The following is a 115,343-nucleotide window of genomic DNA, read 5'->3' as shown; positions in this document are numbered from 1 at the left end:
GTGCCCGGCGCCGAGGGCGAAGCCGGGGCCGAGGGCGTAGGACGCCGACCACACCGCCGCGTTGGGGACCAGCGCGATGCCGAGCAGCAGGACGGCGAACCGGCCGGTCCAGCCCTCCGTCAGCTGCAGGAAGGACCCCTGGGCGGCCGCGCCGTGCAGGACCAGCGAGACGCCGAGCAGCAGCGACCCGCCCCCGAAGAGCACCGCCGTCCCGGCCAGGGCGGCCCGTACGGCCGTACCCAGCCGCGCCCGCACGTCCGACCCGAACAGCAGCCGCCGTACCGACCCCGGCAGCAGCATCAGCGCACCGAGCACGGGCTCGCGCGGGCGGCCGTACGCCGACCACACCCCGGCCCCCGCCGCGCTCGCCGCGACGAGCGGCAGACACACCGTCACCCAGCCCCACACGGGACGCAGTTCGCCACCCGAGCAGTACAGCGCGGCCGCGACGCCGACGCCGAGGTAGCCGAGGACCACCCCCGTCCACGCCGTGCGTGCCGGGACCGGCGGCGGGGCGTCGGGTTCGGCGGACGCGTCCGTCGCGTCCCGCGCGGCCCGGTAGAGCAGCCACACCGGCAGCGCGAGCAGCAGCAGCGGGGTCACGCCGAGCGGCTGGGGCGCGCCGGAGAGCGTGTCGGTGCGGACCAGTTCGACACCGTGCGCCAGCAGCCACAGCGCGGCGGCGATGTGCAGTGCGCCGGCCGGCCCGCTGTCGGGGTACGGCGAGCTGATCCACAGCCCCAGGACGAGCACGGCGAGCGAGCCGAGCCCGAGCCCGGCGGCGACCGCACCGCCGAGCAGGCTCGCGCCCAGCCCGGGCGGGCGGTCGCGCATCCGGTGCAGCAGCAGCGACAACGACGGTCGGCGAGCGGTCATCAGCGTCACGACCGCCATGCTCCCAACGACACGCGCTTTCCCGTCGTAACAGCCGAACCCCGGATGTGTCGCCCAATATATGTTTATGTACTTTTTCGTACGAAGGGGTGAGGTACTGTGACGGAGATCCCCGCCGGCTCGCTGCCACCACCGAAGGAACGCCGCCGGCTGCGCGAGTCCCGCTCGCTGACGCAGGCTCAGGTCGCCACGCAGGTGGGCGTCAGCCGGGCCACGGTCCGCTCGTGGGAGAGCGGGCGCAGCATCCCGAGCGGACACGAGGGCGAGGTGTACGCCCGCCTGCTGACCGGTGACGCCCTGACTCCCACACAGACCTTCGACGCGCTCTACGCGTTCTGCACCCCAGCCCTCGTGCGCCAGACCTATCTGCTCACCGGGCGCCGGGAGCTGGCCCGGGAGGCCGTGGAGCGGGCCTTCCAACTCGCCTGGCAGCGCTGGCCGGAGGTGGCCCAGGACCGGGACCCGGGCGGCTGGGTCCGGGCGATGGCCTACGAGTACGCCCTCTCCCCCTGGCACTCCTTCCGTCCGCGCTACCGGTCCCCCGAACCCCCGCCCGCCGACCCGGCCGACCGGGCGCTGCTGGAGGCGCTGCTGAAGCTCCCGCCGTCGTACCGGCGCACGCTCATCCTGTACGACGGTGTCGGCCTCGACCTGCCGGAGACGGCGGCGGAGACGGAGGCGAGCACCCCGGCCGCGGCCGGCCGGCTGACCCGCGCCCGGGCGGCCGTGGCCGAGCACCTCCCGGAACTGGCCGATCCCGCCGCACTGCACCGACGGCTGCTGGAACTGGCCTCCAGGGAGCATCTGCGCGCCGCCAGACCGCCCACGGTGCGGACGGTCGGCGAACGCCGGAACGTGTTCTGGACCCGGGCGGCCATCGCCTTCACGGTCGCGATCATCGGCTCCACGGCCCTGACCCTGCGGACGGCGCCCACCCACTACGAGGCACCGATCGCCCCGGCCCAGGCGGTACAGGGGGTTCCACCGCCGCCGGCCATGGGTCCCCTGTCACGGGAGGAACAGGCGCTGCGGGCGAAGCTGCACCGAACGGAGTCCAACGGCCCGGAGCGGCTCGCGCCGACGGCACGCTGAGCCGCGTGCCGCACCCGGCACGGCGAGCGAAAACGCCGGTAGGCCCGCCCCCGCGAACGGGGCGGGCCTACCGGTGCGCAGTCAGGAAGCTCAGGCGCTCAGGATCTCCCGGGCCAGCTTCGCCGTCTCGGTCGGGGTCTTGCCGACCTTGACGCCCGCGGCCTCGAGGGCCTCCTTCTTCGCCTGGGCGGTGCCGGACGAACCGGAGACGATGGCGCCGGCGTGGCCCATGGTCTTGCCCTCGGGCGCGGTGAAGCCCGCGACGTAACCGACGACCGGCTTGGTCACGTTCTCCTTGATGAACGCGGCCGCGCGCTCCTCGGCGTCGCCACCGATCTCACCGATCATCACGATCAGGTCGGTGTCGGGGTCGTCCTGGAACGCGGCCAGGGCGTCGATGTGCGTGGTGCCGATGATCGGGTCGCCACCGATGCCGACGGCGGTCGAGAAGCCGAGGTCACGCAGCTCGTACATCATCTGGTACGTCAGCGTGCCGGACTTCGAGACCAGGCCGATGCGGCCCGGCTTCGTGATGTCGCCCGGGATGATGCCGACGTTCGACTGGCCCGGGGTGATGATGCCGGGGCAGTTCGGGCCGATGATGCGGGTCTTGTTGCCCTTCTTGCCGGCGTGCGCCCAGAAGGCGGCCGTGTCGTGCACGGCGATGCCCTCGGTGATCACGACGGCCAGCGGGATCTCGGCGTCGATGGCCTCGACGACCGCGTCCTTGGTGAACTTCTCCGGCACGAAGATGACGGAGACGTTGGCGCCGGTCTTCTCGATGGCCTCGGCGACCGTGCCGAACACGGGTACCTCGGTGCCGTCGAAGTCCACGGTCTGACCCGCCTTGCGCGGGTTCACGCCGCCGACGACGTGGGTGCCGTCACCCAGCATGAGCTTGGTGTGCTTCATGCCCGTGGCGCCGGTCATGCCCTGGACGATGACCTTGCTGTCCTTGTTGAGCCAGATAGCCATGGTGGTGTGAGTCCTCGTCCTTGTGCTTACTTGGCGGCGGCCAGCTCGGCGGCCTTGTCGGCCGCGCCGTCCATGGTGTCGACGCGCTGCACCAGCGGGTGGTTGGCGTCGGTGAGGATCTTGCGGCCCAGCTCGGCGTTGTTGCCGTCGAGGCGGACGACGAGCGGCTTCTCGACCTTCTCGCCGCGGTCCTCCAGGAGCTTCAGGGCCTGGACGATGCCGTTGGCGACCTCGTCACACGCGGTGATGCCACCGAACACGTTGACGAACACGGACCTGACGTCCGGGTCGCCCAGGATGATCTCCAGACCGTTCGCCATGACCTGGGCGGAGGCGCCACCGCCGATGTCCAGGAAGTTGGCGGGCTTGACGCCGCCGTGGTTCTCACCGGCGTAGGCGACGACGTCCAGGGTGCTCATGACGAGACCCGCGCCGTTGCCGATGATGCCGACCTCGCCGTCGAGCTTGACGTAGTTGAGGCCCTTCGCCTTGGCGGCGGCCTCGAGCGGGTTGGCCGCGTCCTTGTCGTGCAGTTCCTCGTACTCGGGGTGGCGGAACTCGGCGTTCTCGTCGAGCGACACCTTGCCGTCGAGGGCGATGACATCGCCGGAGGCGACCTTCGCGAGCGGGTTGACCTCGACCAGGAGGGCGTCCGACTTGATGAAGGTGTCCCACAGCTTGACGAGGACGTTCGCCACCTTGTCGGCGACCTCGGCCGGGAACTTGGCGGCCGCGACGATCTCGCGGGCCTTGGCCTCGTCCACACCGTCGATCGGGTCGATCGGCGTCTTGGCGACGGCCTCCGGACGGGTGGCCGCCACCTCCTCGATCTCCATGCCGCCCTCGACGGAGGCGATGGAGAGGAAGGTGCGGTTGGCACGGTCGAGGAGGAAGGAGACGTAGTACTCCTCGACGATCTCCGGAGCGGTCTCGGCGATCATGACCTTGTGGACCGTGTGGCCCTTGATGTCCATGCCGAGAATGTCCGTCGCCCGGGCGACGGCCTCGTCCGCGGAGGCGGCCAGCTTGACGCCACCGGCCTTGCCGCGACCACCGACCTTCACCTGCGCCTTGACGACGGACTTGCCGCCCAGCCGCTCGGTGATCTCGCGCGCCGCCTCAGGCGTGTCGATGACTTCACCGGCCAGCACCGGTACATCGTGCTTGGCGAAGAGGTCCCTCGCCTGGTACTCGAACAGGTCCACGCGCTTCCGTCCCTATCAGTGATCTCGCGGTTCGTTGGATGCGTGGGCGTGCCGCGAAGGGCAACGTGACGTCCGCTGTCACTAGGGAAGCGCACACGGTGTCCGAGCGCGCGGCATGTCCGTCTCGCAGGTTATCGCCGCTTGCGTGGGCTCCCTAAATCGAGGGTCACACCTGAGCGGTGATACCTGTCACATGATGCCGGTTTTCCTGACACGGCGTGCCGCGATCGGGGGGGATGCGCGAGGCCTCACCGGGCTGGGGTTGACCCGGTGAGGCCTCTGGACGGGCCCCGAAAGGCCCGGGGCGGTTGATCCCCACCCCAATGGGGACCACCCGCCCCGTACCGCGGGGGGTGCGGCCGGACGGACCGTCGGCGTTCGGCCGTCCGGGTTCCCGGCCCCCGCGGAACCTGCGTGGGCGCTCAGCCCTACTGCACGCCGTGGCCGTGCGCCAGACCCTGGACGTAACCCGGGGTGACGGAGTGGGCGACGCCCTCGGCTCCGGCGACGCCGTGCCCGGCCAGTGGACCGCCCATGACCTGTGCGGTCCGGGCGAGGTCCTGCGCGAACGGCCCGACCTGCTGCGTGAGGGGCGCGGTCGCGCCGACGACACCGTCCGCGTAGGGACCGGCCTCGCCCGCGACGCCGTACGCCAGCCCGCTCGCACTGCCGCCGACACCGCCCACGACCGGCGACACGGTCCCGGTGATCATGTCTACGGCCGGCTGCACGGCACCGGTGACTCCCGCCGCGAACGGCGGCACCTGTCCGGTCACTCCCGCCGCGAAGGCGCCGGTCTGTCCGGTGACCCCGTGGGCGAGCGGCGGTACCGCACCCGCGACGCCCTCGGCGAACGGGTGCACGTCGCCCGTCACGCCGTACGCGAGCGTCCCCGCGTCCGCCACGGCCTGCCCGGCGACCGGCACGACCCCGTGCACGGCGGTCCCGGCTACGGGCGGCAGCACCGCATCCACGGCGTCGTGGGCCACCTGGCCGCCCAGCCCGGTGGCGTACGGCGGCACGTCCGCGAGGACCCCGCCGGCGAGGGGCAGCGCGTCGGCGAGGGCACCGGCGGCGGCACCGTGCACGCCGGTGACGGCGCCCGTACCGACCCCGTGCACCTGGCCCACGGCGCCGGTGGCGACTCCGTGCACGCCGGACACGGCATCCGCGCCGACCCCGTGCACGTCGGCGACGGCACCCGTGGCGAGCCCGGCCGCGCCGTACCCGGCGTCCACCGCGAGTCCGTGCACCTGGGTCACGGCGTCCACGGCGGTGCGGTACACGCCCCCGACCGTGCCGGTGGCGGTGCCCTGCGCGGCCGTCACCGCGCCCGAGGCGGTCCCCTGCACGCCCGCGACCGCGTACCCGGCGGCGGGCAGCACGCCGGTCACGGTGCCCGTGGCGGTCCCCCGGACGCCCGTCACGGCGCCCGAGGCGGCGCCTTGGACGCCCGCGACCACGTGCCCCGCGGCCGGCTGGACGCCGGCCACCGCCTCGCCGGCGACCGGCAGCACCCCGGCCACGGCGGCGGAGGCCACCGGCGGGACGGCGGCGGCGGTCGTCTCGTCCACGACGGGTGCGACGGTGCCCGACACCGCCCGCACCGTGCCGACGACCCGCTGCCCGACACCGGCGACCGTGCCGGTGACGTGCGCGGGGACGGCGGCGACGGAGGCCTCGGCGGCGCCGGTCACCCGTGCCGCCTCGCCGTCCGCGAGGGCGGCAGCGCCGGCGGTACGGCCCTGCGCCCCGGCCACGGTCCGCTGTGCCGTCGTCCGCACGGTGCCCTCGACCCCCGCGGCCCGCAGGCGTGCGGCGGCCTGGGTGGCCTGCAGCTTGGTCTGGGCGGCCGCCAGGGCCTCCTCCACCTCGGGGGCGAAGGAGGCGAGGGGGCCGAAGAGGTAGTCGATCTCGTCCTGCGGGGTGGGAGCGGAGGGCGTGGCCGGCGTGGCGGGCACGGACGGGTGGGTGGCCGTGTGGGTCGCCGCGGTGGCCTCGTCGGTGGCCCGGGCGCCCGCCGCCCGCACGTGCGCCTCGGTCTGCGCCTGGACGGCGCGGGCCGCCCGGGCGCCCTGGACGGCCTGGCCGCCCCTGATCTTCGCGGTGACCGGGACCTTCGCGTCGACGTAGCGGCGGGCCTGGTCGGCTGCGCCGGTGACGGTACGGGTCGGCTGCTGCGCCTTCGCGGCGACACCGGAGACGGCCGTGGTGGCCGTGCCGGTCACGCCGGAGACGGTGTCGTGGACGTCGGTGAGGACACCGTCCACGGTGTCGGTGAGGGTGCCGGTGGTGCTCTCGGTGTCGGGTACGGAGACCGCCGGGGCGGGCAGTTCGTCGGCGCTGGCCACGGCCGAGCCGAGGGCCCAGGCGCCGGTGACTCCGGCGGCTATCACGATCGAGCGGCGGATGTTCTTGTTCATGCGTGCGTCAAGTCCTTCGGAAACGGCTAGGGGGTTCCGTCCGGAGGGCGCCGGGGAGGCCGGCGGGTCCGGCGGAGTGGGCAGACCTGTTCCGCCCCCGCGCGACAGGTCCGTGGCGGGGAGGTCGGCCCTTGGCCTAGCCGGGGAAGACCGGGATGTCCCGGTGCCGTTCCCGGGTCCCGGGCGCGTCGACGCGCGCGGTGGTGCCGGGCAGGAGCCGCAGGGGCGCCCGGCCGTCGAGGGCGACGGCGTACGCGTCACCGTGGCGGGACGCGGTGCCGACGGCCGCCTGCTTGCCGAGCACGCCGTCCGGGTCTCCGGTGGGCGCGGGCCGGGCGGGGGCGTCGACGGCCGCGGCGGCGCGGTGCACGGAGGTGTGCGCCGGGGTCCGGGGGGCTTGCGCCGGGAGCGCGGAGTCCGGTCCGTACGTGGCGGCCCGCGGCGGTGCGGAGACGGCGGTACGGGCCTCGGTGCGGGCTCGGTCCCCCTTGCCGGCCGCCGGTGCCGTGCTGTCGTGCCGCTCCGCCCCGGACCCCGGGGCGACCGGCGCCGGCAGCGGGTGCACGGGCGGCACGGAGACCTCCGGGACCGGTGGGACCGCGGGGAGCTTCGGCAGCGGCACGGGGGACGCGGCCGGCAGCGTGGGCGCCTGGGTCCGCGTCCCGTCGACGGCTCGGGAGGTCGTCCGCGCGACCTCCCGCACGGGGGTGACGACCCGTTCGGTGACGGTTCGTAGCGTGTCCTCGTGCCCGGTCACCGGGATCGCGGAGGCCACCGGAGTCACCGGCGTCCGCTCGGCCGCCTGGGCCTGCTCGCCGCAGAGAAACCCGAGCAGGAACAATCCGCCGACCAGCAGTGCCAGTTGCAGCGCACGCCGCCCGGCCGCCGTACGCAGCACGCGCACAGCGATACCGAACACAGTGGCTGGCAAGGTCAAGACGAGTGACTTCCGGTCGGCGCGGCGGGGGGTGGCGGCGGCTCGATCCTCGCACGGTCGGCCCGAGGTAGCGCAACCCCCCTGTTACCGATGGGTAGTCATGTCCCTTTTTCGGTCCGCCGTCATGCGGTGTCCGGTATGGGCAGCGGGCGTTTCTCGATCGCCGCCGCCATCACCTCGGGGAACAGGTCGGGCGTGCAGGCGAAGGCGGGTGCACCGAGCGCCCCGAGCGCGGCCGCATGCTCCCGGTCGTAGGCGGGCGCCCCCTCGTCCGACAGCGCGAGCAGCGCCACGAACTGCACTCCGGACGCCTTCATCGCCGCGACCCGCTTGAGCATCTCGTTGCGGATGCCGCCCTCGTAGAGGTCGCTGATCAGCACGACCACCGTCTCGGCCGGCCGGGTGATCTGCGACTGGCAGTAGGCGAGCGCCCGGTTGATGTCCGTACCGCCGCCGAGCTGGGTGCCGAAGAGGACGTCGACCGGGTCGTCCAGCTGGTCGGTGAGGTCCACGACAGCCGTGTCGAACACGACCAGCCGGGTGTTGATCGAGCGCATCGAGGCGAGCACCGCCCCGAACACGGACGCGTAGACCACGGACGCCGCCATCGAGCCCGACTGGTCGATGCAGAGGATGACCTCCTTCTTCACGGACTGTGCGGCCCGCCCGTATCCGATGAGCCGCTCCGGGACGATCGTGCGGTACTCGGGCAGGTAGTGCTTGAGATTGGCCGCGATGGTGCGGTTCCAGTCGATGTCGTGGTGGCGCGGCCGGCTGATGCGCGCGCTGCGGTCCAGGGCGCCGGTGAGGGTGGCCCGGGTCCGGGTGGCGAGGCGCTTCTCCAGGTCCTCGACCACCTTGCGCACGACCGCCCGTGCCGTCTCCTTCGTCGTCTCCGGCATCGCCTTGTTGAGCGAGAGCAGCGTGCCGACCAGGTGCACGTCGGCCTCCACGGCCTCCAGCATCTCCGGCTCCAGCAGCAGCGCGGCCAGCCCCAGCCGGTCGATGGCGTCGCGCTGCATGACCTGGACGACGGAGGACGGGAAGTACGTTCGGATGTCCCCGAGCCAGCGCGCCACGGACGGCGCCGAGGCCCCGAGCGCCGCCGAACGGTCCCGCCCCGTCTGCGGCCTGTCCCCCTTGCCGTACAGCGCGGTGAGCGTTCCGTCCATCGCCGCGTCCCGGCCGGACAGGGCGCATCCGGTGCCGTCGGCCTGGTCGCCGCCGAGCACCAGCCGCCAGCGCCGCAGCCGCTCGCGCGCGGGGTCCGCGTACTCGGCCGGTGCCCCGGCCGTCAACGGTTCGGTCGTCATGCGCCCACCCCCGCAAGACTGTTGTCGTGAGTTGCCGTGTGTTCCTGCTCCACGTCCAGGCCGAGCAGCAGCCGCACCACCGGCAGCACGGCGTCCGCGCGCCCGGTGTCCGGCTCGGCGGCGAAGCCGGGCGGTCCTGCCGCCGGGGCCGTCGGGCCGGCGGCCTCCCCGAGCCCGCGCCGCACCAGTTCGCCGAGGGTTCTGCGCACTCCGGTCTCGTACGCCGAGAACGTGCGCCGCAGCAGCGGCAGTACGTCCGTGAACGCCTCCGCCGAAACCCCGGTCAGCCAGGTGTCGACCAGGCCGAGCAGCCGCTCGTCGTGCACCAGCAGCATGCCGCCCCCGCCGCCGACGAAGCCCTCGATCCAGGCGGCCGCGTCGGCGGGCGGCGTCCCCGGCGAGAGCACCAGGCCCATCAGCCGGGCCGCCTCCTCGGGTTCCAGCTCGCCGTCGTCCAGCAGCAGCCGGACGGCCCGCCCCCGTACGACACCGGGCACGGTGTCCCGCAGGGCCAGGGCCCGCAGCACGGACCGCCAGCGGCCGCGCAGGTCCCCCCGGCCGCTGTCCGGGGTGCCGGTCAGGGTCTCCGCCAGGAGTCCCACGGCGCCGTGCACGGCGTCGACATGGCCGCGCATCTCCTCCGCCGCGTCCGCGTCCAGGGCGGTGCAGGCCGGCGGAAGGCCGACGAAGACCCGCTCGGCGAGGCCCGCCGCGACACCGGCCAGCGCGCCGGTGTCGGTGCCGCGCACATCGCCGTAGCGCAGCGAGCGGACCAGGGCGGGCAGCGCCTGGGCGAGGTGGCCGACGTCGGAGTCGAGGGCCGCCCGGTCGGCGAGCACCCGCATCACCACCGGCAGCGCGTCCGGCAGCCCGGCCAGCAGGCAGTGCTCGGCGAGCGCGGTGACCTCCGCGAGGGCTCCGGCGGTGGTCGCCTCCGCCTCTGCCCTGGCCGTGGCCGCGGCGAGCACGGTCGTCCCCCACACCCCCGCCTCGGCGACCCGCACCGACAGCTCCGGCTCCCAGCGCAGCCGCCAGGTCTCCCGGAAGGTGCCCGTGCTCCCCCGCGACCCGGTGGGCTCCCCCCAGCCGACGCCGAGCAGTCGCAGGCGGTGCAGCAGCCTGCCGCGGCCGGCGTCGGTCTCCTTGCGCAGGTCCAGCTCCAGCGCGCGCTCCAGTGCCTCCGGCTTGAGCCGCAGCCGGCGCTGCTCCCGGGCCAGGTCGCGCTGCAGCGGCACCGCGGGCGCCGCTTCCGGCACCTCCCCCAGTACGTCGCCGACCACCAGCCGGTCGTGCACCAGCGCCAGCGGTACGTCCGAGCCGTCGCACATCACCGCGCGCACGGCGTCGGTGGTCTCGCTCAGACCGGGCAGCGGACGGCCACGCACGGCCGCGAGCGTCCCGGTGAGCCGCACCGCCTCGATGACGTGCGCGGAGGACACGATCCGGTCCTCCTCGCGCAGCAGCCCCGCGACCTTGGTCAGCCACCGCTCGACCGGCCGGTCCGGCGCCCGGAACAGATGCCCGTACCAGCCCGGCGAGTCGATCCCGGCGCCGTACCCGCTCGACCGGGCCAGCCTGCGGTGCGTCCACGGCACCCAGGTCAGGTCCACCTTGACCTTGGGCAGCCCCTTCAGCAGCGCCCGGTCCGCGGTGACGGCGGTCTTCTCCCGCAGCGCGGGCACGTGCCACGCCCCGCACACCACGGCCACCGCGTCCCCGAACTCCCGGCGCGCGGCCCGCACCTGGAGTCTCATGTGGGCCTCCCGCACCAGGTCGCGGGGCCGCCCGCCGGCGCCGTGGCGCTCGCGCAGCGCCGTCATGGCCTCCTCCAGCGCGGCGAACGGCGCGAAGGGGTCCGACTGCCCCGGGCCCCGGTGCTCGACGACGTCCTCCCACCAGCGCTCGGGATCGTCGTACCCGGCAGCCTCGGCGAGCACGGCGAGGGGGTCGACGCGCAGGCCCCGCACCGCGCCCGGCCCGCCCTCGGTGTCCTCCTCGTCCTCGTCCTCCTCATCGTCGGACGACGTCTTCGGCCCGGTCTCCCATGCCAGCGTGTGAGTGGCGGGCAGGTCGATGAAGCGGGCCGGGACGCCCTGTTCGAGAGCCCAGCGGATCGCCACCCATTCGGGGCTGAACTCGGCCAGCGGCCAGAAGGCCGAGCGTCCGGGCTCGTCCACGGCGTGGCCGAGCAGGGCGACCGGCGGCCGCATGTCCGGGTCGGCGGCGAGCGGGATCAGCGCATCGGCCTCGGGCGGCCCCTCGATCAGCACGACACCGGGCCGGTCTGCCTCCAGGGCGGCCCGCACCGCGCGCGCGGAGCCGGGCCCGTGGTGCCGTACGCCGAGCAGCAGCGGCCCGGCGGCACGGACCTTGCCCCACGTGGAGTCGTCGCTCACACGCTCACCTCCCGGCAGGCCCGGTAGAAGTCCTTCCAGCCGTCGCGCTCGCGGACGACCGTCTCCAGGTACTCCTGCCAGATGACACGGTCGGCCGACGGGTCACGGACGACGGCGCCGAGGATGCCGGCGGCGACATCGCCCGGGCGCAGCACACCGTCACCGAAGTGGGCAGCCAGCGCGAGGCCGTTGGTGACGACGGAGATCGCCTCGGCGGTGGACAGCGTGCCGCTCGGCGACTTCAGCTTCGTCCGGCCGTCGGCGGTCGTCCCGTCCCGCAGCTCGCGGAAGACCGTCACGACCCGGTGGATCTCCTCGATGCCGTCGGGCACGGCCGGCAGGTCCAGGGAGCGGCCGATCTGCTCGACGCGGCGCGTGACGATGTCGACCTCGGCGTCGGCGCTCTCCGGCAGCGGCAGCACCACGGTGTTGAAGCGGCGGCGCAGAGCGCTGGAGAGGTCGTTGACACCGCGGTCGCGGTCGTTGGCGGTGGCGATGAGGTTGAAGCCGCGGACCGCCTGCACCTCCTGGCCCAGCTCCGGGACCGGCAGGGTCTTCTCGGACAGGATCGTGATCAGCGTGTCCTGCACGTCGGCGGGGATGCGGGTCAGCTCCTCCACACGGGCCGTCATCCCCTCGGACATGGCCCGCATGACGGGGCTGGGCACCAGGGCGTCGCGGCTGGGTCCGTGCGCGAGCAGCTGCGCGTAGTTCCAGCCGTAGCGGATCGCCTCCTCCGGCGTGCCCGCCGTGCCCTGCACCAGCAGGGTCGAGTCGCCACTGACGGCGGCCGCCAGGTGTTCCGACACCCAGGTCTTGGCCGTGCCGGGCACGCCGAGCAGCAGCAGCGCGCGATCGGTGGCGAGAGTGGTGACGGCGACCTCGACAAGGCGGCGCGGGCCCACGTACTTCGGTGTGATCACCGTGCCGTCCGGCAGGGTGCCGCCGAGCAGATAGGTCGCCACCGCCCACGGCGACAGTTTCCAGCGCTCCGGGCGCGGGCGGTCGTCCTGGGCTGCCAGCGCGGTGAGTTCGGCTGCGAAGGCGTGCTCGGCGTGCGGTCGCAACGCCTGCGGACCCTTGCTCCCGCTCGCTTCGACGGACGTCGGTTCCACGGACACAGTCATGGCTGAGGCCCCCTCCAGCTCGGCCGGTTCGGATCTGGCATCCACCGTGCACCACGCCACTGACAATCGCTCCGACCTGCACAAACGCGCTCGCAGGGCCGATTGTCAGTGGCGGGATCTACCGTCGGTGGCATGACTGAGCAGGGGGTGCGCTGGACCGCGGAGCAGGTGCTGGCACTGGCGCCTGACGCCGCGTCACGCAAGGCGGGAAGCAAGCTGGGCACGGCCGGACCGTGGTCCGGGTCGGGCGGTGGAGAGGGGACGGTGTGGGGGCTGTGCAAGGGGAGCGGCAGCAGGCCGTACCAGACGGTGGTGGACTTCGCGGACGCCACCGGGCCCGCGTACAAGTGCACTTGCCCGAGCCGGAAGTTCCCGTGCAAGCACGCGCTCGGGCTGCTTCTGCTGTGGGCGGAGGGGGACGGCGCGGTGCCGGCGGCGGCCGAGCCGCCGGAGTGGGCCGAGCAGTGGCTCTCGGGCAGACGCAAGCGCGCGGAGAGCAAACGGACGGAGGGCGGCGGGAGTTCCGCCCCCGGGTCCGCTGACCCGGGGGCGGCGAGGCGCCGGGCGGAGCGCCGGGCCGAGCGGGTCACGGCGGGCGCGACGGAGCTGGAGCAGCGCCTCGTGGACCTGCTGCGCGGCGGCCTGGCCTCGGCCGAACAGGCGGGATACGGGTTGTGGGACGAGACGGCGGCCCGCATGGTCGACGCGCAGGCCCCCGGACTCGCTTCTCGGGTAAGAGAGTTGGGGGCGGTGCCCGCCTCCGGTCCGGGCTGGCCCGCACGCCTGCTGGAGGAGTGCGCTCTGCTGCATCTCCTCGACCAGGGCTGGCTGCGCCGCGACCGGCTGCCGGACGCCCTCGCGGCGACGGTCCGCTCCCGGCTCGGCCTGCCCGCCTCGGCGGACGGCCCACCGGTGCGCGACCGCTGGCTGGTCCTCGCCCAGTACGACACGGTCGACCCGAAGCTGACGACGCGCCGGATCTGGCTCCACGGCGCCGAGTCGGGCCGCACCCGGCTGCTCCTCTCCTACGGCGCGGCCGGGCGGGCACCGGAACTGACCCTGCCCGTCGGTCTGGCAGTGGAGGCCGACCTGTCCGTGTTCCCCGGCGCCGGACAGCTGCGGGCGGCCCTGGGTGAGCAGCACGCCCCGCCCGCGCCCGTCGCACTGCGCCCGCCGGGCGTGAGCACGGCCGAGGCGGCGGCCCGCTACGGCGACGCCCTGCGCGAGGACCCGTGGCTGGAGTCGGTCCCGGTCACGCTGGACCGCGTCATACCGACGCCGGACACCGAAGCGGGCTCCTGGCAACTGGCCGACGCCGAGGCGGACTCGGCGCTCCCGCTCACCCCGTCCGCCCGCTCCCGCCCCGGCCTGTGGCGCCTGGCCGCCCTCTCCGGCGGCGCCCCCGTCAAGGTCTTCGGCGAGTGCGGCCATCGCGGCTTCACCCCGCTGACGGCCTGGCCCGAGGGCCCGGGCGCCCCCGTGACGCTGTGCTGACCTGCCCGGCCCCCCAGGGACACGAAGAGAAGGGAACGTGATGCACGCAACCTCGACCGCGACGGCCGGTCAGGCGCTGACCCCAGCCTCCTGGGAGGACCTCGTCACCACCGCCCTCCTCGGCACCGACCGGCGCCCCCCGGCGCAGGCCGTGCCCGGGCGGGAGGCACCCGTGGCCCTGCTGGACGCCGCCGCGCTGGCCACGCTGCGGCGGCGGGCGGGGCTGCGGCCCGGGCCGGCCGCGCCGCGGCCGGAGCCCGCTGCCGAGGACCGTCGTCCGCCGCTGCCCGCCGCCGCCGCGCGCAGGCTCGCCATGCTGCTGGCCGACCGTTCCGGCGGCGGGGGCGGTGGCAGGCGGGGCAGCGCACCGGATCTCATGGAGCTGCTTCCGCAGTGGCTCGCGGCTGCCAACGCCCACGGGTACGCGGCACCCCCGCAGGCGCTGCCCGCGCTGCTGGACGCCGCCCGGGGCCGTACGGACCTGCGGCCGGCGGCGCTGGCGTTCGCGGGGCCGCGGGCCCTGTGGCTGGCCCGGCTCAACCCGGACTGGCGGTTCGCCCTGCGCTCGGCACCGGGTGGCGGAGCGACGCTGCCCGGCCCCGAGGACACCGAAGCGGTGCAACGGCTGTGGCAGGAGGGCCTGTTCGCCGAGCGGGTCGCCCTGCTGTCAGCCCTGCGCGCCCGCACGCCCGGACCCGCCCGGGAGCTGCTGAGCGCGACCTGGGCGACGGAGCGGGCCGAGGACCGGCTGATGTTCCTCGACGCGCTGCGCACGGGCCTGTCCGCCGAGGACGAGCCGTTCCTCGAGCAGGCCCTGGGGGATCGCAGCCGCAACGTCCGGGCGACGGCGGCGGAGCTGCTGTCCGCGCTGCCGGGCTCGGCGCTCGCCGGGCGGATGGCAGTGCGGGCCACCGCCTGCGTGGCCGTCGACCACACGGGGAACAGGCCCGCGATCGTCGTGGAGGCGCCCCCCGAGTGCGACCCGGGCATGGAGCGGGACGGCGTGACGGCCAAGCCCCCCACAGGCCGGGGCGAACGGTCCTGGTGGCTGGGTCAGTTGGTGGAGGCGGCACCACTCGGCACCTGGCCCGGCCGGCTGGGCGGACGCACCCCGGAGCAGATCGTGGCGCTGCCGGTGGCCGACGGCTGGCAGGGCGAACTGCACGCGGCCTGGTGCCGGGCGGCGGTGCGGCAGCGGGACGCCGCGTGGTCGAGGGCGCTGCTCGGGGTGCCGTCGGCGCCGGAGGCCGGCGGGCCGGGGGCGGTGTCCCTGGGGGAGCGCGCGAAGCTGCTGGCCACGCTGGAGGACGGGGAGCGGGCCGAGTGGGTGGCGGGATTCATCGCGACCCACGGCCTGTCCGAGGCGTTCCAGCTGCTCGGGGTGTGCGACGTCCCCTGGGGCGCCCCGCTCGGCCGGGCCGTGGTGGACGCCCTCGACATCGCCCGGGACGCGGGCAGTTACCCCTGGAGCTTCAGCGGGGTGATGGGGCTGGCCGAGCGCTGCCTGGACCCGGCCGAGGCCGCCCGTCTGGACGGCCTGCTGGCGGTACCCGACGAGCGCGAGGACGCCTCGCCCGGCGCCGGGGGCTACTGGGCGGAGGCGTTCCAGCGGCTGGTGAGCACGCTGCGGTTGCGGGCGGCGATGGCCGCGGAGTTGAGCGGGGGCGGCCCGTCCGGCGTCAGGGCTCAGCCCCCGGACGCGGCCGGCTGACGCACGTTCTCCCGGACCCACTCCACGATCGTCGTGGTGGTCGCGCCGGGCGTGAAGATCGCCGCGACCCCCTTCTCCTTCAGCGGCGGGATGTCCTCCTCCGGGATGATGCCGCCGCCGAAGACGAGGATGTCCGCGGCGTCGCGCTCCTTGAGGAGGTCGATGACAGCCGCGAAGAGGGTGTTGTGGGCGCCCGAGAGGATGGACAGACCGATCGCGTCGGCGTCCTCCTGGATGGCGGTGTCGACGATCTGTTCCGGCGTCTGGTGAAGCCCGGTGTAGATCACCTCCATACCGGCGTCGCGCAGCGCCCGCGCGATGACCTTGGCCCCACGGTCGTGGCCGTCGAGCCCCGGCTTGGCGACCACCACGCGGATCGGACCGGCTGCCACACCCATCACTGCCTCCATCAAGCGACCACGGAAGCGGCCGCTTCCGTCCGTACCGACAAGTACCGCATATCTGGCACGTTCCGCCACCCGTCGGGAAGTGAACGAACGTTATCTCCAGCATCGCGCAACCGGCGGTTTTACGGTGCGCAGCGAGGGGGAAATCACACGGTGGGACATGAGGGCGCACGGGGGATCGAGTCGTCTCTCCGTGCGCCGACAGGAGGTCGGCCCATGAAGGTCACCGGGGTACTGCCACTCTTCCTCCCGCTCTACCGGCGCCTGTGGCCCGGCAGACTGGTCGAGCTGTCCATGGCCCTCCTCAAGGCGACCGCACTCGAGGCCGCGATCCTGGCCGGCCACCTGCTGCTGTATCCGACCGGCCTCACCCAGGAGCGCCGCTCCCCCGCGCTCCCCTGCGGGGACGGCGCCACACGGCTTCCCGGCCGGCCCGGACCGCCGGTCGTCCTGCTGCACGGCTTCATCGACAACCGCTCGGTCTTCGTCCTGCTGCGCCGCAACCTCGTCCGCAACGGCAGGCAGCGCGTCGAATCGCTCAACTACTCCCCGCTGACCTGCGACATTCGCACCGCCGCCGAGCTGCTGGGGCGGCACGTCGAGGAGATCTGCGAGCGCACGGGAAACAGCCAGGTCGACATCGTGGGACACAGCCTCGGCGGGCTGATCGCCCGCTATTACGTACAGTGCCTGAGCGGTGACCTGCGGGTACGTACCCTGGTCACGCTGGGCACCCCGCACTCCGGCACCCGGGCCGTACCGCTGGCCAGCGCCCATCCGATCGTGCGGCAGATGCGGCCCGGCTCGGAGGTGATCGAGGAGCTGACCCGGCCCGCACCGGGCTGCCGGACGCGGTTCGTCAGCTTCTGGAGCGACCTCGACTCGGTGATGGATCCGCTGGAGACGGCCTGCATCGACCACCCCGACCTGGACGCCCTGAACGTCCGGGTGACCGGGATCGGGCATCTCGCGCTGCCGGTGCACCCCGCGGTGGCGGCCGGGATACGCGACGCGCTCGACAACACCCTCCCCGAGGAACCGGTCAGCGACGGCCTGACGGTGGCCTGAGCGCGGCGGGACGGACGGCCGGGGCGACGGCATGGGCGCGGCACAGCCGGTGCACGGATGACGCACGGTCACCTGACATCGAACACTCTTCGAACACAAGGCCAAAGTCATGCCCGCCGTCCGCCAAAACACGGCTGATTGCCCGTTTCCGGCCAACGCGAAACCGGCCGAAGATTGTCGCGCCCGCGTACCGCCGGGTACAGTCGCCGCACTGCTCTGGCAGCCCCTGTTGTCGAGGCGAAAGAGAAGTTGGTGAACGACCGTCACCCGTCGGGGAGCATGACCACCCCGGCCCCGGCCTCCGACGCCTCCGCCGCGCATTACGCGCAGTACGGGGCACAGGAAGCCCAGTACGACGACCTCACCACGTACGGCGGCTACGACGCCACGGGTTTCACGGGCGGCACCACCGGCACCGGTTCCTTCGCCGTCGACCCGCTCTTCGGCGGCCTCCCGGGCAACGAGCAGCACACCGGCGCGTACGACACCACGCAGTGGCAGACCGGCACCGGCCAGTTCCTGAACTACGACCCGTACGCGGCCCAGCACCACGCGGCCTACGACTCGGGCGTGTACGACAACACCGCCTGGTCGGTCCCGGCGCAGGCCACCGGGAACGACATCAGCGGCCAGTGGGACGCGACCGCCTGGCTCCAGCCCGGCCAGCCCGCCGCCGACCCCACCCAGCAGTGGGAGTGGGGCACCCAGTCGTTCGAGACGGGCGCGTACGACGCCACGCAGTGGAACTCCGACGGCGCGGCCGCGCCGCACGAGCAGCTTGCCGAACCGTTCGACCAGCAGGCCACGGCCACGTTCGAGCACGTCGGCGAACCGTTCGACCAGCAGGTCACGGCCACGTTCGAGCACGTCGGCGAGTTCACCGAACTGCCTTCCGAGGACGGTGGGTCGGGCGACACGGGCGAGCTGTCCGCCGTACCGTCCCTGCTCGACGACCAGGAAGAGAGCACCCCGGCCCCGGCGACCCGCGCGGGCTCCCGCAGTGCGGCGCGTTCCCGGCGCCGTACGCCCCCCAAGCGCTCCGCGCTGCTGACCGTCGCCGTGCCCTCGGTCTGTGTGATGGGGGTCGCCGGGATCGCCGCCGCCTCCGTCGGCAGCCTGACCGACGACAACAAGGACACCACCGCCACCGCCTCGGACGCGCACGCGGTGAAACCGTCCGTCGCCAACAGCAAGCTGGACTCCCAGCTGCGTACCCTCTCCGCCGGCGCCGACGACTTCGCCGACCGGGCCAGCCGGACGCAGGAGCGCATCGACCTCAAGGCGCAGCAGGAACTCCAGCAGAAGAAGGCGGCCGCGGAGGCCGCGCTCAAGGAGCGGCTGCGTCCCAAGTTCGCCCTGCCGGTCACCCAGCACGGGCTCAGCGCCTACTTCGGCCAGGCCGGCGTGAACTGGATGTCCGTGCACACGGGCATCGACTTCCCGGTCTCGTACGGCACCACGGTCATGTCCGCCACCGACGGCGTCGTCTCCACGAAGTGGAACAGCGCCTACGGCAACATGCTGATCGTGACGGCGAAGGACGGCACGGAGACCTGGTACTGCCACCTCTCCAGCTACCGCGTCGCCTCCGGCACGACCGTCAAGGCCGGCGAACCGGTCGCCTACTCCGGCAACTCGGGCAACTCCACCGGACCGCACCTGCACTTCGAGGTACGCCCGGCGGGCGGGGCGGCCATAGACCCCCTGCCGTGGCTGCGCAGCCACGGTCTGGACCCGACCTGAGCCCGAGACGGACCGAGCCCCGCCGATCCGGCGGGGCTCACTCGTCTTTCTAGAGCTTCTCCACCGGCGCGTACCGCAGCAGCAGCCGCTTCGGCTTCCCGTCCCCGAAGTCGATCGTCGCCTGGGCCTTGTCCTCCACACCCGACACCGCGACGACCGTGCCGAGCCCGAACTGGTCGTGGGTGACCCGGTCGCCGACGGCCAGGGACACCGCCGGCCTGTCGGAGGCCCGCCGGGTGGCGAACCCGGACGCGCCCGCCGCCGAGGAGCGGGAGCGGGACGAGGACAGCGAGGCCGCGATCCCGGAGGCGGGCCCGGAGGACACCGGGGCGGCGGCTCCCGTCCGCTTCCACTCCACATGGGCGGACGGGATCTCCTCCAGGAAGCGGGAGGGCGGGTTGTACGACGGCTGGCCCCAGGCGCTGCGCAGCGTGGACCGGGTGAGGTAGAGCCGCTCCCGCGCGCGTGTGATGCCCACGTACGCCAGCCGCCGCTCCTCCTCCAGCTCCTTGGTCTGGCCGAGGGCGCGCATGTGCGGGAAGACGCCGTCCTCCATGCCGGTCAGGAAGACGACCGGGAACTCCAGGCCCTTGGCGGTGTGCAGGGTCATCAGGGTGATGACGCCGGAGCCTTCCTCGTCCTCGTCGGGGATCTGGTCGGAGTCGGCGACCAGCGCGACCTGCTCCAGGAAGTCGGAAAGCGCCACCGACTCGCCCTCGCCGCGATCCTGTTCGAACTCCAGGGCCACGGCGGCGAGTTCCTGGAGGTTCTCGATGCGGGTCTCGTCCTGCGGGTCGGTCGAGGCCTGCAACTCGGCCAGGTAGCCGGTGCGTTCGAGCACCGCCTCCAGGACGGTCGCCGGTCCGGCACCGGACTCCACGATCGTGCGCAGGTCCTCCATCAGCGTGTTGAACCGCTTGACCGCGTTGGTGGACCGCGCGGCCATGCCGTACGCCTCGTCCACGCGCTTCAGGGCCTGCGGGAAGCTGATCTTCTCGCGCTGGGAGAGGGCGTCGATCATCGCCTCGGCGCGCTCGCCGATGCCCCGCTTGGGGACGTTGAGGATGCGGCGCAGCGGCACCGAGTCCTCGGGGTTGGCGAGAACGCGCAGGTAGGCCAGGACGTCCCGGACCTCCTTGCGCTCGTAGAAGCGGACGCCGCCGACGACCTTGTAGGGCAGGCCGACGCGGATGAAGACCTCTTCGAAGACACGGGACTGGGCGTTGGTGCGGTAGAAGACGGCGACGTCACCGGACTTCGCCTGGCCCGCGTCCGTGAGGCGGTCTATCTCGTCGGCGACGAACTGGGCCTCGTCGTGCTCGGTGTCGGCGACGTAGCCGGTGATCCGGGCGCCCTGGCCGGCATTGGTCCACAGGTTCTTCGGGCGGCGGGACTCGTTGCGCTCGATGACCGCGTTGGCGGCGGACAGGATGGTCTGCGTGGAGCGGTAGTTCTGCTCCAGCAGGATCGTCGTCGCGTTCGGGTAATCCTCCTCGAACTGGAGGATGTTGCGGATGGTCGCGCCCCGGAAGGCGTAGATCGACTGGTCCGCGTCACCCACCACGCACAGTTCGGCGGGCGGGAGGTCGTACTCGTTCGGCGGGGTGTCGGCGTCCTCGGGGGCGTGCTCGCCCGTCCCGACCAGCTCGCGCACCAGCGCGTACTGGGCGTGGTTGGTGTCCTGGTACTCGTCGACCAGGACGTGCCGGAAGCGGCGGCGGTAGTGCTCGGCGACGTCCGGGAAAGCGCGCAGCAGGTTGACCGTCGTCATGATCAGGTCGTCGAAGTCGAGCGCGTTGGCCTCGCGCAACCGCGACTGGTAGAGCGCGTAGGCCTGGGCGAGGGTCTTCTCGAAGCCGTCGGCGGCCTGGGCGGCGAAGTCCTCCTCGTCGATCAGCTCGTTCTTGAGGTTGCTGATCTTGGCGCTGAAGGACTTGGGCGGGAAGCGCTTGGGGTCGAGGTCCAGGTCGCGGCAGACCAGGGCCATCAGGCGCTTGCTGTCGGCGGCGTCGTAGATGGAGAAGCTCGACGTGAAGCCGAGCTTCTTCGACTCGCGCCGCAGGATGCGTACGCACGCGCTGTGGAAGGTCATGACCCACATCGCGTTCGCACGCGGGCCGACGAGCTGCTCGACGCGCTCCTTCATCTCGCCCGCGGCCTTGTTGGTGAAGGTGATCGCGAGGATCTGGCCCGGGTGCACGTTCCGCTCGGCGAGCAGGTGGGCGATGCGGTGGGTGAGCACACGGGTCTTGCCGGAGCCTGCGCCGGCGACGATGAGCAGCGGGGAGCCGGCGTGCACGACAGCGGCGCGCTGGTTCTCGTTCAGCCCCTCCAGGAGCGCGGCCGCGTCGAGCGCGGGGCGGGGGGCGCCGTCGCGGTAGTGCACGTCCCGGTCCGGCGGCACATCGAACTTCCCGCCGAACAGATCGTCCGGAATCGGCTCCGGAGCGTGATCGTCCTCGGGCGGCGGCGGGGGCTCCTCCGCATGCCCGCGAGGGGCCTGGAGGTCCGCCAGGAAGCTGTCGTCAAAGAGGCTGCTCATCGCTCTCCGAGTCTAGGGTGCCGCACCGACAACCGGCCGCCGTCCCGGGAACATGGCCGGTTCGAAAGGAGCCGGTCCTTCACGCCCGGGACGGCCGAACAACCCCTCACGCAGCGGAATCACCTTGTGACACGGGAGCGATTCCACACTCAGGTCACGAAAATGTATCGGACATATCGTGCACCAACCTTCACACGAGACACACCAGTTGGCTAGGTTGCGGGGCGGGCCGCACGCCCCCTTCCGGCGAACGTCGCCGATCCGCGCGGCCCCCGCCGAGTCCGGCGCACCCCCCGTACGGTGCCCGGAGCCGGGGACCCACCGACCTTGGGGTGAATCGGCACACGTCCCGTCCCGGGACAGGAGCCGTAGGGCAAACCTTCCGAGCACGCGCCCGAACCCGACAGCTAACCCGGTAGGCGGCACATGGAAGGAGTCGCCTCCCTTGGCGTCGCACCGCAAGTCGCGCCCCGCGGGCTCACTCGGAGCAGGTTTCCGCACCCCAGTCCTCGCCACCGCCGCCCTCACCTCCGTGGCCGTGCTGTCCCAGACGGCCGACGCCGCTCCCCCGGCCGACGGAAAGCCGAGCCTGGAGGAGGTCGAGAAGAAGGTCGACGACCTCTACCGCCAGGCGGAGTCGGCGACCGAGAAGTACGACGCCGCCAAGGAGCAGACCACCAAGCAGCGCACCCACATCGACAGCCTGCGCGAGGAGGTCGCCCGGCGGACCGCCCGGATGAACAAGGCCCGTGAGGAGCTGGGCACGTTCGCCGCCGCCCAGTACCGGACCGGGGCAGCCACGCCGGACACCGCCACCTTCCTGCTCGCGGACAGCCCCCAGGACTACTTCGACCAGAGCCAGCTGATGAACCGGCTGACCACGCGGCAGAAGAGCGCCGTCGACGACTACGCCACCCAGCAGGCCGCGACCATGAAGAAGCGGCAGGAGGCCGCCAAGAGCCTCCAGACGCTGTCCGAGTCGCAGAACGAACTGCAGACGGCCAAGGCCACCGTCCAGAAGAAGCTCGCCTCCGCGCGCAGACTGCTGTCCCAGCTGACGGCCGAGGAGAAGGCCCGGCTGGCGGCGATCGAGCGGCAGAAGCAGGAGGAGGCCGCGCGCAAGGCCGCGGAGCTGGCCAAGCAGCAGGCGGCAGCGGCCAAGGAGCAGGCGCAGCAGGCGAGCGGCTCGTCCACCTCCGGAAGCTCCCCCACGTCCGGCGGCTCGTCCGGTTCCGGAGGCTCTTCGACGCCTTCCGGGACGTACACCACCAAGGCCGAGAAGGCGATCGCCTTCGCCCGCGCCCAGATCGGGAAGCCCTACGTGTGGGGCGCCACCGGACCCGGCTCGTACGACTGCTCCGGCCTCACGCAGGCCGCCTGGAAGGCCGCCGGCGTCTCGCTCCCGCGCACCACCTACGCGCAGGTCGACGTCGGCACCACGGTCTCCCTCGCGGACGCGAGGCCCGGCGACCTGATCTTCTTCTACGACGACATCAGCCACGTCGGCATCTACATAGGCAACGGCATGATGATCCACGCCCCCAAGCCGGGCGCGTACGTCCGCGAGGAGTCGATCTACTACGGCGGCGAATCGATCATCCACAGCGTGGTGCGCCCCGCCTGACCTCCTCCCTCCGACCGGCCCTGCCGTCCCCTTTTCGAGGTTTCGAGCGCCGCGCGCGCGTGGCCTGCGTTCCCCGCACGCGCGGCTGCCTAGCATCGGGCCCATGCCCGGCATCTCAGCTCTGCGTACGTGGTGGGCGGGGCGTCCGCCGGCGGCGGGTGCCGCCGTCATGGCGACCGGCATCAACTCGGTGGGCCTGCATCTGACGGGCGCAGAGACGGCGTCCTGGGTCTTCCTGTGGCTGGCCTGCCTGGCCTGGGTGGCGCTGGCCGCCGACTTCCTCGTACGGCTGGTGGCGCAGCCGGAGCGCTGGAGGGCCGAGGCGCACAGCCCGGGCTCGCTCACCGCCGTCGCCGCCACGGCCGTGCTCGGCACCCGGTTCTCCGCGCTGGGCCGGCAGACCCTGGCCGAGGCGGCGCTGGCGCTGGCCGTGGTGCTCTGGCCGGTGCTGCTGTACCTGGTCGTGCAGCACTGGGAGCGGGGCATGCCGGGAGCGGTGTTCCTGTCCTGCGTGGCCACACAGGGGCTTGCGGTACTGGCGGCCACGCTGGCCGCGGCGGAGACGACGGCCTGGCTCGCGCACGCCGCGCTGGTGCTGTTCTGGCTGGGCCTGGTGTTCTACGGCCTCGCCCTGCTGCGCTTCGATCCGCGACAGGTCATCGAGGGGGCCGGGGACCACTGGATCGCGGGCGGTGCGCTCGCCATCTCGGCGCTGACCGGGGCGAAGCTGCTCTCCGCCGACAGTGCACGGCTGTACCTGTGGAACGACGACGACCGCGGCGTGCTGCGGAACGTGACGGTGGCCCTGCTCTTCCTGGACCTGGCCTGGTACGTGGTCCTGCTGGCCGCCGAAGTGGCCCGGCCGCGGCTGCGCTACGACATGCGGCGCTGGGCGACGGTGTTCCCCCTGGGGATGACCGGGGCGGCCACGCTGTCGGTGGCGGCCGCCCTGGGCATCGGCCGGCTGACGGGGCCGGGGCGGGTGCTGATGTGGGTGGCGGTGGCGGCGTGGCTCGCGGTCGCGGCCGGCGCGGCCCTCACGGCGGCTCGCGCCGGGATCGGCGGACGGCGCTGAGCGTCACGTCCACAGCACGGCGATGAAGACGTTCGCCGTGGTCAGCAGGCCGACCAGCCCGAAGAGGCCCTTGTCCACCTGCTCCTCGTCGCGCTTCACGTACACCAGCCCGAGGATCACGATCAGCAGGGTGAGCTTCACGCCGATCTTGACGGTGTTGACGTGGTGGCCGTCGGCCTGGTTGAGGCCGACCAGGGCCACACCGGTGACCAGCATGGTGAACGCGCCGTGCAGCATCCCGGGGACGAAGCGGGCCGTGCCCCGGCCCATCGCCTTCATCTGGGTGAGGAAACCGCCGAGCAGCGCGGCGATGCCGATGATGTGCAGGCCGACGAAGAGATGGATGAGTACGTCCATGAGCCCGGAGCCTAATCAGGGACCCGACAGCGCTCTGTCACCGGGCCCGCCGGGAGCATCCGTGGAGCCTGCATATATGCGCCCCATAGCAGCACGCGACCACCGCATGCCCCACATTCCGCGCATCGGTCACCACGCTACGTGAACCCGACGACTCCAGACTTGCAATTCGACCACATGCGGTCATGCCGCGATCACTCGAAGCCAGTTACGCACTCCGCGTTACCAGCCCGTCACACCCGGGTTTAGCGTCCTCCCCCAGGTGACCGGCTCCCCACCGCCGCCCGGGCCAGGGGCGGCAGTCGGGCACCACCGCCGAGAAAGGTCCGGCGGCGGCCCGTTTCCCCTGTGCGGGCCGTCGCCGGACGCACCGCTCGTTCGGTCGCAGGAGTCCTACGGAAGGACGTGACGGTCCAGGTGGCAGCGCACCGCAAGCCCCGACAGCGCTCGCTCGGCGGGAACACGGCCCGGACGGCCGTCACCCTCGCCCTGGCGGGTGCGGCCACCGCGACGGCCTTCGACGGAACCGGCCACGCAGAGCCGCAGCTGACACCGACGCAGGTGAAGGCCAAGGTGGACAAGCTGTACCAGGAGGCGGAGACCGCCACCGAGAAGTACAACGGCGCCAAGGAGAAGGCGGACACGGCCCAGCGGCGGCTGAACTCGCTGCGGGACGAGACCGCCCGCAAGCAGGACAAGCTCAACGCGGCCCGGAACGCGCTGGGTTCGTACGCGGCGGCGCAGTACCGCGAGGGCGGGATCGACCCCGCCTGGCAGCTGGCCCTGTCCAGCGACCCCGACCGGTACCTGGACGGGGCCGCCTTCGCGGAACGGGCCGGCGACCGGCAGGCCGGAGCGGTGGCGCGGGTGCGCGAACAGCTGCGGGAGATCGAGCAGTTGCGCGGTGCCGCGCGGACCGATCTGAACGCGCTGCGGTCACGGCAGGCGGAGCTGAAGCGGCAGAAGAAGACCATCACCGGGAAACTGGCCCAGGCGCGCGAGCTGCTGGCCGGGCTCACTCCGGCACAGCGGGCGCAGGTCACCGGCGACGGCACCGCGGCGGGGCACGCCTCGCGCTCGGCCCCGAACGCCCGGCCCGACCTGGAGCCGACGGGCTCCCCCGCCGCCCCCGGCTCCCGCGCGGCGGCGGCCGTCGCCTACGCCTACCAGAAACTCGGCAGCCCCTATGTGTGGGGCGCGACCGGCCCGGACGCCTTCGACTGCTCGGGCCTGGTCCAGGCCGCCTACCGCTCCGCCGGTGTCTCCCTGCCCCGCACCACCTACGCCCAGATCAACGCGGGCCGGCGGGTCTCCCGCTCGGAACTCCAGCCCGGTGACCTGGTGTTCTTCTACTCCGGCATCAGCCACGTGGGTCTCTACATCGGCAACGGCCAGATGATCCACGCCCCGAACCCCTCGGCACCGGTCCGGGTGGCCCCGATCGACCAGATGCCGTTCGCGGGGGCCACCCGGGTGGCGTGAGGGCGGCTGCCCGGCAGGGTCAGACCAGGCGGCGGGCCGTGGCCCAGCGGGTCAGCTCGTGGCGGTTGGACAGCTGGAGCTTGCGCAGGACCGCCGAGACATGGGACTCGACCGTCTTCACCGAGATGAACAGCTGCTTGGCGATCTCCTTGTAGGCGTAGCCCCGGGCGATCAGGCGCAGCACCTCCCGCTCACGCTGGGTGAGGCGGTCCAGGTCCTCGTCGACCGGCGGGGCGTCGGTGGAGGCGAAGGCGTCCAGGACGAACCCGGCCAGGCGCGGGGAGAAGACGGCGTCCCCCTCCTGGACCCGGAAGATCGAGTCGACCAGGTCGGTGCCGGTGATGGTCTTGGTGACATAGCCGCGGGCACCGCCGCGGATCACACCGATGACGTCCTCGGCGGCGTCCGACACGGACAGTGCGAGGAAGCGCACCGGCTGCTCGGCGTCCGCCATCAACCCGGCGCACCGGCGCAGCACTTCGACCCCGCCGCCGCCCGGCAGGTGGACGTCGAGGAGGACCACCTCGGGCCGGGTCGCGGTGATGACCGTGACCGCCTGGTCGACGTCGGCGGCCTCGCCGACCACCTCCACGCCGGTCTCGGCGGTCTGACCGATCTCGGCCTGCACCCCGGTGCGGAACATGCGGTGGTCGTCGACGAGCACCACGCGCACATGCCGCTCCCCGGCGGGGCCGGACCCGGCCGGCTCCGCCGCCCCCGCCGTACCGTTCGCCTCGGTCGCGTCGCTCATGACGTCTTCTCCGCCCTCTCCATCTCCAGCTCGACCTCCGTGCCGCCGCCCGGCACCGCCCGCAGCCGGGCCGTGCCGCCGTTGCGTTCCATACGGCCGATGATCGATTCTCTAACGCCCATGCGGTCGGCGGGTATCGAGTCGAGGTCGAAGCCCGGGCCGCGGTCACGGACGGACACGAAGACCGTCCTTCCCTCGACTTCGGCATAGACCTGCACGGCACCGCCGTCGCCACCGTACTTGGCGGCGTTGACCATGGCTTCGCGCGCGGCCTGCATCTGTGCGGCGGTCCTCTCGTCCAGCCGGCAGTCGCCGACCACGACCACCTCGATGGGCACGCCGTGCTTGTCCTCGACCTCGGCCGCGCTGCGCCGCACCGCCTCGGCGACCGTGTCCGGCTCGTCGGCCTCGTCCTTGCCGGTGCCCTCCGGCTTGTACAGCCAGGTGCGCAGGTCCCGCTCCTGGGCGCGGGCGAGGCGCCGGACCTCGCCCGCGTTGTCGGCGTTGCGCTGGATCAGGGTGAGGGTGTGCAGCACGGAGTCGTGGACGTGGGCCGCGACCTCCGCGCGCTCCTGGGCGCGGATGCGCATCAGGCGTTCCTCGGACAGGTCCTGGGTCATGCGGACCAGGTAGGGGCCGGCGAGCAGCGTGATGCCGACGAGGACGACGAGTGCGGCCTGGAGGACCGCGCCGAGGTGGGCGGCCGAGCCCTGCATGACGAAGATGGCGGAGACGCCTGCGGTGACCAGCAGGACACCGGCGCCCGCGCGCAGCAGGGTGAGGGTGCGGCGCCGGCTGCCGACCTCGACCCAGCGGGCCCTGCGGGCGTTGTCCGCCTGGCGCCAGACGAGGGCGACACCGGCCGCGACCAGGACGGAGGGCAGCAGATACGCCTTGGCCGCGCTGGTCAGGTTGATACTGCCGACGAAGACCATGGACACGATGACCATGAGGAGCAGGGCGACGATCTGGCCCTTGTCCGGCTTGCGGGCCAGCAGTCTGCGGCGGCCCTCCGGCGAGGTCGCGGTGCCCGCCGGCGGCTGCGGCTTCTGGTCGCCGACGCCGCCGACGCCGAGCGGCACGAAGAACCAGAACGCGGCGTACAGCAGCGCGCCGAGTCCGTTCGCCATGAACAGGCCGACGAAGGCGAGCCGGACCCAGATCACGGGCAGCCCGAGGTGCCCGGCGAGGCCCCGCGCCACTCCGCCGAGCCAGCGTCCGTCGCTGCTGCGGTAGAGCTTGCGCGGCGGCCGCGGGTCGTCGAGGGGCAGGGCTGCGGCTTCCGGCATGCCATCGATGGTCACATGGCCGTGGGCGCGGAGCATCAGGGTCTGCCCCCTAGACTCCCCTGATCTTCGAGCCGGGCGTTCGAATCGGCACGCCGGCCGGGCGTCGAACGCCTCCCCGCCGTCCCTCGGGGCCGATCTCAGGGTTCGCCCAGGGTCATCCCGACTGCCGTCGCGGCGGCCGGGCCGTCACCATGGACGCATGACGGATCACGAGCACGCCGCGACGGGTCCGGGACCCGGCCCCGGCCCGCGCCCGGCCCCGGGCACCGGACCGACGGATGCCGCGCCCGCCGCGACGGGAGGAACGGGAACGGCAGGAGAGAGGGAAGGGACGGAAGCGACGCGGGACCAGGACACCGCCGGGGAGCCGGAGACCGCCAGCGGCATCCTCCGGTTCCGGCGCGACCGCCGGCACAAGATGATCGCCGGGGTGTGCGCCGGGCTCGGGCGGCAGACGGACATGGACCCGGTGATCTTCCGGATCACCCTGGCCGTGCTGTCCGCGACCGGCGGCATCGGTCTCATCTTCTACGGCTTCGCCTGGCTGCTGGTGCCGTACGAGGAGGAAGAGGAGAACGAGGTCCGCAGGCTGCTGACGGGCCGGGTCGACGGCCAGGCGCTGGCCGCCGTGCTCTTCGCCCTGGTCGGCTGCGGGATCTTCCTGACCATGCTGAAGAACGGCGGGGTGCTGACCTTCGCCGTGGTGCTCTCCCTGCTGCTGGCCGGCGCCGGTTACTGGTCGCGTCGGCGCGGTGCCGCCGATCCCGATCCGCTCGCCGCGCAGGCTGCCGCCGACGCCCCGCCGGAGGCACAGGCGCCGCCGGTCGTCACCACCTACCCGTCCTGGTGGCGGGACCCGATCGTCAAGGACGGCAGCCATGTCGGCGGCACCGGCTATCTCTGGGGCCCCGGGGACGCCCGTGACCCGAACTCGTCCGTGGACGTCGGCATCGCCACCCCCTGGCCACACAACGGCTCGGCACACCCGCAGCGCACCGCGCCCCCGAGACCACGCGGCCCGCGCTGGATCGGCGGCTGGATATTCCTGCTCGCCCTGTTGGCCGGCGGCGTGGGCACCGGGCTGACCTGGGACACGCACCCGCTGGGCACCAGCCTGCAGGCCGGCCTCGCCTGCGCGCTCGTCGTCTTCGGTCTGGGCATCACGCTCAGCGCCTTCCTGGGGCGGACCGGGGCCGGTTCGGTGTTCCTGGCGATCGTCACGGCGGCGCTGCTCGCCGGGGCCACGGCTCTGCCCAAGGACATCACGACCCACTGGCGGCAGACGTCCTGGAAGCCGGCCGCGACGGCGGACGTGCGGTCCTCGTACAGCCTCGGCACCGGTGTCGGCACGCTGGACCTGACCCGGGTGCACCCGGCGAAGGGGCAGACGGTGGCCACGGACGCCGAGGTGGGAGCGGGGCAGCTGAAGGTGATCGTGCCGGCGGGCGCGAGCGTGCGGATGAGTGTCGACGTGGGGGTGGGCGACATCCGGTTGCCCGGCGAGAACGGGAAGGACGTGGACGTGCAGCCCGGTAGGCACAGGACCGTGACGCTGTCGCCGGTCAAGGACGGCAAGGACGGCAAGGACGGCAAGGACACCGGGACACTGCGGCTCGATCTGCGGGTGGGCGTCGGAGAGGTGGAGGTCAGCCGTGCTGCGTCATGAGTTCCAGCCCGGGAAGCTGGTCGCCGGTCTCTCCCTCACCGCCGCCGGCGCCGTCTACGCCGGTGACGCGGCGGACCTGTGGAACACGCCCCCCTTCATGGCCGTCCCGCTGGTGGCGGGCGGCCTCGTCCTCGCCGGTGTCACGGCGGCGGTGACCCGGGGCATCCGCAGAAGGCGCGGCGCCGAGAACGGCCGGGGGGCCTAGGTCCTGTCGTCAAATTCCCGTCGTCGCCCGAAGGGCGGCCTCGCGGCGTCTGGTGCGTGCTCTCGGCGTGCCGGGCGGAAGTCCTCGTACGGGACGTACTTGGGCTTTCGCCCGGTGCGGCGAGAGTGCGTGCCAGGCGTCGTGGGGCAGACGGGAATTTGACGACAGGGCCTAGGGGTCCCGCCGCGGGGCGGACGGGAATGTGACGGCACACCCTAGCGGTAGCCGCCGCCCGCCCGTTGCCGTCGGCGGGCGCGCCAGGCCGCGTCCAGGGAGAGGTAGGGCGCTCCGGCGAGGACGAGGGGCAGCCAGGCCATCAGGTAGGCGAGGTCGTTGCCGTAGTAGTAGGGGGTCGTGGCCCAGCTGACGGTCAGCCACAGGCTGAGCGAGATCAGCGCGCCGCCGAGGGCGGCCAGCCGGGCCAGCAGGCCGATCAGGGTGCCGATGCCGACGGCCAGCTCGCCCAGGGCGATGGCGTAGCCGAACCCGACCGGGCTCTTCAGGGCCATGTCGACCAGGGCGGGGACGGCCGCGGAGTCGCGGGCGGCTCGCATGATGTCGCCGACCGAGCCGGCACCGCCGGACTTCATGAACGCGCTGTCGGTGAGCTTGTCCAGGCCGGCGTAGATGAAGGTGACCCCGAGGAAGATCCGGAGCGGAAGGAGGGCGTAGCGGGTTGCCGTGTCCCGCCAGTCGCCGCGGTTCAGATGGGACATCTGCGTGTCCGTCCGCATGCCGTGAGTCATGCCCCTTAGCCGCCTCTCACCCGCCGTGCGCCGACCCCTCACTCGACGATACGCATGACAAACGGGAACGGTTCAATCCTCTCCGGACGTTTTCCGGATTTCGGGTCCCCGTCCTCGGGAAGGACGCCGCGCGTTCTCACTCCGTCACGTGGACTGTGCACCGGTTGGTCGCCACCCCGGCCGCCGTGACCACCTGTACCTCCACCGAGCCGGGCTCCACCTCGGCCGGGACCGGGACGGTCAGCACGGTGTCCGTGGGATTGCGGAAGCCGCCGGGGACCGGGACCAGGGGGACGCGGACGTCCACCGCGCCGATGCGCACGACCATGCGGGAGAGGCGGTCGGCGCCGTGGGCGCCGGGTGGGACGAAGCCGGTGCCGCGGATCTCGACGTCGTCGCCGGTGCGGATCGGTCCGTCCAGGTCTCCGGGCTCACGGGCGCGGACCACGGAAAGGATCACCGGACGGCCGCCCTCGGCGTACTTGCCGGCCAGATAGGTCGCGGCCGAGATCAGCACGACCACGGCGAGGCCCCAGGGCAGGTCGGGCAGTTGGTCGGGGCGGCGGGCCAGCCGTACCGCGGCGAAGGCCAGGGCGACGGCGCTGACGACGACGTACTGGATGTCCGCGAAGGCGCCCCGGCCGGAGTCGTCGGTCAGCAGGTCGGCGGCGCGCGGCCGGTGGGCCGGCACCTTCTGCAGCCGCAGACCGATGATGCGCAGGCCGACGACCCGGCGGACCAGCACGGCGATGCCGCACACGACGGCGAGGACGGTCGCCACGCCCGCCCCGCGCGCGAGGTCGAGGCCGGAGAGCAGCGCGTCGCGTGCGGCGTGGTCGGAGGCGGCGGCCAGACGGCCCGCCAGCAGCAGCACCGCGTAGACGACGAACAGCACCCAGCAGGCGGCCACCGTACGGGAGGTGGACATCCGGTTGTCCTCGCCGATGACGGGGGCCAGGACGCCACCGCGTGCCCGGTGGAACCAGGAGGCGGCGGTCAGGGCGGCCGCGACGACGAGCGCGGCGAGCAGTGCGGCCGTACGGGTGCCGGTCCAGCCCGCGCCGACCGCGGTGAGCGACTCGGCGAGCAGCAGGGCGACGACAGCGCCCCACACCGCGCACGCCGTGCGCAGCCACAGCCGGGCGAGCCAGGCCTCGCCCTCCGCCCGGCCCCGTTCGGCGACGGCCTCCGCCTGCTCGGTCAGCTCCGCGGACACCCACTGGCGGGAGGCGGACGCCGAGTGCGCCACGCCCGCCGGCAGGCCCTGCCCGGCCGCGAACCCGTCGCGGGCGCGCAGGAACGCGGCGACGGCCCGCCGATGTCCCTCGCGGGCCCCGTGCGGACAGTCCCCGCAGGCGCAGCCGCCTCCGTGCGCCCCTTCGGCACCCGTTGCCGCGCCCTGTCTCGCCTCCTGCACCGCCACGCCCGACGCCCGCCTTCCCCTCGCCCCGGGACACGGCCGACGGCCCCCTTTGCGGGCCGCCCCACCGCCGTGCAACTCCCCTGTGTCGAGAGCGAATTGTGCCCTACGCAAGGGCGTTCCGGCCCCGCTCTCCAGGTCCAGAAGAGTGAAGTTCGGGCCACCGAGTTGACCCGGCTGCGAGAATCTCCCCATGGCCGAGATCATCCAGCGGGACGGCACCTGGGCGTTCGACGGCAGCACGATCAGGATCACCCCCGGACTCCACCGTTCCGTACCGCTGTTCCGGCAGACGTACGGGGAGATCGCCGTGCCGCTGGAAGCGGTGTCCGGCGTCGGCTACGAACCCCAGCGGGGGCGCGGCCGGCTGCGGATGCGGCTGCGCGAGGGCGCCGACCCGCTGCTGCAGGCCACCGGCGGGCGGCTGCCGGAGGCGGCCGACCCCTACCGGCTGACCGTGGACGCGGACCGCGGCGGGGTCGCCGAGTTCGTCGCCGAGGAGATCCGGCACGCGCTGCTGCTCGACCAGGTCCCCAAGGCGCCCACGGCGGCCTATCTCCTGCCGGGTCCGCCGGTTCCGGTCTCGGTGCGCTCCTCCGACGGCACGGTCTCCTTCGACGGCGCGCAGGTGCGCGTCGACTGGGCCGACACCTCCGACCGGGTCAAGCGCGCGACCGGCCCGCGGATCATCGGCCTCGGCGACCTGGTCCAGGTCGAGTGGCTGCCCAACTCCGGCTACGAGGACGGCTTCCTCAGGTTCGTGACCCGGGAGACGGCGTTCTCCAAGCTGCCGCCGGAGCGGGATCCCTACACCCTCGACCTGTGGGGCAGCGTCCGGCGCGACCTGCTGACCGCGCTGGTCGCCGCGGCCGTCACCGCCCGGCTGCCGCATCCCGCCACCCGCACCGGCGACGCGTTCACGCAGCGGGACCGGCCGCCGGCCACCGGTCCGGCGCGGGCCGACCACCACGACGTGCTGCTGCGCCGGCTGCGGGAGCTGGGCGAGCTGCACCGTGACGGGGTGCTCACGGACGAGGAGTTCGCGCGGACGAAGGCCACCGTCCTGCGGGGCTTCTAGCTGAGCAGATCCGGTTCGCTGCGGCTGATGTCCTGCCACAGCGGCTGGTAGTTGATCCAGCCCACCAGGTCGCCGCCGAGCTGTTCGCGGGTGGCCACGGCCTGCTTGTGGTCGATCAGGACGGGCCGGCCGGCCGCCTTCGCCATCAGCTGGACCTGGCAGGACCGCTCCAGCGACATGAACCACCAGGCCGCCGCGTCCACCGAGTCCCCGACGGTCAGCAGCCCGTGGTTGCGCAGCACGAGCGCCTTGCGGGAGCCGAGGGCCGTCGCGATACGGCGGCCCTCGTCGGCGTCGACGGTGACGCCGGTGTAGGCGTCGTAGAGCGCCACGTCCTCGTAGAAGGCGCAGCTCTCCTGGGTGATCGGGTCGATCAGGTCGCCGAGCGCGGCGACGGCCCGGCCGTGCACGGAGTGGCAGTGGGCGACGGCGACGACGTCGGGGCGGGCGGCGTGGACCTGGGCGTGCACGGTGAACGCGGCCTGGTTGACGTGGTAGCGGCCCTCGACGACCTGTCCGTCCTGGTTGGCGAGGACGAGGTCGCTGACGGTGACGTGCTTGAACGGCATCCCGAACGGGTTGACCCAGAAGCAGTCGCTGAACTCGGGGTCCCGCGCGGTTATGTGGCCGGACACCCCGTCCTCGAATCCGGCGCGCCCGAAGATCCGCAGGGCGCCCGCGAGCCGCTCCTTGCGGTGCCGGCGTTCGTCCTCGACCGAGTCGTGCATCGGCGGCATGGCGAACTGCAGCTGGTCGGTGGGCAGCGGCAGGGGCGGAGTCGGCCCGTGCATAGATCCTCCAGCGTGGGGAGTGCTGTACGGGCCGGAAGTTACCGCCGGTCAGCGCAAAAGGGCAGAGCTGTTTTGTAAAGATGACGTACGCAGCGAATACACGACAGAGGATGTCCGGTTTGCCGGTGAGACTGGCACGTATGAACTGGGCAGCCTTCAGCACCGCAGCACCCGATCTGGCAGCGCTCGCCGAGGAGCGCTTCGGCGGTCACCGGCACCACGTCCTCGCGACGCTGCGCAGGGACGGGTCCCCGCGCACGTCCGGCCTGGAGGTCCGGTTCCTGGGCGGTGAGCTGTGGCTCGGCATGATGCCGCGCTCCCTGAAGGCCCTCGACCTGCTGCGCGACCCGCGCTTCGCGCTCCAGGCGAACCCGGGCGCCGACATGGGCAGCGGGGACGTGCGGATCGGTGGCCGGGCGTTCGAGGTCGAGGACGGCGCGGCCAGGGCGGCATACGTCGAAGAGGTGGAACCGCCGCAGCCGTTCCACCTCTTCCGCACCGAGCTGACGGAGGTCGTACGGACCTACGTCGAGGACGAGAAGTACCTGGTCACCCAGGTCTGGAAGCCCGGAGAGCCGGTGCGAGCCCTCAAGCGGACATGATCCTCAGAAGTGGGACTACTCCCACTCGATGGTGCCCGGCGGCTTCGACGTCACGTCGAGGACGACCCGGTTGACGTCCCGGACCTCGTTGGTGATCCGGGTCGAGATGCGGGCGAGGACCTCGTACGGCAGACGCGACCAGTCGGCGGTCATGGCGTCCTCGGAGGACACCGGGCGCAGCACGATCGGGTGGCCGTAGGTGCGGCCGTCGCCCTGGACGCCGACCGAGCGGACGTCCGCGAGCAGGACCACCGGGCACTGCCAGATGTCCCGGTCCAGGCCGGCCGCCGTCAGCTCCTCGCGGGCGATGGCGTCGGCGTCCCGGAGCAGGTCCAGGCGCTCCTTGGTGACCTCGCCGACGATACGGATGCCGAGGCCGGGGCCCGGGAAGGGCTGGCGCTGGACGATCTCCTCCGGCAGGCCCAGCTCCTGGCCGACCATGCGGACCTCGTCCTTGAAGAGCTTGCGGAGCGGCTCGATGAGCTTGAACTCCAGGTCCTCGGGGAGGCCGCCGACGTTGTGGTGCGACTTGATGTTGGCGGTGCCGGTGCCGCCGCCGGACTCGACGACGTCCGGGTACAGGGTGCCCTGGACCAGGAACTCCACGGCCGGGCCCTCGTCGGCGATGATCTCGGCCTGCGCCTGCTCGAAGACGCGGATGAACTCGCGGCCGATGATCTTCCGCTTCTCCTCGGGCTCGCTGACACCCTTGAGCGCGGTCAGGAAGCGCTCCTCGGCGTCCACGACGACCAGCTTGACACCGGTCGCGGCCACGAAGTCCTTCTCGACCTGCTCGGTCTCGCCCTTGCGCATCAGACCGTGGTCGACGTACACGCAGGTCAGCTGGTCGCCGATGGCGCGGGCGACGAGGGCGGCGGCGACGGCGGAGTCCACGCCGCCGGACAGACCGCAGATCGCGCGCCTGTCGCCGACCTGCTCGCGGATCGCGGCGACCTGCTCCTCGATCACGTTGCCCGTGGTCCAGGACGGGGTCAGGCCCGCCCCGCGGTAGAGGAAGTGCTCCAGCACCTGCTGGCCGTGCGTGGAGTGCATGACCTCGGGGTGGTACTGGACGCCGTAGAGCTTCTTCTCGTCGTTCTCGAAGGCGGCGACCGGGACGACGTCCGTGGACGCGGTGACGGTGAAGCCCTCGGGCGCGGCGGAGCAGGCGTCGCCGTGCGACATCCACACGTGCTGCTCGGCCGGGGTGCCCTCGAAGAGGGTGGAGGACGTGCGGGAGACGTGCAGGTCGGTACGGCCGTACTCGCGGGCGCCGGTGTTGTCGACCGTGCCGCCGAGGACCTCTGCCATGAGCTGGAAGCCGTAGCACATGCCGAAGACGGGGACGCCGGCCTCGAAGAGTTCGCGGCCCAGACGGGGGGCGCCCTCCTCGTACACGGACGAGGGGCCGCCGGAGAGGATGATCGCCGCGGGGTTCTTGGCGAGCATCTCCTGGACCGGCATGGTGCTCGGCACGATCTCGCTGTAGACCCGCGCCTCGCGGACACGGCGGGCGATGAGCTGGGCGTACTGCGCGCCGAAGTCGACGACCAGGACGGTGTCGGGGGTGGCGGCAGCGGGAGTCGCTGATGACACGGGGTGCCTTCCGGCGGTCTGGGCGGGGGTCTGTGTCTCCGATTCTAACTGGGGTGCCGGCGGGACAGCTCCCGTCGGCCGGGGGCTCCGCCCGGACCGGCCGTGCGGAAAAGCGCCATGGCATACTGGCCCCATGCGCAAGCACTCGACCTTCGTCTTTACCTATGGCACCCGGCCCGCCGGCTGCCATGGTCGTGCTGCTTGAGCTGAACGCCAAGCGACTTCCCAGGCGCCCCGGGCCGACAAGGCCCGGGGCGCCTGTCGTTTTCCGGGTTCTGTCGTTCCGGGGCATCCATCAGTCACCTCACGAGGAGCCCCCATCATGAGCATCGCGGCCACGACCGGTGCGGACCGGACCATCGCCGACGCCCGCGAGCGCATCGACGCGCTCGACGACCGGATCATCGGGCTCATCCAGGAGCGGATGGCCGTGTCCACCGTCGTCCAGCAGACCCGCATCGCCTCCGGCGGCCGGCGGGTGAACCTCTCCCGCGAGATGGAGATCCTCGGCCGCTACCGCGAGGCCCTCGGCAAGCCGGGCACCTCCCTCGCGATGACGCTGCTGGAGCTGTGCCGGGGTCGCATCTGAGTTCGGTCCCGCTCTCACCCGTACGGCGCGTGACCGGCCCACGGACCGCTTCGTTGATCCCGGTGTCCGTGCCAGCCAGGGGCGGGCCCGACAGAACCACGCGTGGCTCGCCGGAGCGATGAGGTGTACGGGTCGTGCCGTGCGCCGTGGGACCTCGCTCCGGAGAAGTGACCGGACGGCAGGGGACAGCAGCCCGGTCACCCAAGAGAACGGCCGGCTCCGGGGACGCCCGGGGCCGACCGGCGGAAAATTGCAAAAATGCACCAGTGCCGGGTCAAACGGTTGCGGATGCCTCGCTCATCCAGCACGATGCGTAGAAAGCCCCCCAAGTCCCCTCGCAGACACCGGCATTGACCATCCCCGCCTGTCCGCCCGGGGTCGAGACCACAGGAGAGGTGGCGCAACCCCCCGGCGCCGCCCCCAGGCACCGGCGCCGCCCTGACGTCGGTGCTGACGAAAGAGGGCCCCGCGGCTCAAGCCCGCGGGGCCCTTTCGTCATGCCCACACACCCGTCACGCCCACCACACCCCCCTCATGCGTGACTCACATCACATAAATATCGCATGAGGCGGCACAACCGTTCAGCCCCCTCGCTGATCAAACCTGCTGCCGGATCAAGAAGACGGTATGAGCGAGGGACCTGCGTTCGGAGGGGGATGCAGGTCCCTCGGTGCTTTCTGCGGGCGGCCCGAGGACTTCTCCGGTCCGGCTACTTCTTCGGCGGCACCGCCGGGATCCCCAGGAACGGCAGCTTCAGCGCGCCGAACGCGTCCGCCGGGACCGCGGGGGTGCGCGGCTCCACCGGCTTCAGGCGTTCGTACGCCGCTCCCTGCGCCGGACGCGGATCCTCCTCGCCCTTGTTCGGCCAGTACGACATGGCCCGCTCGGCCTGCGCGGTGATCGTCAGGGACGGGTTGACGCCCAGGTTCGCCGAGACCGCGGCGCCGTCCACGACCGAGATGCCGGGGTGCCCGTACAGCCGGTGGTACGGGTCGATCACGCCCGTCTCCGGGGAGGCGCCGATGGGGCAGCCGCCCAGGAAGTGCGCGGTCAGCGGGGTGCCCATCAGTTCGCCGACATTGCTGCCCGCGAAGCCGTTGATCTCGGTGGCGAGGGCCGAGGCGGCCTCGGAGGCGGACTTGATCTGCTTGGGGTTCGGCGCGCCGTGACCCTGCCGGGCGGTGAGCAGGCCCTTGCCGACGCCGTCGGGCTTCAGGTACGTGGTCAGCGAGTTGTCCAGGGACTGCATCACCAGGCCGATGATGGTCCGCTCCGACCAGCGCCGGTTGGACAGGGAGCGGGCGACCAGCACGGGGTGGCGGGCCGCGTTCGCCAGCCAGGCCAGGACGCGCGAGGAGCCCTCGGCGTAGGGGACCTGCAGGATCGACAGGCCGCCCATCGAGTTGGAGCCCTTGCCGTAGCGGACGGGCTCGATGTGGGTGTTCTCGTCGGGGTGGATGGAGGACGTGATGGCGACACCGCGGGTGAAGTCGGCCTTCGCCTCTCCGGTCGCCCTGCGGTAGCGGCGGTTGTCCGTCTGCGCGCCGACCAGCGCCTCGGAGTTGGTGCGGGTGAGCTCGCCGAGGCGGGCGGAGAGGTGGGGCAGCTGCCCGCCGGACCTCATGCGGTGCAGCAGGGTCTGGGTGCCGTACGTGCCGGCCGCGATCACGACCCGCCGCGCGGTGAAGAGCCGTCCCTTGCCCTTCTTCTTCTGGTCCGTCGGCAGCGTCGCCACCGCGTAGCCGCCCCGCGAGTCGTCGGTGACGGACACGACCGTCGTCATGGGGTGGACCACCGCACCCGCCTTCTCGGCGAGGTACAGGTAGTTCTCGTTCAGGGTGTTCTTCGCGCCGTGCCGGCAGCCGGTCATGCACTCGCCGCACTCGGTGCAGGCCTTGCGGGACGGGCCGGCCCCGCCGAAGTACGGGTCGTCGACCTGCCCGCCCGGACTCGCCTTCGCCGTCCCGTCGGCGTCCTTGCCGTCGCCGAAGAACACGCCGACCGGCGCCATGTGGAAGGTGTCGCCGACGCCCATCCGCTGTGCCGCCGCCTTCAGGTGCACGTCGGAGGGGGTCATCGTGGGGTTGAGCCGGACGCCGAGCATGCGCCGCGCCTGGTCGTAGTACGGCTTCAGCTCCTCCTGCCAGTCGGTGATGTCCTTCCACTGCGGGTCGTCGAAGAAGGCCTTCGGCGGCACGTAGAGGGTGTTGGCGTAGTTGAGCGAGCCGCCGCCCACACCGGCGCCCGCCAGCACCATCACGTTGCCCAGCAGGTGGATGCGCTGGATGCCGTACATGCCGAACCTGGGCGCCCAGAGGTAGTTCTTCAGGTCCCACGAGTTCTTCGGGAGGGTGTCGCGGGCGAAGCGGCGGCCGGCCTCCAGGACGCCCACCTTGTAGCCCTTCTCGGTCAGGCGCAGGGCGGTCACCGAACCACCGAACCCCGAACCCACGACGACGACGTCGTAGTCGTACCCGTCCTCGTCCCGGACCTGGACAGACTTCTCCTGCGACACGTGCTCTCCTCGTCGAGAACGGGGTTGTCCTGCTCTAGCGGAAGCGGAACGCCTTCATGAGGCGGAGACTGCGGCTCATGAACCGGGCGTACTTCTCGTCGTCCATGCCGAGCGACGGCGCCATCGGCAGCAGCCGCTGCTCGGCCACCGTCTGGGCCTCGGTGTACTTGAGGATGCCCTCGGAGCCGTGGCGGCGGCCGAGACCGGAGTCCTTCATGCCGCCCATCGGGGACTGGACGCTGCCGTAGGCGGGTGCGTAGCCCTCGTTGACGTTCACGGTGCCGGTGCGCAGCCGGGACGCGACGTCCTGGCCGCGGCGGGCGCTCCTGGTCCACACGGACGCGTTCAGGCCGTACGGCGTGGAGTTGGCGCGCTCGACCGCCTCGTCGTCGGTCTTGAAGCGGTAGATCGACACGACCGGCCCGAAGGTCTCCTCCTCGCACACGGACATGGAATCCTCGACGCCGTCGAGGACGGTCGGCTCGAAGAAGTACGGGCCGATGTCCGGACGGGCCACACCGCCCGCGACCAGCTTCGCGCCCTTGGCGACGGCCTCCTGCACGTGCCGTTCGACGGTCTTCAGCTGCCGTTCCCCGACCAGCGAGCCCATGTCGGCGCCGTAGGCGAGGGAGTTGCCGAGCCGCATGCCCCTGGTGCGGGCGGCGAAGCGCTCCAGGAAGGTGTCGGCCACGGACTCGTGGACGTACAGCCGCTCGATGGAGATGCAGAGCTGACCGGCGGAGGAGAAGCAGGCGCGCACGGCCCCGGCGGCGGCCTTCTCGATGTCGGCGTCGTCGAGCACCAGCATGGCGTTCTTGCCGCCGAGTTCGAGGGAGACGCCGACCAGGCGGGCCGCCGCGCCTTGCGCGACCTCGCGCCCTGTGCGGGTGGAGCCGGTGAAGGACACGTAGTCGGCGTGCCGGACGACCTCCGGACCGACGACCGGGCCCTCGCCGAGCACGACCTGGAAGACGTCGGCGGGCAGTCCGGCCTCGATGAGCAGGTCACGTGCCCAGAGCGCGGTGAGGCAGGTCTCGGTGTCCGGCTTCATCACGACCGCGTTGCCGGCGACGAAGGCGGGCAGCGCGTCGCCGACCGACAGCTCCAGCGGGTAGTTCCAGGGGGCGATCTGGCCGACGACGCCCCGCGGGTGGCGGAGTTCGGTGACCTTCGTCAGGGTCGGCATGGCGCCCGCGTGCCGCTTGGGCCGCAGGTAGGCGGGGGCCTTGCGGCCGTAGTGGCGGGCGGCCACCGCGACGGCCTGGACCTCCTCGTGCGCGTGCAGGCGCGCCTTGCCGGTCTCCAGCTGGATGAGGTCGAGGACCTCCGCCTGGCGCTCCAGCACCAAGTCGTGGAAGCGGAGCAGCACGGCGGCCCGCTGCCGTACCGGCGTCCTCTCCCACACCGCCTGTGCGGCGCGGGCGGCCTCGAAGGCCTTGAGCACGTCCTCGGGGGTGGACTCGGGCAGGTCGGCCAGCTTCTCGCCGGTGAACGGCGTGTGGTTGGCGGTACGGCCCGAGCCGACGACGCCCTTGGTCAGCTGGGCCACCAGTTCGGGGGTGACCACGTCGGCGGCGGTGCGGGCGCCTTCGGGGGCGGGCGCGAGGGGGTTGGTACCGGTGATGTCCGGGGCCTGCGAGTCCGTCATGACGCGCAGGGTATGCCGAGGCGAAGGCTTTGGGTACCCGTCGGTAACGGGGATTCACGGAGTACACACACAACGCCAGTGATCACTGGCAGGAAATGTGCTGATCAGGGCGTTGTCGAGGTGACGATCACTCGGATCCGGGTTTTTTCGCGAGGAGGAGCCCGAGGGCGGCGATGGGGGTGCGGCGGCGGGGGTCGGGGGTGGGGGCGGGCGGCACGGTGACCGGGGCGGAGGACAGGGGCCGGGGCGCCGGCTCGGGCTCCGGCTCGGGCCGGGCCTCCCGTTGGTTCTCGGGGGTCGTCTCCGCCGGGGGCAGCACGCCGGCGCACGCCTCCAGCACCGCCGCGACCTCCTCCGCGCCCGGCCGCGCCTCCGGCTCCGGCGCGTGCAGCCGGGTCAGCAGCGGGCCGAGCGGGCCGGCGTCCCCGCCCTCGACGGCGGCGGCGAGCAGCGCCCCGAGGGACCACAGGTCGGAGGCGGGACCGGCGCCGCGCCCCGACGCCCGCTCCGGCGCGACGAACTCGGCGGGCCCGTCTCCGGCATGCCCGTCCCCGATCCCGAAGTCGGTGACGACGACCCGCCCGGTGCCGGACTCGATCAGGACGTTGGCGGGCTTGAGGTCCCGGTGCACGATCCCGACGGCGTGCGCGGCCCGGAGCGCCCCGAGGGCGGCGAGTCCGACCCGGGCGGCCTCGGCGGGCTCCAGCGGCCCACGTCCGACGGCCTCCCGCAGCGACTCCCCGCGGATCAGCTCCATGACGATCCGGGGAAGTCCGTCCTCGGCGACGACGTCGTACACGGTGACGGCCGAGGGATGCCGTACCCGGGCGGCGGCCCGCGCCTCCGTGCACAGACGGTGCGCGATCCGCCGGCTCTCCTCGTCGTCGGCCGGATCCCCGGGCAGAAGGGGCTCCTTGACGGCGACGTCCCGCCGGCCCTGCTCGTCCCGCGCCCGCCAGACGGTCCCGGACGGACCGGCGCCCAGGCGCTCCAGGAGCCGGTAGCGCCCACCGATCAACTGTCCGTCGGGCGAGCGTTCGCCGTCTCCAGTCATGTCACATGAGTACCGTGCGCACCACGCCCTTGTCGAAGCGGGCGGTCAGGCGGCCCACCGGTGCAGCGTGAACTCCCCCTTCTCCTTGCGCACTTCGACGGCACCGGCGCCACCGAAGTGCGCCGGGACCACCAACGCCCGCTCCTCGGCCGCGCGTTCGAGCACCCGGAGCCGGGTCGCGGCCGCCTGCCGCGGGTCGAGGCAGAAACAGCTGCTGCACTCGGGGTGCAGGATCTGCACCGGGCTGTGCAGCAGGTCGCCGACGAACACGGCCCGCTCGCCGCGCGAGGCGAGGCGCAGCACGGAGGAACCCGGGGTGTGCCCGGGGGCGGCCTCCAGGACGAGATGCTCGTCGATGCGGTACTCGCCGTCCCACACCACGGCCTGACCGGCCCGGTGCACGGGCGCGACGCTGTCCTCGTAGACGAGCCGGTCGTCCACGCGCACGCCGCCCGCGTAGCCGCCCTCGGGCCCGAAGTGGTGGTCGTCCGCGGCCGGCAGGAGGTACTGGGCACCGGGGAAGGACGGTACCCACGCGCCGTCGGCGTCACGGGTGTTCCAGCCGACATGGTCGCCGTGCAGATGCGTGTTGACGACGACGTCGACGTCCTGCGGACGGACCCCGGCCCGCTCCAGGCGGTCCAGGAAGTCCCCCTGCCGTCGGTGGAAGAGCGGATTGCCGGGTCGCTCGCGCCCGTTGCCGACGCCGGTGTCGACCAGCACCGTGCGCCCGCCGGAGCGCACCACCCAGGTCTGGAGCGCCACCACGGCGCGGTCGCCACCGGACTCCCGGTGGTCGGGGACGAGTTCGTGCTCGCGGGCGCTCCAGACCTCGGGACCGCAGTCCGGGACGAGGGCCCCGGCGGGCACGTACGGGCCCCGCCACTCGACGATACGGAGCACCTCGACGTCGCCGACCATGAAGCTCTGCACTTTGTCATCAGCCATACCGATGACCCTAGAAGTCCGGACTGAACGTCCCAATGCTCATTCGGCTCTGTCCAATACGCTGTTGTCTCATGGATGTGGTGAGCGATGCGATCTCGGCGGTCAGGTCCGGCCGGCCGTCCTCGAACCGGCTACGGGTGCGCGGCAGCTGGAGCGTCCGGCTCGCGCCGTACGAGGGGGCGGGCTTCCATGTCGTCCTGAGCGGCGCGTGCCGGCTCGTGCCGGACGGGGGCGGCGACCCGGTGCCGCTGAACACGGGGGACGTGGTGCTGCTGCCGCACGGGGCCGGACACGTGCTGGCGGACCGGGCGGCGGGGGCCGCCGAGATCCGGCGGGCGGTGCCGTTCGAGGAGGTGCGGGACACGGACGTACGGCTTCCCGGGTCCGGTCCCGGCGTCGAGCTGCTGTGCGGCAAGTACCGTCTCGACCGCAGTCGCACACACCCGCTGCTGGCGGAGCTGCCGCAGGTGGTGCACCTGCCCCACCGGGTCGGCGACCATCCCGAACTGCGCACCGCCGTCGACCTCTTGGCACGCGAGCTGGACGAACGCCGGCCGGGCGCCTGCCTGGCCCTGCCGAGCCTGCTGGACCTTCTGCTGATCTACATGGTCCGCGCCTGGATGACCCGGGCGGAGACGGGCGCCTGGCCGGCGGTGCTGAACGACCCGGTCACGACGGCGGCGCTGCGGGCCCTGCACTCCGATCCGGCCGCCTCCTGGACGGCCGGCCGTCTGGCCTCGGAGGCGGGCGTCTCGCGCGCCACCCTGTCCCGCCGCTTCACCTCGCTGGTCGGCCGCCCGCCGATGGCGTACCTCACCTGGTGGCGCCTGACCCTGGCGGCGACCCGGCTGCGCGACTCGGACGTGCCCCTCGCGACGGTGGCCCGGGAGACCGGCTACGGCAGCCCGTACGCCCTCTCGCACGCGTTCAGCAGGGAGTTCGGGACCACACCGGGGCGGTACCGGGACGGGGCCCGGGCCGACGGGCCCGCCCTCACGGCTTCGTGAGTTCCAGGTTCGCGATCGCCGCCTTCGCCACCTCCCGGCCCCGGGCGGTGAAGTCGCCCTTGCCCGGGTAGCCGACGGTGAGCCGGTACAGGTCGCCGGACCTGGTGCGGTAGTAGAAGATCTGGATCTCCCGCGGGCGCGGGTTCTCGCTGTCGTCGGTGGTGAAGGCGACGGTGTTCGTGGCGGCCGGCCGGCCGCGGTACTCGGCGTTGTCGTCCGGGTGCGTCCGCGCGCCCTTGGCCATGCCGAGGGTGTAGTCGCCCTCGTTCTTGAACTTCTCGTCGTCGGCGCGCATCTGGGCCACGGCGTTGCTCTTGATCTCCTTGAGGGAGTCCTCCGACTTCCGGGTCAGGTCGAGGACGACCGAGATACCGCCGCTCCAGTCCGTGTACGACACCCAGCTCTTGTCGGTGGCGTTCTTGTCCGGGCGGCCCGCCTGGTAGGCCGCGGGGACGGCGAGGGTGGCGCCCAGCTTCGGATCCGCCCGCTTCGCCCAGCCGTCGGGGAGCGGGCCGGCGAAGGGGTCGGCGAGGACGAGGTATCCGGCAGCGGCGGCCGCGACCACGGCGGCGCCCACGCCCAGCCAGACCTTCCGGCCCGGCCGCCCGGAGCGGGTGGCGGGCTCGGCGCCCCGGACCTGCTGGGTGGGTTCCGGCGCCGGCGGGTCGGCGGCCGCCTCCAGCAGGGCGCGGACCTGCGCCGCCGTCGGGCGGCGGGCCGGGTCCTTCTGGAGCAGCCCGTCGATGGCCTCGGCCAGCGGGCCCCGCGCGGCGGCGGGCGCGGCCGGGGCGGCGTTGAGGACGGACTGCAGGGTGGCCGGGGTGTTGCTGCGGCGGAACGGGGAGACGCCCTCGGTGGCCGTGTAGAGGACCACGCCCAGGGACCACAGGTCGCTCGCCGGGCCGGGGCGCTGCCCCAGCACCCTTTCCGGCGCGATGTACTCGGGCGAGCCGACGAAACCGCCGGTGTCGGTCAGGCTCGTCTCGCCCTCGATCTGTGCGATGCCGAAATCCGTGAGGACGACCCGGTCGTACCGGCCCAGCAGCACGTTGTCCGGTTTCACGTCCCGGTGCAGGACGCCCGCCGCGTGCGCCGCCTCCAGCGCGCCGAGCACCTGCAGACCGGTCCGGGCCGCCTCGCGCGCGTCCAGCGTGCCCTCCTGGAGCGCGTCGCCCAGCGAGCGTCCGCGTACCAGCTCCATCACGATCCACGGGCGGTCGTCGACGACCGCGACGTCGTACACGTCGACCACCGCGGGGTGGTCGAGCCGGGCCGCCGCGCGCGCCTCGCGGCGCATCCGCTCGAAGGCGTTGGCGCGTTCCCGCTCGGGAAGGTGGTCCGGGACCCTGGGCTCCTTGACGGCGACCTCGCGGTCCACCATCTCGTCCTTGGCCCGCCACACGGTGCCCATCCCGCCGTGGCCGAGCTTGGCGAGCAGCCGGTACCGCCCGGCGATCAGCCGCCCGGCACCCTGGGCGGGCAGCACCGGAGGCTGTGGGCCCGGGTTCGGGCTCGGCGGTTGCAGAACAAAACTCGTCGTGTCGTCGGCCGTGCGGCCGACTCCCCCGTCACTGCTCATGGTTCATCCATATCGCGCCATGAGCGCGCCAGCCACAGGGAACGCGAACCGGTCACGAAGCCGTGACCGAGAAGGTGTCCACGGCCACGTCGAAGTACTCCCGGGCCTCCTTGACCTTCCCCACCGGCGCCGACACCCACACGTCGTACATCCGGCCGCCCTCCTCCCAGCACACGTCGTAGGTGTGGCGGGCGCCCTCGGCCGCGCTGAAGCCGTTCCAGGTGAACTCCCAGAGGGCCGCGGGGTGTCCGGCGTGCGTGGTCGTGGTGACCCGGCCGTCGTGGTAACCGGGGTTGGTGCTGGGCCCGTCGGCCGCCGACCGGTTCATCACGCCGGTGGGGCCGCCCGGTTCGGGCGCGGCGACCTTGATGCCGAGGCGGAAGGTCTGCCCCGGGGAGAGGTAGAAGACCCGCTCGCCCTGGCTTTCGCGGGTGAAGTCCTCCGGCACGGCGAGGGAGAAGCCGGCCGGGTCCCGGGCGGTGCGGTAGCCGGAGGGAGCGGTGTGCGTGGTGGAGGCCGCCGGTGCGCTGCTCGCGGTGGGCGTCGGGGACTTCGGGGCGCCGGTCGTCGGGGAGTTGCCGGCGGCCGGGGAACTGCCGGTGGGCGCCGTCGGGCTGGTCGCCGTACCGCTCGGGGTGCCGCCGCCTGCGCCGCCGCCCTGTTTCAGCAGCAGCGCCGTCGCCGAGACGCCGGCGCCGGCCACCGCGGCCACGAGCAGCGCGGCGATCAGCACCCCGCGCGCGGACTGGCGTGCGGCCGGGGGCTGTTCGGCGGTGGGTGCGGGCGGGGTGACCGGCCCGCGCGGCATGTCGTGCTCGGTGGGCGTGTAGGGGGTCACGGGGGCACGGCCTCCGGAGTCGCCCAGCCGGGGCGTACGGCCTCTGGCGTCGCCGGCCCTGGGGGAACGGCCCCTCGTGTCACCGCTCCGGAGTGTGCGGGCCGAGCCCGGTGTGCCGCCCGGCGCGGCCGGGGTGCGGCCCGTCTCCAGGTACGTCCGCAGCATCCGCTCGGCCTCCGCCGCGCCCAGCCGCCGGTCGGGGTCGCGTTCCAGCAGGCCGAGCACGACGGGCAGCAGCGGCTCGGCCTGCGCGGGTGGCCGGATGTCGGCGGCGACGACGGCGTGCAGGATGCCGCCGAGCGAGTCGCGGCGGAACGGCGACTCGCCGCTGAGCGCCGTGCACAGCAGCGCGCCCACCGACCACAGGTCGGACTCCGGCCCGGTACGGACGCCGGACATCCGTTCCGGGGAGGTGTACTCCGGCGAGCCGACGAAGGAGCCGGTCTCGGTGAGCGTGGTGGCGCCAGCGACCTGCGCGATGCCGAAGTCGGTGAGCACGACCCGGTCGGTGTCGGACTCGATCAGCACGTTCGCCGGTTTGATGTCGCGGTGCAGCACCCCGGCCGTGTGCGCGGTGCGCAGCGCGCTCAGCAGGTCGACGGCGATCCGGGCGGCCTCCGCGGCGTCGACCGGCCCACCTGCGGCGATGCGGTCGGCGAGTGAGCCGCCGTCGATCAGCTCCATGACGATGTACGGCCGTTCGTCCTGCTCGACCACGTCGTGCACGACGATGATGTGCGGGTGCCGCAGCTGCGCCACCGCCCGCGCCTCGCGGAAGGTGCGCTCCCGGCGGCGACGGGCGTCGTCGTCCGTCAGGGAGTCGTCCGGAGCCAGCTCCTTGACCGCCACCTGACGGCCCAGCAGCTCGTCGGCGGCCCGCCATACGACGCCCATTCCGCCGCGCCCGATCCGCGCCAGTAGGCGGTAACGGCCCGCGATCACACGGAAGTCGTCCCCCTCGGATCCCATGAGCCCCATCATGCCGCACCGGCCGCACCCCTTCCGGGGCGGTCATCGGCCAAGCCTCGGGGACTCAGCCTGAGTTCGGCTGCCAGCCCTGCAGGACCCGCTTGAACTGCTTGCTCGTCGTCGCCCAGTCGGCGGCGGGCGACGACATGTAGATGGCGTACTCGACGCCCTCGCGCGAGAAGTAGGTCTCCTCGACGGCGTGCCGCGGGCCGGCCACGTAGGGCGGGACCGTCTTCTGCGCGGTCCAGGTGTACTCCCACAGCGAGCCCTTGCAGTCGCGGTAGGTGTTCTGGTGCATGGTCACGGTCTTGTAGTCGATCAGCCGCTGGAGCTGCTGCTCCAGGTCCTTCTGGTGCTGGAAGGGGTCGGCGAAGTCCGGGTCGGTGTCGATGGCGATGCGGACGAAGTGCACGCCGCCGTCGGGCGAGTAGTCGACCTGCTTGAGGTCGCCGTCGTTCTGGTACACCTTGCGCGTCCAGCCCTTGGGCAGGGAGAGGCTGAAGCCCAACGGGTCGTTCTGGCGCACCCAGCCGTCGCGGCCCGCGCCCCCCGGACCCGGGCTGCTCCTGCCCGAGGTCGCGGGCGCCGGGCTCGCCCCGCCGCCGGTCTCGGTGTCCTGCTGCATCGTGCCCCACTGCTTGAAGGCCACCGCGGCGCCGCCGCCGAGCACGGCCGCGAGGGCGACGACCAGCGCGAGCGTGCGCAGACGGCGCCGGGGGCGGGCCGGTGCGGCGGGCCCCACCATGGTCGGGTCCATCCCCTGCGGGCCCACCGCCGTCGGACCGGTGACGGAGCGTCCCTCGGCACGCGGCCCGGAACCGTGCCCCGAAGTGCCTGCCCCGGAGGTGTACGAATCACTGCCGTACGACCCGCTGCCGTACGACCCGCCGGTGCTCACGCCCCGGCCCTGGGTCGGTACGAACGCCTGTGCGGCGCTCGGCCGGCGGCCTTCCGCCGCCTCGGCGAGCAACTGCTCCGTCTCCTCCGCGCTCGGCCGCTGGGCCGGCTCCTTGCGCAGCAGGGCGGTGATGACGGGGCCGAGCGCACCCGCGTGGCGGGTCTCCTCCGCGTCCTCCTCGACGACCGCCTGCATGGTGCTCAGCGGCGAGGTGCGGCGGAACGGCGAACGGCCCTCGACCGCCGTGTACAGCGTGGCGCCGAGCGCCCACAGGTCCGAGGACGGGCCGGGGTCGTGACCGCGTACCCGCTCGGGCGCGAGGTAGTCGACCGAGCCGACGACCTCGCCGGTGCGGGTGATGGTGGTGTCGCCCTCGATCTGGGCGATGCCGAAGTCGGTGAGCAGCACCCGGCCGTCATCGCCGAGCAGCACGTTGCCGGGCTTGACGTCCCGGTGCAGCACGCCGGCGGAGTGCGCGGCGCGCAGCGCCCGCAGCACCCACAGGCCGATCCGGGCGGCCTCGCGCGCGTCGAGACGGCCGCGGTCCTTGACCGCGTCGGCCAGCGAGCGGCCCTCGACCAGTTCCATCACGATCCACGGGCGGCCGTCGTGTTCGAGCACGTCGTGGACGGTGACGACGGCGGAGTGGTTGATCCGCGCGGCGGCGCGGGCCTCCGCCCGGGTGCGGGCGAGCAGAACGGCCTGGTCGCTCTCGGAGACGTAGAGCGCGGCGGTCAACTCCTTGACGGCCACTGCCCGGTGGAGCACCTCGTCGTGGGCGCGCCACACCCGGCCCATGCCGCCGCTGCCGATGGAATCGGCAAGCCGGTAGCGGCCCGCTATCAGCAGGCCCTGCATCTGATTCACGTTGCCCCGCAATGCTCTTGACAGGCTCAGACTAAGGACCGGTCTGCCCGCTGGGAACAAGCGGGGGGCCAAGGAAACCGCACTGTGACGGTTGTCGCTTCTCCTCGCGAACGGGAACCGAATCCTCGCTCGCCCGACCGGTATACACGGCGCTCAACGCGTGTAGCGGTACGTCGCCGTAGCCTGCTCGTACAGCCGCGTCACCGTATCCCGCTCGGCCTCCGGCCCCCGGACCTGGACGATGTGGTAACGACCGTTCAGCAGGATCGCCATGTTGCGCACGTAAACGTCGCGTCCCTGCCCGTCGGTCCAGGTGAACTGGCCCTCGGCCATGGTCCGTCCGCCCACCTCGATGGTTCTCAGGCCGGTGGCCGTGGCCCAGCTGGAGTCCCGGTACGGCTGCAGTTCGCGCTCCTTGTCCCGCTGGTAGACCATCGGATCGCTGCCGTTGGCCGAGGCGCTGTCCCGTCCCGGTACGAGGATCAGCTCGAAGTTCTTGTGCGAGTAGACCACCTGGCCGCTGCCGTTCTTGGGCGTGCGGTCCCAGCCCTTGGCGACGGCGACTTTGAAGCCCTCCGGGTCGGTGCGCAGGGTGAACCCGTCGGCGACGGAGGGATCGCCGCCGGTCTGTGTCTCGGTGGCGGGCTCGGACGCCGAGGGACTGCCGCTCGCGGTCTGCCCGGAGGACGGCTGCCCGGTGCGGGACGGCGCGGGGCCCGCCTCCCCGGCGCTGCCGGTACGGTCGCTGCCCGCCGCGCCGCTCTCCCCCTGCTTCGGCATGAAGAGCACCGCGTACGCCACCGCCCCGGCCAGCAGGAGCAGTATCAGCAGGAGCAGCGTCCGGCCGAGGCTGCGCGGGGAACGAACCGCCTCGTCCCGGGCCCGCTTGTGCCGGCCGTGCGGATGGGGCGCGGGCATCCCGGCGCGCCGCCGCCGCACCAGCTCACCGCGGCGCCGGACGATCGGCAGCCGTCTCGGGTCGGCGGGCGGGACGGGGACGACATGGGTACCGGCGTCCGGCTCGGGCGCCGAGCGCACCAGCGAGCGCAGCCAGCCGCTCAGCTCCTCGAAGTCCAGCCGGTCGGTGGGGTCCTGGCGCAGCAGCGACTCCACGACCGGGCGCAGCGGCCCGCACTCCTCGGCGAAGGCGGGCGGCTCCGCGCACACCAGCTGCACCAGCTCGGCCGTGGACTCCTCGGGGTAGGGCGCATGCCCCTGCACGGCCCGGAACAGCAACGCCCCGAGGGCCCACAGGTCGGTGGCGGGCCCGATCGGCGCCGCCAGCTGCCAGTTCTCGTGCACGGGCCCGGCCTGCTCCGGCGCCCATCGCTCGGTCACCGGCCCCACGACGGTCATCCGCACCTGCCGCGCCCGCTCGGCCGCGAGCGCGGTGGCGGGACCGCGGCGCACGGCACCGGCGCCGGGCTCGTCCCAGCGGGCGGCACCGGTGGCCGGGGGGAGGGCCGCGCCTGCGGGGAGGGCGGGGGGCTGTCCGGGAACGGGGGCACCCCGACCCGTGCCGCGCGGCTGACCGGCAGGCGCCTGACCGGGTACGGGCAGCCGGCCCGCGCCGGGTGCTGCGCCGGGACGCCACTCCCCGGGCGGCAGGACGGGTCGCCGTCCGTCACCGCCCGGCTCGGCCGGCGTACCTGCGGGGCCCGTGCGCGGTGCGGCGCCGTGCCAGGAGGAGCCGTGCACCCCGTAGGGGTCGGCGATACGGCCGGGCGGTGCGGCGGCCTGGCCGGAGGAGTACGGCGGCTGCACCGCGCCGTCGGCCGCGGCCTCGCCGTCGGCGGGCGGGCGGGCTCCGGGCAGGGCGGCGTGGCCGTTCTGCCGGGCTTCCTGCACCCGGGCCGCGGCCCGGGCTCCCGCACGGTAGGCGGCGATGGCCCCGGCCCGGGCGGCACGGATGTCGTCGCCGCTCTCCAGGGCCTGTCGGCCCGCAGGTCCGGGGACGGTGGATTCACCCGACGCCCCGTTCGCGCCCGGCACCGGCAGCCCACCGACGGCCCGTGCCTGGATCGCGGCCCGCCGCGCGGCCTCGGGATCCGCGTCGGGGGACGGCACCGGTCCCGCAGCGCCCGCAGGGCCGCTCACGGCACCGACCGGGGCACCGCCGCCCGCGGCACCCCGCCCTCCGTCGCCACCGGGACCCCGGCCACCGGAGTCACCGAAGCCCTGGCCACCGGAGCCGCCGGGCCCCTGCCCGCGCAGGCCCTGCCGGCCCGTGCCGACGCCGTCAGCGCCGCCCGGCCCGAGGGCCCCCGCCGGCCCTTCCTGGCCCTGCTGCCCGTCCGGAACCGGCACCGGGTCGTACCCGCACAGCGCCTCCTCCGCCGCACCGACCGCCAGGCCGGTCAGCATCACGCGGCCGTCGTCGCAGACGAGGACCGTGCGGGCGGTGATGTTGCGGTGCACCCAGCCGTGGCCGTGCAGGACACGCAGCGCCATGAGGACGTCGGAGGCGACCTCGGCCGCCCGGTACGGCGTCAGCGGCTGCTCGGCCAGCAGCGCGGACAGCGGACGTGCGGCCACCCACTCGCTCACTATCCACAGTGAGCCGCCCTCGGCGAACACGTCGAAGACCTGGTCCAGCCGCGGGTGGTCGGGGATGCTCGCGGCCGCCTGCGCCGCATCGACGGCCCGCCGCACCGCGGGGTCCGAGGGGCTGCGGGTGGCGGTCCGGGCCGCCGGGGTACGACGCGCCCCGCGCTCACGGGCGGTGAACCCCTCGGGCAGCCCGTCCGCGTCGAGCACCTCGGCCTCGACGACCTCCGGCAGTGGCACCTGACGGACCAGCACTTCCTGGCCGCTGTAGGTGTCGAAGGCCCGGGTCTCGGTCAGTTCGTACTCGTCGGAGGGCGGCAGCGGCAGGCGGTAGCGGTCGGCGAGCACCCGGCCCGCATAGTCGTCCACGTTGCCTCCCCCGACCGCCCGGTCGTTCACATCCGTTCCCGTTCGGGCCGTTGCGCAGCCACAATCCGGCTCCGTACGGTCCGCAACCATTCACGATACGTGCCGGAGGCAAGTCGCATTGAGGGGATGACGGATTCTCACGGCCCCAAACAGGGCTCGTTCACATCACGACTTGGGCTCGAACGACGTCGTCAGCGTCTTCCAGGTGGCCTTGCGCAGCGGGCTGTTCCACGCCGCGGCCTTGGCCGTGTACATCAGCCCGTACCCGAGGCTGCCGTTCACCACGAACCCCCGGTCGACAGAACGGTACTTGGTGCCGCCCTCCACGTAGGTGAACTCCCAGTCGGCCGTGTTCCAGCCGCGGTAGTCCACCTGGGCTATGCGGATCTTCCGGTACTGGGAGCGGTACATGTAGCGCTCCTGGTTCTTCCAGTCCGCCACCGGGTCGTCCTTGGGCGTGCTGGTCCAGCCGACGAGCAGCATCTGCCCGTTCGGCCCGGTGTAGCGGTCTCCGGCCTGGCCGGTGGACTTGAACTTCCACCCCTTGGGGAGTCCGATCGAGTACCCCTGGGTGCCCTTTCGGGTCGACTCCGCCGGTGCGCCGCCGCCGCTCTTCGAGCCGGACGAGCCGGAGTCGTCACCGTCGCCGGCCTGGCTCGCGCTCGTCTCCGTCGCCGAACCGGTCGTGGCGGAGGCCGAGGTCTTCCCGTCCGTCCTGGCGTCGCTGTCGGTGCCGTTCTTGCCGCCCGTGCCCTTGTCCTGCTTGGTGGAGGCGCTGGCGCTGGCCGCGGTCCTGGCACCGCCGTTCTTGCTGCCCTTGCCGTCGCCCCCGTCGAGCACGATGGTCAGCACGGTACCGATCACGGCGAGCACGACCACCACCGCGATGATCACCAGCGTCCGCCTGGGCACCACGTCGGTGAGCGGAGCTCTCGGCACCGGCCGCGGCGACAGGTCCAGGTCCGGCGGCGGCACCACGGGCCACCCGGAACTCGGCTTGTTCGCCCGGGAGTCCGGCGCGGCGGAAGCCTGGGCCGGGACGGTCGGCCGGCCGGTTGTCCCGGCACCCGTGCCCGAACCGCTCTCCGCGGCCGGCTTGCCGCCGGTGCCCGCAGCCGCCGTACCGCCACCGCTCCTGGCGCGCGCGGACGACGACGAGCCCGCCGCCCCGGCAGCCTTGCGGACCGAGCGCAGCGCCCCGCGCAGCTTCTCCCCGGCCTCCTCGCCCCGCTTGCCCTCGCGCCCCTCGGGCTGCGCCGGCAGCGGAACCACCCGGGTGGCGTCCATCGCCTCCGGCTCCGGCGCGTGGATGACCCTGTTGAGCATCGCCCGGGCACCGGCGTCGTCGAGCCGCTGGGCCGGGTCCTTGGTGAGCAGGCCGTAGATGACGTCCCGGAGCGGACCCGCGTTCTTGGGCTCCTCCAGGGGTTCGGTCATCACCGCGGTCAGCGTGGCGATCGCGGAACCCTTGTCGTACGGCGGCAGACCCTCGACCGCCGCGTACAGCAGGCCGCCCAGCGACCACAGGTCGGCCGCGGGTCCCGGCTTGTGCCCGCGGGCGCGCTCCGGGGAGATGTAGGAGGGAGCGCCGACGAGCATGCCGGTGGAGGTGATGGACGGGTCGCCCTCGACCTGCGCGATACCGAAGTCGGTGAGCACGACCCGGCCGTCGTCGGCGATGAGCACGTTGGACGGCTTCACGTCACGGTGCAGGATGCCCTCGCGGTGCGCGGAGCGCAGCACGTCGAGGATGGCCAGCCCGACCTCGGCGGCACGCCTGGGCTCCAGCAGGCCGTCCTCGCGGATGGCCTCGGCGAGGGACTTGCCCTCGACCAACTCCATGACGATCCAGGGCCGGTCGTCCTCCTCGACCACGTCGAAGACCGTCACCGCGCTGTTGTTGCGGATCCGGGCGATCGCCTTGGCCTCGCGCAGGGTGCGCGTGATCAGGCGCCGCTTCTCCTCCTCGTCGATGTTCGACGGGAACCGCAGTTCCTTGACGGCGACCGTCCGGCCGAGGGTCTCGTCCTCGGCGCGCCACACCGTGCCCATGCCGCCGCGGCCCAGCACGTCACCCAGCCGGTACCGCCCGGCGAGGAGACGACGCTCGCTCTTGTCCTGACGAGTCTCCTGACGAGATGTGCCCGCCCGCTCCGCCTCCGACATGCGTCCCCTCATGCAACCCGCCCTGACAGAGCCTCCATTGTCTCTCACCCGACAAGTGGCCGACGCCCAGGGTGCCCCTGACCCCGTCCCGGACTCCGCGCACCGCAACGCCCACTGAAGGTGAGGTTCCGCTTACCGGGATGATGGACCCGAGCAGAGAGGAGCCCGGATGCCGACGCTTCGGACAGTCCTGTCCATACCGGCGCTGCTGACCCTGCTCGCCTGCGCCACCTCCCCCGCAAACTCGGCGGCCACCGCCACGGACTCGGTCCTCCCGCTGCTGGTCACCCGGGGCGGGGCGCCCGCCGCGGCCCTGCTGGCCCTGGACGCGAACCGCTTCCACTACTCGGCCGCCGGTCCGGGCATGGCACGCGCCGACCACTTCCGCGCCGGCAGCGTCACCAAGACCTTCGTCGCCACGGTCGTGCTGCAACTGGCCGCGGAACACCGGCTGTCCCTGTCGGACACCGTGGAGCGGCACCTGCCGGGACTGCTCCGCGGACGCGGCACCGACGGACGGCACATCACCCTGCGCGCCCTGCTCACCCACACCAGCGGGCTCGCCGACTTCACCCGGGCCACCCGGGGGACCGTCCCCCTGACCCCGCCTCAGGCCGTACGCGTCGCCCTCGCCCTCCCTCCGGCCCGCCCGGGCCGCTACGCCTACTCCAGCACCAACTACGTCCTGCTCGGCATGGTCGTCCGGCAGGTCACCGGCCACTCGTACGCCACCGAGGTCCGGCGTCGGATCATCGCTCCGCTCGGTCTCACCGACACCTCCCTTCCCGGATCCCGCACTTCACTTCCGCCTCCGCACGGCCGCGCCTACGGCGCCGACGGCTCCGACGTCACCCGGCTCGACCCGCGCGTGGCCGGCGCGGCGGGTGAGCTGGTGACCACGCCGGCCGACCTGGACCGCTTCTACGCGGCCCTGCTCGGCGGCCGGCTGCTGCCCTCGCACTGGCTGCGCGAGATGCTCAACACTCGTGCCGCACATGGCTCGTACGGCATGGGGATCTTTCCGGCAAAGCTCCCGTGCGGCATCACGGTGTGGGGACACAACGGCCGGATATCCGGGAGCTACGTGCGCACCGCGGCCACCGCCGACGGCCGGCATGTCCTCACCTTCCGTGTGAACACGGACGCGATCGCAGATCCACGGCTCGAACCGGCCCTGCTCGACGCCGAGTTCTGCCCTCGCACCCGGTAGAACGCACCGGTTCCGAACGAAGATCCCGGTTCACGACACTCTTTCGAGTGAAAGCCGAAGGTGGGCCGCCGTCAGCCCGCCTCAGGCTCAGCCCACCTCAGGCTCAGCTCAGCCCACCTCAGGCTCAGCTCAGCTCAGCGGCACGATGTCCGGCGCCCCCAGCCTCGCCGCGTCCGCCGTCAGGTCGTCCGGCTGGAGCTGGGACTCCCGCTCGGCCTCGACCCGCTTCTCGTAGTGCTCCACCTCGCGCTCGATCTGGTCCTTGTCCCAGCCGAGCACGGGCGCCATCAGCTCGGCGGCCTCACGGGCGCTGCGGGTGCCCCGGTCGAAGGTCTCGATGGAGATGCGGGTACGGCGGGTGAGCACGTCGTCCAGGTGCCGGGCGCCCTCGTGCGAGGCCGCGTACACGACCTCGGCGCGCAGATAGTCGTCGGCGGCATGCAACGGCTCGCCCAGTGCGGGGTCGGCGGTGATGAGGTCCAGGATCTCCTCGGCCATCGACCCGTACCGATTCAGCAGGTGCTCCACCCGGACCACGTGCAGTCCGGTGCGGGCCGCGATCCGCGCCCGTGCGTTCCACATCGCCCGGTAGCCCTCCGCGCCCAGCAGCGGGATCTCCTCGGTGACGCAGTCGGCGACACGCATGTCGAGGCCGTGCACCGCCTCGTCGACGGCGTCCTTCGCCATCACCCGGTACGTCGTGTACTTCCCGCCCGCCACGACCACGAGACCCGGCGCCGGATGCGCCACGGTGTGCTCGCGGGACAGCTTGCTGGTGGCGTCGGACTCGCCGGCCAGCAGCGGACGCAGGCCCGCGTACACGCCCTGCACGTCGTCGCGGCTGAGCGGGACGGCGAGCACCGAGTTGGCGTGTTCCAGCAGGTAGTCGATGTCGGCGCTGGAGGCAGCAGGGTGGGCCTTGTCGAGGTCCCAGCCGGTGTCGGTGGTGCCGACGATCCAGTGCCGGCCCCAGGGGATGACGAACAGGACCGACTTCTCCGTGCGCAGGATCAGACCGGTGGTGGAGTGGATGCGGTCCTTGGGCACGACCAGGTGGATGCCCTTGGAGGCGCGGACGTGGAACTGGCCCCGCTCCCCCACCATGGCCTGCGTGTCGTCGGTCCACACGCCGGTGGCGTTGACGATCTGCTGGGCGCGGATCTCGTACTCCCCGCCGCCCTCCACGTCCTGCACCCGGGCGCCGACCACCCGCTCGCCCTCGCGCAGGAACCCGGTCACGCGGGCCCGGTTGGCCACCTTCGCGCCGTAGGACGCCGCCGTGCGCACCAGGGTCGCCACATAGCGGGCGTCGTCCATCTGCGCGTCGTAGTACTGGAGGGCGCCGACCAGGGCGTCCTTCTTCAGGCAGGGGGCGACGCGCAGGGCGTGACGGCGGGTCAGGTGGCGGTGCAGCGGCAGACCCCGGCCGTGTCCGCGGGCCATGGACATCGCGTCGTACAGGGCCACGCCCGAGCCCGCGTACACGCGCTCCCAGCCCTTGTGCTGCAGCGGGTAGAGGAAGGGCACCGGCTTGACCAGGTGCGGGGCGAGCCGCTCCAGGAGCAGGCCGCGCTCCTTGAGTGCCTCGCGGACCAGGGCGAAGTCGAGCATCTCCAGATAGCGCAGGCCGCCGTGGACGAGCTTGCTCGATCTGCTGGAGGTGCCGGAGGCCCAGTCGCGGGCCTCGACCAGGCCGGTGGACAGGCCGCGGGTCACGGCGTCCAGCGCGGTCCCGGCGCCGACCACTCCGCCGCCGACCACCAGCACGTCCAGCTCGCGCTCCGCCATCGCCGCCAGTGCCTCGGCGCGCTGCGCCGGACCCAGAGTCGCTGTCCTCACCGCTGCCTCCCGCTGTCGAAGAACTCGCTCGCGTCGGCCGCACCCGGGTGGGCGAAGCCCCGGTTCATCCCCTCCTCATGCCCAAATTCTGACCGGCTTGCCCGACTTCAGCCACCACGGGCTTCCAACCTGTGGACAACACGAACACAACCCCCGGAAGACACACGAACACAATCCCACATAACGGTCATATTTACTCCTAGTGTGACAGTGCGCTCGCTCTGGCAGTCCACAGCGGTTGCGCATCTGTCCCGCTTCGGTTACTGGGAAGGACGGGCCACGCCATGCCCGCAGATCTCGCCGTCATCGGACTCGGTCCCTGCGGCCTGCCGCTCGCCCAGGCCGCCGTCGCCGCAGGCATCCCGACCATCGGGTACGCCACCGGCCCCGAGGCGGGTTCGCTCAGCCCGGCCGAGCTGCGGCGGATGCACGCGGCCGGCTTCCGGCCCGCCACCGACCCGGTCCAGCTCGGCCGGGTGCGCACCGCCGTGATCTGCGCGCCCACCCCGCGCGGCGCCGACGGCGGGGTCGACCTCGGCCAGGTGGAGGCGGCCGCCCGCACCCTGGCGGAGCGGCTGCGCCCGCACACCACGGTCATCCTGGAGTCGCCCGTGCTCCCCGGAACCACCGAGAAGTTCCTGCGTCCCCTGCTGGAGGAGGGCTCGGGGCTGCGCGCCGGCCGCGACTTCCACCTCGCCTACTCGCCCAGCCGCGTCGACCCCGGCAACCGTGACCGCACCCCCTCCGGCACGCCGAAGGTCATCGGAGGCCTCACCCCCGCCTGCACCGAGTCGGCCGCGGCCTTCTACGGACGGCTCACCGACAAGGTGGTACGCGCGCGCGGACTGCGCGAGGCGGAGGCCGTACAGGTCCTGGAGACCAACTACCGCCACGTCAACATCGCGCTGGTCAACGAGATGGCCGTCCTCTGCAACGAGCTGGGCGTCGACCTGTGGGACGTCATCCGCTGCGCGGAGACCAAGCCGTTCGGCTTCCAGGCGTTCCGGCCGGGCCCGGGCGTCGGCGGGCACGGCGTCGCGCAGGACCTCAGCGGCCACGCGAGCCGCACGCTGCGCATGGTGGAGCTGGCCCAGCAGGTCAACCACCGCATGCCCCGGTACGTCGTCCAGCGCGCCGCCACGCTCCTGAACGAGCACGGCAAGTCCGCGCGCGGTGCCCGCGTCCTGCTCCTCGGCGTCACCTACAAGCCCGACCTCGCCGACCTGCAGGGCACCCCCGCCCGGGAGATCGCCGTCCGCCTGATGGAACTGGGCGCCTCGGTCAGCTACCACGACCCGTACGTGCCGTCCTGGAGCGTCCTGGACCGCCCGGTCCCCCGTGCGGACTCCCTGTACGAGGCGGCCGCCGACGCCGACCTGACGATCCTGCTCCAGCAGCACCGGACGTACGACCTGCAGGGCCTGTCGGTGAAGGCCCAGTTGCTGCTGGACACCCGAGGGGCCACACCCACGGGGGCTGCGCACCGTTTGTGAGCCCGCCCCGCGCGGCGGCCGGCCCGGGAAGCCCGGGAAGCGAAACGGCCCACCGGTCGGACCGGTGGGCCGTTCGTCAGGGCAGACGGATCACCTGGCCGAGTGCTCGTAGCGGTAGCCGACCGCCTTGCGGGCGATCCCCTTGCCCACGGACTTGCCAGTGATCTTGCTGTACACGTTGAACGAGTACTCCTTGTACAGCGGGTACGCGTTCAGGGTGCCGAACTTGCCCCTGGGTACGTCCCAGCTGCCCGCCATGCTCTTCGTGCGGGACTTCGTGACGTCGAAGCCGACGGCCCCGGACACCGCTTCCGCGGTCACCGTGATGTTCGTGCTCCTCGTGTTGCTCACCGTTTCGATGGCCGTCAGCGTGAGCGTCATGGGGCCTCGCCCCTGAACGACGGCGATGGAGTCCTTGCCCTCCACCAGCCCGTGGTACTTGACGCTCTTGATGCCGCACAGGGCCGGGTTGTAGTCGAGCCGCATGCTCCGGCACGGCGTCCTCGAGGCGGCGCCGGCCTCACCGGTCATGCCCACGGTGCCCGTGAGGACGGCAAGGGCGACGGCTGCGGCGCGTACGCCACGGGATACGGCAGAGTTGGTCGATCGCAACGGAGTTCCCCTCGTTCTGCTGCTGGTCAAGCAGCAGAACGAGACTAACGATGTCAGGAACACAACAGATAACCGGAACCGGGTATCTGATCAACATTTGAGCCTTGTCCCAGCACAGACAGGGGAACAAGGGGCCCGGACCGGACGGGACACGGTCCGAGCCCTCAGCGCGAGCCGGTGGGCTACCGCCGGTGCTGGCTGTCCGCCACCGTCACCTCGACCCGCTGGAACTCCTTGAGCTCGCTGTAGCCGGTCGTGGCCATGGCGCGGCGCAGGGCACCGAAGAAGTTCATCGAGCCGTCCGGGGTGTGGGACGGGCCGGTGAGGATCTCCTCGATCGTGCCGACCGTGCCCAGGTCGACCTTCTTGCCGCGGGGCAGCTCCTCGTTGACCGCCTCCATGCCCCAGTGGTGGCCCTTGCCGGGCGCGTCCGTGGCCCGGGCCAGCGGGGAGCCCATCATCACGGAGTCGGCACCGCAGGCGATCGCCTTCGGGAGGTCGCCGGACCAGCCGACGCCGCCGTCCGCGATCACGTGCACGTACCGGCCGCCGGACTCGTCCATGTAGTCGCGGCGGGCCGCGGCCACGTCGGCGACCGCGGTGGCCATCGGGACCTGGATGCCGAGCACGTTGCGCGTGGTGTGCGCGGCGCCACCGCCGAAGCCGACCAGGACACCGGCCGCGCCGGTGCGCATCAGGTGCAGCGCGGCGGTGTAGGTGGCACAGCCGCCGACGATCACCGGGACGTCCAGCTCGTAGATGAACTGCTTCAGGTTCAGCGGCTCGTGCGAGCCGGAGACGTGCTCCGCCGAGACCGTCGTACCGCGAATGACGAAGATGTCCACGCCCGCGTCCACGACCGCCTTGGAGAACTGGGCGGTGCGCTGCGGGGAGAGCGCGGCCGCCGTGACCACACCGGAGTCGCGCACCTCCTTGATGCGGGCACCGATCAGCTCCTCCTTGATGGGAGCCGCGTAGATCTCCTGGAGGCGGCGGGTCGCCTGCTCGGCGGGCAGCCCGGCGATCTCGTCGAGCAGCGGCTGCGGGTCCTCGTACCGCGTCCACAGGCCCTCGAGGTTCAGCACCCCGAGGCCGCCCAGCTCGCCGATCCGGATCGCGGTGGCCGGGGAGACGACCGAGTCCATGGGGGCTGCCAGGAAGGGCAGCTCGAAGCGGTAGGCGTCGATCTGCCAGGCGATCGAGACCTCCTTCGGGTCCCGCGTACGGCGGCTGGGGACGACGGCGATGTCGTCGAAGGCGTACGCCCGGCGGCCGCGCTTGCCGCGCCCGATCTCGATCTCAGTCACGTCTTGGCCTTTCCCTGATGCATTGCAGCGTCTTCCAGTATCGCCGACACGTACGACAAGGGCGGCCCCGGATGCTCCGGGACCGCCCTCGCACGGCCTGTACGGCCCTCACGCGTGCGCGTGCGTCACTTCTTGCTGCTGTAGTTCGGCGCCTCGACCGTCATCTGGATGTCGTGCGGGTGGCTCTCCTTGAGGCCCGCCGAGGTGATCCGCACGAAGCGGCCCTTGGACTCCATCTCCTCGATGGTGGCGGCGCCCACGTAGCCCATGGTCTGGCGCAGACCGCCGACGAGCTGGTGCAGCACGTTGGAGAGCGGGCCGCGGTAGGGCACCTGGCCCTCGACGCCCTCGGGCACGAGCTTCTCGTCGGAGGACACCTCGGCCTGGAAGTAGCGGTCCTTCGAGTACGACTTGCCCTGGCCACGGGACTGCATGGCGCCCAGCGAGCCCATGCCGCGGTACGACTTGAACTGCTTGCCGTTGATGAACATCAGCTCGCCCGGCGACTCCTCGCAGCCGGCGAGGAGGCTGCCCAGCATGACCGTGTCCGCACCGGCGGCGAGCGCCTTGCCGATGTCGCCGGAGTACTGCAGACCGCCGTCGCCGATCAGCGGGATGCCCGCCGGACGGGCGGCGAGGGAGGCCTCGTAGATGGCGGTGACCTGCGGGACGCCGATGCCGGCGACCACGCGGGTGGTGCAGATCGAGCCCGGGCCGACACCCACCTTGATGCCGTCGACACCGGCGTCGATGAGCGCCTGGGCGCCGTCACGGGTGGCGACGTTGCCGCCGATCACGTCGACGTTCACGCTGGACTTGATCTTCGCCATCCAGGCGAGGGCGTTGCTGTTGTGGCCGTGCGAGGTGTCGACGACCAGGAAGTCCGCACCGGCCTCGGCGAGCGCCTGGGCGCGCTCCAGCGCCTCGGGGCTGGCACCGACGGCGGCACCGACGAGCAGACGGCCCTCGGCGTCCTTGGCGGCGTTGGGGTACTTCTCGGCCTTGACGAAGTCCTTGACCGTGATCAGGCCCTTGAGGACGCCCTCACCGTCGACCAGCGGCAGCTTCTCGATCTTGTGCTTGCGCAGCAGCTCCATGGCCTCGGGCCCGGAGATGCCGACCTTGCCGGTGACCAGCGGCATCGGGGTCATGACCTCGCGCACCTGGCGCGTGCGGTCGCTCTCGAAGGCCATGTCGCGGTTGGTGACGATGCCCAGGAGCTTGCCGGCCGGGTCGGTGACCGGGACACCGCTGATGCGGAACTTGGCGCACAGGGCGTCGGCCTCGGCGAGCGTGGCCTCCGGGTGCACCGTGATCGGGTCGGTGACCATGCCGGACTCGGACCGCTTCACCAGGTCGACCTGGTTGACCTGGTCCTCGACGGAGAGGTTGCGGTGCAGCACGCCGACGCCGCCCAGCCGGGCCATCGCGATCGCCATGCGGGACTCGGTCACCTTGTCCATCGCCGCCGACAGCAGCGGGATGTTGACCCGGACATTGCGGGAGATGCGGGACGAGGTGTCGACCGCGTTGGGGAGCACCTCGGATGCGCCCGGCAGCAGCAGCACGTCGTCGTAGGTCAGCCCGAGTGTCGCGAATTTACCGGGCACTCCGTCGACGTTTGCAGTCATGACACCTTCCCCAAATGGCCTTGATCGGTGCGGATGTCCATGCTAACGGGAAGCACGGCTAGCAAATTCCACGGTCCGGGATGACTTCAGGCTTCGTATGTTCGTACGGAAACGAACGCAGGCCTGTTCAAAAAAGGGAGCTACAGGGGCTCCACCCAGGGCGGTTACTGCTCGGCGAGCGCGCGCAGCCGGCTCAGCGCCCGATGCTGGGCCACCCGCACGGCGCCGGGTGACATTCCCAACATCTGCCCCGTCTCCTCCGCGGTCAAGCCCACGGCGATACGCAGCAGGAGCAGTTCTCGCTGGTTCTCCGGGAGATTGGCCAGCAGCTTCTTGGCCCATTCGGCGTCGCTGCTGAGCAGGGCGCGCTCCTCGGGGCCCAGGGAGTCGTCGGGGCGTTCCGGCATCTCGTCCGAGGGGACGGCCGTGGAGCCCGGGTGGCGCATCGCGGCGCGCTGGAGGTCGGCGACCTTGTGCGAGGCGATGGCGAAGACGAAGGCCTCGAAGGGGCGGCCGGTGTCGCGGTAGCGCGGCAGCGCGAGGAGGACGGCGACACAGACCTCCTGGGCGAGGTCCTCCACGAAGTGGCGTGCGTCGCCGGGCAGCCGGGACAGCCGGGTGCGGCAGTAGCGCAGGGCCAGGGGGTGCACATGGGCGAGCAGATCGTGCGTGGCCTGCTCGTCCCCGTCGACGGCACGATGCACGAGCGCACCGATCGCCCCTGGGACCGTGCCCGCCTCGTCGTCGCGCATCGGTCCATGGTGCCCTGCGGCCGTCCGGTCCGTCGCATCGTGTTCGTGGTTGTGCACCGAAGCGTTATGAGCAGGTGCGCCGGCACTCATCCCCTGCGCCCTCCCCTTCCGCTCGACCGACTCGTCCCCGAGAGACTCCACATCTCAAGGATGCGGCATCCGCGCCGAAACGAGCACCGCACGCTCCGCACCGGCCCCCGCAAGGGCGTGAGTGGTGGATCCGCCCCCACGGACACAGAGCAAAGCAGCAGGTCAGACAGATGCTCGCGAATTCCGGGCGAGACGGATCCACCACTCGCCGCCGACCACACCCACACCCGGGGGTGAGCCGGGCCGGAGGCGAGTGCCCGCGGCCGGCTCATCCGGCCGGGGTCTAGCGGACCAGACCCCAGCGGAAGCCCAGGGCCACCGCGTGGGCGCGGTCCGAGGCGCCGAGCTTCTTGAAGAGCCGACGGGCGTGGGTCTTGACGGTGTCCTCGGAGAGGAACAGCTCGCGGCCGATCTCGGCGTTCGAGCGGCCGTGGCTCATCCCCTCCAGCACCTGGATCTCACGCGCGGTGAGGGTGGGCGCGGCGCCCATCTCGGCCGAACGGAGGCGCCGCGGGGCGAGACGCCAGGTCGGGTCGGCGAGGGCCTGGGTGACCGTGGCCCGCAGCTCCGCGCGCGAGGCGTCCTTGTGCAGGTAGCCACGGGCGCCGGCGGCGACCGCCAGGGCCACTCCGTCCAGGTCCTCGGCGACGGTGAGCATGATGATGCGCGCGCCCGGGTCGGCGGACAGCAGCCGGCGCACGGTCTCGACGCCGCCCAGGCCGGGCATGCGTACATCCATCAGGATGAGGTCGGAGCGGTCGGCGCCCCAGCGGCGGAGGACTTCCTCGCCGTTGGCCGCCGTCGTCACACGCTCGACACCGGGCACGGTCGCGACCGCGCGGCGGAGCGCCTCTCGGGCAAGCGGGGAGTCGTCGCAGACGAGGACGGATGTCATGACCGCCCTCCGCAGCTGATGCGCGTCACCTTGAGCCTCCAGGCTGGTACGGAATCGTCACCTGTGCGGTCGACCGTCTCGGACGCCTGCCCGAGCGCTTGTGTTTTCAACCGCCTCCGCACTCTCAACGACGGTCACTCGAAAGAGTTACGGGGCTGCGTGCCGTCTTCGGCACTCTACGTGAGGGCGCCGACACGGTGCAGACATGCCCAACGGACCCTCAAGTTTTCATCACAACCCATGCCCCATTTAGCCGTTTTTGCTCCCGTTTCTCGGTGTCTAGAGCTAGATTCGCAATGAGTCATATTTTCATCTCCTTAGACCGGAGATGTACGGTCGATGGCACCGTATCCGCTCAGAACGGCTACAAGGGGTCACGTAATGGCAGATTTCTCCCGCCTTCCCGGACCGAACGCGGACCTGTGGGACTGGCAGTTGCTCGCTGCCTGCCGCGGGGTGGACAGCTCACTCTTCTTCCACCCGGAGGGCGAGCGCGGGGCGGCTCGGAGCGCTCGCGAGAACTCGGCCAAGGAGGTCTGCATGAGGTGCCCGGTCCGTGCGGAGTGCGCGGCGCACGCGCTGGCGGTGCGCGAGCCGTACGGCGTCTGGGGCGGCCTGACCGAGGACGAGCGCGAGGAGTTGATGGGGCGGGCGCGCAACCGGCTGGTGTCGGCGTCGACGACCAGCGGGGGCTCCGCACCGCACGCATGAAGGAACGTTTCTGCGATAACTCGGCACCCGGGCACGCGCATGCGTGCCCGTGACCCTTCGGACGCCGCCCCTCGTCCGGAGGCCCCCGCTCACCTGTGTCACCGCCGCCCGGCCGCCCGGGCGAGCTGCTCAAGCGTCGCCGCCACGGCCGGCACCTGTGCCAGGTCGGGCAGGGTGAGAGCGACGATCTGCCGCCGTACCGCGGGCTCCAGCGCCACCGTACGCACCCCCCGGGGCCGCACCGAATCCACCGCGAGCTGCGGCAGTACGGCGACGCCTAGGCCCGCGCCGACCAGGCCGACCACCGCCGGGTAGTCGTCGGTCGCGAAGTCGATGCGGGGCGTGAAGCCCTCGCTCTCGCACACCTCCACCAGCTGGCCGCGACAGCGCGGACACCCCGCGATCCAGGGCTCCCGGGCCAGCTCCCCGATGGCGACGGACTCCGCGCGCGCGAGCCGGTGCCGCTCGGGCACCAGGGCGACCAGACGGTCGGCCAGCAGGGGCCGTACGACGAGGTCGTCCCACTCGTCGGCGACCGCCGCTCCCTCGTAGCGGAAGGCGAGCGCCAGGTCGCAGTCGCCCTCGCGCAGCAGCTCGACGGACTTGGGGGGCTCGGCCTCCTCCAGCGAGACGCGGGTGCCGGGGTGGGCGGCGCGCAGGGCGGCCAGGGCGGTGGGGACCAGGGTGGAGCTGCCGCTCGGGAAGGAGACCAGCCGGACCCGGCCGGCCCTCAGGCCCGCGATCGCGGCGACCTCCTCCTCGGCCGCGGTGAGCCCGGCGAGGATTCCGGAGGCGTGCCGGACCAGGGCCTCGCCGGCCTGGGTAAGTCGCATCTCGCGGCCGCTGCGGACCAGCAGCGGGGTGCCGACCGAGGACTCCAGGGCCTTCATCTGCTGGCTGACGGCGGGCTGGGTGCAGCCCAGCTCGCGCCCGGCCGCCGAGAAGGAACCGGTGGTGGCGACTGCACGCAGGACGCGGAGATGACGGGCCTCGATCACTCCCCGAGCATAAGCCTGGCTTGGACATGGCGCCGCATACTGCGTCGACGCTTTGGGGTGCGGTCCCGTACCGTGCGAAGCATGAAGCTTCTCTCGGTCAATCTGGGCCGCCCGACGCCGGTGCCGTACACGGACCAGGCGGAGGGTGTGACCGGCATCGACAAGCGGCCCACGGACGGGCCGGTAAGAGTGGCGGCTCCGGGGCCCAAGGGCGTCGGCGGGAGCGGGCTGGCCGGGGACGCGGTGTGCGAGCTGCGCCACCACGGCGGCTACGACCAGGCGGTGTACGCCTTCGCGCGCGAGGACCTCGACGACTGGGAGCGGGAGCTGGACAAGCCGTTGGCCAATGGCTGCTTCGGCGAGAACCTCACGACGGAGGGCCTGGACGTGTCCGGGGCGCTGATCGGCGAGCGCTGGCGGATCGGGACCGAGGTGGTGCTGGAGGTGACGTCGGGGCGGATCCCGTGCCGTACGTTCCAGGGCCATCTGGGCGAGCGGGGCTGGGTGAAGAGGTTCACCCGGAAGGGCGCGACGGGTGCCTACCTGAGGGTGATCGAACGGGGTGAGATCAGGGCGGCCGATCCGATCGAGATCGTGCACCGGCCGGACCACACGGTGACGGCGGCGATGCAGTTCCGCGCCGTCACCACCGAGCGGGAGCTGCTGCCGCAGCTGCTCGTGGCGGGCGAGGCGCTGCACTCCGAGACGCTGGCCGCGGCCCGCAAGTACGTCGCCGGACAGGGCCGCTGAGAGGCCGTCACGGTCAGCGGACGCCGTCGCTCCGGGTCACTACCCTTGGGCCATGACAACGGCTCTGATTACGGGATCGACCGCGGGAATCGGTGCCGCGTTCGCGCGGCGGCTGGCGGCTGACGGGCATGACCTCGTCCTGGTGGCCCGGGACGCCAAACGGCTGCGCGAGCAGGCGACCGAGTTGCACGACCGGCACGGCATCGAGGCGGAGGTGCTGAGCGCCGACCTCGCCGAGGACAAGGGCATCGAGGCGGTGGCCGAGCGGCTGAGCGACCGGAAGAACCCGGTCGACCTGCTGGTCAACAACGCCGGCTTCGGCAACAAGGGCCGCTATCTCGAAGTGTCCATGGCCGACGAGCTGAAGATGCTCAAGGTGCACTGCGAGGCGGTGCTGCGGCTGACGTCGGCGGCGTCCGAGGCGATGCGCGAGCGCGGCCGCGGCGGCGTGGTGAACGTCGCCTCGGTGGCGGCCTTCGTGCCCCGGGGCACCTACGGCGCGTCGAAGGCCTGGGTCGTGCAGTTCACCCAGGGCGCGGCGAAGGACCTTGCGGGCAGCGGCGTGCGGCTGATGGCGCTGTGCCCCGGTTTCGTGCGCACCGAGTTCCACCAGCGGGCCGGGATGGGCACGGACAACATCCCGGGCTGGATGTGGCTGGACGCGGACAAGCTGGTCGCGGCGGCCCTGGCCGACCTCGCGCGCGGCAAGACCCTGTCCATCCCGGACCCCCGGTACAAGGCGCTGATGGGCCTGGTGAAGGTCGCCCCGCGCGGGCTGATGGGCGGCATCAGCTCGAGGACGGGGCGCAAGTACGGGCCGCAGTAGGACGGGTGGCGTCCGCGTTCCGGTGGGAAAATGGGCCTGACGGATCCGGGACCCAGGGGGCCGGGAGGCGGCGCCATGACGTTCGTACAGCTCATCGACTGCAGGACCAGCCGGATCGACGAGATGAACCGGCTGATGGACCAGTGGGTCGAACAGACCAAGGGGAAGCGGACCGCGACGCACGCGGTGGTCGGCAAGGACCGCTCGGACGCGTCGCACGTCATCGAGATCGTGGAGTTCCCGTCGTACGAGGAGGCGATGCGGAACTCGAACCTGCCGGAGACCGACCGGATCTTCCGGGATCTGGTCGCCCTGTGCGACGAGATGCCCACGTTCACGGACCTGGACGTCGTGCGCGACGAGCCGTTGTACGCGGCCCAGGCACGCCGGTTCTTCGACACCGTCGCGATACAGGGGCCGTTGCCCGCGCTGAACGACCTGATCGCGGAGCACTACCACGACCACGATCCGGCCAACGAGCAGGACCAGCTGGGCCTGGACAACATGCGGCGCGAGATCGAGATGTGGCGGAACGCCTTCGACTTCACGTTCACGGTCGAGGACCAGATCACCCAGTCGGACCGGGTCTGCACCCGCTGGAGCTGGAACGGCATCCAGACAGGCGAGTTCATGGGCCTGCCCAACACCGGCCGGCAGGTGTCGATGACCGGTACGACCGTCTTCCGGTTCGACCACGACGGCAAGATCTGCGAGTCCTGGTGGCAGTACGACCGGCTAGGGCTGCTGGGGCAGTTGGGCGCGCTGGACGAGCTGGAGAAGTAGGGCGCACGGCAGCGGGGCGCACGGCGAAGGCCCGGCACCCCCTCGGGGCGCCGGGCCTCAGTGCTGAGGTGCCTCAGTGGGCGTGGCCGTGGCCGTGGCCCGCCTCGGCCGGCTCCTCTTCCTTCTTCTCGACGACCAGGGTCTCGGTCGTGAGCAGCAGGGAGGCGATGGAGGCGGCGTTCTCCAGGGCGGAGCGGGTGACCTTGACCGGGTCGATGACGCCGGCCTTGATCAGGTCGCCGTACTCGCCGGAGGCGGCGTTGTAGCCGTTGCCCTTCTCCAGCTCCGCCACCTTGGAGACGATGACGTAGCCCTCGAGGCCGGCGTTCTCGGCGATCCAGCGCAGCGGCTCGACGGCGGCGCGGCGGACGACCGAGACACCCGTGGCCTCGTCGCCGTCCTTGCCGAGGTTGCCCTCGAGCACCTTGACGGCGTGGACCAGCGCGGAGCCACCACCGGAGACGATGCCCTCCTCGACCGCGGCGCGGGTCGCGGAGATGGCGTCCTCCAGACGGTGCTTCTTCTCCTTCAGCTCCACCTCGGTGGCGGCGCCGACCTTGATGACGCACACGCCGCCGGCCAGCTTCGCGAGGCGCTCCTGGAGCTTCTCGCGGTCCCAGTCGGAGTCGGTGTTCTCGATCTCGGCCTTGATCTGGTTGACCCGGCCGACGACGTCCTCGGAGTTGCCGGCACCGTCGACGATGGTGGTGTCGTCCTTGGTGACCGTCACGCGGCGGGCGGAGCCCAGCACGTCCAGACCGGCCTGGTCGAGCTTGAGGCCGACCTCCTCGGAGATGACCGTGGCGCCGGTGAGGACGGCCATGTCCTGCAGCATCGCCTTGCGGCGGTCGCCGAAGCCGGGGGCCTTCACCGCGACGGCGTTGAAGGTGCCACGGATCTTGTTCACGACCAGGGTCGACAGGGCCTCGCCCTCGACGTCCTCGGCGATGATCAGCAGCGGCTTGGAGGCACCCGCCTGGATGACCTTCTCCAGCAGCGGCAGCAGGTCCTGGATCGAGGTGATCTTGCCCTGGTTGATGAGGATGTAGGGGTCCTCGAGGACCGCCTCCATGCGCTCCTGGTCCGTCACGAAGTACGGCGACAGGTAGCCCTTGTCGAAGGCCATGCCCTCGGTGAAGTCGAGCTCCAGACCGAAGGTGTTGGACTCCTCGACGGTGATGACACCGTCCTTGCCGACCTTGTCCATCGCCTCGGCGATGAGCTCGCCGACCTGCTGGTCCTGGGCGGACAGCGCGGCGACGGCGGCGATGTCGGACTTCTCCTCGATCGGGCGGGCCGACGCGAGCAGGTCCTCGGAGACGGCGGCGACGGCCGCGTCGATGCCCTTCTTGAGGGCGGCCGGGGAGGCACCGGCGGCGACGTTCTTCAGGCCCTCGCGGACCAGCGCCTGGGCCAGCACGGTGGCGGTGGTCGTACCGTCACCCGCGATGTCGTTGGTCTTGGTCGCCACCTCCTTCACCAGCTGGGCGCCGAGGTTCTCGTACGGGTCCTCGACCTCGACCTCGCGGGCGATCGTGACACCGTCGTTGGTGATGGTGGGAGCGCCGAACTTCTTGTCGATGACGACGTTGCGGCCCTTGGGGCCGATCGTCACCTTCACCGTGTCGGCCAGCTTGTTGACGCCGCGCTCGAGGGCGCGACGGGCGTCCTCGTCGAACTTCAGGATCTTCGCCATGACAGCGGGAGCCCTCTCGGAGATCTGTGGATGAAAAAAGAACTGCGCCCCGGGCGCCCGGCTTCTTATGTGGTCGCGGGGGCCAGGGGCGCAGCTGGAAGCAACTGAGTGCTTGAGGTGATTACTTCTCGATGATCGCGAGAACGTCGCGAGCCGAGAGGACGAGGAACTCCTCGCCGTTGTACTTCACCTCGGTGCCGCCGTACTTGCTGTACAGGACGACGTCGCCGACCTTGACGTCGAGCGGAAGGCGCTCGCCGTTCTCGAAGCGACCCGGGCCCACGGCGAGGACGGCGCCCTCCTGGGGCTTCTCCTTCGCAGTGTCCGGGATGACCAGGCCAGAGGCGGTGGTCTGCTCGGCGTCGAGCGGCTGGACCACGATGCGGTCCTCGAGCGGCTTGATGGCAACCTTGGAGCTGGTGGTCGTCACGATCCGACCTCCCCCTTCGGAGATCTCACGGGGTTTGACTGTCTGAGGTGGCGACCAGGTCGATCCGTCGTCGCGGGTGCCGGACCTGCCCGTCGCGTTGTTGGCACTCTCCAGGGAGGAGTGCCAGAGCCGAGACTATGACCGCGATTAGCACTCGGTCAAGCGGAGTGCCAATGCCGTGCGGCGCGTCGGCCGTTTGACGGCCTGAACGGCCTCGTCCTCGAACGCCGGACGGGCTGCCGGTGCCGGCCGGCACCGGAAGGCACGGCTACAGGTAGTCCTCGAGGCGCCCGACCGTCAGCCCTCGTGACTGGACCCGCCGCAGCAGGCGTGCCGTGCGTTCCTTGAGCGCGGGGCCCGTGGCCTCGTCGGGGCCGACGAGGACGATGTCGCCCGGGCGCAGGTCGTGTTCTCCGCGCGTGTAGGCGATGCCTTCGGAGGTCATGGCGGCGCGCCACAGGACGAGGGCGGAGATGCCGCAGTCGCCGGCGGCGCGCAGTGTCGTGGCGTCGTACGTGCCGTAGGGCGGGCGGAAGAGGTGGGGGCGGATGCCGAAGCGGGACTTGAGTTTGTCCTGCTGGCCGCAGATCTCGGCGCGCTGGCCGGCGTAGGGCAGTCCGGGCATGGCCGGGTGGTCGAGGGTGTGGTTCTCGATGTCGGCGCCGACCGCGCGCAGGCGGGCGAAGTGGCCGTAGCCGGGGCCGACGACGCTGTCGGTGAGGAAGAAGCTGACCGGCAGTCTGAGGTCGCGGACCATGTCGACGAAGCGCGGATCGCGCTCGGCGCCGTCGTCGTAGGTGAGGAAGACGACCTTGTCGGTGGTGGCGACGTGGTCCACGACGCGGGGCGGGGAGGCGCCCGCCCCGTGGGCCGTCAGGGGGCGGACGCGGTGGCGGGGCGGCGTGGCGAGCGGGGCGGCCAGGCCCCAGCGGCGGTAGGCCTGGCTGCCGGCCGGGCTGGGCTTCCGTACGCCCTGGGCCGCCCGTTTGCCGAGGCGTTCGATGGGGTCGACCGACTGTGCGCAGCCCGCGAGGAGGAGGGCCGACGCGAGGACGGCGGCCAGCCCCGGCCGAACTCCTCCAGGGCCGCGCCCCGGTCGCCCCCGGTTCCTCACAGGTAGTCCTCCAGGCGCGCCACGGCGTACCCCTCGCGCGTGACCTTGTTCAGGAACCGGCGCATGTCGTCGACCATCGTGCCGTCCCAGTCGCTGCGGCCGCGGAAGTGGGTGAGCACGATGTCGCCGGGGTGCAGGTTCCTGTCGTCCTCGCGGTACTCCCAGTGGTCGACGAAGACCTCCTCGTCCCAGATCGGCGCGTACTTGATCCCGCAGGACTTGGCGGCGCGCAGGGTGTCGCCGTTGTAGTTGCCGTAGGGCGGACGGAAGACGGTCGGCGCCTTTCCGAACTGCCGCTTCATGATGGCCTGCATGCCGCAGATCTCGTCCTTCTGCTCCTCGTAGGACAGTCCGGGCAGATAGGGGTGGGTGAGGGTGTGGTTGTTGAGGGTGTGACCCTCGGACTGCATCCGGCGGAAGTAGCCGTAGTCGTCCTTGACGAGGTAGTTGCTGAGGAAGGCCGTGTAGGGGATCTTCAGGTCGCTCATCATGCGCAGGAACGCCGGGTCCTTCTCGGCGCCGTCGTCGATGGTGAGGAAGACGACCTTCCGCCGGGTGGGGACGGTGGTGAAGACCGGTGGGAGGTTCTCCTCCTCCTGGCCTTCCACCTCGAAGCCCGCGCGCGCGGTGATCTTCGGTTTCACGGCCGGTGGCGCCGGGGGTCTCAGGGGGACCGTGTCGAGGTTCCAGTGCCGGGCGGCGGCGGCCAGACGGGCGTGTTCGGCGGCGAGGCGGGCCTGCTGGTCCGCCGGGCCGCCGTGGCCGGGGGCGCTCCGGGCGGCGGAGTCCGAACCCGGGGCGGAACAGCCGGAGACGAGGGCGGTTGTGGCCAGCGCGGCTGCCGCGCAGCGAAGGGCGACCTTCGGGATCAATGCCCGGCTTTTGTCATTTTGTACTACTACTCGCATGGTGTCGGATCCTTCCAGCCCCGGGCCCCCGCCCCGGTCCGACACCGCCGCCGGAGGCGCACCATCCACCGACTGGCCCACAATGACCCGGTGAACGACCTCGCCCTTCTCCTCACCTCCGAAGGCCGCGCCCTCCTCGACGAGGTGCGCGACACCGACCCCGCACAGGAGCTGGCCGTGGCCACCCGGCTGCGCCGCGAACACCCCGCCGAGCTGGTGTCGGCGGCACTGGGGCAGGCCCGGCTGCGGCAGCGGGCCGTGGCGAAGTTCGGGGCCGAGGACGCGCGGCGGATGTTCTTCACGCCGAACGGGGTCGAGCAGTCGACCCGGGCGAGCGTGGCGGCGTACCGGGCGGGCCGCATGCGGGAGCTGGGCGTGACCTCGGTCGCCGACCTGTGCTGCGGGATCGGCGGCGACGCGATCGCGCTGGCCCGGGCCGGGATCCGGGTGCTGGCCGTGGACCGGGATCCGCGGACGGCGGCCACGGCACGGGCGAACGCCGAGGCGCTGGGGCTCGCCGGGCTGATCGAGGTCCGGGAGGCGGACGTCACGGAGGTGGACACGGCGGGCTACGACGCCGTCTTCGTGGACCCGGCACGCAGGGGCGGGCGGGGCAGGATCTTCGACCCGGAGGCGTACTCCCCACCCCTGTCCTGGGCGGTCGCCGCGGCTCTCGGGGCGCCCCGCGCCGCCCTGAAGATCGCCCCGGGCATCCCGCACGAGGCGATTCCCGCCGAGGCCGAGGCCGAGTGGATCTCGGACGGCGGGGACGTGAAGGAAGCGGTGCTGTGGTTCGGCACCGGAGCGCCGGGGGCCGTTCGGGCCACGTTGCTGCCGGGCCCGCGCACACTCCTCGGCCGGGGTCTGCCCGATCCCCGGGTGCGCCCCGTCGGGCGGTACCTGTACGAACCCGACGGCGCCGTCATCCGCGCCCATCTGGTCGCGGAGATGGCCGAGGAGGTCGGCGGCGGCCTGGTCGACGAGACCATCGCGTACGTCACCGCCGACGAACTGCACCCGACGCCGTACGCCTCGGCCTACGAGATCACCGACCGGCTCCCCTTCAACGTCAAGAAGTTGAAGGCCCTGCTGCGGGAACGGGAGGTCGGCACGCTGACCGTGAAGAAGCGGGGGTCGGCGGTGGAGCCGGAGGAGCTGCGCAGGAAGGTCAAGCCGCAGGGGCCGGGCTCGGCAACGGTGTTCCTCACCAGGGTCGCGGGGGCCCCGACCATGCTGATCGGCGCCCCCGCGCAGACACCGGCTACTGCCGGTGGAGCGTCCTGAGCGGCTCCAGGTGCGGGTCGGCACCGGCCGGCCCGGACGTGCCCGTGACGGTGCTCGCGGCGAGCGCACTCACCGGCTGGTCGCCGTTGTAGTACGGGTGATACACGAACTGACCGGCGCCCGCGCTGATCGCGGTGCCCGCCGTGTCCAGTCCGGCGGCCGGGACCGACGAGTTGCCGCCGAAGGCGATCACGGCCTGGGTGCCCGCGGCCTCGCGCACGAGGTAGCTCTTGACCTCGCTCGGCAGAGTCGCGGGGTCGGTCCACAGAACGGGACCGAAGACGTTCATCGCCGAGGCCGCGGAAACTCCGCCCCGCCAGGAGGTGTCGCCCGCGAGGGCCACCTGGTAGGGCGCGCTCCACCAGAACTTCGCGAGGGCCACGGACAGGGCCGGGGCCGTCTCGCGCCCGGACTTCATCGCCGTGATCGGGTAGTACGAGAACGTCGACGGCCAGTGCGAGAAGTACGTGTGCGTGAGCGCGTACTTGGCGCTCGAACCCACCGCGATGACCATGGTGTTCTTGGGGTTCAGGCTGTTCAGGTACGACTTCACCGACGACGTCAGCGTGCTGCCGTTGCTGAGGACGACGCTGCCCGCGCTGCTCGTGCCGTCCGCACCGGCGGCGGCCGCCGCCGGGAGGGCCGAGGCGTATGTGGTGCCGTCGGCCAGGAACACGTACTTGGGCGTGCTGGTGACCGACTTGGCCACGGCGACCGAGGTCGCGTAGCGGTCGGTGCCGGACAGCCGCTTCGGGGTGAAGCCGAGCGACGTCACCTGGGAGGAGACGGTGCTGCTGAGGACGGACGTGCCGCCGACGAGGTAGACGGTGGAGCCGGGCTTGAGGATCCGCTTCAGCTCGGACTTCACCGCCGAGGACAGCCCGCTCTTCGGGGTGCCGAGCACCGGGCCGTGCTTCTTGCCGGCCAGGGCGGGCGCGGTGAGCGAGTACGCCGTGCTGTCCCGGTTGACCAGCACCGCGGACTTGGCGTTCATCAGGCCCGGCACGCTGCCCCCGACCTTGTTCCAGGTCCAGCGCGAGGAGGCGATGTTGGTGGCGTAGGTGTCGGCGCCCCAGACCCGTCCGGTGACGTTCTTGCGCAGCGGCTGCCAGGCGAGGTCCCACTTGGCGGTGGTGGGCGTGTCGTAGAGGACCTCGGTGGTGCCGCCGGAGAGGTCCAGGACCTGGTCCGACTCGTTCGAGGCGGTCGTCAGCTCGTACGCCAGCCTGGTGCCGTCGGGCGACCAGGCGGGCCTGCTGACGGCGCCGGTCTCGTCGGGCAGCCGCGGCGTCACCGCGCCGGTGGCCACGTCGACCGTGTACAGCTTGCCGCCGAGGGTGTAGGCGACCTCGGTGCCGTCCGGGGAGATGGCCGGCGCGTTGGCCTTGCCCGCCACCAGCTGTTTGAGGGTGCCCTTCGCGCCGTCGTACAGCCACACGGCACCGAAGCGCCTGTCGCCGCTGCAGGTGGTGCCCGAGCGGATGAACGCGAGCTTGCCGTTCACGGCACCGCTGGGCTGGCTGTCGCAGCCCTCCTGCGCGGTGGCGAACAGGTGCTGCTGGACCCGGCTGCCGTCGGAGGGCGCGACGCGCAGCCGTCCGCTGAGCGTGAAGACGACGTCGCTGCCGCCCCAGAGGAAGGTCGGGTCGTCGGCGAGGATCGTGTCGGTCGTGTCGACCGGGAGCTCGACGGAGCCCTTGAAGTCGTGCCCGACCACGTTGACGCGCCCGGTGGTCTGGTTGACGTAGGCCATACGGCTGCCGTCGGGCGACCAGGCGGGCTTCATGGCGTTCGAGAGCCGGGCCACGGGTGCGGTGCCGTCCTCGTACAGCTGCGAGACGTAGCCGTCCATGTCCGCGGTGAGGATGCCGTCGGTCGCGGTCCAGCCGGTGTCGGCCGAGGCGCCCGGGGCCAGCGCGGCCACGGTGCCGGCGGTCAGGGCCGCGGTGGCGCCGAGCGCGACGAGCCTACGGCGTGCGGAAGATCTGGAAGAGCGCACGGTGCGTTGTACCCCCCACAGGTATCGGTGGTACTGCCCCGCCCGCGGAAGGTGTCACGCCGGTTGCGTGGCAGCCGCGCAACTGTAGACCCTCAGTGATCAGGAAGGGAATACAGTTTCGCGTTCAACAGCTGACGTTCTCGCTCGTTGCGTGTCAGCCCGGCCGCGCGGGCGAACTCCTCACGGGCCTCGGCGGTGCGCCCGAGCCGCGCCAGCAGGTCACCGCGCACGCTGGGCAGCAGGTGGTAGTCGCGCAGGGAGGGTTCGGCGGTCAGGGCGTCGACCAGCTTCAGCCCCTCGGCCGGGCCCTCGGCCATCGCCACGGCGACGGCGCGGTTCAGCTCGACGACCGGGGAGGGGGCGCGGGCCGCGAGCAGACCGTACAGGGTGGCGATGGTCCGCCAGTCGGTCTCCTCGTAGGTGTACGCGTGCGCGTGGCAGGCGGCGATGGCGGCCTGGAGGGCGTAGGGGCCGGGGGCACCGGCGGCCTCGGCGCGGCCGAGGGCCCGGATGCCTCGGGCGATGAGCATGCGGTTCCAGCGGCGGCGGTTCTGGTCCTTCAGCAGCACCGGGGTGCCGTCGGGGCGGGTGCGGGCGGCGGTGCGGGAGGCCTGGAACTCCAGGAGCGAGGTCAGGGCGTGCACCTCGGGCTCCTTGGGCATCAGGGCGCAGAGCACACGGGCCAGCCGGAGGGCGTCCTCGCACAGCCCGGGGCGCAGCAGGTCGTCCCCGGCGGTGGCCGCGTATCCCTCGTTGAAGATCAGGTAGATGACGTCGAGGACGGAGCCGAGGCGGGCCTCGCGATCGGGGCCGTACGGCACCTCGAAGGCGACGTTCTTCGTGGCCAGGGTGCGCTTGGCGCGGACGATGCGCTGCGCGATCGTCGGCTCGGGGACGAGGTAGGCCCGGGCGATCTCGGCGGTGGTCAGGCCACCGAGCAGGCGCAGGGTCAGCGCGGTGCGGGCCTCCGTGGACAGCACCGGGTGACAGGTGGTGAAAACCAGCCGCAGCAGGTCGTCGTCGATGTCCTCGGGGTCGGCGGGCTCCTCCGGCGGGGCCGTGGTCTCCAGGTCCCGGCCCATCTCGGCGAGCTTGCGGGCGTAGGTCTCACGGCGCCGGACCAGGTCGACGGCGCGGTGCCGGGCGGTGGCCATGAGCCAGGCGCCGGGGTTGTCGGGCACGCCGTCCCGGGGCCATCGCTCCAGCGCCGCGACCAGCGCGTCCTGCGCCAGTTCCTCGGCGATGCCGATGTCCCGCACGATGCGCGCCACGCCGGCGACGACCCTCGGGGACTCCAGCCTGAAGACGGTCTCGATCGCGTGCGCCGCGGTGGGCTGTGCTTCCACAGCCCACCATGCAACACCCCCGGGCGGCCCGAGGCCAGGGAAAGGCTCAGCCCTCCGCGATCTCCCGGACCTCGCAGCTGACGGTCCAGTAGTCCTCGTGGACCTGCAGGAACCGCTTGGCCCACTCCAGGGCCTCGGCCTTGTCCTTGCACTGCATGATCGCGTAGCCGCCGATGACCTCCTTCGACTCGGTGAAGGGCCCGTCGGTGACGGAGATCCTCCCGCCCGTCCAGCGCACGGTGGTGCCCTGTGCGGAGGGGGTCAGGCCGGCGGTGTCGAGCATGACCCCGGCCTTGGTGACCTCCTCGATCAGCTGGCCCATCCGCTGCATCAGCTCCTCGCTGGGGCCCTCGGCGGGGGCGGAGGACTCGTCGATGTGCACGATCGACAGGTAGCGGGGCATGGTGACTCCTTCGGTCGGTGCGGCGGGGTCCGTCCCCGCCGCTCACCCATGCGTCGATCGGGAGACACCTGGATCGACACGCGCTCGGAAATTCCTCGAAGAAATCTTTTCCGCGGGCGTGCGGCGCCGCTACTTCAGCTCGGCCCCGAACGCCGCCTTCGTGTACGGAGCCCCGACCCCCCTGCCGCCGAAGGCGAGGGCCCCGTCCGTGACCAGGCCGGTGGCGCGGCCCTGCAGGACCGTGACCGCGCCGTTGCCCGCGTCCTCGAACAGTGCGGTGGCGGCGAGGTCGGCGTGGCCGTCGCGGCCGGTGTCGAGCAGGGCGACCGTGGCGCCGAAGGAGTCGTTGCGCTCGGCGGCGCCGGGGACGCCCCTGGTGTTCTGGCCGAAGACCTGAGCGCCGGTGCCGGTCAGGCCGGAGCCGCTGCCGCGCAGCACGTCGACCACGCCTTCGCCGTCGTTCTCGCCGGGCGCGCCGACGGCCACGTCGTCGATGCCGTCACCGGTGATGTCGCCCACCGAGAGGGAGGTGCCGAACCGGTCGCTCGGCTCCGTGGCGCCCGGGACGCCGGGGGTGTCCTGCGAGTACGACTGCCAGGTGTCCTGGCCGCCGAGGCCGGAGGGCGAGCCGTAGGCCACGGAGATCCGCTCGTCGTCCGCGAATCCGCTGACCAGGTCGGCGTGGCCGTCGCCGTTGACGTCGCCGAGCGCGGCCGCCCCGTCGCCTCCCGGATACCCGTCGGTGACGGGGGTGAGGCCGGACGGACCGCTCAGGTAGAGGCGGCTGCAGTGGCTGCCGTCGCCGCAGTAGCCGGTCAGCAGCAGGTCGGCACGGCCGTCGCCGTTGACGTCGCCGGTGCCGCCGTCGTGGATGTCGATCCACTTGAGGTGGTCGGGGTCGAGCGGGGTCCTGGCGGCCGGGGTGCCGGAGCGCTTGAGCGGGCCCTTCCAGAGGGTCGCGGTGGTGCCGTGCGGGTCGTCGCCGGTGGCGAAGCCGGTGCGGAACGCGGCGAGGTCGAGGCGTCCGTCGCCGTCGAAGTCGCCGGTCTGGGTGTCGGTGGCGGGGAGCGACGTGCCGCCGGACAGCCCGTGCGGGCCGCCCCAGACCACGACCGCGTCGGCCGACGCGGAACCCGTGCCGATGACGAGGTCGGCGTAGCCGTCGCCGTCCAGGTCGCCCTTGGAGACCTGGAGGCCGAAGCGCTGGTTCTTGACCGGGCTGCCCGGGACGCCGGTCGTGGCACGGCTGATGATCGTGCGGTGGGTGGTGGACAGACCGTGCGGACCGCCGTACATCACGGCCGCGTAGCCCGCCCCGGACTGGCCGCCGACCGTGGCGCGCGGGGCGCCGACGGCCAGGTCCGCGTACCCGTCGCCGTTGAAGTCGTCGCGGACGGGCGCGGACGGGCGCGTCGCGGACGCCTGCGGTACGGCGACCCCGAGGGCGGCGAGCCCCAGGGTCAGCGGAAGCGCCCAACGGGCCTGCGAACGCAACGAGAACACCGGAAAACCCCCATGTGTACAACGACCGGATCACCGCAGGAGACTCGCGGGTCACAGCGATGGTTGTGCTGCTCCGCCCGGCAGCCTTGCGATGCTGCTCAACGCAGCGAGGCCCACAGTTCGCTCGCCGCCGGTTCCCTCGCCACCACCCGGTTGGCGTCGGAGGGTGCCGTGCCGACCGGCATCATCACCGTCTTCACCCGGTCGGCGGTGAGGCCCTTCAGACTCTGGCCGAGCTTCGTCAGCTCGCCCAGCGAGTCGAGGCCGGTGTCGGTGGTGAGGCTGGCGGTGACCGCGTCGGCGACCTGGTAGAGCTTGGCCGGGTCGGTGAGGAGGTCGGTGGCGGCCATCTGCTCCAGCAGGGCCTTCACCAGCTTCTGCTGCAGGCCTATGCGGCCGAGGTCGCTGCCGTCGCCTATGCCGTGCCGGGTGCGCGCGAGGGCCAGGGCCCGGGTGCCGTTCAGGTGGTGGGTGCCGGCGGCGAGGTGCAGATGGCTCCTGTCGTCGTCGATGTCCTGGGCGGTGGTGACCGTGACCCCGCCGAGCGCGTCCACCAGCCTGGCGAAGCCGGAGAAGTCGATCTCGACGTAGTGGTCCATGCGGACGCCGGTGATCGACTCGACGGTCTTGACCGCGCACACCGGACCGCCCACCGAGTAGGCGCTGTTGAACATCGCGTGGTACGCCACCGCCGTGGAGCCGCCGGAGGACAGCGGGCAGGACGGACGGGTGACGAGGGTGTCGCGCGGGATGCTGACGACGGTCGCCTTCGTGCGGCCGGCGTCGATGTGCACGACCATCGCCGTGTCGGAGCGGGCGCCCGAGCTGTCGCCGCCGCCCAGTTCCCGGTTGGCCTCGCCGCTGCGCGAGTCGGACCCGAGGACCAGGATGTCCAGTGCCTCGGTGGGCAGCGGGGAGGCGGCGGCCGAGGCGGTCGCGGCCGGGGTGACCACCGCTTTTGCCGGGCGGTCGTCGCCGAGCGCGCTGTTGATGTCGACGCTCTTGATGTTGTTGTTGAGGTGCCAGTACGCGTAGCCGGCCGTGGCCACGCCCAGCACCAGGAATCCCGCCAGAGTGAGGCCGACGGCCTTCAGCGCTCTCGACCGCCGGCCCACCCGTCTGCCCGCGTCGCCCTGCTCCTCGTGTCGCGTCACGGGCAGGAACGTAAGTCCGAATTATTAGCAGACTGTTAGCGGAAGCCATGAGAGACGGTTTTCTTGGGAAATTCTCATCCCAGCGTCACCGTGGGCAGCGAATTGCGCCCGTCCCAGGAAGCGTTGGAACCGAACGTCACCGAACCACCGTCCGGCACCGCCCCGTTGCACGAGGCGTTCGCGCAGGACACCGCCGCGGCGGCAGTGCCGGTACGGGAGCCTCCGAAAGTTTCGACTGTGCAACCGATTGACTTCGGAGGAGTGTGGGGGCGCACACCCCACCCGTCAATACGTCACCTTCCGGCCACCGGTGTCACTGCGCGCCCGGCGCCGCCGTGCTCGAACGCACCACCAGGCTGGTCGCCAGCTCCACCCGGGTCGCGGCCCGCTCGTCCTCGGCGCGGCCCAGTTCCAGCACCAGCCTGGCCGCGGCCTCGGCCATCTCGGTCAGCGGCTGCCGTACGGTCGTCAGCGGCGGGCCCACCCAGCGGGCCACCGGCAGATCGTCGAAGCCGACCACGCTCAGGTCCTGCGGGATGCGCAGCCCCAGCTCGCGCGCGGCCTCGTACAGGCCGAGCGCCTGGAGGTCGTTGCCCGCGAAGACCGCGGTGGGCCGGCCGGGACCGCGCAGCAGCTCCAGCCCCAGGCGGTGGCCGGAGTCGTGGTGGAAGTCGCCGGCCTTGATCAGGTCCTGGTCGACGGGGAGTCCGGCGGTCTCCAGGGCGGCGCGGTAGCCGTCGAGGCGGGCGCGGCTGCACATCATCCGGGAGGGTCCGCTGATCGCGCCGATCCGGGTGTGGCCGAGCTCCACCAGGTGCCGGGTGGCGGCGAGGCCGCCCTGCCAGTTGGTGGCCCCGACGGAGGGGACGTCCGGGCCCGGGTCGCCGGCCGGGTCCATCACCACGAACGGGATGGAGCGGCTGGTCAGCAGCGCCCGCTGGGACTCGTCCAGGCCGGACAGCACGAGCACCACCCCGTGCGGGCGGCGGGCGGCGACCTGGTCGGCCCAGGTCCGGCCCGGGGTGAGCCGCCCGGCGGACTCGGACAGCACGACGCTCAGGCCCGCGTCCCGGGCCACGTTCTCCACGCCCCGGATCACCTCCATCGCCCAGGCGCTCTCCAACTCGTGGAAGACCAGGTCGATCAGCGGCGAACGGGAGGCCTCGGCGCGGCGGCGCCGGTAGCCGCAGGCGCGCAGCAGCTCCTCGACCCGGGCGCGGGTCGCCGGAGCGACATCGGCGCGGCCGTTGAGGACCTTCGAAACAGTCGGAGCGGACACCCCGGCCTCCCGGGCGATTTCGGCGAGGGTCGCCGTCTGCGTTCCTGCGGGCTTCGAAGGCTCCATGCCCGAGATCGTATCCCTGCGGGTCCTCTTGACGAAGGTCTTCGTCCGCCATAGCTTCCCGGAACATTCGAGAAATCGTCCGAAACATTCGCGAGCATCCCGACCCCATCCGACGGGAGTTCCATGACCACCGCCCCTTGGCGCGACCCCGCCGTGCCCGCCGCCGACCGCGTCGACGCCCTGCTCTCCCGGATGACCCTGGAGGAGAAGACCGCCCAGCTGTACGGGGTGTGGGTGGGCGCCGCCACGGACGGCGACGGAGTCGCCCCGCTGCAGCGCGAGATGGCCGCCGGCCCCTCCGCCGACGAATGGGACGAGTTGATCAGCCATGGCCTCGGCCAGCTGACCCGCTCCTTCGGCACCGCACCCGTGGATCCGGTGCTCGGAGTCCGGGCACTGGCCCGCGCCCAGCGGCGGATCGCGGCGGCGAGCCGCTTCGGGATTCCGGCCGTCGCCCACGAGGAGTGCCTTGCGGGCTTCACGGCCTGGGGCGCGACGGCGTACCCGGTGCCGCTGGCCTGGGGTGCGGCCTTCGACCCCGCCCTGGCCGAGGAGCTGGGCCGGCGCATCGGCCGTGATCTGCGCTCGGCCGGCGTCCACCAGGGTCTCGCCCCCGTCCTGGACGTGGTCCGCGACCCGCGCTGGGGCCGGGTGGAGGAGACGATCGGTGAGGACCCGTACCTGGTCGGCACCATCGGCGCGGCCTATGTGCGGGGCCTGGAGTCGGCCGGGATCGTCGCCACGCTCAAGCACTTCGCCGGGTACGCGTCCTCGGCCGGCGCCCGCAACCTCGCGCCCGTCCGGGCGGGGGTGCGCGAGTTCGCGGACGTGACCCTGCCGCCGTTCGAGATGGCGCTGCGCGAGGGCGGGGCGCGCTCGGTGATGGCCTCGTACACCGAGACCGACGGTGTGCCGGTCACCGCCGACCCCCGCCTGCTCACCGGTCTCCTCCGCGACGAGTGGGGCTTCACCGGAACGGTGGTCGCCGACTACTTCGGCATCGGCTTCCTGCAGACCCGGCACCGGGTCGCCGGGGACGAGGCGGGCGCGGCGCACCAGGCCCTCGTGGCGGGCGTCGACGTCGAACTGCCGACCCTGAAGTGCTACGGCCCCCCGCTCGTGACCGCCGTACGAGAGGGCCGCGTCCCGGAGTCCCTGGTGGACCGGGCGGCCCGCCGCGTCCTGCTCCAGAAGTGCGAACTGGGCCTGCTGGACGAGGACTGGCGGCCGGAACCGGACGGGCCGCTCGACCTCGACTCCGCGGGCAACCGGGCGCTGGCCCGGCAACTGGCCCAGGAGTCGGTGGTCCTGCTGGACAACCCCGACGGCCTGCTCCCCCTGGCCCCCGGCACCCGGGTCGCCGTCGTGGGCCCCCGGGCGGCGGACGCGCTCGCGATGCTCGGCTGCTACTCCTTCCCGTCCCACGTCCTCACCCACCACCCCGACGTCCCCCTCGGCATCCGGGTCCCGACCGTCCTGGACGCCCTGCGCGCCGAACTCCCGGACTCCAAGGTCACGTTCGCCGAGGGCTGCGGAGTCTCGGACCCGGACACCGCGGGCTTCCCGGAGGCGGTCGCCCGGGCGGCCGAGGCGGACGTGTGCGTGGTGGTCCTCGGCGACCGTGCGGGCCTGTTCGGCCGGGGCACGTCGGGCGAGGGCTGCGATGCGGCGGACCTCGGGCTGCCGGGCGTGCAGGGCGAGTTGCTGGACGCACTGCTCGCCACGGGGGTCCCGGTCGTCCTCGTGCTGCTGACCGGCAGGCCCTACGCCCTGGGCCGCTGGCACGGCCGGCTGGGCGCGGTCGTGCAGGCCTTCTTCCCGGGCGAGGAGGGCGGCCCGGCGCTCGCCGGGGTCCTGTCCGGCCGGGTGAACCCCTCCGGCCGCCTCCCGGTGAGCGTGCCGCGCGCGCCCGGCGGGCAGCCCTGGACCTATCTCCAGCCCCCGCTGGGGCTGGCCGGCGAGGTCAGCAGCCTGGACCCGACCCCGCTGTACCCGTTCGGCCACGGCCGCTCGTACACGTCGTTCGCCTGGGAGGACGGCCCGGGCGACGCTGTCACCGAGATCGGCACGGACGGTTCGTACGACCTCTCGCTGACCGTCCGCAACACGGGCGGGTGCGCGGGCGCGGAGGTCGTCCAGCTGTACCTGCACGACCCGGTGGCGTCGGTGACCCGCCCGGACGTCCGGCTCATCGGCTACCAGCGGGTGGAACTGGCCCCGGGCGAGGCCCGCCGGGTGACCTTCCGCTTCCACGCGGACCTGTCGTCCTTCACCGACCGGACGGGTGCGCGGGTGGTGGAGCCGGGGGCGCTGGAGCTGCGGCTGGGGCCGTCGAGCGCACAGGTGCGGCACACGGCCGCGCTGCGGCTGACGGGACCGGTGCGGGTGGTGGGGCCGGATCGGCGGTTGCGCTGCGAGGTGGAGGTGTCCGCGGGAACCGGTTGAGCGGAAGGGGCCGGGGGGACGTATTCAGCCGCAGCGGGACCACAGAGAACCCGGTTCCGCAAGACCCCTGACACGGGCGTTCGGGATCGGTCCGGGTCGCGCCTGGCGGGGTCGGGCCGAAGTTGATCCCCCGGCAGGAGCACCCTTGACGACCACGAAATCCGTGATGAAGAAACTGCCCGAGGTCACGCTGGCGTTCTGGATCATGAAGATCGCCGCGACGACCCTGGGCGAGACGGCCGGCGACCTGTTCGCGCAGACGCTGAAGCTCGGCTACTTCCTCACCACCATCGCCCTGTTCCTGGTCTTCGTGGTGACGCTGGTGATCCAGCTGCGCTCCTCCCGCTACAACCCGTTCTTCTACTGGACCGTGATCCTGTCGACCTCCATGGCCGGCACCACGATGTCCGACTTCATGAACCGGGACGCCAGCTCCAAGTACCTCTCCGACGGCGCCACGAAGCTGGGCTGGGGACCGCAGGGCCTCGGCCTCGGCTATCCGGAGGGCGCGGCGATCCTGGTCTCGATCCTCCTGGCGATCTTCCTCGCCTGGAAACTGAGCGGGATGACCTTCCAGATCACCGAGATCGTCTCCTTCCGGGGCGAGGCCCTGTTCTGGGCGGCCATCCTCGTCTCCAACACGCTCGGCACCTCGATGGGCGACTTCCTCTCCGACAGCTCGGGCCTCGGCTACCTGGGCGGCGCCGCGCTGGTGACCGGTGTGCTGCTGGTCCTGGTCGCGCTGATGAAGGTGCCGGCCGTCCCGAACGTCCTGCTCTTCTGGATCGCCTTCGTCCTGACCCGCCCGCTGGGCGCCACGGCCGGCGACTTCCTGACCAAGCCCCTCGCCAAGGGCGGTCTGGACCTCGGTACGGTCGGTTCGTCGGCGGTGCTGCTCGCGCTCCTGCTCGGCCTGATGGCGTACGCACAGCTGCAGGAGCGGCGGGCCGGGACGGACCGGCCCGAAGGCCCGGAGGCGGAGGCGGTCATCCGCGCGAGGGCCGGCCGCCGGTGACGAAAAAACCCCGCCTCCGGAGAACCGGGGCGGGGTTTTCATGGAGCGCCGGGCAGGCCTTGCACCTGCATTTCCCCGCAGGAAGCGGGGCGTCTTTCCTTGGACCACCAACGCACTGCGTCCGGGCCGGTGTTCCGGCCGTTCGCGTGTGATGATCATAGCGTGTGCACGGGCCCGTGCGCCACTCAGCGGTCCGGGTGCTCCCCGTCCACCGACTCGAACCGCCACCGGTGCACCGCCCGGGTCACCAACTCCGCTTCCGGCTCCGGGAGTTCGGGCAGCGGGGCGTCGTACGGCGCGTCCCACCACGTGACGACCAGCACCCGGTCCTGCGGGGCGCGGAAGGTCTCGCGCCGCACCGGCGCGGGGGCTAGCCGCTGTTCCCGCGCCCAGGCGAGCAGTTCCCCGCCCCGGCCCTCGGCGGCCCGGGCCTCCCACATCAGGGCGACCGTCACGAGTACAGGTTCTCCTTGCTGACCTCGTGCACATGGTCGTGGTCGTGCGCGTGGCCCGGGACGTGCGGGTCCGTCACCGGCAGGGAGGAGTCGGCGGACAGGTCCCAGTCGGAGGCGGCCCGGTTGCGGGCGACCATTTCGGCGCCGAGGGCCGCGACCATCGCGCCGTTGTCCGTGCACAGCTTGGGGCGGGGGACGCGCAGCCGGATACCGGCTGCCTCGCAGCGCTCCTGGGCGAGGGCGCGCAGACGGGAGTTGGCCGCGACCCCGCCGCCGATCATCAGGTGGTCGACGCCCTCGTCCTTGCAGGCGCGGACGGCCTTGCGGGTGAGGACGTCCACCACGGCCTCCTGGAAGGAGGCGGCCACGTCACGGACCGGGACCTCCTCGCCGGCCGCGCGCCTGGCCTCGATCCAGCGGGCCACGGCCGTCTTCAGGCCGGAGAAGGAGAAGTCGTAGGCGGGGTCGCGCGGGCCGGTCAGGCCGCGCGGGAAGGCGATCGCCTCCGGGTCGCCCTCGCGGGCGTAGCGGTCGATGACCGGGCCGCCGGGGAAGCCGAGATTGAGCACGCGGGCGATCTTGTCGAAGGCCTCGCCTGCCGCGTCGTCGATGGTCGAGCCCATCGGGCGGACGTCGGAGGTGATGTCCTCGGACAGCAGCAGGGAGGAGTGGCCGCCGGACACCAGCAGGGCCATGGTCGGCTCGGGCAGCGGGCCGTGCTCCAGCTGGTCCACGCAGATGTGGGAGGCGAGGTGGTTGACGCCGTAGAGGGGCTTGCCGAGCGCGTAGGCGTACGCCTTGGCGGCCGAGACGCCGACCAGCAGGGCGCCGGCGAGACCGGGCCCGGCGGTGACCGCGATGCCGTCGAGGTCCTTCGCGCTGACGCCGGCCTCCTTCAGGGCGCGGTCGATGGTCGGGACCATCGCCTCCAGGTGGGCGCGGGACGCCACCTCGGGGACGACACCGCCGAAGCGGGCGTGCTCGTCGACACTGGAGGCGACCGCGTCGGCCAGCAGGGTGGTGCCGCGGACGATGCCGACGCCGGTCTCGTCGCAGGAGGTCTCGATGCCGAGGACGAGAGGTTCGTCAGTCATTGGTCTCGGTTTCTCGTACGGAGGGGGAACCCGTGGCTGAGCCGCCGGATTCCGTGGTCAGGCGCATCACCAGGGCGTCGACGTTGCCCGGCTGGTAGTAGCCGCGTCTGAAGCCGATCGGCTCGAAGCCGAAGCGCTCGTACAGCTTCTGGGCGCGGACGTTGTCGACGCGGCACTCGAGCATGACCTCGGAGCACTCGAACGTGGTGGCGGCCTTCAGCAGCTCGGTGAGCAGGCGGGCGCCGAGCCCCGTGCCCTGCTGGTCGCGGGCCACGGCGATGGTCTGGACGTCCGCCAGCCCGCCGGAGGAGGCCAGGCCCGCGTAGCCGACGATGCGGCCGGCGTCCTCGGCCACGAGGTAGCGCCGGGTCGCCTCGTCACCCCGGGAGTGGGCCAGCTCGGACCAGAACATGCCGCGGGACCAGGCGTCCTCGGGGAAGAGGTCCTTCTCCAGCTCGAGGACCGGGTCGATGTCCCACCAGCGCATCTCGCGCAACTGTGCGGTCACTTGGGCGTGACCACCTTGTAGTTCTTGGGGACCTGCGCGTCGGGACGGCGCAGGTACAGCGGGCGCGGTACCGGGATCTCCTCGCCCGCGGCCAGCTGCTCGGCGGCGAGTGAGGCGAGGGCGGCGGCGGACACGTGCTCGGGCTCGTGGGCGCTCGGGAACGTGTCGGGGTAGAGCAGCGCGCCCGCGCCGACCGCGGGGAGTCCGGCGACCTGCTCGGCGATGTCGGCGGGGCGGTCGACGGCCGGGCCGGTCAGGCGGGTGCGGGAGTCGGCGTACTTCGCCCAGTAGACCTCCTTGCGCCGGGCGTCGGTCGCCACGACGAAGGGGCCCTTCTCGATGTCGGCGGCGTAGGCGAGCGCGTCCAGCGTGCACAGGCCGTACACGGGGACACCGAGCGCGAGGCCGAAGGTGTCGGCCGTCATCAGGCCGACACGCAGGCCGGTGTAGGGGCCGGGGCCGGTGCCGACGACGACCCCGGTGACGGCCTCCAGTTTGAGCCCCGCCTCGGCGAGCACACGGTCGACGGCCGGCAGCAGCAGCTCCCCGTGCCGGCGCGCGTCCACCTGACTCGACGACGCGATGACGTCCGTCCCGTCGTGCAGTGCGACGGTGACGGCGGGCGTGGCGGTATCCAGAGCGAGCAAGAGCACGCGAACAGCCTACGGCGCCCGCGGCTCGCGCATGGCCGTCCGGGGCAGACGGTGACTGACTGCTACGGTCTGTACGAAGTACGACATATGACGCGAGGCAGAGGTGGCGGACGTGGCAGGGACCAGCTCGGGGATCGTGGCCGGCCTCACCGCGGCCGCCGTGGGCACCGTCGGCTTCCTCGCCTACCAGGCCCAGGCGACCGTGCCGGCGGGCCTCGGCGGCGTGGCCGGCGCGGGCGCGTCGCCCTCGGTCAGCGCCAGCAAGGCGCCGCGCGACCTGCGCAACCCGGGCGCCCTGCCGGGCGACTCCGGTACGGGTGAACGCGTCGTGTACTCGGTGGACGACGACCGGGTCTGGCTGGTCGACGAGCGGAACGTGGTGCTGCGCGGCTTCGGGGTGCGCCCGGGCGCCGTCGACCCGCCGGTGGGCAGGTACTGGGTCACGTCCCGCTCCAACGCGGTCACCGGCACGGACGGCGTGCCGATCGAGCACGTGGTGCGCTTCACCAGCGTGGACGGCGTGGTGATCGGCTTCAGCGCGGCGGTGGGCAGCAGCGTGGGCATGGCCACCGACGGCGTGAAGACGGGCGGCATCCGGGAGCGGCGCGAGGACGGCGACGCCATGTGGAAGTTCGCGACGATCGGCGTACCGGTCGTCGTCATCCGTTAGGGCCTGCGGTCACAGTCCCGCCGTCACCCGCAGGTGGCGGCCCCGCGGCTACGCGGCCCGGCGGTGCCCCTGGCCCCCGTCCCGGTCGGTCTTCTCGGGCTCCGGCCGGCGCGGTGGTCTGGAGACCGCGTCGGCGGCCGCGCACGACGCCAGCAGGTCACGCATGGACACCGCGGAGACCGCGACCGGCTCGGCCGGCTGCGCGGTGGGTCGAGAAGCGGGCATGGACGCCTCCTGACGTGCGGGGGCGGGGCGTAGTTAGGCACACCTAACCACGGGCTGGCTACCATGTGACCACGCCCGGGACATCCGGCGCAACACGTTGCCGACGGCTTGTCGGAAAATGCGGCGGATCAGGCGTCGAGCGCGTCCAGACCGGCCTCGGCCCAGCGCCGGCCGAGCCCGCTCAGCGTCACGTGCCGTACCTCGTCCGTGGTGTCACCGACGGCCCGGTGGATGACGACCTGCAACCGGTCCTCGGTCAGGTCCTCGACCTTGCCCTCGCCCCACTCCACGACGATCACCGAGTCGGTCAGCGAGACGTCGAGGTCCAGGTCCTCCATCTCGTCGAGGCCGCCGCCGAGCCGGTAGGCGTCGACGTGGACGAGCGGCGGGCCGTCGCCGAGGGAGGGGTGCACCCGGGCGATCACGAAGGTCGGCGAGGTGACCGCGCCACGGACCCCCAGCCCCTCGCCGAGCCCTCGGGTCAGCGTCGTCTTGCCCGCGCCCAGCTCCCCGGTGAGCATCACCAGGTCGCCCGCGCGCAGCAGCTTGGCCAGCCGGCGGCCCAGCTCCCGCATCTGCTCGGGGGAGGTGATGGTCAGCCGGGTCTCAGCGGGGTTGTGCGGTGCTGCTGGTGCTTCCATAGCCACTTACGGTAGCTCCTGCGGGCACGGCACCCGCGCGGGTGAGCAGGTCGGCGAGCCGGTCGGTGACCACTTCCGGGTGTTCCAGCATGACCAGGTGCCCGGCGTCCGGCACGAGCACCAGCTCGGCCTCCGGCAGCAGGTCGGCGATGGCCTCGCTGTGCTCGCTGGGCGTGACCAGGTCCCGCACTCCGGCCAGTACCAGCACCGGGAAGTCCCGGAAGCAGCCGAGCGCCTCGGTCTTGTCGTGGTCGGTGAAGGCCGGGTAGAACTCGGCGACCACGTCGATCGGCGTGGACTCGATCATCCGCTCGGCGAACCGCTCGACGGCCGGGTCGACGTCCCGGGTCGCGAACGAGTACCGCTTGATGATCCCGGCGAACAGGTCGGCGGTGGCCCGGCGGCCCTTCTCCACCAGCTCCGCCTGCTGGCCGAGCGCCTTCAGCACTCCGGGGAGGATCCGGCGCACCGCGTTGACGCCGGCCAGGGGCAGCCCGAAGTTGACCTCGCCGAGCCGCCCGGACGACGTGCCGACGAAGGCGGTGGCGACCACCCGGTCCCGGATCAGCTCCGGGAACTGGTCGGCCAGCGCCATGATCGTCATCCCGCCCATGGAGTGGCCGACCAGCACGATCGGCCCGTTCGGCACGGCCGCGTCCAGGACCGCCTTCAGATCGCGGCCGAGCTGCTCGATGGCGACGGCCACACCGTCCTGGGTCTGGACGACGCCCCGCCCGGACCGCCCGTGGCTGCGCTGGTCCCAGTGCACGGTGCGCACGACCCCGCGCAGGGCCGCGCGCTGGAAGTGCCAGGAGTCCTGGTTGAGGCAGTAGCCGTGGCTGAAGACGACGGTGACCGGGGCGGGCGCCTTGCGGCCGAAGAGCCGGCGGCGGCGCGGGGAGACGTTCGGGCCGGGGTCGGGTTCGACGTCGTCGACCTCGTAGTACAGCTCGGTGCCGTCGTCGGCGTACGCCCTGCCCGGGGTGCCGCGCAGGGCGCCGTAGGGGCCCGCCGAGTCCAGCGCCAGCCGTGCCTTGCGCCGCATCCCGCGGCCCACGGTCATCCGCTCGATGGCGACACCGGCGGCCGCGCCCGCGGCGAGCACGCCTATCGCGGCACCGGCGATGCCGGTCGCCCTGCGCCAGCTGCCGGCCGCCTCCGCGGCGGAGGCGGCGGCCGCCGAGGCGACGATGTCCGCCACGGCCTCCGCACTGCTCTCGCTCACGTACCGCTCCTCTTCGCCGTACTGCAGTTCGCTGGGTGAATGAAAACAGGTGATGCCGGTGTGGCTGTGGTGCGGGTGTGGTGCGTGGTGCCGGTCGTGACAGGAGCAACCGGGCGCGCGGCGCCCGTCCCAGAAGGGGCTACCCCTCTTCTTCCCCGTTCACATAGACGCGAGGAACGCGCGTTCCGATCCGCGTGACGATTTCGTACGCGATCGTGCCGCAGGCCTGCGCCCAGTCCTCGGCGGTCGGCTCGCCCCGGTCGCCGGGCCCGAACAGCACCGCCTCCGCGCCCACCGGGGGCTCGTCCCCGCCGAGGTCGACCACGAACTGGTCCATCGCGACCCGTCCGGCGACGGTCCGCCACTTGCCGTCGACCAGCACCGGACCGGTGCCGGAGGCGTGCCGGGGAATGCCGTCCGCGTAGCCGACGGGGACGAGACCGAGGGTGGTCTCGCCGGCGGTGACGTAGTGGTGGCCGTAACTGACGCCGTGCCCGCCGGGCACGTGCTTGACCAGCGCCAGCGACGCGCTCAGCGTCATCACCGGCCGCAGGCCGAAGTCGGCCGGGGCGCCGATCTCCGGGCTGGGCGAGACGCCGTACATGGCGATACCCGGACGGACCAGGTCGAAGTGGGTCTCCGGAAGGGTCAGCGTGGCCGGGGAGTTGGCGAGGTGCCGCACCTCGGGGCGCACGCCCTGCTCCTCGGCGTACGCCACCATCTCCCGGAACAGGGCGAGCTGGGCGGCGATGGACGGGTGCCCGGGTTCGTCGGCGCACGCGAAGTGGGACCACAGACCGGTCACCCGGACCAGCCCCTCGCGCTCGGCGCGCAGGGCCTCGCGGACCAGTTCGGGCCAGTCGGCGGGCTGGCAGCCGTTGCGGCCGAGCCCGGTGTCGGCCTTCAGCTGCACCCGCGCGGGCCGTCCCGCCTGCCGGGCGGCCTCCGTCACCTCCCGCAGCGCCCACATCCCGCTGAGCGAGACGTCGATGTCGGCCTCGACGGCCTGCCGCCAGGGCCCGCCGGGCACCCACAGCCAGCACAGGACACGCGTGTCCAGGCCGGCGGCGCGCAGGGCGAGTGCCTCCTCGGGCGTGGCCGTGCCGAGCCAGGCGGCCCCCGCCTCGACGGCCGCGCGGGCGCACGGCACGGCCCCGTGGCCGTAGGCGTCGGACTTGACGACGGCCATCAGGGCAGCGCCCTTCGCCCGGGCACGCAGGGCCCGCACATTGGCGCGCAGGGCGGCCAGATCGATCTCGGCCCGGGCGCGCAGGGGCGCGGTCGGCACAGCTGCAGTCTCACTCATGGCGCCCCCAGTGTCTCAGAGGCCCGTGCGGGCTCCCGGTGCAGCATCGGGTACCGGGCCGGCGCCCCCGCTCCCCGGCCTCCTCCGCCTTGCCGGACTTGCCGGGCTTGCCGGGCTCGCGATGGCGGGCAGCACCGCGACGTCTCCATGGGTGATTCGTCCGCTGATCATGCGATCAGCCGAACGCGCGGCCCCGGCCGGTCCCGGATGCCGCGCGGACGGGTCACCCGGGGGTGCACCTGGGTACACCCCGGTTCGGCAGGCAGGTTCAGTCCGCGCACGTCACCGCCCCGGCATCGTCGAGGTCATGCAGACGACACGAACGACACAGACGAGACACACGAGACAGCGGTGGAAGGTCCCGGCAGGGGTCCATCTGGTGGTCGCCTTCCTGGCGGCCTGGGCGCTGGGAGCCGTGCAGCCGGCCACCGGGATTCCCACGGAGGTCGTCCAGCTGACCCAGTTCGGCCCTGCGCTGGGCGTGGCCCTGGCGGCTCTGCTGTGGCCGTCCCGGACACGCGAGCTGCTCGCCGGTTCCGCGGGGCATCCGGTCTCCCCCTGGCGGCAGTTGCTCGCCACACCCCTCCTGATCATCCTCCTCTCGGCGGGCCCGTACGCCCTCCTCACCGGCGCCGCCCACGCCACCGACCCACGCGGCCTGCACCATCCCTTCCTCCTCATCGCCCTCGCCCAACTGGTCGGCGCCTGCGGCGAGGAGATCGGCTGGCGCTGCTTCCTGCAGCCCCTGCTGCGCACCCGCTTGGGCCCGCTCGCCGCGTCGGTCGCGGTCGGAGCGGTGTGGGGCCTGTGGCACGTCCAGGCGCTGGCTCAGAGCCCGGCCTACGCGGCGGGCTTCCTGCTCGCCACGATCGCCATGTCCGTCGTCCTGGGTCTGGCCCTGGAGGAGGCCGGGGGACTGCGGCGCCTGCTTCTCGCGGGCGGCTTCCACGCCCTGGTCAACCTCGGAATGCTGCTGTTCATGGACGAGGAGACGGGCAGGGCGCTGCCGATGGTCCTGTTCGGGCTGGCCTGCGCGGTGGCGGCGGTGCCATGGGTGTGGCGCGGGCGGGAGGTTACGATCCCGGCGGCCGTGGGGTGAGGGGGCGTGGGGTGCGGGGTTTGCGGCGCGCGGACTGGGTCGCTCTCTGGCGGTGCCAGTTGACCGGGCTGGCCGGTTTTCTCGTGGTCGGGGCCGCGCTGTCGGCCGGCGCGGCGCTGACGCTGCTGCCGCTCGGCATCGGCTTCCGGGTGCTGCCCGCGGCCGCCGGGCTGCTGCGCCGCGTGTCCGACACGTACCGGGCCCGCGCGGCCCGCTGGACCGGCCGTCCCCTCAGCGCTCCCGACCCCCTCCCCCGCGGCACGTCGGCCCGCCGCAGCAGCGCCGCGATCCTCGGGGACGACGGCTTCTGGCACGACCTGCGCTGGGCCTGGCTCGAGCCGTGGACGGGCGGGGTGCTGGCGGCGGTTCCGCTCGCGCTGGTCGAGTACGGGGTGTTCGGCGCGCTGGTCCAGCCCTTCGTCTGGCGCCTGCTGGGCGACGGCAACTGGTACGCGTTCGTACCGGTCACCTCCACGGCCACCATGCTGATGGCCCTGCTCCTCGGTCTGGCCCTCATCGTGACGGGCCTGCGCCTGGCGCCGGTCATGGCGGGCCTGCACGCCCGTCTCACCCGACGCCTCCTCGCCGCCCCGCGCACCACCGAACTGGCCCGCCGCGTGAGCCGGCTGACGGACACCCGGGCCGCCGCGCTGGACGTGCACGCGGCCGAACTCACCCGTATCGAACGGGACCTGCACGACGGCGCCCAGGCGCGCCTGGTGGCCCTGGGCCTCACCCTGGGCGAGGCGACCCGGCTGCTGGACACCGACCCCGGGACCGCGCGCACCCTCCTCATGGACGTCCGCGCCCTGTCCGCACGGGCGTTGCAGGACCTGCGCGACCTGGTCCACGGCATCCATCCCCCGGTCCTGGCGGACCGGGGCCTCGGCGACGCGGTCCGCTCCCTGGCCCTGGACAGCCACCTGGACGTCGACGTGGACGTGCACCTGCCCCCGGAACGTCTTCCCGCGCCCGTCGAGTCGGCGGCCTACTTCGCGGTGTCCGAACTCCTCACGAACGCGGCCAAGCACGCGGACGCGCGCCGGGTCGACATCGCCCTCGGCCACGACGGCACGCAGCTACGGGTGACGGTGACCGACGACGGCCACGGCGGTGCCGACCCGTCGGCCGGAACCGGACTGACCGGCGTACGGCGCCGGTTGGATACCTTCGACGGCACGCTCGCCCTGCACAGCCCGCCGGGCGGCCCGACCACCGCGACCCTGGAGATCCCGTGCGCGTCGTCCTCGCCGAAGACCTCTTCCTCCTCCGCGACGGCCTGACCCGCACCCTGCGCGAGCACGGCTGCGAGGTCGTGGCCTCGGTGGACAACGGGCCCGCGCTGGTACGGGCGCTGCGTGAGACGGACCTGGACGTCGCGGTGATCGACATCCGGCTGCCGCCGACCCACACGGACGAGGGCCTGAAGGCGGCCCTGGAGGCCCGCCGCACCCGACCGCGGCTGCCGGTCCTGATCCTCTCCCAGTACGTCGACCAGCTCTACGCCCATGAACTCCTCGCCTCCGGCGAGGGCGCCGTCGGCTATCTCCTCAAGGACCGCGTCACCCACACGGCGCAGTTCGTCGACGCCCTGCACACGGTCGCCGCCGGCGGCACGGTGATGGACCCCCAGGTCATCGCCAAGCTCCTGACGCGCAGCGAGAAACGGGGCCGCACGGACTCGCTGACCCCCCGCGAGCACGAGGTCCTCGCCCTCATGGCCGAGGGCCGCTCCAACACGGCCGTCGCCGGCACCCTCCACATCAGCGAGAGCGCGGTGGCCAAGCACATCGCGTCGATCTTCGCCAAGCTGGGGATGGAGCAGTCACCGCAGGACAATCGGCGGGTGCTGGCGGTACTGGCCTATCTGAAGGGCTGAGTGACGGTCCCTCGGCCGCTGGCCGACAGCCACCGTCCGGTGCCCCGCCCGGCGCGGGTGGGCGAAGCCGCCTCCCGGCCGGCCACGGCTCACCCGCGCACATCCCGCCACGCCTCCGGGATCCTGTCCGCGACGTCGTGGGCCCCGGCCGGTGCCCCGTCGGCGGCGAAACGGCCCGCCAGGCCATGGAGATACGCCGCCACACTCCCCGCGTCCGACGCGGACAGCCCCGCTGCCAGCAGCGACCCGGCCAGCCCCGACAGCACGTCCCCGCTCCCGGCCGTGGCCAGCCACCCCGTCCCCGTGGCGTTCACCCGCACCGCTCCGCCGCCGGAGTCCGCCACCAACGTGGTGGACCCCTTCAGCAGCACGGTCGCCCGGTACACCGCGGCCAGCTCCCGCGCCGAGGCCAGCCGGGCCCCCTCGACCTCCTCCCGCGGCACCCCGAGCAACGCCGCCGCCTCCCCGGCATGCGGAGTCATCAGCGTCGGTGCCGTACGTCCGCGCACGGCGTTCCGCTCGGCCAGCCGCAGCCCGTCGGCGTCGAGCAGCACCGGCACCTCGGTGGACAGCACCTCCGCCACGGTCGCCGCGTCGTCCCCGGCACCCGGCCCGACCACCCAGGCCTGCACCCGGCCGGCCTTGGCAGGACCCTGGTCGGACACGAGGGTCTCCGGGAAACGGGCGATGACCGCCTGTGCCGCGGGCCCGACGTACCGCACGGCCCCCGCCCCGCCCCGCAGCGCCCCGGACACGGCCAGCACGGCGGCCCCCGGATAGCGCGCGGACCCCGCCGCGATCCCGACCACGCCCCGCCGGTACTTGTCGCTCTCCGCGGCCGGCAGCGGCAACAGCCGCGCCACGTCCGCGTGCTGCAACGCCTCCAGCTCGGCGTCCGGCGGCAGTTCGAGCCCGATGTCGACGAGCCGCACCGACCCGGCGTACTCCCGCGCGGGGTCGACCAGCAGCCCCGGCTTGTGCGTCCCGAAGGTGACGGTGAGGTCGGCCCGCAGCGCCGCCCCCCGCACCTCTCCCGTGTCCGCCTCGACCCCGCTCGGCAGGTCCACGGCGACGACGACGGCCCGCGAGCGCTCGACGGCAACCGCCAGCGCCTGCGCGTCCGGCCGCAGTCCGCCCTTGCCCCCGATCCCGACGATGCCGTCCACGACGAGGTCGGCCCGCTCGACGGCCTCCTCGGCGGCGCCGTCGGCAGTCACCCGTCCACCCGCCCGGAGCAACGCCGCGAGCCCCCCGGAGTGGGTCCGCTCGGGCCGCGCCAGCAGTACGGCCGTGACCCCGGCCCCCCGCCGCGCCAGCCGCGCCCCGGCGTACAGCGCGTCGCCGCCGTTGTCCCCGCTGCCGACGAGCAGCACCACCCGGCTGCCGTAGACCCGCCCGAGCAGGTCCGCACAGGCAGCGGCCAGCCCCGCGGCGGCCCGCTGCATCAGCGCACCCTCCGGAAGCCGCGCCATCAGCTCCCGCTCGGCCGCCCTCACCGTCTCCACGCTGTACGCAGTACGCATGGCATCGAGTCTGCCCCGGAAACCCCTGCCGCCACACCCGGGAGCGTCACCCCTCGGCGACCACCACGGCCGACGCGATCCCCGCGTCATGGCTGAGCGACACGTGCCAGGACCGCACCCCGAGTTCCGCGGCCCGCGCGGCCACGGTGCCCTTCACCCGCAGCCGGGGCTGCCCGCTGTCCTCGACGAACACCTCGGCGTCGGTCCAGTGCAGCCCGGGCGGCGCACCCAGCGCCTTGGCCAGCGCCTCCTTGGCGGCGAACCGCGCCGCGAGCGACGCGATGCCCCGCCGCTCCCCGCTCGGCAGCAACAACTCACTCTCGACGAAAAGCCGATCGGCCAGCCCAGGCGTCCGGTCCAGCGACGCCCGGAACCGGTCGATCTCGGCTACGTCGATTCCGACCCCGATGATGCTCATCCGTGCACTCTACGATCCGTCCGGCGACCGCGGGCTCGGCTCCCCGGTGACCGGATGTTCCGCCTCTCGCCGACGGCTGCCACCCCCTCAGGTCGGCACAGGACCGAGCCAGGGCCGAAGCCCTCAAGAACGCCCCAGAAACCGAGCCTCCTCGCGTCACGGCTCCCTGCTAAGGGGCGACGCCGACTTCGCCACCCTCACCGCGTACGCCGACGCGCTGCCCGAGAAGCAGGACGCAGTGGTCGGCGCCTTCGTCGACACGCTCGCCGGGCTGCGCGCGGGCCGCATCGAGCAGGCCGAACTGGACTCGGTGCGCAGCAAGTTGCCCAAGCGGTACGACACACCCGACCTCGGCGCCGCCAAGCTGCCCTCGGACGCGCTCGGCCCACTCGGCGTGGACGCACCTGACCCGCGCGATCCTGCCGGCCGCCCTGGCGATCGCCTACACCCGCAGGGCGTACCGCTACGCCAAGCGTGACCGCGGCTGACCGGGGAACGCCCGCTACTCCACCGTCACCGACTTGGCCAGGTTCCGGGGCTGGTCCACCTCGTTGCCGCGGGCGGTGGCCAGCTCGCAGGCGAACACCTGCAGCGGCACCGTCGCCACCATCGGCTGCAGCAGCGTCGGCGTGGCCGGGATCCGGATCAGGTGGTCGGCGTACGGGACCACCGCCTCGTCCCCCTCCTCCGCGATCACGATCGTCCGCGCACCCCGTGCCCGGATCTCCTGCATGTTGGACACGATCTTGTCGTGCAGGACGGACCGGCCGCGCGGCGACGGAACGACGACCACCACCGGCACGTCCTCCTCGATCAGCGCGATCGGACCGTGCTTCAACTCGCCCGCCGCGAAGCCCTCGGCGTGCATGTAGGCGAGCTCCTTGAGCTTGAGGGCCCCTTCGAGGGCGACCGGATAGCCCACGTGCCGGCCCAGGAACAGCACCGTGTTCTTGCCGGCCAGGGACCGGGCGAGGGACCGTACCGGCTCCATCGTCTCCAGCACGCGCTCGACCTCGCCCGAGATCTGCGACAGGTCCCGGATCACGGCACGGATCTCGTCGCCCCACTTGGTGCCCCGCACCTGGCCCAGGTACAGGGCCACCAGGTAGCACGCCACCAGCTGCGTCAGGAACGCCTTGGTGGAGGCGACGGCCACCTCGGGCCCGGCGTGCGTGTACAGCACGGCGTCCGACTCGCGGGGGATCGTCGAACCGTTGGTGTTGCAGATGGCCAGGACCTTCGAGCCCTGCTCCCGCGCGTGCCGGAGCGCCATCAGGGTGTCCATGGTCTCGCCGGACTGGGAGATGGCGATCACCAGGGAGCGGCCGTCCAGGATCGGGTCCCGGTAGCGGAACTCGCTGGCCAGTTCCACCTCGCACGGGATCCGGGTCCAGTGCTCGATGGCGTACTTGGCGATCAGGCCGGCGTGGAAGGCCGTACCGCACGCGACGATGACGACCTTGTCCACCTCGCGCAGCTCGGACGGCGAGATCCGCACCTCGTCCAGGGTCAGTGAACCGGCCGCGTCGATTCGGCCCAGGAGCGTGTCGGCGACCGCCTTCGGCTGCTCGGCGATCTCCTTGAGCATGAAGTAGTCGTAGCCGCCCTTCTCGGCGGCCGAGGCGTCCCAGTCGACGTGGTAGGAGCGCACGTCCGCCTCGCGGCCGTCGAAGCCCGTCACCTTCACGCCGTCCCGGCGCAGCTCCACCACCTGGTCCTGGCCGAGCTCGATCGCCGAGCGGGTGTGGGCGATGAACGCGGCGACGTCGGAGGCCAGGAACGCCTCGCCCTCCCCCACGCCCACCACGAGCGGGGAGTTCCGGCGCGCGCCGACGACCACGTCGGGCTCGTCGGCGTGCACCGCGACCAGTGTGAACGCGCCCTCCAGGCGCCGGCACACCAGCCGCATGGCCTCGGCGAGATCGGCGCACGCCGAGAACTCCTCGGCCAGCAGGTGCGCGACCACCTCGGTGTCCGTCTCGGACGACAGCTCGTGTCCCCGCTCGGCCAGCTCGGCCCGCAGCAGGGCGAAGTTCTCGATGATGCCGTTGTGGACGACCGCCACCCGGCCGGCGTTGTCGAGATGCGGGTGCGCGTTCGCGTCCGTCGGGCCGCCGTGGGTGGCCCAGCGCGTGTGGCCGATGCCCGTCGAGCCCGCCGGAAGCGGCCGGTCGACCAGTTCCTTCTCCAGGTTGACGAGCTTCCCGGCCTTCTTCCCGGCGGCCAGCCCGCCGTCCGCCAGCACGGCGACGCCCGCCGAGTCGTAACCCCGGTACTCCAGCCGCTTCAGCCCGGCCATCACGACCTCGAGCGCCGACTGCGACCCTACGTATCCCACGATTCCGCACATGACCGGCAGCCTACGGGCCGACGAGCGGCACAAGTGGCCTTCGCCTGCCCGAAATCGGAAATTCCCGCAGGGGTACGAAGCTCTACGGCGGTCCGGATCATCAACTCGGCGGGTGTCACATGCGCGGGTCCGGCGGTGTCTTCATGTCGAACGGCCCGACAGCCCGGCAGCTGAACTGCCCGGCAGGCAGAAGTCCGAGGAGGACACCATGACGCCACGCATTCCGAAGGCGGAGCTCGACCCCGAGCTGAAGGAGAACCTGACCAAGCAGCTCGGTGCCGTGCCCGAGCCCGTCGAGGTGGTGTTCAACAACCCCGACGTCGCCCTGGCCACCATGGATTTCTCGGCCAGGGTCGCTGCCTGGAACGCGGCCGACGCGAGCCTCAAGTCGTTCGCGCACATGGCCGTCTCGGCACAGGTCGGCTGCAGCTGGTGCCTCGACATCGGCTACTTCCAGGCGCAGAACCAGAACCTGGACCTGGCCAAGGCGAGCCAGGTGCCGCGCTGGCGGGAGTCGGACGTGTTCACCCCGCTGGAGCGGGACGTGATGGAGTACGCCGAGGCCATGACGAACACGCCGACGACCGTCACCGACGAGCTGTCCGCGAGCCTGCTCGACCGGCTCGGCCCGGCGGCGCTGGTCGAGCTGACCGTGTTCATCGCCTTCGCCAACTTCGCGACCAGGAGCAACACGGCGCACGGGATCACGTCGCAGGGCTACTCCGACGCGTGCGCGATTCCCCTGGCCGCGCGGCCCGCCGACCCCGGCGCGGCGTCCGGCGCATGACCGAGGACCCGTTCGTCGCCCATCGCAGCCTGCTGTTCACGGTCGCCTACGAGATGCTCGGGTCGGCGGCCGACGCGGAGGACGTGCTGCAGGAGTCCTGGCTGCGGTGGGCCGGCGTCGATCGGGCGCAGGTGCGTGACCCGCGGGGCTACCTGGTCCGGACGGTCACCCGGCAGGCGCTCAACCGGCTGCGGGCCCTGTCGCGCAGCCGCGAGGACTACGTGGGCCAGTGGCTGCCGGAACCCCTGCTGACCAGCCCCGATGTCGCCGAGGACGTCGAACTGGCGGAGAACGTCTCGATCGCGGTACTGACCGTGCTCGAAACGCTCGCCCCGACCGAGCGGGCGGTCTTCGTGCTGCGCGAGGTCTTCGACCTGCCGTACGGCGAGATCGCCGAGGCCGTCGGGAAGTCGGCGGCCGCGGTGCGACAGATCGCCCGCCGGGCCCGCGAGCATGTGGCGGCCCGGCGCCCGCGGGTGCAGGTGAGCCGGTCGGAACAGCGGGCGGTGGTGGAGCGGTTCCTGGCCGCGCTGCGCACCGGGCATCTTCAGGAGCTGATGGAGGTCATGGCGCCGGACGTGGTCATGATCGCCGACGGTGGCGGGTTCGTGGCCGCCGCGCCGGCCCCGGTCCACGGCGCCGGGCTCGTCGCGCCGCTGCTCGCGCGCGCGAGCCGGGTGGTGGCCGGGTTCGAGGCGACGGACGTGTGGCTCAACGGCGCCCCCGCGGGACGGCTCACGTTCGACGGCGAGCCGTCCGCGGTGAGCCTCTCGGTCGAGAACGGGCGGATCACCCGGATCTACGTGGTGCGCAACCCGCGGAAGCTGACGCGGCTGGACGAACCGTCCGAACTCACCAGGTAGGCCCGCCTCCCGGGGCCGTCCAGGGCCGGAGCTTCTCCGGGTTCCGGACGGCCCAGATGCGGTGGATCCGGTCGCCCACGACGTCGAGGGCCAGCACCGCCACGGTGACGCCGTCCTGCTGGACGACGACTCCGGGCTGGCCGTTGACCGTACGCTCCAGGACGGTCATGCCGACCGCCCGGGCGGAGAGGTCGACGAGGTAGCGCGCGACCTGCTCACCGCCGTCGACGGGGAGCAGCGCGGCCTGGGCGAGGCCGCCGCCGTCCGCGATCGCCGTGACGTCGGGGTCGAGGAGGCCGATGAGCGCGTCGATGTCCTGGGCTTCCCAGGCCCGCTTGAAGTCCCTGACGACGTCGGCGCGCGGGGCAGCGTGAGTCCCGGCAGCCACGGGAGCCTGCGAGGCACGCATGCGTCGGCGGGCCGACGAGGCCAGCTGGCGGCATGCCGCCGGGCTGCGGCCGACGATCTCGGCCACTTCGGCGAAGGGATAGCGGAAGACGTCGTGCAGGATGAACGCGACGCGCTCGGCCGGGGTCATCGCTTCCAGCACGACGAGGAAGGCCATGTTGACCGACTCGTCGAGGGTGACGCGGTCGGCCGGGTCGACGGCGCCGCCGCCCGGCCGCCCGCTGATCCACTCCGTCCGGTCGGGCAGCGGCTCCGGGATCCACGCGCCCACATAGCGTTCCCGCCTCACCCGTGCCGAGCGCAGCAGGTCCAGGCAGATACGGCCGGCGACCTTCGTCAGCCAGGCGCCCGGGGAGTCGATGGCGTCCCGCTGCTCCGCGGACATGGCGTACCAGCGCACGTACGTCTCCTGCACGACGTCCTCGGCGTCGGCCAGCGAGCCGAGGAGCCGGTACCCGAGATTGATCAGCTGACGCCGCTCGCTGGTGATCGCGCTCAGGCCCGGATCGAGCGGGCCGTCGGCAGGCCCGGACTGTGTGCTCATGTGTCGCCGTCTCCCTCGGTCGTATCCGCACTCACCGGTACGACGGGACAGCGCACCGGACTGTGACGTGGGCGCGCCACCTCACATCCCGAGGAGCCGTGCCGTCGTACCGCTGAGACCGACACATCCACTCCCCTGGGAGAACCCTCGTGAACATCGCTCTGTGGATCACTGCGGCGCTGCTGGCCGTGGGCTCCCTGGCCGGCGGCGCCATGCTGCTGATCCGGTCCAGGCAGCAGCTGGCCACCTCCGGCTGGGCCTGGGTCGAGGACTTCGGCGACGGCACCGTCAAGGTCATCGGCGCCCTCAAGGTCCTGGCCGCGGCGGGCCTGATCCTGCCCGCCGCGCTCCACGTCGCGCCGGTCCTGGTGCCGCTGGCCGCCGTCGGCTGGGTGCTGCTGATGACCGGCGCGGTGATCACGCACCTGCGCCGCCAGGAGGCCCAGGCCGTCGCGGTGAACCTGGTCCTGCTCGCCCTGGCCGCCTTCGTGGCGTGGGGCCGCTTCGGCCCCCATTCCTTCACCGGCTGACGCGCTTCGACACTTCGACACGAGAAGAGAGAACTGATGAGCGACCTCCAGTCCCTCGCGGACCGCTTCGAGATCGAGGCCCTGCGCGGTGAGTTCACCGACGCGGGGATGATGCGCGACTACGACCGCTTCGCCGCCCTGTTCACCGAGGACGGCGTCTGGCGGATACCCGGCGTCGCCGAGTTCACCGGCCGGGCGGACATCCGCGCCGGGATCGAGCGGCTGCAGGGCTTCTGGGACTACTTCGTGCAGAACGTGCACCCGGGCACGATCCGGCTCACGGGCGACGCCGCGGAAGGCCGCGCGTACATCGCGGAGTTCGGGCGCATGCGCGACGGCACCTCGCACGCGAACCACTCCGTCTACCACGACCGCTACCGCCGCACCCCGGACGGCTGGCGGTTCACGGAACGCGTCTACGAGGTCAGGTACGCCGACAACTCCCCGCTGACGGGCTCGGCGCCCGGCCCTTCGGCCACGTGACGCACCCCATGGCCACCCGGCCGGCATTACCAGGGGCGAAAATCGGCCAACTCTGAGCGGTCGACGCTTACCGACGTGCCGCCCGCGCACACATGAAGTGCACAGAAACTCCATAGATGGGCGGACTCGGTGCTCGGCCTGCGGGCCACCGGACGCAGGAAGATTCCGGCCACCGCCCGCCCGCCCAGAACGAACCCCTGTACGCCCCCGTTCGCACCTGCGTATGGTGGCGCCGCGCATGACGGGAACCTGACCAGTCCACCGTCGCGCACATCGCACAGCGACCGGGGGAACGCCGTCGCTCACGGGGAGGGGTTGCATCGCCATGCCGTCGCATCGGGCGCCCGCACACATCGACTCAGCCGCTGCCGTGTCCTCCTGAGTCCCCCTCAGGACCACGCGGCGCATCTGCGCTCCCTGCTCTTCGGCCGCCCTCACGGCCCACGCCCCCCTTGAACGAAGAAAGGGATGCTCCTTGCACCCCAGACCATGGTTCCGCCTGCCCAGGTCACGAAGACTCGGGAGAGCAGGAACACTCACCTCCGCCGTCACCTCGGCGGCAGCGCTGGCCGTCGTGGCCGGTCTCGCGGTCCAGCCCGGCTCGATCAAGCCGAACACCGAGCCGGTGGGCGACTCCGACCCCTGGTACCAGGACACGGCCGCCGAACAACTGCGGCAGGACCAGTGCCTGATGGCCGACGTCCTGCGACTGGGCGGCCCGTCGATGGCCGCGACCGCGCAGGACGGACTGAACCAGCCGGCGGACAAACTCCACGTCCTCGCCAACCGCAACCACTGGGAGCAGACGCCGCTGGCCGACGCCTACAAGAGCGACCGCGACGCCGCAGGCAAGCAGTTGGACGACCTCGCCGCCGCCCGGGACGGATGGCAGAAGCCCCTGTCGGGCCTGAACACCCCGGTCGGCTTCACGGACGCGGACTTCCACTGGCCGCCCGGATCGCCGGGCGACGGCAAACAGACCTTCTACGAGCAGACGGGTCTGTCCACCTGGGTCGCCGACCGGTTCTGGAAGAACGACGACGACTTCTACAAGGACTCCACCCCCAAGGCCGACGCCAAGACCGTCAAGGCCGTCGACGATCTCGGCAACCCGCTGTACGCGCAGAGCCCGGACCCGCAACGGCCCGACTGGAACCGGGCGCTCGACGAGCACAACGCCTTCGAGTGGATGCACGGCTTCAGCAACGCCAACATGGGCGCCGACGACGCCCGTGTCTTCCTGTCCTCGGGAGGCTTCCCGCGCACCGCCCCGCAGCCGGGCACGCCGGAGTACCGCATCGCGGTCGAGGACCTGAAGACCCGCTTCGCCTCGTGTGCGTGGCGTGACCCGCTCGACCCGGACCGGGTTCTCGACGACGTCACGGCGACCGCGGCCGGCGAGTGGCAGCAGGAGATCTCCTCGCAGGCCGCCCAGCGCAACCAGATCGTCAACGCGAACAAGGACGCCACCGACGCCCTGGCCAAGGGTGCGAAGGCCCTCTCCGACATGCTGGGGCAGTCCTGGGTCGCCGACCACATCACCCGCTGGCAGGACTACTGGTCCGCCGGTGGCATCGGTTACATCGGTGACGCTCCGCTGGTCATCCAGGTGCCGGGCGCTGCCGGCAAGTGCCTCGACGTCCAGGGCGCCGGCAAGACCAACGGCACCCCCGTCCAGGTCTATACCTGCAACGGCGGCAATGGCCAGAAGTGGCAGATGTGGGGCTCCTACGACGGCGGCTACACCCTGCGCAACATCAACTCGGGCAAGTGTCTGGAGGTGCTGAACGGCAACAGCGCCGACGGCACGAAGATCCAGATCCGGGACTGCGGCAACGCCAAGGCCCAGCAGTGGAAGTTCGACGTCCGCTCGGCGGGCGAACTGCGCAACGCGGCCACCGGCAAGTGCCTGCACCTGCCGACGTTCGACAACAGCAAAGACGCCGTGCTGTCGACCTGCAACGGCTCCGCCGCGCAGAAGTTCCGCCTCGTCCCCGAGGGGCACACCGGCGACGACAGCCCGAACTACCCGGACAAGGCCCAGTTCACCAAGGCCAAGTCCGGTCTCACGGCCGCCCAGAGCGCCGCGAAGAGCCAGCTGACCGTACTCAAGGCGCAGCTGGCGGCCGCGCAGAAGACGGCGACCACGTCGGACACCGCGCTCCAGGCCGCCTATGGCATCGCCGACGCGGCCGGTGCGCCGCGGGGTCGTGGTCTGCTGGTCGGTCTGCAGAAGGACCAGGTCACCAAGGGCGCGGCTGCCGCACTTCAGGCCCTGGAGAAGGCCGGTGAGACCGCCGAGGCCGCGACCCGTGCCGCGGCCGGGGACAGCGCGACGATCGCGCAGCGCGCCCTCGCCCAGGCCGCCCAGTCGAAGGCGGAGTTCCGCAAGAAGGCTGCCGAGGCGGCGGAGTTGCAGGCGAAGGCCGCCGCGGACGCCGCGAAGGTGCACCGGGACAACGCCAAGAAGGACAAGGAGACCGCGGAGGCCAAGCTCTCCGACGCGCTGAAGGCCGAGGGTGACGCCAAGGCGGCCGCCGCCGACGCGCACGCCAAGCGGCTCGCGGCGGAGGCCGAGGAGAAGACGGCCAAGGCGGAGAAGGAGAACGCCGCCGCCAGCCGGGCCGAGGCCGCCGAGCACCGCAGGAACGCCGAGTCCGAGGCGACGAAGGCGAAGGACGCCAAGGACAAGGCCGAGGCCGCCGAGAAGACCGCCGAGGGCAAGCGGGACGACGCCGTCGCGGCCAAGGACCACGCCAAGGCCATGCGCGACGACGCGTGGGACGCCGAGCAGAAGGCCGACGCCGCGCGCGCCAAGGCCGACGCCAAGGACGCCTACGCCGACTCCCTGGACTCCGGCGACGCCGCCGACGCCGCCCGCGCCGCCGCCAACGACGCCGACAAGCACGCCGACGACGCCGAAGCCGCTGCGACCCAGGCCCGCTCCGAGGCCGACGCCGCCACCCAGGCGGCGGCCGACGCCGACGCCGCGGCCACCCGCGCCGAGGCCGCCGCCAAGCGGGCCCGTTCCGACGCGGACGCCGCCCAGGCGGACAAGCTGAAGGCGGACGCGGCGGTGAAGACCGCGACCAGCGCGGTGGCGGATGCCATCAAGGCCTCCCAGGACGCCTCCGCCGAGGCCAAGACGGCGGTCAAGCTCGCCGACGAGGCCGAAGCGCACGCCAAGGACGCCAAGACCCAGGCGGACGCCGCGAACAAGGAAGCCGGCAACGCGCTGGCCGCCGCCGCGAAGGCCGCCGGCTACGCCCACGTCACCGCGCAGGCGGCCGTGGACGCCGGTGAAGCGGCCAAGCAGGTCGCCAACCCGGCCAACGACGCGATCCAGCTGGGCTCCGCGTATGTCGACACCGACTCGGCCGCCGGCCTCGTCGTCCTGACCGGACAGAACTCCAAGACGATCGCCGAACAGCAGCAGGCCGTCGCCGACGCCCACGCCAAGAACGCGGCGGCCGAGGCGGAAGCGGCCAAGAACCTCGCCGACCAGGCCAAGGGCGACGCCAAGGAGGCCTACCAGCACGCGGCCAACGCCGCCCAGTACGCCGCCGACGCCCGCACCTACTCCAAGGACGCCCTCGGCTACGCCGCCGACGCCGCCAAGGCCGCAGCGGCGGCCTCAGCGTCCCTGGCCCGCACCATCGACTACGACAAGCAGGCCGCCGACGACGCGGCAGCAGCCGACAAGGCGGCCGGCAACGCCGAGGGATACGCCAAGGACGCCCGCGACAGCGCCGACGCCGCCGAACTCGACGCCTCCGCCGCCCGCTCCGCCGCCGCCCAGGCCGAACAGGACGCCAAGGACGCCCGCTCCGCCGCCGACCGAGCCGACGCCGCGGCAACCGAGGCCGAACAAGCCGCCAAGGACGCCGCCAAGTACGCCAAGGAAGCCCAGGACGCCGCCGACAGGGCGGAAAGGGCGCAGGCCAACAAGGAGGCGGCCAAGGGGTCCGGTACGGGCATTCCCGGTGTGTTCGCCGTCCCGGACGAGTCCACCGTGGAGATCGTCAGCTCCAAGCAGATCGGCACGTGCCCCGGGATGCCGGAAGCAGCCATCAAGGGCTGCGACGCCGCGTACGATCTGGTCGTCACCTACAAGGCCGACTTCTACCTGTGCACGGATGAAAATGCGCAGGCCACCGCGGACGGCTGCCCGAAGTCGGCGTGGCAGTTCCTTCAGCGGGCGACGCTGAAGAACGTCAAGATCGAAAACTGGCAGCACCACTTCTCCGGCAAGGACATCGTCCGCGCCGGATGGCAGAGCCTCTTCGGCGACGTGGCCGGAACGATCCTGTTCTCCTTCTTCGCCGACGACATGATGGACTGCTTCCACGGCAGCGCCAGCGGCTGTGCCTGGGCCTACGCGACCTACGTCCCGGTAGAGAACGCACTCGGCGACATCACCAAGGCGATCAAGGCGCTCAACACCTCCTTGCGGTCCGGCGTCGGAGTCGCCGACGCGCTGAAGGCGCTGCGCGCGCTGCCCATCGACGCGGAGGCGATGGCAGAGATCGAGCGAACGGCCAGGCTCTCCGAGGAGATGCGGACCGCCTGCGAAACCAACAGTTTCCCGGGCACCACCGAGGTGCTCATGGCGGACGGCTCACAACGGCCCATCAGCCAGGTGGGCGTGGGGGACCTCGTCAGGGCCATGGATCCGGCCACCGGCCAGTTGCGGACCCGGCAGGTCACCGACACCTTCAAGCACGAAACCCAGCGGCTGGTGGACATCACCGTTGCCGACGGGGGGAAGCTGACCAGCACCGCCGGCCACAGGTTCTACGTGGTCCACCGCGGATGGACGCTGGTTTCCGACCTGCACGTCGGTGACCGCCTGCGCACCCCGGACGGTTCCGTCCACCCGGTGACCGCCCTCCTCGACCGCCCGGGCCTGTCTCCGCGTACGGTTTACGACTTCACGGTCGGCGATCTGCACACCTTCTTCGTGCTCGCGGGCGCCACCCCGATCCTTGTTCACAACTGCAAGGTCGCCTTGGGGTGGCAGAGAAATGGGGCGCTCGACGAGTGGGCTCGGCTTCCCGAGAACAAGTTCACCACCTTCTCCATCGCGCTCCCGCAGGATTTCGCTGCGCTGGCGAGGAAGGCCATCTCCGACCCGGGCGTGGAGCTGCACGTCAACATGACGGGACTGGAACGGTACGGAGACTTCATGGACGCTGCCAAGCGCGGCCTGCTGGGCGGTGAGGCCGGGGCAAAGGCCACGGACTACGAGATGTCCTTGATCGCGAGAGCCGTCGCCAATGGTCAACGCGCATGGGATTCGGTGAGGTTCTACTATCCGATGGCCGATGGCACCATGCAGTTCAAAAAGATAGACATGCCGGATCTGTCGAAGTTGGGGGAACTCAAGCCTGTAGACGGCGGCAAATTCCCCTACTGCCGCTGCTGAGGAATCCAATGAACATGAACACCCACCGGAAAGACCTGTACCCGGACGTGACCGCTTCGGGTGGCCTGGGACCAGCCATGCGAGAGGCAGCACGGCTGCGCGGATGCGACACCGGGCTGGCTCCGTGGGCGGTCGACGTCGTCAGCATCCAAACGGCGAGGGGTTTCCTGTTGGTCGATCCCGCGCCCGAGGAACGTCTTTTCCGGTTGAGTGTCGGCATTCCCGGGTTCGAGTGGGAGATCGGCTCCACGGAGGACCTCGGACTGCTTGTGGAAGCGATCGCCGCATGGCGGGAAGGCATACCGCTCGACGAGCTGGCGGAGAGGTTCGGGTTCTTGGAGCTCGACGAATTCGCCAGAGCGCTCGAAAGCGGAGAGCCGACCTCTTCGCAGTGGTCCGACCTCCTGTCGTCCGACTTCCACCGGCGGCAGTGGAACCTTCTGCGCCGCCTCCGTGCGGATGAGGTACTGCGGAACATGTTCCCGACGATCACGCACGGTGCCGTGCGTCTGCAGGTTGCTCCGTTGGACGGAACGAGCCGTCAGGTTCTGGTGCACGAGTCGGACGGGGAACGGTATGAGGTCATGCGCGTCGGGGTGCCCGGGGCCGACTGGGCCGAGGTTCCGGCCGGTGATCTGATCGCCTACCTGCGAGCTGCCTTGAACGAAGAGTGATCTCGACAGATCGATGAGGTCGAACCCCGCCAGGTGACCCCTGGCGGGGTTTCTTCATGCCTGAGCCGCCCCGCGAGCGTGCCCGCCCCTGCGGCGTGTCACGGGTCCGCTGCCCACGTGACGCACCCCACCCCGCACCCCCGTTCAAACTCCGTTAACAATGGACTGTGATCTCACCGGTCTCCTCGATGCCCCGGAGCGCCCACCGGCCCAAGCCGGAGGCGACTCCCTACGTCGACCTCACCCGTACCGAGTGGAGCGCGCTGCGCGACAAGACTCCGCTGCCGCTCACCGCCGAAGAGGTCGAGAAGGTCCGCGGCCTCGGCGACGTCATCGACCTCGACGAGGTGCGGGACATCTACCTCCCGCTCTCCCGCCTCCTCAACCTCTACGTCGGCGCCACGGACGGGCTCAGAAGCGCCCTGAACACGTTCCTGGGCGAGGGGGGCTCGCAGTCGGGCACGCCCTTCGTCATAGGGATCGCCGGATCCGTGGCGTGCGGCAAGTCGACCGTGGCCCGTCTGCTCCAGGCCCTCCTGTCCCGCTGGCCCGAGCACCCCCGCGTGGAGCGGGTCACGACCGACGGCTTCCTGCTGCCGACCCAGGAGCTCCAGGCCCGCGGACTGATGTCGCGCAAGGGATTCCCCGAGTCGTACGACCGCCGGGCGCTGACCCGGTTCGTCGCCGACATCAAGGCGGGCAAGGAGGAGGTCACCGCCCCCGTCTACTCCCACCTCATCTACGACATCGTCCCGGGCGAGAAGCTCGTCGTACGCCGGCCCGACATCCTGATCGTCGAGGGCCTGAACGTCCTGCAGCCCGCCCTGCCCGGCAAGGACGGCCGCACCCGGGTCGGCCTCGCCGACTACTTCGACTTCAGCGTGTACGTCGACGCGAACACCGACGACGTCGAGAGCTGGTACCTCAACCGCTTCAAGAAGCTGCGCCAGACGGCCTTCCAGGACCCGTCCTCGTACTTCCGCAAGTGGACCCAGGTCTCCGAGGAGGAGGCCCTCGACTACGCGCGCACCCAGTGGCGCACGATCAACAAGCCCAACCTGGTGGAGAACATCGCCCCCACCCGAGGCCGGGCCACGCTCGTCGTGCGCAAGGGCCCGGACCACAAGGTCCAGCGGCTGCGGCTGCGCAAGCTGTGACCCGAAGACACCGCCGGCCCGGAAGCGGTTCCGGGCCGGCGGGGGAAAAGCGGGAAGTGGCCAGGGGGTTTCGTTTGGATCAGGTCGGATCAGGCCGCGGCGTCCGGTGCGGTGCATCGCAAGACGGAGGAGCACCCGCGTACCGGGCGCACCCGGGTGGTCCGACGACGCGGCGAGGTGCCGTGCCGGGCGTCGCGGACCCGGGCTGATCCAAACGAAACCCCCTAGCCGAGGGCCGACTTCACGGCGTCGGCGAGCCGCCCGGCGACCGACCGGGCCTGCTCGATGTCCGCCGCCTCGACCATCACGCGGACCAGCGGCTCCGTGCCCGAGGGACGCAGCAGCACGCGCCCGGTGGAGCCCAGCTCCCGCTCCGCCTCGGCGACGGCGGCGGCCAGGTCGGCGGACGTCTTCACGCGGGACTTGTCCACGTCCGGCACGTTGATGAGGACCTGCGGCAGCCGCTCCATGACGGCGGCCAGCTCGCGCAGCGTACGACCGGTCTGCGCCACCCGCGCCGCGAGCAGCAGCCCGGTCAGCGTGCCGTCACCGGTGGTCGCGTGGTCGAGGATGATCACGTGCCCGGACTGCTCGCCGCCCAGGGCGTACCCGTGCTCCTTCATCTCCTCCAGCACGTACCGGTCGCCCACGGCGGTCTGCACCAGGTGGATGCCGGCCCGCTCCATCGCCAGCTTGAAGCCCAGGTTGGACATCACGGTCGCGACCACGGTGTCGGAACGCAGCTCGGAGCGCTCCTGCAGCGCCAGCGCGAGGACGGCCAGGATCTGGTCGCCGTCCACCTCCTCGCCGGTGTGGTCCACGGCCAGGCAGCGGTCGGCGTCACCGTCGTGCGCTACACCGAAGTCCGCGCCGTGCTCGCGCACCGCGGCCTTCAGCTTGTCCAGGTGGGTGGAGCCGCAGCCGTCGTTGATGTTGAGCCCGTCCGGCTCGGTACCGATCGTGATGACCTGGGCACCGGCCCGTGAGAACACCTCCGGCGAGACCCCCGCGGCCGCGCCGTGCGCCTCGTCCAGGACGATCTTCAGGCCGTCGAGACGGTTCGGCAGCGCCGCCAGCAGATGGCCGACGTACTGCTCGAAGCCCTCGTCGTACGACCGCACGCGGCCGACCCCGGCACCGGTGGGCCGCTCCCAGGGCTCGCCGTGCCGGTGCGACTCGTACACGGCCTCGATCTTGTCCTCGAGCTCGTCGGCGAGTTTGTGGCCGCCGCGGGCGAAGAACTTGATGCCGTTGTCCGGCATGGCGTTGTGGCTGGCGGAGAGCATCACGCCGAGGTCCGCGCCGAGCGCGCCGGTCAGGAACGCCACCGCCGGCGTCGGCAGGACGCCCACGGTCAGCACGTCCACGCCGGCGCTGGCCAGGCCCGCGACCACGGCGGCCTGCAGGAACTCCCCGGACGCACGCGGGTCCCGCCCGACCACCGCCGTCGGCCGGTGGCCCTCGAAGGTGCCCGCCTCGGCCAGCACGTGCGCCGCCGCCACGGACAGGCCGAGCGCCATCTCGGCCGTCAGGTCCGCGTTGGCGACACCACGCACGCCGTCCGTACCGAAGAGTCGTCCCACGTGTCCTCCAAGGGAAGCTTCATTGCTGCCGGGAATGATGGCAGACGGCTGAACATCCGATCACACCGGCCTTTGAGCGTCTTGTGTCGTTATACGCCCTTGGCCGGGATAAACGAACGCCCCGACGGCACATGTGGCGTGCCGCCGGGGCGTTCGGAGTACGAGCAGGCAGCTGCTGGTTAGCGCTTGCTGTACTGCGGGGCCTTACGGGCCTTCTTCAGACCGGCCTTCTTGCGCTCGACCGCACGGTCGTCGCGGCGGAGGAAGCCGGCCTTCTTGAGCGGGCCGCGGTTGTTGTCGACGTCGGCCTCGTTCAGCGCACGGGCGACACCGAGACGGAGCGCACCGGCCTGACCGGAGACACCGCCACCCGCGATGCGGGCGATGACGTCGTAGCGACCCTCGAGCTCGAGCACCTTGAAGGGCTCGTTGACTTCCTGCTGGTGCACCTTGTTGGGGAAGTAGTCCTCAAGGGTGCGACCGTTGATCTTCCACTTGCCGGTGCCCGGGACGATCCGGACGCGGGCGATGGCGTTCTTGCGGCGGCCCAGGCCGGCGGCCGGCTGGGGCTCACCGAAACGGGAGGCCAGGGACTCCGAGGTGTACTCGCCCTCGACGGGGACCTCGGACTCGGTGGTGTAGCTCTCGATGTCGATCTCTTCGATCGGCTGCTCGGCAGTGGTCTCGGCCACGATTCTCCTCAGATTCTCTTCAGTCTTAGGGGGTGGCCGGACTTACTGCGCGACCTGGGTGATCTCGAACGGCACCGGCTGCTGCGCAGCGTGCGGGTGCACGTCACCCTTGTAGACCTTCAGCTTCGAGAGCATCTGACGGCCCAGCGTGTTCTTGGGGAGCATGCCCTTGACGGCCTTCTCGATGGCCTTCTCGGGGTTCTTGTCGAGCAGCTCGTCGTAACGGACGGAGCGCAGACCACCCGGGTAGCCGGAGTGGCGGTACGCCATCTTCTGGGTCCGCTTGTTGCCGGACAGGTGCACCTTGTCGGCGTTGATGATGATGACGAAGTCACCAGCGTCGACGTGCGGCGCGTAGATCGGCTTGTGCTTGCCCCGGAGAAGGGTGGCGGCAGTGGTGGCGAGACGACCCAGGACAACGTCCTGAGCGTCGATGACGTGCCACTGGCGCGTCACATCGCCGGGCTTGGGGCTGTACGTACGCACGGTTCGTAGCCTTCGCTTCGAGTGAATGGTCCTGAACAGGTCACCGAAACGATCACGACAGCCTCGACCGCACCACGGTGACGCAAACCGCGTGCTGATCGCTGGTCATCGGCCCGGTGGACCGGTGTAAGGGCCCGTCCCGTGAGAATGAGCAAGCCAATACACAACGAAGAGGCAGAATACCTGGGCGCCCCCGGCAGGGTCAAAACGAGGCTCTTCCCCCTCATGTCGACGGACAAACAAGGCATGCCGACCGGGGCACCCCAGCACCCCTCGCCCCCCGTCTAAGATGCGCCCCATGAGTTACGGGCAGGGGGGACCCCAGTCTCAGTGGGATCCCTGGAAACCTAATTCCCAGCAGCCGTGGAGCAGCGGGAGCGACGACGGCACTCCGGACTGGGCCGCGCTGGCCGAGGCCTCGGAGACCCGGAACAAGCGTCGCAGGCTGCTGTTCATCGGCGGCGGCGCGCTCGCCACGATCGGGATCGGCACCGCCGTCGCGATGGCCGTCGTGTCCGCGAACGGCGACAACAAGGCCTCGGGCAACCCCACCAGCCTGCCCGCCAGCGCCTCCTTGCCCAGCGGCACGGCCACGGCGCCGTCCTTCGAACCGACCAGCGCCCCGCCGCCGCTGGACCCGAGGGACTTCATATCCAGCGCCAAGAAGGACACCGCGCCGCTGAGCCCCGAGACGCTGTTCCCGGGCACCCAGCTGACCATGGGCAGCACGGTGTACAAGAAGGGCGCCACCGCGGACACGAAGAACTGTGCCTCCGCCGCCGACGCGACCCTGCCCAAGATCCTCACCGCGAACGGCTGCACCCGCGTGATCCGGGCCACCTACACCAAGGACGGCATCGCGGTCACCGTCGGCGTCGCCGTCTTCGACACCGCGGCCCAGACGGCGAAGGCCAAGTCCCAGACCGATGACAAGAGCATCGTGCGCTCACTGTCCGGCAAGGGCGTCAAGTCCTTCTGCGACGGCGCGATCTGCTTCTCGACCCGCAACGCCGTCGGCCGCTACGGCTACTTCACGATCACCGGCTTCACGAACGGCAAGAACGTCACCAAGAAGGACACCAAGGCCTTCGCGGTCAGCGACGACCTGCAGGAGTTCACCTTCCGCCAGATCTGGCGCCGCGGCGAGGCCCAGGCCTCGGCCGCAGCGAACCGGTAGGTCTCAGCAGCACCCCGCCGACGGGAGCGAGCGCTTGTTCCGGGCCTCCTTGTTCCGGGCGGCCAGCAGCTCGTCGGCGGGGTAACCGACCTCCTCCAGGGTCAGCCCGTGCGGTCGTACGACGTGCACGGCCGAGTCGCGCACACCCGCGGCCAGTACCTTCCCGGGCCACTCGGGGCCCCGGTGGCCGTCGCCGACGAACAGCAGCGCGCCGATCAGCGAGCGCACCATGTTGTGGCAGAACGCGTCGGCCCGCACCGTCGCGGTGACGATGCCGTCCGCACCCCGCTCCAGGCTCAGCTCCTGGAGCGTACGGATCGTGGTCGCGCCCTCCCGCTTCTTGCAGTACGCGGCGAAGTCGTGCTCGCCGAGCAGCGCCCGCGCGGCCTCGTTCATGGCGTCGACGTCGAGCGGCCAGTCGTGCCACAGGACGTGGTTGCGCAGCAGCGGGTCGACGCCCCCGGGGTTGTCCGTCACCCGGTACGCATAGCGCCGCCAGACGGCCGAGAAACGGGCGTTGAAGCCACTGGGCGCCTCCCTGAGGGCCCACACCCGCACATCCTTGGAAAGGCGCCCGGCAAGCCGCTTGAGCAGCTTCTCGTGGTGCTCGCGCCACACCCCCTCGGGCAGGTCCACGTGCGCCACCTGGCCCCGCGCGTGCACCCCTGCGTCGGTGCGCCCCGCGACGGTCAGCTCGTACGTCTCCCGCGACCGCGTCACGGTGCGCAGCGCGTCCTCGATCTCGCCCTGCACGGTCCGCCGGCCACCGGCCTGCTTGGCCCACCCGGAGAAATCGGTGCCGTCGTAGGACAGGTCGAGGCGGACACGGACGTACCCGGGCTGTACTTCGTCACTCACTCGGGAATCCTCTCAGGACAGGTCCTTTTCAAAAAACGCGGAAGCGGGCCCGCCCCGAAGGGCGGACCCGCTTCCAGCGTCAGGCAGAGCCTCAGGCGTCCTTGGACTCCTCGGCCGGAGCCTCGGTCTCCTCGACCTGGGTCTCCTGGGCCTTGGTCTCCTCGGCCTCCTTGACCGCACGCTTGGTGGCGGCCTCGGCCTCGCCGGTCGCCTGCTGGGCAACCGTCAGCGCCTCGACCAGCTCGATGACAGCCATGGGCGCGTTGTCGCCACGACGGTTACCGATCTTGGTGATGCGGGTGTAGCCACCGGGGCGGTTCTCGTAGCGCGGGCCGATCTCGGTGAAGAGCGTGTGGACGACGCTCTTGTCCGTGATGACCTGGAGCACCTGACGGCGGTTGTGAAGGTCGCCCTTCTTCGCCTTGGTGACCAGACGCTCGGCGTACGGGCGCAGGCGGCGGGCCTTCGCCTCGGTGGTGGTGATGCGGCCGTGCTCGAAGAGGCTCTTCGCCAGGTTCGCGAGGAGCAGCTTCTCGTGCGCGGCGCTGCCGCCCAGACGGGCACCCTTGGTGGGCTTCGGCATTGTTCTTCTCCTGTGTGTCTGCCCCGGCCGTACCAGGTACCGAGGTCAGTATCTGAGCAGACGGTTGTCTGTCAGAGATCCGGGGCCCTTCCGGGCCCCGGAGGTGGAACACGCTCAGTACCGGATCAGTACTGCTCGGTCTCCACGAAACCCGCGTCCGCGTCGTCGTCGGCGCCGAAGGCGTCGGCAGCGGCCGTGGGGTCGAATCCGGGCGGGCTGTCCTTGAGGGCCAGGCCCATGCCGGCCAGCTTCGCCTTGACCTCGTCGATGGACTTCGCACCGAAGTTGCGGATGTCCAGCAGGTCGGCCTCGGAGCGGGCGACGAGTTCACCCACGGAGTGGATGCCCTCACGCTTGAGGCAGTTGTACGAGCGAACCGTGAGCTCGAGCTCCTCGATCGGGAGCGCGAGGTCGGCGGCCAGGGCGGCGTCCGTCGGGGACGGGCCCATGTCGATGCCCTCGGCGTCGATGTTCAGCTCGCGGGCGAGACCGAACAGCTCGACCA

97 protein-coding genes, 1 tRNA gene and 1 riboswitch (1 of these 99 running past the window's edge) are annotated in these 115,343 nt (G+C 72.2%); of the genes, 36 read left to right on the top strand and 62 right to left on the bottom strand.

The window, feature by feature from the left end:
• Positions 1-894, bottom strand: partial view of a DUF6350 family protein gene (locus tag FB157_RS14485; RefSeq protein WP_222440932.1) — the 5' portion only. 1,266 nt of this gene lie to the left of the window's left edge; only the first 894 of its 2,160 coding nucleotides appear in the window; it begins with the start codon at positions 892-894; the stop codon falls past the left edge of the window.
• 99 nt (positions 895-993) lie between these two features.
• Here FB157_RS14485 and FB157_RS14480 point away from each other — a divergent pair, with 99 nt between their 5' ends.
• Complete coding sequence (locus tag FB157_RS14480; protein ID WP_145879640.1) at positions 994-1,986, top strand: helix-turn-helix domain-containing protein; 993 nt, start codon at positions 994-996, stop codon at positions 1,984-1,986.
• A gap of 90 nt (positions 1,987-2,076) precedes the next feature.
• Here the strand turns inward: FB157_RS14480 and sucD are convergent, their stop codons facing one another.
• The 7 genes from sucD to FB157_RS14445 all read right to left on the bottom strand — a co-directional run bounded on the left by sucD (position 2,077) and on the right by FB157_RS14445 (position 12,362).
• Entirely contained in the window at positions 2,077-2,961 is an 885-nt protein-coding gene (sucD, locus tag FB157_RS14475; RefSeq protein WP_145879639.1) for a succinate--CoA ligase subunit alpha, read from the bottom strand.
• 26 nt (positions 2,962-2,987) lie between these two features.
• The gene (gene sucC, locus FB157_RS14470; RefSeq protein WP_145879637.1) at positions 2,988-4,166 is read right to left on the bottom strand and encodes an ADP-forming succinate--CoA ligase subunit beta; all 1,179 of its coding nucleotides are present in this window, start codon (positions 4,164-4,166) and stop codon (positions 2,988-2,990) included.
• Positions 4,167-4,594: 428 nt separating this feature from the next.
• A complete protein-coding gene (locus tag FB157_RS14465) occupies positions 4,595-6,589 on the bottom strand; it encodes a hypothetical protein (RefSeq protein ID WP_145879635.1) in 1,995 nt (664 codons plus the stop codon).
• A 136-nt stretch (positions 6,590-6,725) separates the two neighbouring features.
• Positions 6,726-7,493, bottom strand: a complete 768-nt coding sequence (locus FB157_RS14460; RefSeq protein WP_145879633.1) for a hypothetical protein — start codon at positions 7,491-7,493, stop codon at positions 6,726-6,728.
• Between the two features lie 155 nt (positions 7,494-7,648).
• On the bottom strand, positions 7,649-8,839 hold the full coding sequence (locus tag FB157_RS14455; protein WP_145879631.1) for a VWA domain-containing protein: 1,191 nt from the start codon (positions 8,837-8,839) through the stop codon (positions 7,649-7,651).
• Complete coding sequence (locus FB157_RS14450; protein ID WP_145879629.1) at positions 8,836-11,235, bottom strand: DUF5682 family protein; 2,400 nt, start codon at positions 11,233-11,235, stop codon at positions 8,836-8,838. Before FB157_RS14450 ends, FB157_RS14455 begins: the two co-directional genes overlap by 4 nt.
• Positions 11,232-12,362, bottom strand: a complete 1,131-nt coding sequence (locus FB157_RS14445) for an AAA family ATPase (protein ID WP_145879627.1) — start codon at positions 12,360-12,362, stop codon at positions 11,232-11,234. The genes FB157_RS14450 and FB157_RS14445 overlap by 4 nt, the downstream gene beginning before the upstream one ends.
• A 132-nt stretch (positions 12,363-12,494) precedes the next feature.
• On the opposite strand from FB157_RS14445, the gene FB157_RS14440 reads away from it, so the two are divergent.
• Together FB157_RS14440 and FB157_RS14435 are read left to right on the top strand one after the other, a co-directional pair.
• A complete protein-coding gene (locus tag FB157_RS14440) occupies positions 12,495-13,856 on the top strand; it encodes an SWIM zinc finger domain-containing protein (protein WP_145879625.1) in 1,362 nt (453 codons plus the stop codon).
• Between the two features lie 40 nt (positions 13,857-13,896).
• Positions 13,897-15,567, top strand: coding sequence for a DUF5691 domain-containing protein (locus FB157_RS14435; protein WP_145879623.1), 1,671 nt, complete (start codon positions 13,897-13,899; stop codon positions 15,565-15,567).
• On the opposite strand, the gene FB157_RS14430 is transcribed toward FB157_RS14435, so the two are convergent.
• Positions 15,543-15,965: a cobalamin B12-binding domain-containing protein gene (locus FB157_RS14430; RefSeq protein WP_145879621.1), complete on the bottom strand. Its 423-nt coding sequence runs from the start codon at positions 15,963-15,965 to the stop codon at positions 15,543-15,545. The genes FB157_RS14435 and FB157_RS14430 overlap by 25 nt on opposite strands.
• A gap of 225 nt (positions 15,966-16,190) precedes the next feature.
• Here FB157_RS14430 and FB157_RS14425 point away from each other — a divergent pair, with 225 nt between their 5' ends.
• A complete protein-coding gene (locus FB157_RS14425) occupies positions 16,191-17,042 on the top strand; it encodes a triacylglycerol lipase (RefSeq protein ID WP_145879618.1) in 852 nt (283 codons plus the stop codon).
• A 252-nt stretch (positions 17,043-17,294) separates the two neighbouring features.
• Positions 17,295-18,785 (top strand): M23 family metallopeptidase, encoded by a 1,491-nt coding sequence (locus FB157_RS14420; protein ID WP_145879616.1) that lies wholly within the window; start codon positions 17,295-17,297, stop codon positions 18,783-18,785.
• A 49-nt stretch (positions 18,786-18,834) separates the two neighbouring features.
• On the opposite strand, the gene pcrA is transcribed toward FB157_RS14420, so the two are convergent.
• Positions 18,835-21,327 carry a DNA helicase PcrA gene (gene pcrA, locus FB157_RS14415; RefSeq protein WP_145879615.1) on the bottom strand — a complete coding sequence of 831 codons (2,493 nt, stop codon included), beginning with the start codon at positions 21,325-21,327 and terminating at the stop codon, positions 18,835-18,837.
• 263 nt (positions 21,328-21,590) lie between these two features.
• Positions 21,591-21,764: riboswitch (cyclic di-AMP (ydaO/yuaA leader) on the top strand.
• Between the two features lie 8 nt (positions 21,765-21,772).
• Between pcrA and FB157_RS14410 the strand changes: the two genes are divergently transcribed.
• Both FB157_RS14410 and FB157_RS14405 read left to right on the top strand, forming a co-directional pair.
• On the top strand, positions 21,773-22,951 hold the full coding sequence (locus FB157_RS14410; protein ID WP_145879613.1) for a C40 family peptidase: 1,179 nt from the start codon (positions 21,773-21,775) through the stop codon (positions 22,949-22,951).
• 103 nt (positions 22,952-23,054) lie between these two features.
• Entirely contained in the window at positions 23,055-24,026 is a 972-nt protein-coding gene (locus FB157_RS14405; RefSeq protein ID WP_145879611.1) for a tellurite resistance/C4-dicarboxylate transporter family protein, read from the top strand.
• A 3-nt stretch (positions 24,027-24,029) separates the two neighbouring features.
• On the opposite strand, the gene FB157_RS14400 is transcribed toward FB157_RS14405, so the two are convergent.
• Positions 24,030-24,383 (bottom strand): hypothetical protein, encoded by a 354-nt coding sequence (locus tag FB157_RS14400; RefSeq protein ID WP_145879609.1) that lies wholly within the window; start codon positions 24,381-24,383, stop codon positions 24,030-24,032.
• 417 nt (positions 24,384-24,800) lie between these two features.
• Here FB157_RS14400 and FB157_RS14395 point away from each other — a divergent pair, with 417 nt between their 5' ends.
• Positions 24,801-25,865, top strand: coding sequence for a C40 family peptidase (locus FB157_RS14395; RefSeq protein ID WP_186581521.1), 1,065 nt, complete (start codon positions 24,801-24,803; stop codon positions 25,863-25,865).
• Positions 25,866-25,884: 19 nt separating this feature from the next.
• Here the strand turns inward: FB157_RS14395 and FB157_RS14390 are convergent, their stop codons facing one another.
• Both FB157_RS14390 and FB157_RS14385 read right to left on the bottom strand, forming a co-directional pair.
• Entirely contained in the window at positions 25,885-26,616 is a 732-nt protein-coding gene (locus FB157_RS14390) for a response regulator transcription factor (protein WP_145879605.1), read from the bottom strand.
• Positions 26,613-27,905 (bottom strand): ATP-binding protein, encoded by a 1,293-nt coding sequence (locus FB157_RS14385; protein ID WP_145879603.1) that lies wholly within the window; start codon positions 27,903-27,905, stop codon positions 26,613-26,615. Before FB157_RS14385 ends, FB157_RS14390 begins: the two co-directional genes overlap by 4 nt.
• A 199-nt stretch (positions 27,906-28,104) precedes the next feature.
• On the opposite strand from FB157_RS14385, the gene FB157_RS14380 reads away from it, so the two are divergent.
• Entirely contained in the window at positions 28,105-29,571 is a 1,467-nt protein-coding gene (locus tag FB157_RS14380) for a PspC domain-containing protein (RefSeq protein WP_145879601.1), read from the top strand.
• Entirely contained in the window at positions 29,558-29,776 is a 219-nt protein-coding gene (locus FB157_RS14375; protein WP_145879599.1) for a hypothetical protein, read from the top strand. Before FB157_RS14380 ends, FB157_RS14375 begins: the two co-directional genes overlap by 14 nt.
• A gap of 215 nt (positions 29,777-29,991) precedes the next feature.
• Here FB157_RS14375 and FB157_RS14365 read toward each other — a convergent pair whose 3' ends face one another.
• Both FB157_RS14365 and FB157_RS14360 read right to left on the bottom strand, forming a co-directional pair.
• Positions 29,992-30,522 carry a DoxX family protein gene (locus FB157_RS14365; RefSeq protein ID WP_186581503.1) on the bottom strand — a complete coding sequence of 177 codons (531 nt, stop codon included), beginning with the start codon at positions 30,520-30,522 and terminating at the stop codon, positions 29,992-29,994.
• 136 nt (positions 30,523-30,658) lie between these two features.
• Positions 30,659-31,945 carry a hypothetical protein gene (locus FB157_RS14360; RefSeq protein WP_145879593.1) on the bottom strand — a complete coding sequence of 429 codons (1,287 nt, stop codon included), beginning with the start codon at positions 31,943-31,945 and terminating at the stop codon, positions 30,659-30,661.
• A 190-nt stretch (positions 31,946-32,135) separates the two neighbouring features.
• On the opposite strand from FB157_RS14360, the gene FB157_RS14355 reads away from it, so the two are divergent.
• Entirely contained in the window at positions 32,136-33,020 is an 885-nt protein-coding gene (locus FB157_RS14355; RefSeq protein WP_145879591.1) for a DUF4429 domain-containing protein, read from the top strand.
• On the opposite strand, the gene FB157_RS14350 is transcribed toward FB157_RS14355, so the two are convergent.
• The gene (locus FB157_RS14350; RefSeq protein ID WP_145879589.1) at positions 33,017-33,811 is read right to left on the bottom strand and encodes a class II aldolase/adducin family protein; all 795 of its coding nucleotides are present in this window, start codon (positions 33,809-33,811) and stop codon (positions 33,017-33,019) included. The two genes, FB157_RS14355 and FB157_RS14350, sit on opposite strands and share 4 nt — an antisense overlap.
• Positions 33,812-33,951: 140 nt before the next feature.
• Between FB157_RS14350 and FB157_RS14345 the strand changes: the two genes are divergently transcribed.
• A complete protein-coding gene (locus tag FB157_RS14345) occupies positions 33,952-34,413 on the top strand; it encodes a pyridoxamine 5'-phosphate oxidase family protein (RefSeq protein WP_145879587.1) in 462 nt (153 codons plus the stop codon).
• Between the two features lie 15 nt (positions 34,414-34,428).
• Here the strand turns inward: FB157_RS14345 and guaA are convergent, their stop codons facing one another.
• Positions 34,429-36,009 (bottom strand): glutamine-hydrolyzing GMP synthase, encoded by a 1,581-nt coding sequence (gene guaA / locus FB157_RS14340; RefSeq protein ID WP_145879585.1) that lies wholly within the window; start codon positions 36,007-36,009, stop codon positions 34,429-34,431.
• Positions 36,010-36,331: 322 nt separating this feature from the next.
• Between guaA and FB157_RS14335 the strand changes: the two genes are divergently transcribed.
• Positions 36,332-36,598, top strand: a complete 267-nt coding sequence (locus FB157_RS14335; protein ID WP_145879583.1) for a chorismate mutase — start codon at positions 36,332-36,334, stop codon at positions 36,596-36,598.
• A 709-nt stretch (positions 36,599-37,307) separates the two neighbouring features.
• Here the strand turns inward: FB157_RS14335 and FB157_RS14330 are convergent.
• The 4 genes from FB157_RS14330 to FB157_RS14315 form a co-directional block, all read right to left on the bottom strand.
• A complete protein-coding gene (locus FB157_RS14330; RefSeq protein WP_145879581.1) occupies positions 37,308-39,113 on the bottom strand; it encodes a GMC family oxidoreductase in 1,806 nt (601 codons plus the stop codon).
• A gap of 34 nt (positions 39,114-39,147) precedes the next feature.
• Positions 39,148-40,761 (bottom strand): succinic semialdehyde dehydrogenase, encoded by a 1,614-nt coding sequence (locus FB157_RS14325; protein WP_145879579.1) that lies wholly within the window; start codon positions 40,759-40,761, stop codon positions 39,148-39,150.
• Between the two features lie 127 nt (positions 40,762-40,888).
• Positions 40,889-41,815, bottom strand: coding sequence for a serine/threonine-protein kinase (locus tag FB157_RS14320; protein ID WP_145879577.1), 927 nt, complete (start codon positions 41,813-41,815; stop codon positions 40,889-40,891).
• 45 nt (positions 41,816-41,860) lie between these two features.
• Entirely contained in the window at positions 41,861-42,763 is a 903-nt protein-coding gene (locus FB157_RS14315; protein ID WP_145879575.1) for an MBL fold metallo-hydrolase, read from the bottom strand.
• A gap of 71 nt (positions 42,764-42,834) precedes the next feature.
• Here FB157_RS14315 and FB157_RS14310 point away from each other — a divergent pair, with 71 nt between their 5' ends.
• Positions 42,835-43,770 (top strand): AraC family transcriptional regulator, encoded by a 936-nt coding sequence (locus FB157_RS14310; RefSeq protein ID WP_145879573.1) that lies wholly within the window; start codon positions 42,835-42,837, stop codon positions 43,768-43,770.
• Here the strand turns inward: FB157_RS14310 and FB157_RS14305 are convergent.
• From FB157_RS14305 to FB157_RS14285, 5 genes are all read right to left on the bottom strand, one after another.
• The gene (locus tag FB157_RS14305) at positions 43,757-45,349 is read right to left on the bottom strand and encodes a serine/threonine-protein kinase (RefSeq protein WP_145879572.1); all 1,593 of its coding nucleotides are present in this window, start codon (positions 45,347-45,349) and stop codon (positions 43,757-43,759) included. The genes FB157_RS14310 and FB157_RS14305 overlap by 14 nt on opposite strands.
• A gap of 52 nt (positions 45,350-45,401) precedes the next feature.
• On the bottom strand, positions 45,402-47,156 hold the full coding sequence (locus tag FB157_RS14300; protein ID WP_145879570.1) for a serine/threonine-protein kinase: 1,755 nt from the start codon (positions 47,154-47,156) through the stop codon (positions 45,402-45,404).
• Between the two features lie 64 nt (positions 47,157-47,220).
• Entirely contained in the window at positions 47,221-48,912 is a 1,692-nt protein-coding gene (locus FB157_RS14295; RefSeq protein ID WP_145879569.1) for a serine/threonine-protein kinase, read from the bottom strand.
• A 162-nt stretch (positions 48,913-49,074) separates the two neighbouring features.
• Complete coding sequence (locus FB157_RS14290; protein ID WP_145879567.1) at positions 49,075-51,837, bottom strand: protein kinase; 2,763 nt, start codon at positions 51,835-51,837, stop codon at positions 49,075-49,077.
• Positions 51,838-52,002: 165 nt separating this feature from the next.
• Positions 52,003-54,003, bottom strand: a complete 2,001-nt coding sequence (locus FB157_RS14285) for a serine/threonine-protein kinase (protein WP_186581520.1) — start codon at positions 54,001-54,003, stop codon at positions 52,003-52,005.
• 169 nt (positions 54,004-54,172) lie between these two features.
• On the opposite strand from FB157_RS14285, the gene FB157_RS14280 reads away from it, so the two are divergent.
• Positions 54,173-55,213 (top strand): serine hydrolase, encoded by a 1,041-nt coding sequence (locus tag FB157_RS14280; protein WP_145879565.1) that lies wholly within the window; start codon positions 54,173-54,175, stop codon positions 55,211-55,213.
• 129 nt (positions 55,214-55,342) lie between these two features.
• On the opposite strand, the gene FB157_RS14275 is transcribed toward FB157_RS14280, so the two are convergent.
• Positions 55,343-57,052: a glycerol-3-phosphate dehydrogenase/oxidase gene (locus tag FB157_RS14275; protein WP_145879564.1), complete on the bottom strand. Its 1,710-nt coding sequence runs from the start codon at positions 57,050-57,052 to the stop codon at positions 55,343-55,345.
• Positions 57,053-57,336: 284 nt separating this feature from the next.
• On the opposite strand from FB157_RS14275, the gene FB157_RS14270 reads away from it, so the two are divergent.
• Positions 57,337-58,545: a nucleotide sugar dehydrogenase gene (locus FB157_RS14270; RefSeq protein ID WP_145879562.1), complete on the top strand. Its 1,209-nt coding sequence runs from the start codon at positions 57,337-57,339 to the stop codon at positions 58,543-58,545.
• A gap of 90 nt (positions 58,546-58,635) precedes the next feature.
• Here FB157_RS14270 and FB157_RS14265 read toward each other — a convergent pair whose 3' ends face one another.
• The 5 genes from FB157_RS14265 to FB157_RS14245 all read right to left on the bottom strand — a co-directional run bounded on the left by FB157_RS14265 (position 58,636) and on the right by FB157_RS14245 (position 63,832).
• Positions 58,636-59,157 (bottom strand): hypothetical protein, encoded by a 522-nt coding sequence (locus FB157_RS14265; protein WP_145879561.1) that lies wholly within the window; start codon positions 59,155-59,157, stop codon positions 58,636-58,638.
• Between the two features lie 182 nt (positions 59,158-59,339).
• Positions 59,340-60,464, bottom strand: a complete 1,125-nt coding sequence (locus FB157_RS14260; RefSeq protein ID WP_145879559.1) for a GuaB3 family IMP dehydrogenase-related protein — start codon at positions 60,462-60,464, stop codon at positions 59,340-59,342.
• A gap of 125 nt (positions 60,465-60,589) precedes the next feature.
• Positions 60,590-62,095, bottom strand: a complete 1,506-nt coding sequence (guaB, locus tag FB157_RS14255; RefSeq protein WP_145879557.1) for an IMP dehydrogenase — start codon at positions 62,093-62,095, stop codon at positions 60,590-60,592.
• A 164-nt stretch (positions 62,096-62,259) separates the two neighbouring features.
• Complete coding sequence (locus FB157_RS14250; RefSeq protein WP_145879555.1) at positions 62,260-62,847, bottom strand: sigma-70 family RNA polymerase sigma factor; 588 nt, start codon at positions 62,845-62,847, stop codon at positions 62,260-62,262.
• Positions 62,848-63,220: 373 nt separating this feature from the next.
• Positions 63,221-63,832, bottom strand: a complete 612-nt coding sequence (locus FB157_RS14245) for a response regulator transcription factor (RefSeq protein WP_003948568.1) — start codon at positions 63,830-63,832, stop codon at positions 63,221-63,223.
• Positions 63,833-64,213: 381 nt separating this feature from the next.
• Between FB157_RS14245 and FB157_RS14240 the strand changes: the two genes are divergently transcribed.
• Positions 64,214-64,543, top strand: a complete 330-nt coding sequence (locus FB157_RS14240; RefSeq protein WP_145879553.1) for a WhiB family transcriptional regulator — start codon at positions 64,214-64,216, stop codon at positions 64,541-64,543.
• A 98-nt stretch (positions 64,544-64,641) separates the two neighbouring features.
• Here FB157_RS14240 and FB157_RS14235 read toward each other — a convergent pair whose 3' ends face one another.
• Positions 64,642-65,541, bottom strand: a complete 900-nt coding sequence (locus FB157_RS14235) for a LysR family transcriptional regulator (RefSeq protein ID WP_145879551.1) — start codon at positions 65,539-65,541, stop codon at positions 64,642-64,644.
• Between the two features lie 81 nt (positions 65,542-65,622).
• Between FB157_RS14235 and FB157_RS14230 the strand changes: the two genes are divergently transcribed.
• From FB157_RS14230 to FB157_RS14220, 3 genes are all read left to right on the top strand, one after another.
• Positions 65,623-66,291, top strand: a complete 669-nt coding sequence (locus FB157_RS14230) for an MOSC domain-containing protein (RefSeq protein WP_145879549.1) — start codon at positions 65,623-65,625, stop codon at positions 66,289-66,291.
• A 52-nt stretch (positions 66,292-66,343) separates the two neighbouring features.
• Positions 66,344-67,117, top strand: a complete 774-nt coding sequence (locus FB157_RS14225; RefSeq protein WP_145879547.1) for an SDR family oxidoreductase — start codon at positions 66,344-66,346, stop codon at positions 67,115-67,117.
• A gap of 75 nt (positions 67,118-67,192) precedes the next feature.
• Positions 67,193-67,900 carry an ester cyclase gene (locus FB157_RS14220; protein ID WP_145879545.1) on the top strand — a complete coding sequence of 236 codons (708 nt, stop codon included), beginning with the start codon at positions 67,193-67,195 and terminating at the stop codon, positions 67,898-67,900.
• A gap of 73 nt (positions 67,901-67,973) precedes the next feature.
• Here the strand turns inward: FB157_RS14220 and groL are convergent, their stop codons facing one another.
• From groL to FB157_RS14200, 4 genes are all read right to left on the bottom strand, one after another.
• Positions 67,974-69,596 carry a chaperonin GroEL gene (gene groL, locus FB157_RS14215; protein WP_145879544.1) on the bottom strand — a complete coding sequence of 541 codons (1,623 nt, stop codon included), beginning with the start codon at positions 69,594-69,596 and terminating at the stop codon, positions 67,974-67,976.
• 121 nt (positions 69,597-69,717) lie between these two features.
• On the bottom strand, positions 69,718-70,026 hold the full coding sequence (groES, locus tag FB157_RS14210; RefSeq protein WP_057584642.1) for a co-chaperone GroES: 309 nt from the start codon (positions 70,024-70,026) through the stop codon (positions 69,718-69,720).
• A 268-nt stretch (positions 70,027-70,294) separates the two neighbouring features.
• Positions 70,295-71,140: a polysaccharide deacetylase family protein gene (locus tag FB157_RS14205; protein ID WP_385166107.1), complete on the bottom strand. Its 846-nt coding sequence runs from the start codon at positions 71,138-71,140 to the stop codon at positions 70,295-70,297.
• Positions 71,137-72,048: a polysaccharide deacetylase family protein gene (locus tag FB157_RS14200; RefSeq protein ID WP_145879542.1), complete on the bottom strand. Its 912-nt coding sequence runs from the start codon at positions 72,046-72,048 to the stop codon at positions 71,137-71,139. The genes FB157_RS14205 and FB157_RS14200 overlap by 4 nt, the downstream gene beginning before the upstream one ends.
• Before the next feature lie 90 nt (positions 72,049-72,138).
• Here FB157_RS14200 and FB157_RS14195 point away from each other — a divergent pair, with 90 nt between their 5' ends.
• A complete protein-coding gene (locus FB157_RS14195; RefSeq protein WP_145879540.1) occupies positions 72,139-73,332 on the top strand; it encodes a THUMP-like domain-containing protein in 1,194 nt (397 codons plus the stop codon).
• Here the strand turns inward: FB157_RS14195 and FB157_RS14190 are convergent.
• The 6 genes from FB157_RS14190 to FB157_RS14160 all read right to left on the bottom strand — a co-directional run bounded on the left by FB157_RS14190 (position 73,310) and on the right by FB157_RS14160 (position 81,082).
• Positions 73,310-75,331: a cell wall-binding repeat-containing protein gene (locus tag FB157_RS14190; RefSeq protein WP_145879539.1), complete on the bottom strand. Its 2,022-nt coding sequence runs from the start codon at positions 75,329-75,331 to the stop codon at positions 73,310-73,312. The genes FB157_RS14195 and FB157_RS14190 overlap by 23 nt on opposite strands.
• Positions 75,332-75,423: 92 nt before the next feature.
• Positions 75,424-76,677, bottom strand: a complete 1,254-nt coding sequence (locus tag FB157_RS14185; RefSeq protein WP_145879537.1) for an RNA polymerase sigma factor — start codon at positions 76,675-76,677, stop codon at positions 75,424-75,426.
• Between the two features lie 46 nt (positions 76,678-76,723).
• Entirely contained in the window at positions 76,724-77,080 is a 357-nt protein-coding gene (locus tag FB157_RS14180) for a YciI family protein (RefSeq protein ID WP_145879535.1), read from the bottom strand.
• A 129-nt stretch (positions 77,081-77,209) separates the two neighbouring features.
• Positions 77,210-78,583: an FG-GAP-like repeat-containing protein gene (locus FB157_RS14175; RefSeq protein ID WP_145879534.1), complete on the bottom strand. Its 1,374-nt coding sequence runs from the start codon at positions 78,581-78,583 to the stop codon at positions 77,210-77,212.
• A 98-nt stretch (positions 78,584-78,681) separates the two neighbouring features.
• Positions 78,682-79,737, bottom strand: coding sequence for an LCP family protein (locus FB157_RS14170; RefSeq protein ID WP_186581502.1), 1,056 nt, complete (start codon positions 79,735-79,737; stop codon positions 78,682-78,684).
• Between the two features lie 313 nt (positions 79,738-80,050).
• On the bottom strand, positions 80,051-81,082 hold the full coding sequence (locus FB157_RS14160; RefSeq protein ID WP_145879530.1) for a LacI family DNA-binding transcriptional regulator: 1,032 nt from the start codon (positions 81,080-81,082) through the stop codon (positions 80,051-80,053).
• A gap of 123 nt (positions 81,083-81,205) precedes the next feature.
• On the opposite strand from FB157_RS14160, the gene FB157_RS14155 reads away from it, so the two are divergent.
• Together FB157_RS14155 and FB157_RS14150 are read left to right on the top strand one after the other, a co-directional pair.
• Positions 81,206-83,527 (top strand): glycoside hydrolase family 3 N-terminal domain-containing protein, encoded by a 2,322-nt coding sequence (locus tag FB157_RS14155; protein ID WP_145879529.1) that lies wholly within the window; start codon positions 81,206-81,208, stop codon positions 83,525-83,527.
• Positions 83,528-83,672: 145 nt separating this feature from the next.
• Positions 83,673-84,542 carry a hypothetical protein gene (locus FB157_RS14150; protein WP_261386311.1) on the top strand — a complete coding sequence of 290 codons (870 nt, stop codon included), beginning with the start codon at positions 83,673-83,675 and terminating at the stop codon, positions 84,540-84,542.
• A 41-nt stretch (positions 84,543-84,583) separates the two neighbouring features.
• Here FB157_RS14150 and FB157_RS47280 read toward each other — a convergent pair.
• The 5 genes from FB157_RS47280 to tsaB form a co-directional block, all read right to left on the bottom strand.
• Positions 84,584-84,656: transfer RNA gene (locus FB157_RS47280), tRNA-Gly, on the bottom strand.
• Positions 84,657-84,727: 71 nt separating this feature from the next.
• Entirely contained in the window at positions 84,728-84,997 is a 270-nt protein-coding gene (locus FB157_RS14145) for a hypothetical protein (RefSeq protein ID WP_145879527.1), read from the bottom strand.
• The gene (gene tsaD / locus FB157_RS14140; protein ID WP_145879525.1) at positions 84,994-86,091 is read right to left on the bottom strand and encodes a tRNA (adenosine(37)-N6)-threonylcarbamoyltransferase complex transferase subunit TsaD; all 1,098 of its coding nucleotides are present in this window, start codon (positions 86,089-86,091) and stop codon (positions 84,994-84,996) included. Before tsaD ends, FB157_RS14145 begins: the two co-directional genes overlap by 4 nt.
• A complete protein-coding gene (rimI, locus tag FB157_RS14135; RefSeq protein ID WP_145879974.1) occupies positions 86,084-86,578 on the bottom strand; it encodes a ribosomal protein S18-alanine N-acetyltransferase in 495 nt (164 codons plus the stop codon). The genes tsaD and rimI overlap by 8 nt, the downstream gene beginning before the upstream one ends.
• A 17-nt stretch (positions 86,579-86,595) precedes the next feature.
• Entirely contained in the window at positions 86,596-87,252 is a 657-nt protein-coding gene (tsaB, locus tag FB157_RS14130; protein ID WP_145879523.1) for a tRNA (adenosine(37)-N6)-threonylcarbamoyltransferase complex dimerization subunit type 1 TsaB, read from the bottom strand.
• A gap of 112 nt (positions 87,253-87,364) precedes the next feature.
• Here tsaB and FB157_RS14125 point away from each other — a divergent pair, with 112 nt between their 5' ends.
• Positions 87,365-87,922, top strand: a complete 558-nt coding sequence (locus FB157_RS14125) for a hypothetical protein (protein ID WP_145879521.1) — start codon at positions 87,365-87,367, stop codon at positions 87,920-87,922.
• 48 nt (positions 87,923-87,970) lie between these two features.
• Here the strand turns inward: FB157_RS14125 and FB157_RS47275 are convergent, their stop codons facing one another.
• From FB157_RS47275 to alr, 4 genes are all read right to left on the bottom strand, one after another.
• A complete protein-coding gene (locus FB157_RS47275; protein WP_186581501.1) occupies positions 87,971-88,147 on the bottom strand; it encodes a hypothetical protein in 177 nt (58 codons plus the stop codon).
• A 128-nt stretch (positions 88,148-88,275) separates the two neighbouring features.
• Positions 88,276-88,788, bottom strand: a complete 513-nt coding sequence (gene tsaE, locus FB157_RS14120; protein WP_145879518.1) for a tRNA (adenosine(37)-N6)-threonylcarbamoyltransferase complex ATPase subunit type 1 TsaE — start codon at positions 88,786-88,788, stop codon at positions 88,276-88,278.
• Entirely contained in the window at positions 88,754-90,013 is a 1,260-nt protein-coding gene (locus FB157_RS14115) for an alpha/beta fold hydrolase (RefSeq protein ID WP_145879516.1), read from the bottom strand. The genes tsaE and FB157_RS14115 overlap by 35 nt, the downstream gene beginning before the upstream one ends.
• A 139-nt stretch (positions 90,014-90,152) precedes the next feature.
• Positions 90,153-91,319, bottom strand: coding sequence for an alanine racemase (gene alr / locus FB157_RS14110; RefSeq protein ID WP_145879514.1), 1,167 nt, complete (start codon positions 91,317-91,319; stop codon positions 90,153-90,155).
• A gap of 307 nt (positions 91,320-91,626) precedes the next feature.
• Between alr and FB157_RS14105 the strand changes: the two genes are divergently transcribed.
• From FB157_RS14105 to FB157_RS14095, 3 genes are read left to right on the top strand one after another with little or no spacing between them, the layout of a single operon-like run.
• The gene (locus FB157_RS14105) at positions 91,627-92,418 is read left to right on the top strand and encodes a CPBP family intramembrane glutamic endopeptidase (RefSeq protein ID WP_145879512.1); all 792 of its coding nucleotides are present in this window, start codon (positions 91,627-91,629) and stop codon (positions 92,416-92,418) included.
• Between the two features lie 20 nt (positions 92,419-92,438).
• Positions 92,439-93,701: a sensor histidine kinase gene (locus FB157_RS14100; protein ID WP_261386310.1), complete on the top strand. Its 1,263-nt coding sequence runs from the start codon at positions 92,439-92,441 to the stop codon at positions 93,699-93,701.
• Entirely contained in the window at positions 93,653-94,297 is a 645-nt protein-coding gene (locus FB157_RS14095) for a response regulator transcription factor (protein ID WP_145879509.1), read from the top strand. The genes FB157_RS14100 and FB157_RS14095 overlap by 49 nt, the downstream gene beginning before the upstream one ends.
• An 89-nt stretch (positions 94,298-94,386) precedes the next feature.
• Here FB157_RS14095 and FB157_RS14090 read toward each other — a convergent pair whose 3' ends face one another.
• On the bottom strand, positions 94,387-95,820 hold the full coding sequence (locus tag FB157_RS14090; RefSeq protein ID WP_186581500.1) for an NAD(P)H-hydrate dehydratase: 1,434 nt from the start codon (positions 95,818-95,820) through the stop codon (positions 94,387-94,389).
• Between the two features lie 46 nt (positions 95,821-95,866).
• Complete coding sequence (locus FB157_RS14085) at positions 95,867-96,238, bottom strand: holo-ACP synthase (protein ID WP_145879508.1); 372 nt, start codon at positions 96,236-96,238, stop codon at positions 95,867-95,869.
• Here FB157_RS14085 and FB157_RS49640 point away from each other — a divergent pair.
• Positions 96,228-96,716 carry a hypothetical protein gene (locus FB157_RS49640; RefSeq protein WP_398946662.1) on the top strand — a complete coding sequence of 163 codons (489 nt, stop codon included), beginning with the start codon at positions 96,228-96,230 and terminating at the stop codon, positions 96,714-96,716. The two genes, FB157_RS14085 and FB157_RS49640, sit on opposite strands and share 11 nt — an antisense overlap.
• Before the next feature lie 24 nt (positions 96,717-96,740).
• Here FB157_RS49640 and glmS read toward each other — a convergent pair whose 3' ends face one another.
• On the bottom strand, positions 96,741-98,588 hold the full coding sequence (gene glmS / locus FB157_RS14075; protein WP_145879506.1) for a glutamine--fructose-6-phosphate transaminase (isomerizing): 1,848 nt from the start codon (positions 98,586-98,588) through the stop codon (positions 96,741-96,743).
• Between the two features lie 208 nt (positions 98,589-98,796).
• Between glmS and FB157_RS14070 the strand changes: the two genes are divergently transcribed.
• Entirely contained in the window at positions 98,797-99,375 is a 579-nt protein-coding gene (locus tag FB157_RS14070) for a carboxymuconolactone decarboxylase family protein (RefSeq protein WP_145879504.1), read from the top strand.
• Complete coding sequence (locus FB157_RS14065) at positions 99,372-100,238, top strand: RNA polymerase sigma-70 factor (protein ID WP_145879501.1); 867 nt, start codon at positions 99,372-99,374, stop codon at positions 100,236-100,238. Before FB157_RS14070 ends, FB157_RS14065 begins: the two co-directional genes overlap by 4 nt.
• Here FB157_RS14065 and sigJ read toward each other — a convergent pair.
• The gene (gene sigJ / locus FB157_RS14060; protein WP_145879499.1) at positions 100,228-101,190 is read right to left on the bottom strand and encodes an RNA polymerase sigma factor SigJ; all 963 of its coding nucleotides are present in this window, start codon (positions 101,188-101,190) and stop codon (positions 100,228-100,230) included. The genes FB157_RS14065 and sigJ overlap by 11 nt on opposite strands.
• Positions 101,191-101,339: 149 nt before the next feature.
• Here sigJ and FB157_RS14055 point away from each other — a divergent pair, with 149 nt between their 5' ends.
• From FB157_RS14055 to coaA, 5 genes are all read left to right on the top strand, one after another.
• Positions 101,340-101,720, top strand: a complete 381-nt coding sequence (locus FB157_RS14055; RefSeq protein WP_145879497.1) for a DoxX family protein — start codon at positions 101,340-101,342, stop codon at positions 101,718-101,720.
• Positions 101,721-101,756: 36 nt separating this feature from the next.
• A complete protein-coding gene (locus FB157_RS14050; RefSeq protein WP_145879495.1) occupies positions 101,757-102,203 on the top strand; it encodes a nuclear transport factor 2 family protein in 447 nt (148 codons plus the stop codon).
• A 475-nt stretch (positions 102,204-102,678) separates the two neighbouring features.
• Positions 102,679-107,628 carry an RICIN domain-containing protein gene (locus tag FB157_RS14045; RefSeq protein ID WP_145879493.1) on the top strand — a complete coding sequence of 1,650 codons (4,950 nt, stop codon included), beginning with the start codon at positions 102,679-102,681 and terminating at the stop codon, positions 107,626-107,628.
• An 8-nt stretch (positions 107,629-107,636) separates the two neighbouring features.
• Positions 107,637-108,302, top strand: a complete 666-nt coding sequence (locus FB157_RS14040) for a hypothetical protein (RefSeq protein WP_145879492.1) — start codon at positions 107,637-107,639, stop codon at positions 108,300-108,302.
• A 188-nt stretch (positions 108,303-108,490) separates the two neighbouring features.
• Positions 108,491-109,459: a type I pantothenate kinase gene (gene coaA, locus FB157_RS14035; protein WP_186581519.1), complete on the top strand. Its 969-nt coding sequence runs from the start codon at positions 108,491-108,493 to the stop codon at positions 109,457-109,459.
• 224 nt (positions 109,460-109,683) lie between these two features.
• On the opposite strand, the gene glmM is transcribed toward coaA, so the two are convergent.
• The 3 genes from glmM to rplM all read right to left on the bottom strand — a co-directional run bounded on the left by glmM (position 109,684) and on the right by rplM (position 112,220).
• Entirely contained in the window at positions 109,684-111,042 is a 1,359-nt protein-coding gene (gene glmM / locus FB157_RS14030) for a phosphoglucosamine mutase (RefSeq protein ID WP_145879488.1), read from the bottom strand.
• Between the two features lie 179 nt (positions 111,043-111,221).
• A complete protein-coding gene (gene rpsI, locus FB157_RS14025) occupies positions 111,222-111,734 on the bottom strand; it encodes a 30S ribosomal protein S9 (RefSeq protein WP_145879486.1) in 513 nt (170 codons plus the stop codon).
• 42 nt (positions 111,735-111,776) lie between these two features.
• Positions 111,777-112,220 (bottom strand): 50S ribosomal protein L13, encoded by a 444-nt coding sequence (gene rplM, locus FB157_RS14020; RefSeq protein WP_145879484.1) that lies wholly within the window; start codon positions 112,218-112,220, stop codon positions 111,777-111,779.
• A 298-nt stretch (positions 112,221-112,518) separates the two neighbouring features.
• Between rplM and FB157_RS14015 the strand changes: the two genes are divergently transcribed.
• A complete protein-coding gene (locus FB157_RS14015; RefSeq protein WP_145879482.1) occupies positions 112,519-113,397 on the top strand; it encodes a hypothetical protein in 879 nt (292 codons plus the stop codon).
• A gap of 3 nt (positions 113,398-113,400) precedes the next feature.
• Here FB157_RS14015 and truA read toward each other — a convergent pair whose 3' ends face one another.
• From truA to FB157_RS14000, 3 genes are all read right to left on the bottom strand, one after another.
• The gene (truA, locus tag FB157_RS14010; RefSeq protein ID WP_145879480.1) at positions 113,401-114,255 is read right to left on the bottom strand and encodes a tRNA pseudouridine(38-40) synthase TruA; all 855 of its coding nucleotides are present in this window, start codon (positions 114,253-114,255) and stop codon (positions 113,401-113,403) included.
• Positions 114,256-114,346: 91 nt separating this feature from the next.
• Entirely contained in the window at positions 114,347-114,838 is a 492-nt protein-coding gene (gene rplQ / locus FB157_RS14005; RefSeq protein WP_145879478.1) for a 50S ribosomal protein L17, read from the bottom strand.
• A 125-nt stretch (positions 114,839-114,963) separates the two neighbouring features.
• On the bottom strand, positions 114,964-115,343 hold a 380-nt coding region (locus tag FB157_RS14000), incomplete at its 5' end, for a DNA-directed RNA polymerase subunit alpha C-terminal domain-containing protein (protein WP_308435782.1).

It is taken from the genome of Streptomyces sp. BK340, from assembly GCF_007827595.1.
Classification (GTDB): domain Bacteria; phylum Actinomycetota; class Actinomycetes; order Streptomycetales; family Streptomycetaceae; genus Streptomyces.
The sequence above is the reverse complement of the archived record's forward strand: the minus strand, read 5'-3'. Positions and strand labels throughout refer to the sequence as shown.

Bases quoted from the DNA above. Each gene is read 5' to 3' on its own strand.
- FB157_RS14385 (WP_145879603.1), bottom strand. From the start codon at position 27,905: ATGCCGGAAGCCGCAGCCCTGCCCCTCGACGACCCGCGGCCGCCGCGC.
- coaA (WP_186581519.1), top strand. From the start codon at position 108,491: ATGCCCCGGAGCGCCCACCGGCCCAAGCCGGAGGCGACTCCCTACGTC.
- FB157_RS14155 (WP_145879529.1), top strand. From the start codon at position 81,206: ATGACCACCGCCCCTTGGCGCGACCCCGCCGTGCCCGCCGCCGACCGC.
- rimI (WP_145879974.1), bottom strand. From the start codon at position 86,578: ATGCGCTGGTGGGACATCGACCCGGTCCTCGAGCTGGAGAAGGACCTC.
- FB157_RS14455 (WP_145879631.1), bottom strand. From the start codon at position 8,839: ATGACGACCGAACCGTTGACGGCCGGGGCACCGGCCGAGTACGCGGAC.
- FB157_RS14240 (WP_145879553.1), top strand. From the start codon at position 64,214: ATGGCAGATTTCTCCCGCCTTCCCGGACCGAACGCGGACCTGTGGGAC.
- tsaD (WP_145879525.1), bottom strand. From the start codon at position 86,091: ATGACTGACGAACCTCTCGTCCTCGGCATCGAGACCTCCTGCGACGAG.
- sucD (WP_145879639.1), bottom strand. From the start codon at position 2,961: ATGGCTATCTGGCTCAACAAGGACAGCAAGGTCATCGTCCAGGGCATG.
- FB157_RS14335 (WP_145879583.1), top strand. From the start codon at position 36,332: ATGAGCATCGCGGCCACGACCGGTGCGGACCGGACCATCGCCGACGCC.
- FB157_RS14300 (WP_145879570.1), bottom strand. From the start codon at position 47,156: ATGGGATCCGAGGGGGACGACTTCCGTGTGATCGCGGGCCGTTACCGC.
- FB157_RS14295 (WP_145879569.1), bottom strand. From the start codon at position 48,912: ATGCAGGGCCTGCTGATAGCGGGCCGCTACCGGCTTGCCGATTCCATC.
- FB157_RS14405 (WP_145879611.1), top strand. From the start codon at position 23,055: ATGCCCGGCATCTCAGCTCTGCGTACGTGGTGGGCGGGGCGTCCGCCG.
- FB157_RS14180 (WP_145879535.1), bottom strand. From the start codon at position 77,080: ATGCCCCGCTACCTGTCGATCGTGCACATCGACGAGTCCTCCGCCCCC.
- FB157_RS47275 (WP_186581501.1), bottom strand. From the start codon at position 88,147: ATGCCCGCTTCTCGACCCACCGCGCAGCCGGCCGAGCCGGTCGCGGTC.
- FB157_RS14435 (WP_145879623.1), top strand. From the start codon at position 13,897: ATGCACGCAACCTCGACCGCGACGGCCGGTCAGGCGCTGACCCCAGCC.
- FB157_RS14425 (WP_145879618.1), top strand. From the start codon at position 16,191: ATGAAGGTCACCGGGGTACTGCCACTCTTCCTCCCGCTCTACCGGCGC.
- FB157_RS14050 (WP_145879495.1), top strand. From the start codon at position 101,757: ATGAGCGACCTCCAGTCCCTCGCGGACCGCTTCGAGATCGAGGCCCTG.
- FB157_RS14160 (WP_145879530.1), bottom strand. From the start codon at position 81,082: ATGGAGCCTTCGAAGCCCGCAGGAACGCAGACGGCGACCCTCGCCGAA.
- tsaE (WP_145879518.1), bottom strand. From the start codon at position 88,788: ATGGAAGCACCAGCAGCACCGCACAACCCCGCTGAGACCCGGCTGACC.
- FB157_RS14350 (WP_145879589.1), bottom strand. From the start codon at position 33,811: ATGCACGGGCCGACTCCGCCCCTGCCGCTGCCCACCGACCAGCTGCAG.
- FB157_RS14270 (WP_145879562.1), top strand. From the start codon at position 57,337: ATGCCCGCAGATCTCGCCGTCATCGGACTCGGTCCCTGCGGCCTGCCG.
- FB157_RS14440 (WP_145879625.1), top strand. From the start codon at position 12,495: ATGACTGAGCAGGGGGTGCGCTGGACCGCGGAGCAGGTGCTGGCACTG.
- FB157_RS14015 (WP_145879482.1), top strand. From the start codon at position 112,519: ATGAGTTACGGGCAGGGGGGACCCCAGTCTCAGTGGGATCCCTGGAAA.
- pcrA (WP_145879615.1), bottom strand. From the start codon at position 21,327: ATGAGCAGCCTCTTTGACGACAGCTTCCTGGCGGACCTCCAGGCCCCT.
- groL (WP_145879544.1), bottom strand. From the start codon at position 69,596: ATGGCGAAGATCCTGAAGTTCGACGAGGACGCCCGTCGCGCCCTCGAG.
- FB157_RS14315 (WP_145879575.1), bottom strand. From the start codon at position 42,763: ATGGCTGATGACAAAGTGCAGAGCTTCATGGTCGGCGACGTCGAGGTG.
- alr (WP_145879514.1), bottom strand. From the start codon at position 91,319: ATGAGTGAGACTGCAGCTGTGCCGACCGCGCCCCTGCGCGCCCGGGCC.
- FB157_RS14380 (WP_145879601.1), top strand. From the start codon at position 28,105: ATGACGGATCACGAGCACGCCGCGACGGGTCCGGGACCCGGCCCCGGC.
- FB157_RS14280 (WP_145879565.1), top strand. From the start codon at position 54,173: ATGCCGACGCTTCGGACAGTCCTGTCCATACCGGCGCTGCTGACCCTG.
- FB157_RS14085 (WP_145879508.1), bottom strand. From the start codon at position 96,238: ATGAGCATCATCGGGGTCGGAATCGACGTAGCCGAGATCGACCGGTTC.
- FB157_RS49640 (WP_398946662.1), top strand. From the start codon at position 96,228: ATGATGCTCATCCGTGCACTCTACGATCCGTCCGGCGACCGCGGGCTC.
- FB157_RS14390 (WP_145879605.1), bottom strand. From the start codon at position 26,616: ATGAGCGACGCGACCGAGGCGAACGGTACGGCGGGGGCGGCGGAGCCG.
- FB157_RS14200 (WP_145879542.1), bottom strand. From the start codon at position 72,048: ATGCGAGTAGTAGTACAAAATGACAAAAGCCGGGCATTGATCCCGAAG.
- FB157_RS14065 (WP_145879501.1), top strand. From the start codon at position 99,372: ATGACCGAGGACCCGTTCGTCGCCCATCGCAGCCTGCTGTTCACGGTC.
- FB157_RS14105 (WP_145879512.1), top strand. From the start codon at position 91,627: ATGCAGACGACACGAACGACACAGACGAGACACACGAGACAGCGGTGG.
- FB157_RS14285 (WP_186581520.1), bottom strand. From the start codon at position 54,003: ATGTCGGAGGCGGAGCGGGCGGGCACATCTCGTCAGGAGACTCGTCAG.
- FB157_RS14355 (WP_145879591.1), top strand. From the start codon at position 32,136: ATGGCCGAGATCATCCAGCGGGACGGCACCTGGGCGTTCGACGGCAGC.
- FB157_RS14345 (WP_145879587.1), top strand. From the start codon at position 33,952: ATGAACTGGGCAGCCTTCAGCACCGCAGCACCCGATCTGGCAGCGCTC.
- FB157_RS14040 (WP_145879492.1), top strand. From the start codon at position 107,637: ATGAACATGAACACCCACCGGAAAGACCTGTACCCGGACGTGACCGCT.
- FB157_RS14070 (WP_145879504.1), top strand. From the start codon at position 98,797: ATGACGCCACGCATTCCGAAGGCGGAGCTCGACCCCGAGCTGAAGGAG.
- FB157_RS14250 (WP_145879555.1), bottom strand. From the start codon at position 62,847: ATGCGCGACGACGAGGCGGGCACGGTCCCAGGGGCGATCGGTGCGCTC.
- FB157_RS14090 (WP_186581500.1), bottom strand. From the start codon at position 95,820: ATGCGTACTGCGTACAGCGTGGAGACGGTGAGGGCGGCCGAGCGGGAG.
- guaB (WP_145879557.1), bottom strand. From the start codon at position 62,095: ATGACTGCAAACGTCGACGGAGTGCCCGGTAAATTCGCGACACTCGGG.
- FB157_RS14310 (WP_145879573.1), top strand. From the start codon at position 42,835: ATGGATGTGGTGAGCGATGCGATCTCGGCGGTCAGGTCCGGCCGGCCG.
- FB157_RS14465 (WP_145879635.1), bottom strand. From the start codon at position 6,589: ATGAACAAGAACATCCGCCGCTCGATCGTGATAGCCGCCGGAGTCACC.
- FB157_RS14225 (WP_145879547.1), top strand. From the start codon at position 66,344: ATGACAACGGCTCTGATTACGGGATCGACCGCGGGAATCGGTGCCGCG.
- FB157_RS14400 (WP_145879609.1), bottom strand. From the start codon at position 24,383: ATGGACGTACTCATCCATCTCTTCGTCGGCCTGCACATCATCGGCATC.
- FB157_RS14320 (WP_145879577.1), bottom strand. From the start codon at position 41,815: ATGACTGGAGACGGCGAACGCTCGCCCGACGGACAGTTGATCGGTGGG.
- FB157_RS14230 (WP_145879549.1), top strand. From the start codon at position 65,623: ATGAAGCTTCTCTCGGTCAATCTGGGCCGCCCGACGCCGGTGCCGTAC.
- rplQ (WP_145879478.1), bottom strand. From the start codon at position 114,838: ATGCCGAAGCCCACCAAGGGTGCCCGTCTGGGCGGCAGCGCCGCGCAC.
- FB157_RS14245 (WP_003948568.1), bottom strand. From the start codon at position 63,832: ATGACATCCGTCCTCGTCTGCGACGACTCCCCGCTTGCCCGAGAGGCG.
- sigJ (WP_145879499.1), bottom strand. From the start codon at position 101,190: ATGAGCACACAGTCCGGGCCTGCCGACGGCCCGCTCGATCCGGGCCTG.
- FB157_RS14325 (WP_145879579.1), bottom strand. From the start codon at position 40,761: ATGACGGACTCGCAGGCCCCGGACATCACCGGTACCAACCCCCTCGCG.
- FB157_RS14430 (WP_145879621.1), bottom strand. From the start codon at position 15,965: ATGGGTGTGGCAGCCGGTCCGATCCGCGTGGTGGTCGCCAAGCCGGGG.
- FB157_RS14365 (WP_186581503.1), bottom strand. From the start codon at position 30,522: ATGACTCACGGCATGCGGACGGACACGCAGATGTCCCATCTGAACCGC.
- FB157_RS14445 (WP_145879627.1), bottom strand. From the start codon at position 12,362: ATGACTGTGTCCGTGGAACCGACGTCCGTCGAAGCGAGCGGGAGCAAG.
- FB157_RS14220 (WP_145879545.1), top strand. From the start codon at position 67,193: ATGACGTTCGTACAGCTCATCGACTGCAGGACCAGCCGGATCGACGAG.
- FB157_RS14305 (WP_145879572.1), bottom strand. From the start codon at position 45,349: ATGAGCAGTGACGGGGGAGTCGGCCGCACGGCCGACGACACGACGAGT.
- glmS (WP_145879506.1), bottom strand. From the start codon at position 98,588: ATGTGCGGAATCGTGGGATACGTAGGGTCGCAGTCGGCGCTCGAGGTC.